The 115,343-nt window shown below is 36.7% G+C and carries 105 protein-coding genes, 1 rRNA gene and 1 other RNA gene (1 of these 107 running past the window's edge); 48 read left to right on the top strand and 59 right to left on the bottom strand.

The features are described from left to right. Together VZD24_RS07445 and VZD24_RS07440 are read left to right on the top strand one after the other, a co-directional pair. Positions 1 to 15, top strand: partial view of a hypothetical protein gene (locus VZD24_RS07445; protein WP_342688778.1) — the 3' portion only. 228 nt of this gene lie to the left of the window's left edge; 15 of the gene's 243 nt are visible here — the last part of the coding sequence; the start codon falls outside the window, past its left edge; its stop codon occupies positions 13 to 15. Between the two features lie 28 nt (positions 16 to 43). Beyond that, a complete protein-coding gene (locus tag VZD24_RS07440; RefSeq protein WP_342686383.1) occupies positions 44 to 1,087 on the top strand; it encodes a toll/interleukin-1 receptor domain-containing protein in 1,044 nt (347 codons plus the stop codon). Positions 1,088 to 1,292: 205 nt separating this feature from the next. Here the strand turns inward: VZD24_RS07440 and VZD24_RS07435 are convergent, their stop codons facing one another. The 5 genes from VZD24_RS07435 to VZD24_RS07415 all read right to left on the bottom strand — a co-directional run bounded on the left by VZD24_RS07435 (position 1,293) and on the right by VZD24_RS07415 (position 7,079). Beyond that, on the bottom strand, positions 1,293 to 1,592 hold the full coding sequence (locus VZD24_RS07435; RefSeq protein ID WP_342686381.1) for a type II toxin-antitoxin system RelE/ParE family toxin: 300 nt from the start codon (positions 1,590 to 1,592) through the stop codon (positions 1,293 to 1,295). Beyond that, positions 1,579 to 1,836 (bottom strand): type II toxin-antitoxin system ParD family antitoxin, encoded by a 258-nt coding sequence (locus VZD24_RS07430; RefSeq protein ID WP_279447975.1) that lies wholly within the window; start codon positions 1,834 to 1,836, stop codon positions 1,579 to 1,581. The genes VZD24_RS07435 and VZD24_RS07430 overlap by 14 nt, the downstream gene beginning before the upstream one ends. A 258-nt stretch (positions 1,837 to 2,094) precedes the next feature. Next, entirely contained in the window at positions 2,095 to 4,125 is a 2,031-nt protein-coding gene (locus VZD24_RS07425; RefSeq protein WP_342686379.1) for a DUF3857 domain-containing protein, read from the bottom strand. Beyond that, positions 4,091 to 5,920, bottom strand: a complete 1,830-nt coding sequence (locus VZD24_RS07420) for a transglutaminase domain-containing protein (RefSeq protein ID WP_342686378.1) — start codon at positions 5,918 to 5,920, stop codon at positions 4,091 to 4,093. Before VZD24_RS07420 ends, VZD24_RS07425 begins: the two co-directional genes overlap by 35 nt. Before the next feature lie 352 nt (positions 5,921 to 6,272). Then, positions 6,273 to 7,079, bottom strand: coding sequence for a hypothetical protein (locus tag VZD24_RS07415; protein ID WP_279447978.1), 807 nt, complete (start codon positions 7,077 to 7,079; stop codon positions 6,273 to 6,275). Between the two features lie 291 nt (positions 7,080 to 7,370). Between VZD24_RS07415 and VZD24_RS07410 the strand changes: the two genes are divergently transcribed. From VZD24_RS07410 to VZD24_RS07400, 3 genes are read left to right on the top strand one after another with little or no spacing between them, the layout of a single operon-like run. Next, positions 7,371 to 9,206, top strand: coding sequence for a peptidase MATCAP family protein (locus VZD24_RS07410; protein WP_342686377.1), 1,836 nt, complete (start codon positions 7,371 to 7,373; stop codon positions 9,204 to 9,206). A 2-nt stretch (positions 9,207 to 9,208) separates the two neighbouring features. Next, a complete protein-coding gene (locus VZD24_RS07405; RefSeq protein WP_279447980.1) occupies positions 9,209 to 10,261 on the top strand; it encodes an ATP-grasp domain-containing protein in 1,053 nt (350 codons plus the stop codon). Between the two features lie 45 nt (positions 10,262 to 10,306). After that, on the top strand, positions 10,307 to 11,215 hold the full coding sequence (locus tag VZD24_RS07400; protein WP_279447982.1) for a M14 family metallopeptidase: 909 nt from the start codon (positions 10,307 to 10,309) through the stop codon (positions 11,213 to 11,215). Positions 11,216 to 11,232: 17 nt separating this feature from the next. Here VZD24_RS07400 and VZD24_RS07395 read toward each other — a convergent pair whose 3' ends face one another. Further along, positions 11,233 to 12,081, bottom strand: a complete 849-nt coding sequence (locus tag VZD24_RS07395; RefSeq protein WP_342686376.1) for an SDR family oxidoreductase — start codon at positions 12,079 to 12,081, stop codon at positions 11,233 to 11,235. Between the two features lie 216 nt (positions 12,082 to 12,297). Here VZD24_RS07395 and VZD24_RS07390 point away from each other — a divergent pair, with 216 nt between their 5' ends. After that, the gene (locus VZD24_RS07390; RefSeq protein ID WP_279447984.1) at positions 12,298 to 12,435 is read left to right on the top strand and encodes a hypothetical protein; all 138 of its coding nucleotides are present in this window, start codon (positions 12,298 to 12,300) and stop codon (positions 12,433 to 12,435) included. Between the two features lie 31 nt (positions 12,436 to 12,466). Here the strand turns inward: VZD24_RS07390 and ligD are convergent, their stop codons facing one another. Further along, complete coding sequence (ligD, locus tag VZD24_RS07385) at positions 12,467 to 14,896, bottom strand: DNA ligase D (RefSeq protein ID WP_342686375.1); 2,430 nt, start codon at positions 14,894 to 14,896, stop codon at positions 12,467 to 12,469. A 2-nt stretch (positions 14,897 to 14,898) separates the two neighbouring features. Continuing rightward, entirely contained in the window at positions 14,899 to 15,678 is a 780-nt protein-coding gene (gene ku, locus VZD24_RS07380; protein ID WP_279447986.1) for a non-homologous end joining protein Ku, read from the bottom strand. Between the two features lie 309 nt (positions 15,679 to 15,987). Between ku and VZD24_RS07375 the strand changes: the two genes are divergently transcribed. The 11 genes from VZD24_RS07375 to VZD24_RS07325 all read left to right on the top strand — a co-directional run bounded on the left by VZD24_RS07375 (position 15,988) and on the right by VZD24_RS07325 (position 31,143). Further along, positions 15,988 to 16,389, top strand: coding sequence for a VOC family protein (locus tag VZD24_RS07375; protein ID WP_342686374.1), 402 nt, complete (start codon positions 15,988 to 15,990; stop codon positions 16,387 to 16,389). A gap of 234 nt (positions 16,390 to 16,623) precedes the next feature. Beyond that, the gene (locus tag VZD24_RS07370; RefSeq protein ID WP_342686373.1) at positions 16,624 to 17,238 is read left to right on the top strand and encodes a DEAD/DEAH box helicase; all 615 of its coding nucleotides are present in this window, start codon (positions 16,624 to 16,626) and stop codon (positions 17,236 to 17,238) included. A gap of 289 nt (positions 17,239 to 17,527) precedes the next feature. Beyond that, entirely contained in the window at positions 17,528 to 18,871 is a 1,344-nt protein-coding gene (locus VZD24_RS07365) for a microtubule-binding protein (RefSeq protein WP_279447990.1), read from the top strand. A gap of 222 nt (positions 18,872 to 19,093) precedes the next feature. Further along, entirely contained in the window at positions 19,094 to 20,149 is a 1,056-nt protein-coding gene (locus VZD24_RS07360) for a hypothetical protein (RefSeq protein ID WP_279447991.1), read from the top strand. Beyond that, complete coding sequence (locus VZD24_RS07355; RefSeq protein WP_342686372.1) at positions 20,149 to 22,104, top strand: AAA family ATPase; 1,956 nt, start codon at positions 20,149 to 20,151, stop codon at positions 22,102 to 22,104. The genes VZD24_RS07360 and VZD24_RS07355 overlap by 1 nt, the downstream gene beginning before the upstream one ends. 102 nt (positions 22,105 to 22,206) lie before the next feature. After that, the gene (locus tag VZD24_RS07350) at positions 22,207 to 23,457 is read left to right on the top strand and encodes a DUF6638 family protein (RefSeq protein WP_279447993.1); all 1,251 of its coding nucleotides are present in this window, start codon (positions 22,207 to 22,209) and stop codon (positions 23,455 to 23,457) included. Then, positions 23,454 to 23,978 (top strand): hypothetical protein, encoded by a 525-nt coding sequence (locus VZD24_RS07345; protein ID WP_342686371.1) that lies wholly within the window; start codon positions 23,454 to 23,456, stop codon positions 23,976 to 23,978. Before VZD24_RS07350 ends, VZD24_RS07345 begins: the two co-directional genes overlap by 4 nt. Before the next feature lie 98 nt (positions 23,979 to 24,076). Beyond that, complete coding sequence (locus VZD24_RS07340) at positions 24,077 to 25,714, top strand: hypothetical protein (protein WP_342686370.1); 1,638 nt, start codon at positions 24,077 to 24,079, stop codon at positions 25,712 to 25,714. An 11-nt stretch (positions 25,715 to 25,725) separates the two neighbouring features. After that, positions 25,726 to 29,112, top strand: a complete 3,387-nt coding sequence (locus VZD24_RS07335; RefSeq protein WP_279447996.1) for a PAS domain-containing sensor histidine kinase — start codon at positions 25,726 to 25,728, stop codon at positions 29,110 to 29,112. Continuing rightward, entirely contained in the window at positions 29,105 to 29,506 is a 402-nt protein-coding gene (locus tag VZD24_RS07330) for a response regulator (protein WP_279450266.1), read from the top strand. Before VZD24_RS07335 ends, VZD24_RS07330 begins: the two co-directional genes overlap by 8 nt. A gap of 323 nt (positions 29,507 to 29,829) precedes the next feature. After that, a complete protein-coding gene (locus VZD24_RS07325) occupies positions 29,830 to 31,143 on the top strand; it encodes a S28 family serine protease (protein WP_342686369.1) in 1,314 nt (437 codons plus the stop codon). Between the two features lie 71 nt (positions 31,144 to 31,214). Here VZD24_RS07325 and VZD24_RS07320 read toward each other — a convergent pair whose 3' ends face one another. Further along, complete coding sequence (locus VZD24_RS07320; RefSeq protein ID WP_342686368.1) at positions 31,215 to 32,999, bottom strand: aminopeptidase P family N-terminal domain-containing protein; 1,785 nt, start codon at positions 32,997 to 32,999, stop codon at positions 31,215 to 31,217. 234 nt (positions 33,000 to 33,233) lie between these two features. On the opposite strand from VZD24_RS07320, the gene VZD24_RS07315 reads away from it, so the two are divergent. Next, positions 33,234 to 33,944: a DUF4488 domain-containing protein gene (locus VZD24_RS07315; RefSeq protein WP_342686367.1), complete on the top strand. Its 711-nt coding sequence runs from the start codon at positions 33,234 to 33,236 to the stop codon at positions 33,942 to 33,944. Positions 33,945 to 34,051: 107 nt separating this feature from the next. Here the strand turns inward: VZD24_RS07315 and corA are convergent, their stop codons facing one another. The 10 genes from corA to hisG all read right to left on the bottom strand — a co-directional run bounded on the left by corA (position 34,052) and on the right by hisG (position 43,093). Continuing rightward, entirely contained in the window at positions 34,052 to 35,137 is a 1,086-nt protein-coding gene (corA, locus tag VZD24_RS07310; RefSeq protein ID WP_279448000.1) for a magnesium/cobalt transporter CorA, read from the bottom strand. Between the two features lie 44 nt (positions 35,138 to 35,181). Beyond that, positions 35,182 to 35,787, bottom strand: a complete 606-nt coding sequence (gene hisIE, locus VZD24_RS07305; protein WP_342686366.1) for a bifunctional phosphoribosyl-AMP cyclohydrolase/phosphoribosyl-ATP diphosphatase HisIE — start codon at positions 35,785 to 35,787, stop codon at positions 35,182 to 35,184. 4 nt (positions 35,788 to 35,791) lie between these two features. Next, on the bottom strand, positions 35,792 to 36,547 hold the full coding sequence (hisF, locus tag VZD24_RS07300) for an imidazole glycerol phosphate synthase subunit HisF (RefSeq protein WP_342686365.1): 756 nt from the start codon (positions 36,545 to 36,547) through the stop codon (positions 35,792 to 35,794). Positions 36,548 to 36,621: 74 nt separating this feature from the next. Next, positions 36,622 to 36,972: a four helix bundle protein gene (locus VZD24_RS07295; protein WP_342686707.1), complete on the bottom strand. Its 351-nt coding sequence runs from the start codon at positions 36,970 to 36,972 to the stop codon at positions 36,622 to 36,624. Between the two features lie 221 nt (positions 36,973 to 37,193). Further along, positions 37,194 to 37,946, bottom strand: a complete 753-nt coding sequence (hisA, locus tag VZD24_RS07290; protein WP_342686364.1) for a 1-(5-phosphoribosyl)-5-[(5-phosphoribosylamino)methylideneamino]imidazole-4-carboxamide isomerase — start codon at positions 37,944 to 37,946, stop codon at positions 37,194 to 37,196. A gap of 16 nt (positions 37,947 to 37,962) precedes the next feature. Next, positions 37,963 to 38,556 (bottom strand): imidazole glycerol phosphate synthase subunit HisH, encoded by a 594-nt coding sequence (gene hisH / locus VZD24_RS07285; RefSeq protein ID WP_342686363.1) that lies wholly within the window; start codon positions 38,554 to 38,556, stop codon positions 37,963 to 37,965. Between the two features lie 45 nt (positions 38,557 to 38,601). Next, positions 38,602 to 39,738, bottom strand: a complete 1,137-nt coding sequence (gene hisB, locus VZD24_RS07280; RefSeq protein WP_342686362.1) for a bifunctional histidinol-phosphatase/imidazoleglycerol-phosphate dehydratase HisB — start codon at positions 39,736 to 39,738, stop codon at positions 38,602 to 38,604. Continuing rightward, positions 39,735 to 40,787, bottom strand: coding sequence for a histidinol-phosphate transaminase (gene hisC / locus VZD24_RS07275; protein ID WP_342686361.1), 1,053 nt, complete (start codon positions 40,785 to 40,787; stop codon positions 39,735 to 39,737). Before hisC ends, hisB begins: the two co-directional genes overlap by 4 nt. Before the next feature lie 11 nt (positions 40,788 to 40,798). Then, the gene (hisD, locus tag VZD24_RS07270; protein WP_342686360.1) at positions 40,799 to 42,112 is read right to left on the bottom strand and encodes a histidinol dehydrogenase; all 1,314 of its coding nucleotides are present in this window, start codon (positions 42,110 to 42,112) and stop codon (positions 40,799 to 40,801) included. Between the two features lie 123 nt (positions 42,113 to 42,235). Then, positions 42,236 to 43,093: an ATP phosphoribosyltransferase gene (gene hisG, locus VZD24_RS07265; RefSeq protein ID WP_342686359.1), complete on the bottom strand. Its 858-nt coding sequence runs from the start codon at positions 43,091 to 43,093 to the stop codon at positions 42,236 to 42,238. A 280-nt stretch (positions 43,094 to 43,373) separates the two neighbouring features. Between hisG and VZD24_RS07260 the strand changes: the two genes are divergently transcribed. Then, positions 43,374 to 45,101 carry a sodium:solute symporter family protein gene (locus VZD24_RS07260; protein WP_279448010.1) on the top strand — a complete coding sequence of 576 codons (1,728 nt, stop codon included), beginning with the start codon at positions 43,374 to 43,376 and terminating at the stop codon, positions 45,099 to 45,101. A 17-nt stretch (positions 45,102 to 45,118) separates the two neighbouring features. On the opposite strand, the gene VZD24_RS07255 is transcribed toward VZD24_RS07260, so the two are convergent. The 13 genes from VZD24_RS07255 to VZD24_RS07195 form a co-directional block, all read right to left on the bottom strand. Continuing rightward, positions 45,119 to 45,880: a DUF6090 family protein gene (locus tag VZD24_RS07255; RefSeq protein ID WP_279448011.1), complete on the bottom strand. Its 762-nt coding sequence runs from the start codon at positions 45,878 to 45,880 to the stop codon at positions 45,119 to 45,121. Positions 45,881 to 45,883: 3 nt separating this feature from the next. Then, positions 45,884 to 46,507 (bottom strand): DUF4386 domain-containing protein, encoded by a 624-nt coding sequence (locus VZD24_RS07250; protein WP_342686358.1) that lies wholly within the window; start codon positions 46,505 to 46,507, stop codon positions 45,884 to 45,886. A gap of 300 nt (positions 46,508 to 46,807) precedes the next feature. Continuing rightward, entirely contained in the window at positions 46,808 to 47,623 is an 816-nt protein-coding gene (locus VZD24_RS07245; protein WP_279448013.1) for a prohibitin family protein, read from the bottom strand. 25 nt (positions 47,624 to 47,648) lie between these two features. After that, complete coding sequence (locus VZD24_RS07240; RefSeq protein WP_342686357.1) at positions 47,649 to 49,682, bottom strand: vWA domain-containing protein; 2,034 nt, start codon at positions 49,680 to 49,682, stop codon at positions 47,649 to 47,651. A gap of 109 nt (positions 49,683 to 49,791) precedes the next feature. Next, positions 49,792 to 50,538, bottom strand: coding sequence for a 3-oxoacyl-[acyl-carrier-protein] reductase (gene fabG, locus VZD24_RS07235; protein WP_342686356.1), 747 nt, complete (start codon positions 50,536 to 50,538; stop codon positions 49,792 to 49,794). Positions 50,539 to 50,769: 231 nt separating this feature from the next. Then, on the bottom strand, positions 50,770 to 51,642 hold the full coding sequence (gene sucD / locus VZD24_RS07230; RefSeq protein ID WP_279448016.1) for a succinate--CoA ligase subunit alpha: 873 nt from the start codon (positions 51,640 to 51,642) through the stop codon (positions 50,770 to 50,772). A gap of 111 nt (positions 51,643 to 51,753) precedes the next feature. After that, on the bottom strand, positions 51,754 to 52,167 hold the full coding sequence (locus VZD24_RS07225) for a nuclear transport factor 2 family protein (protein WP_279448017.1): 414 nt from the start codon (positions 52,165 to 52,167) through the stop codon (positions 51,754 to 51,756). Next, a complete protein-coding gene (locus VZD24_RS07220) occupies positions 52,164 to 53,102 on the bottom strand; it encodes a UDP-3-O-(3-hydroxymyristoyl)glucosamine N-acyltransferase (protein ID WP_279448018.1) in 939 nt (312 codons plus the stop codon). The genes VZD24_RS07225 and VZD24_RS07220 overlap by 4 nt, the downstream gene beginning before the upstream one ends. A gap of 67 nt (positions 53,103 to 53,169) precedes the next feature. After that, positions 53,170 to 53,736, bottom strand: a complete 567-nt coding sequence (efp, locus tag VZD24_RS07215; RefSeq protein ID WP_279448019.1) for an elongation factor P — start codon at positions 53,734 to 53,736, stop codon at positions 53,170 to 53,172. A gap of 33 nt (positions 53,737 to 53,769) precedes the next feature. Continuing rightward, a complete protein-coding gene (lpxA, locus tag VZD24_RS07210; protein ID WP_279448020.1) occupies positions 53,770 to 54,555 on the bottom strand; it encodes an acyl-ACP--UDP-N-acetylglucosamine O-acyltransferase in 786 nt (261 codons plus the stop codon). 84 nt (positions 54,556 to 54,639) lie between these two features. Beyond that, positions 54,640 to 56,046: a bifunctional UDP-3-O-[3-hydroxymyristoyl] N-acetylglucosamine deacetylase/3-hydroxyacyl-ACP dehydratase gene (locus VZD24_RS07205; protein WP_279448021.1), complete on the bottom strand. Its 1,407-nt coding sequence runs from the start codon at positions 56,044 to 56,046 to the stop codon at positions 54,640 to 54,642. Continuing rightward, positions 56,039 to 57,064: a UDP-3-O-(3-hydroxymyristoyl)glucosamine N-acyltransferase gene (gene lpxD, locus VZD24_RS07200; RefSeq protein ID WP_279448022.1), complete on the bottom strand. Its 1,026-nt coding sequence runs from the start codon at positions 57,062 to 57,064 to the stop codon at positions 56,039 to 56,041. Before lpxD ends, VZD24_RS07205 begins: the two co-directional genes overlap by 8 nt. A gap of 120 nt (positions 57,065 to 57,184) precedes the next feature. After that, the gene (locus VZD24_RS07195) at positions 57,185 to 58,429 is read right to left on the bottom strand and encodes an HD domain-containing protein (RefSeq protein ID WP_279448023.1); all 1,245 of its coding nucleotides are present in this window, start codon (positions 58,427 to 58,429) and stop codon (positions 57,185 to 57,187) included. A gap of 155 nt (positions 58,430 to 58,584) precedes the next feature. Here VZD24_RS07195 and porX point away from each other — a divergent pair, with 155 nt between their 5' ends. From porX to VZD24_RS07160, 7 genes are all read left to right on the top strand, one after another. Beyond that, positions 58,585 to 60,135: a T9SS response regulator signal transducer PorX gene (gene porX, locus VZD24_RS07190; RefSeq protein ID WP_342686355.1), complete on the top strand. Its 1,551-nt coding sequence runs from the start codon at positions 58,585 to 58,587 to the stop codon at positions 60,133 to 60,135. Between the two features lie 94 nt (positions 60,136 to 60,229). Then, positions 60,230 to 60,643, top strand: a complete 414-nt coding sequence (gene tsaE / locus VZD24_RS07185; RefSeq protein WP_342686354.1) for a tRNA (adenosine(37)-N6)-threonylcarbamoyltransferase complex ATPase subunit type 1 TsaE — start codon at positions 60,230 to 60,232, stop codon at positions 60,641 to 60,643. Between the two features lie 265 nt (positions 60,644 to 60,908). Beyond that, positions 60,909 to 61,421, top strand: coding sequence for a hypothetical protein (locus VZD24_RS07180; protein WP_279448026.1), 513 nt, complete (start codon positions 60,909 to 60,911; stop codon positions 61,419 to 61,421). 374 nt (positions 61,422 to 61,795) lie between these two features. After that, on the top strand, positions 61,796 to 61,936 hold the full coding sequence (locus VZD24_RS07175; protein WP_279448027.1) for a hypothetical protein: 141 nt from the start codon (positions 61,796 to 61,798) through the stop codon (positions 61,934 to 61,936). Continuing rightward, a complete protein-coding gene (locus VZD24_RS07170) occupies positions 61,899 to 62,411 on the top strand; it encodes a hypothetical protein (RefSeq protein WP_279448028.1) in 513 nt (170 codons plus the stop codon). The genes VZD24_RS07175 and VZD24_RS07170 overlap by 38 nt, the downstream gene beginning before the upstream one ends. A 57-nt stretch (positions 62,412 to 62,468) precedes the next feature. Next, the gene (locus VZD24_RS07165) at positions 62,469 to 63,668 is read left to right on the top strand and encodes an alanine dehydrogenase (RefSeq protein WP_279448029.1); all 1,200 of its coding nucleotides are present in this window, start codon (positions 62,469 to 62,471) and stop codon (positions 63,666 to 63,668) included. Positions 63,669 to 63,714: 46 nt separating this feature from the next. After that, positions 63,715 to 64,092 carry a hypothetical protein gene (locus tag VZD24_RS07160; protein ID WP_279448030.1) on the top strand — a complete coding sequence of 126 codons (378 nt, stop codon included), beginning with the start codon at positions 63,715 to 63,717 and terminating at the stop codon, positions 64,090 to 64,092. A 5-nt stretch (positions 64,093 to 64,097) separates the two neighbouring features. On the opposite strand, the gene VZD24_RS07155 is transcribed toward VZD24_RS07160, so the two are convergent. Further along, positions 64,098 to 65,276, bottom strand: coding sequence for a proline dehydrogenase family protein (locus VZD24_RS07155; RefSeq protein ID WP_279448031.1), 1,179 nt, complete (start codon positions 65,274 to 65,276; stop codon positions 64,098 to 64,100). Positions 65,277 to 65,345: 69 nt separating this feature from the next. On the opposite strand from VZD24_RS07155, the gene aroB reads away from it, so the two are divergent. Both aroB and VZD24_RS07145 read left to right on the top strand, forming a co-directional pair. Next, complete coding sequence (aroB, locus tag VZD24_RS07150) at positions 65,346 to 66,416, top strand: 3-dehydroquinate synthase (protein ID WP_342686353.1); 1,071 nt, start codon at positions 65,346 to 65,348, stop codon at positions 66,414 to 66,416. 77 nt (positions 66,417 to 66,493) lie between these two features. Then, entirely contained in the window at positions 66,494 to 66,787 is a 294-nt protein-coding gene (locus VZD24_RS07145) for a hypothetical protein (RefSeq protein ID WP_279448033.1), read from the top strand. A 61-nt stretch (positions 66,788 to 66,848) separates the two neighbouring features. Here the strand turns inward: VZD24_RS07145 and VZD24_RS07140 are convergent, their stop codons facing one another. The 5 genes from VZD24_RS07140 to VZD24_RS07120 all read right to left on the bottom strand — a co-directional run bounded on the left by VZD24_RS07140 (position 66,849) and on the right by VZD24_RS07120 (position 70,731). Continuing rightward, entirely contained in the window at positions 66,849 to 67,397 is a 549-nt protein-coding gene (locus tag VZD24_RS07140; protein WP_279448034.1) for a type 1 glutamine amidotransferase domain-containing protein, read from the bottom strand. Positions 67,398 to 67,505: 108 nt separating this feature from the next. Next, entirely contained in the window at positions 67,506 to 68,462 is a 957-nt protein-coding gene (locus VZD24_RS07135; protein WP_279448035.1) for a YihY/virulence factor BrkB family protein, read from the bottom strand. Further along, complete coding sequence (locus VZD24_RS07130; protein ID WP_279448036.1) at positions 68,463 to 68,978, bottom strand: DinB family protein; 516 nt, start codon at positions 68,976 to 68,978, stop codon at positions 68,463 to 68,465. 73 nt (positions 68,979 to 69,051) lie between these two features. Continuing rightward, positions 69,052 to 69,531 carry an Lrp/AsnC family transcriptional regulator gene (locus VZD24_RS07125; RefSeq protein WP_279448037.1) on the bottom strand — a complete coding sequence of 160 codons (480 nt, stop codon included), beginning with the start codon at positions 69,529 to 69,531 and terminating at the stop codon, positions 69,052 to 69,054. Between the two features lie 33 nt (positions 69,532 to 69,564). Further along, positions 69,565 to 70,731 (bottom strand): M14 family zinc carboxypeptidase, encoded by a 1,167-nt coding sequence (locus VZD24_RS07120; protein ID WP_342686352.1) that lies wholly within the window; start codon positions 70,729 to 70,731, stop codon positions 69,565 to 69,567. 292 nt (positions 70,732 to 71,023) lie between these two features. Here VZD24_RS07120 and VZD24_RS07115 point away from each other — a divergent pair, with 292 nt between their 5' ends. After that, positions 71,024 to 71,440: a helix-turn-helix transcriptional regulator gene (locus VZD24_RS07115; protein WP_342686351.1), complete on the top strand. Its 417-nt coding sequence runs from the start codon at positions 71,024 to 71,026 to the stop codon at positions 71,438 to 71,440. A 43-nt stretch (positions 71,441 to 71,483) separates the two neighbouring features. Continuing rightward, positions 71,484 to 71,855, top strand: a complete 372-nt coding sequence (locus tag VZD24_RS07110) for a PH domain-containing protein (RefSeq protein WP_279448040.1) — start codon at positions 71,484 to 71,486, stop codon at positions 71,853 to 71,855. 41 nt (positions 71,856 to 71,896) lie between these two features. Here the strand turns inward: VZD24_RS07110 and VZD24_RS07105 are convergent, their stop codons facing one another. The 8 genes from VZD24_RS07105 to VZD24_RS07070 all read right to left on the bottom strand — a co-directional run bounded on the left by VZD24_RS07105 (position 71,897) and on the right by VZD24_RS07070 (position 82,985). Next, entirely contained in the window at positions 71,897 to 73,954 is a 2,058-nt protein-coding gene (locus tag VZD24_RS07105; protein WP_342686350.1) for a response regulator, read from the bottom strand. A 47-nt stretch (positions 73,955 to 74,001) separates the two neighbouring features. Beyond that, positions 74,002 to 74,442 carry a large-conductance mechanosensitive channel protein MscL gene (gene mscL / locus VZD24_RS07100; protein ID WP_279448042.1) on the bottom strand — a complete coding sequence of 147 codons (441 nt, stop codon included), beginning with the start codon at positions 74,440 to 74,442 and terminating at the stop codon, positions 74,002 to 74,004. Positions 74,443 to 74,522: 80 nt separating this feature from the next. Then, a complete protein-coding gene (gene cmk / locus VZD24_RS07095; RefSeq protein ID WP_342686349.1) occupies positions 74,523 to 75,218 on the bottom strand; it encodes a (d)CMP kinase in 696 nt (231 codons plus the stop codon). Beyond that, complete coding sequence (gene porQ, locus VZD24_RS07090) at positions 75,218 to 76,237, bottom strand: type IX secretion system protein PorQ (protein ID WP_279448044.1); 1,020 nt, start codon at positions 76,235 to 76,237, stop codon at positions 75,218 to 75,220. Before porQ ends, cmk begins: the two co-directional genes overlap by 1 nt. Before the next feature lie 219 nt (positions 76,238 to 76,456). Further along, the gene (lon, locus tag VZD24_RS07085; RefSeq protein ID WP_342686348.1) at positions 76,457 to 78,907 is read right to left on the bottom strand and encodes an endopeptidase La; all 2,451 of its coding nucleotides are present in this window, start codon (positions 78,905 to 78,907) and stop codon (positions 76,457 to 76,459) included. Between the two features lie 311 nt (positions 78,908 to 79,218). Continuing rightward, complete coding sequence (locus VZD24_RS07080; RefSeq protein ID WP_342686347.1) at positions 79,219 to 80,616, bottom strand: DUF6252 domain-containing protein; 1,398 nt, start codon at positions 80,614 to 80,616, stop codon at positions 79,219 to 79,221. Positions 80,617 to 80,751: 135 nt separating this feature from the next. Further along, positions 80,752 to 82,071 carry an MFS transporter gene (locus tag VZD24_RS07075; protein ID WP_342686346.1) on the bottom strand — a complete coding sequence of 440 codons (1,320 nt, stop codon included), beginning with the start codon at positions 82,069 to 82,071 and terminating at the stop codon, positions 80,752 to 80,754. Positions 82,072 to 82,166: 95 nt separating this feature from the next. Beyond that, positions 82,167 to 82,985, bottom strand: a complete 819-nt coding sequence (locus VZD24_RS07070) for a M48 family metallopeptidase (RefSeq protein ID WP_279448048.1) — start codon at positions 82,983 to 82,985, stop codon at positions 82,167 to 82,169. 216 nt (positions 82,986 to 83,201) lie between these two features. Between VZD24_RS07070 and VZD24_RS07065 the strand changes: the two genes are divergently transcribed. The 4 genes from VZD24_RS07065 to lpdA all read left to right on the top strand — a co-directional run bounded on the left by VZD24_RS07065 (position 83,202) and on the right by lpdA (position 86,189). Beyond that, positions 83,202 to 83,735 (top strand): collagen-like protein, encoded by a 534-nt coding sequence (locus VZD24_RS07065; protein ID WP_342686345.1) that lies wholly within the window; start codon positions 83,202 to 83,204, stop codon positions 83,733 to 83,735. 1 nt (position 83,736) lies between these two features. Beyond that, a complete protein-coding gene (msrB, locus tag VZD24_RS07060; protein ID WP_279448050.1) occupies positions 83,737 to 84,234 on the top strand; it encodes a peptide-methionine (R)-S-oxide reductase MsrB in 498 nt (165 codons plus the stop codon). Continuing rightward, positions 84,218 to 84,622, top strand: a complete 405-nt coding sequence (msrB, locus tag VZD24_RS07055; RefSeq protein ID WP_342686344.1) for a peptide-methionine (R)-S-oxide reductase MsrB — start codon at positions 84,218 to 84,220, stop codon at positions 84,620 to 84,622. Before msrB (VZD24_RS07060) ends, msrB (VZD24_RS07055) begins: the two co-directional genes overlap by 17 nt. 190 nt (positions 84,623 to 84,812) lie before the next feature. Beyond that, positions 84,813 to 86,189, top strand: coding sequence for a dihydrolipoyl dehydrogenase (gene lpdA / locus VZD24_RS07050; protein ID WP_342686343.1), 1,377 nt, complete (start codon positions 84,813 to 84,815; stop codon positions 86,187 to 86,189). A 125-nt stretch (positions 86,190 to 86,314) separates the two neighbouring features. On the opposite strand, the gene aroQ is transcribed toward lpdA, so the two are convergent. From aroQ to VZD24_RS07035, 3 genes are all read right to left on the bottom strand, one after another. Beyond that, a complete protein-coding gene (gene aroQ / locus VZD24_RS07045; protein ID WP_342686342.1) occupies positions 86,315 to 86,731 on the bottom strand; it encodes a type II 3-dehydroquinate dehydratase in 417 nt (138 codons plus the stop codon). Between the two features lie 70 nt (positions 86,732 to 86,801). Beyond that, positions 86,802 to 87,293, bottom strand: coding sequence for a hypothetical protein (locus tag VZD24_RS07040; protein WP_342686341.1), 492 nt, complete (start codon positions 87,291 to 87,293; stop codon positions 86,802 to 86,804). Positions 87,294 to 87,488: 195 nt separating this feature from the next. Continuing rightward, positions 87,489 to 88,031 carry a porin family protein gene (locus VZD24_RS07035; protein ID WP_342686340.1) on the bottom strand — a complete coding sequence of 181 codons (543 nt, stop codon included), beginning with the start codon at positions 88,029 to 88,031 and terminating at the stop codon, positions 87,489 to 87,491. Positions 88,032 to 88,143: 112 nt separating this feature from the next. Between VZD24_RS07035 and xerD the strand changes: the two genes are divergently transcribed. Continuing rightward, positions 88,144 to 89,040, top strand: a complete 897-nt coding sequence (gene xerD / locus VZD24_RS07030) for a site-specific tyrosine recombinase XerD (protein ID WP_342686339.1) — start codon at positions 88,144 to 88,146, stop codon at positions 89,038 to 89,040. Between the two features lie 192 nt (positions 89,041 to 89,232). Continuing rightward, complete coding sequence (locus tag VZD24_RS07025) at positions 89,233 to 90,186, top strand: aldo/keto reductase (RefSeq protein ID WP_342686338.1); 954 nt, start codon at positions 89,233 to 89,235, stop codon at positions 90,184 to 90,186. A 127-nt stretch (positions 90,187 to 90,313) separates the two neighbouring features. On the opposite strand, the gene rny is transcribed toward VZD24_RS07025, so the two are convergent. The 4 genes from rny to VZD24_RS07005 form a co-directional block, all read right to left on the bottom strand. Next, positions 90,314 to 91,876 carry a ribonuclease Y gene (gene rny / locus VZD24_RS07020; RefSeq protein WP_342686337.1) on the bottom strand — a complete coding sequence of 521 codons (1,563 nt, stop codon included), beginning with the start codon at positions 91,874 to 91,876 and terminating at the stop codon, positions 90,314 to 90,316. 56 nt (positions 91,877 to 91,932) lie between these two features. Further along, positions 91,933 to 92,040: non-coding RNA, 6S RNA (ssrS, locus tag VZD24_RS07015), on the bottom strand. A 53-nt stretch (positions 92,041 to 92,093) separates the two neighbouring features. Further along, positions 92,094 to 92,384, bottom strand: a complete 291-nt coding sequence (locus VZD24_RS07010; protein ID WP_279448059.1) for a cell division protein ZapA — start codon at positions 92,382 to 92,384, stop codon at positions 92,094 to 92,096. A 9-nt stretch (positions 92,385 to 92,393) separates the two neighbouring features. Further along, complete coding sequence (locus VZD24_RS07005; protein ID WP_279448060.1) at positions 92,394 to 92,684, bottom strand: coiled-coil domain-containing protein; 291 nt, start codon at positions 92,682 to 92,684, stop codon at positions 92,394 to 92,396. Positions 92,685 to 92,834: 150 nt separating this feature from the next. Between VZD24_RS07005 and VZD24_RS07000 the strand changes: the two genes are divergently transcribed. Both VZD24_RS07000 and VZD24_RS06995 read left to right on the top strand, forming a co-directional pair. Beyond that, positions 92,835 to 94,526 carry a M23 family metallopeptidase gene (locus VZD24_RS07000; RefSeq protein ID WP_342686336.1) on the top strand — a complete coding sequence of 564 codons (1,692 nt, stop codon included), beginning with the start codon at positions 92,835 to 92,837 and terminating at the stop codon, positions 94,524 to 94,526. Positions 94,527 to 94,535: 9 nt separating this feature from the next. Beyond that, the gene (locus VZD24_RS06995) at positions 94,536 to 96,995 is read left to right on the top strand and encodes a TonB-dependent receptor (RefSeq protein ID WP_279448062.1); all 2,460 of its coding nucleotides are present in this window, start codon (positions 94,536 to 94,538) and stop codon (positions 96,993 to 96,995) included. A gap of 64 nt (positions 96,996 to 97,059) precedes the next feature. Here the strand turns inward: VZD24_RS06995 and VZD24_RS06990 are convergent, their stop codons facing one another. After that, on the bottom strand, positions 97,060 to 98,214 hold the full coding sequence (locus tag VZD24_RS06990) for a cysteine desulfurase family protein (protein ID WP_342686335.1): 1,155 nt from the start codon (positions 98,212 to 98,214) through the stop codon (positions 97,060 to 97,062). Between the two features lie 241 nt (positions 98,215 to 98,455). Between VZD24_RS06990 and VZD24_RS06985 the strand changes: the two genes are divergently transcribed. Both VZD24_RS06985 and VZD24_RS06980 read left to right on the top strand, forming a co-directional pair. Further along, positions 98,456 to 99,346, top strand: coding sequence for a hypothetical protein (locus tag VZD24_RS06985; protein ID WP_342686334.1), 891 nt, complete (start codon positions 98,456 to 98,458; stop codon positions 99,344 to 99,346). Positions 99,347 to 99,407: 61 nt separating this feature from the next. After that, complete coding sequence (locus VZD24_RS06980) at positions 99,408 to 99,938, top strand: DUF6933 domain-containing protein (RefSeq protein WP_342686332.1); 531 nt, start codon at positions 99,408 to 99,410, stop codon at positions 99,936 to 99,938. Between the two features lie 59 nt (positions 99,939 to 99,997). On the opposite strand, the gene VZD24_RS06975 is transcribed toward VZD24_RS06980, so the two are convergent. Beyond that, the gene (locus VZD24_RS06975) at positions 99,998 to 100,543 is read right to left on the bottom strand and encodes a DUF8465 domain-containing protein (protein ID WP_279448066.1); all 546 of its coding nucleotides are present in this window, start codon (positions 100,541 to 100,543) and stop codon (positions 99,998 to 100,000) included. Positions 100,544 to 100,724: 181 nt separating this feature from the next. Between VZD24_RS06975 and VZD24_RS06970 the strand changes: the two genes are divergently transcribed. Further along, positions 100,725 to 102,662 (top strand): DUF8693 domain-containing protein, encoded by a 1,938-nt coding sequence (locus VZD24_RS06970; protein WP_342686331.1) that lies wholly within the window; start codon positions 100,725 to 100,727, stop codon positions 102,660 to 102,662. A 118-nt stretch (positions 102,663 to 102,780) separates the two neighbouring features. Here the strand turns inward: VZD24_RS06970 and rocD are convergent, their stop codons facing one another. Then, a complete protein-coding gene (gene rocD, locus VZD24_RS06965; RefSeq protein ID WP_279448068.1) occupies positions 102,781 to 104,025 on the bottom strand; it encodes an ornithine--oxo-acid transaminase in 1,245 nt (414 codons plus the stop codon). 232 nt (positions 104,026 to 104,257) lie between these two features. Here rocD and VZD24_RS06960 point away from each other — a divergent pair, with 232 nt between their 5' ends. The 5 genes from VZD24_RS06960 (at position 104,258) to VZD24_RS06940 (ending at position 109,233) form a co-directional block, all read left to right on the top strand. Beyond that, positions 104,258 to 106,114 (top strand): PAS domain-containing sensor histidine kinase, encoded by a 1,857-nt coding sequence (locus VZD24_RS06960; RefSeq protein WP_342686330.1) that lies wholly within the window; start codon positions 104,258 to 104,260, stop codon positions 106,112 to 106,114. A gap of 11 nt (positions 106,115 to 106,125) precedes the next feature. Next, complete coding sequence (locus VZD24_RS06955) at positions 106,126 to 106,518, top strand: response regulator (protein WP_342686329.1); 393 nt, start codon at positions 106,126 to 106,128, stop codon at positions 106,516 to 106,518. Between the two features lie 77 nt (positions 106,519 to 106,595). Then, complete coding sequence (rlmD, locus tag VZD24_RS06950; protein ID WP_342686328.1) at positions 106,596 to 108,005, top strand: 23S rRNA (uracil(1939)-C(5))-methyltransferase RlmD; 1,410 nt, start codon at positions 106,596 to 106,598, stop codon at positions 108,003 to 108,005. A 27-nt stretch (positions 108,006 to 108,032) separates the two neighbouring features. Next, positions 108,033 to 108,530, top strand: a complete 498-nt coding sequence (locus VZD24_RS06945) for a DUF6452 family protein (RefSeq protein WP_342686327.1) — start codon at positions 108,033 to 108,035, stop codon at positions 108,528 to 108,530. Continuing rightward, positions 108,493 to 109,233: a DUF6048 family protein gene (locus tag VZD24_RS06940; protein ID WP_342686326.1), complete on the top strand. Its 741-nt coding sequence runs from the start codon at positions 108,493 to 108,495 to the stop codon at positions 109,231 to 109,233. Before VZD24_RS06945 ends, VZD24_RS06940 begins: the two co-directional genes overlap by 38 nt. A 19-nt stretch (positions 109,234 to 109,252) precedes the next feature. On the opposite strand, the gene VZD24_RS06935 is transcribed toward VZD24_RS06940, so the two are convergent. Continuing rightward, a complete protein-coding gene (locus VZD24_RS06935; protein WP_279448074.1) occupies positions 109,253 to 110,410 on the bottom strand; it encodes a THUMP domain-containing class I SAM-dependent RNA methyltransferase in 1,158 nt (385 codons plus the stop codon). Positions 110,411 to 110,529: 119 nt separating this feature from the next. Here VZD24_RS06935 and VZD24_RS06930 point away from each other — a divergent pair, with 119 nt between their 5' ends. Next, entirely contained in the window at positions 110,530 to 111,261 is a 732-nt protein-coding gene (locus VZD24_RS06930) for a class I SAM-dependent methyltransferase (protein ID WP_342686325.1), read from the top strand. Then, positions 111,261 to 111,929, top strand: coding sequence for a ZIP family metal transporter (locus tag VZD24_RS06925; protein WP_342686324.1), 669 nt, complete (start codon positions 111,261 to 111,263; stop codon positions 111,927 to 111,929). The genes VZD24_RS06930 and VZD24_RS06925 overlap by 1 nt, the downstream gene beginning before the upstream one ends. Here the strand turns inward: VZD24_RS06925 and VZD24_RS06920 are convergent. Both VZD24_RS06920 and rrf read right to left on the bottom strand, forming a co-directional pair. Then, positions 111,926 to 114,385: a helix-turn-helix domain-containing protein gene (locus VZD24_RS06920; protein ID WP_342686323.1), complete on the bottom strand. Its 2,460-nt coding sequence runs from the start codon at positions 114,383 to 114,385 to the stop codon at positions 111,926 to 111,928. The two genes, VZD24_RS06925 and VZD24_RS06920, sit on opposite strands and share 4 nt — an antisense overlap. Positions 114,386 to 115,228: 843 nt before the next feature. After that, a 5S ribosomal RNA gene (gene rrf / locus VZD24_RS06915) occupies positions 115,229 to 115,338 on the bottom strand. Positions 115,339 to 115,343: the final 5 nt, after the last annotated feature.

Raw genomic sequence — 115,343 nt, 5'->3', positions numbered from 1 at the left:
GAGCTAATGAAATAAAATCAGTTTAATGTAAATCCCGTAAGCCATGAGTGGAAAAAGAATTTTTATCAGTTATTCCAGGCGAGATATAGATTATGTAAAATCGTTAGTAGAAGCGTTGCGCTCGCAAGGCTTTGAAGTTTGGTTTGACAAAAATATTATGACGGGCAACGATTGGGACGATACCATAGAAGAAGAAATAAAAAAGGCAGATGCGCTGGTGCTAATTCTGTCTAAAACTTCGGTATCTTCAGATCCTGTAAAAGATGAAATGTCCTACGCATTAAGCTTAGGAAAGAGTTTAAACCCTATAAAAATAGAGGAGTGCGACGTTCCCATGCGCTTGGCACGAAAACAATTTATAGACTTTGAAGCACTTGGTCACGAATTGGGTTTTGAGAGATTGGTAAAAGATTTAACCCTTCAACTAACCGATAAGCCAAAAGAGAAAGTAACCGTACAAAAAGGTACATTTAAACCCCCGGTGAAACAGCAACAACGCCCCCAAAATTATACGGCAAGACGGCCAAAATCTAACAATAATTCATTGATTATTGGTGGGATAATAATTGGTGGAGGCGCAGTGGTTATTTTGATAGTTTTTCTTATAGTAGTTTCGTTACAGTCAGATTATTCAGAAGATTACGACACATACGACAACACAGACTCTTTTGTAGATTACAATGTTCCCCAACAAACGGGAACAATAGAAGATCAAGATTGGAATACTACTTTAAACAGCAATAATTTAGACGGGTATATAGCCTTTTTATATACCTATGGAAGGACTAGTAAATATTACGATCAAGCTTATGAAATAATTAACCAAATGTTGCCAAAATCGGCTACGGTCTGGTACGGCGTACAAGGAGGTAATTACAACTTTACGAAATATTTATTCTATGATGGCGACAATTCTACACCGCCACAATACGACGATATAATTACCCCAATCTATAAAAGCGAACTCTATGAGGGCGAAAACTTTGTACGCAATGGAAATTATGTGCAACCGGGCCAGCGATTATTGGTTTACGACACGTGGGTAGATGCCAATTACAATATTTGGGCAAGGATTCGGTATAATTAGTGATTTTGCTTCTTAAAATACTTTTTATAGTACAAAGGGAGGAGGCATAAAGTAATAGCATAATATAGGAGTATATTATGGCTTATCGGTTATTCTATTTTACATAATATAAATTATAGGACAAATTATGACTTTAATTTGCCTAATTAAAAACTACAACAAGTTATCGCTACATTCTCCCAAAATCCACATTTAATAGTCCGAGTTATTCTAATTGCAGATTTTGCTCATAATCCATTTGCTGACTCAATACCCTAATTATAAAAATTTCGTCTAACGACTTGAAATAAAAAATGGTATGTGATTTAAAACTGAATCTTTTTAAATTATCTATAAATTCAGAAGCATCTCGACCTAAATTTACATTTCGGCCTAGAAGTTTAAAAGTTTCTTGCATCTCGAAAAAATACTTCTGAGCTTGAATAAGTCCAAATTTACTTATCCCAAATTCATACATAACTTCTAAATCAAACTCAGCTTTTCTCGAAAGTCTATAAACGCCCATCCTTTTTCATACGAGTTTCAACATCCTTCATTATTTCTGGAAGCGTTTTGTTACCCACACCACTATCCAAACCTTCAATAAGTTTAGACTTTAACGCAAGGAAGTCAACACTTTTAGCTTGATCTTGCCTTACTAGATTGCGTATGTATTCGCTATCATTAGTAAATTCTCCCGCTTGGATTTGAGCTTTAATCCATTCATCCTGTTGTTGAGTAAGTGTAATTGTTTTCCGAATTGTTGCCATTGAATAGATTTTTAAAACGTCATACTATTGGTGTAATATAGTGAATAAAATTGAATTTTGAAATTATATTCCACCACACACAGTTTTCTACCAGGTCCCTGTCCTTGCAAAAAAGAGTGTTTACTTTAATAATTTAAATAGGTACTCGTGAATCTCTCCCGAAGCCTCGGGATCAATTTCATTACATCCTAAAAGAAATTTTGGAAATGACAACTTTTTGAAAAAGCAGTCTATTTTACTATTGCTATTTTATAACAATTAGTGAGTCCCATTTAATTTAATAATTAGGCGTTTACTCTTTGCATTAGTAACATTTTCATTTAAATGGTTTAATTCCGTTAGTTTTTCTTTTAGAATTAAATTTTTTAAAATAGTGTAATTAGACTGTATTTTAAGCTGGTTGTCTTTACTCTGCACTAACTCAAAAAAATATTCACCTAAATCATTTTTAAAATCTATTTTTCCATTTTCCAGTCCTAACACCTCAATTTTACAGGGAAAGTTTAGATAGAATGTAAAATAATCGGAGTAATTATAATCCAGATAGTAATTTAATTCAGAAGTACCCACCGTTTTCTCCAACTGAAAATGCTGAATAAGTTTATCAATAGAAACACTAACCAAACTATCATTAACAAAGGTAATAGCATTATTTAATGTGCCCTCCCCGCTCATAATATTAACAAATGGTTTATAGCCTTTTTGCAACCTATTAGTAACAGTATCTATCTGAATGGTGTTGTTTTCGCCTTCAAATTCAGATAGTGTACTATAGAAATTGCTTATCTCCTCATCCATACTCAACATACTGTAAAAACTCCGCATTTCGGTTGACATACCACCCGAAATCTCGAGCCTATACCTAAAGGTGGTTTTCTTTTTTTCAATATCTACATTGCCAGAAAATGACTGATTTATATAATTGTAATTTGAATCCATCCCAGGTAGATTAATTGTTGCAACAGACACGGAGTCAACCCTAGCCAATTGTAAATCACGATCAATAAATACAGCTTTTTTCTTTTTATTATCTGCCGCATTCGGTTTAACCAAAACTGCCTTCGTACTGTATAATGACGTAGGAATTTCATCAATTAAATACATGTATAACTCGTTATGTGGATAAAGTAATTGCATATCACCTTCGGCATTTTTAAAAGCAAAAAATATATGATCAAATTCTCCTTTCCTAATATAGTCAGTATCAATAGAGCCTAGGCGTTTGCTTCTCCCAAATACAGCCCAATAATCAATTTCCAAATCTTCTAATAATTGTCTATAAAACCTTCGGATACTTATAGGATCAAATCTTTCTTCCTTTAAAAAATAGCCGGTAGATTTTATAAACTCAGATTCATCAATTGGCAACATCTTGAAATTTGCTAATATTTCATTGTAAAGTAACTGGAATTGATAATATTTGGAACTGTCTTTGGCGCTTCCAATAACTCTACGCATCCATCTATTATAATAGGACGAATTTTCTTTGTCTAACGCCATTGGTTGGGTAAGAAAGTTAAATTCTTCATTATAAACATCGCGCCAAGATCTTAACTCACTGTCCTTTTTTTCTAAGGAATAGTACAAATACGGCTTTTCGCACGGTAAACAACTGTGCTCATTCTCTTCGAGAGCTATTACATTATCCATTGAAAATTGTAAGTACACAATCGTGTCATTGGCAATAACTGCGGGGGATGGAAAATCATTATAGGTTTTGTATCGCACCGTAAGTTGCGGTCCTGTTTTTATAGTATATTGTGAATTTACACTTGGCAAGTTGGCGTATAAATTTATATAGCTCTTCATATTAGCGGTTTCTATACGCTCCGAATACACATAATGGGTTTCAATGGTGTCTCCCGGTTCTACTGCAGGAATGGGATAATGTATGGCGCCAAATTTTTCACGAGGTGAATTTTTTCGAAATACTAAACTAGAATCCAATTCAACAATGGTACCGTTGGCTTTTAGTGTTCTAATTTTAATGCTTTCTATATTGTTGCTCTCAAATTCATTTAACGTTAAAAAGGCATACTTTTCAACTCCTAAAGGCGTATTAACCACCAATTTATTATCTATTGAAATATGCTTTTTATAACTGCTCCAAAATTTTTCGTAGGTAACATCTTTATAGGAATGGGTAAAATAGGCGTCAGAATTTTTACAGATTGTTAAAAATGGATCTACCGTTGTATTAGTAACAGTAGCGTTAAAACTATAGAAAAGTCCAGCGAGGATGCAAATGGCGAAGCTAGCTCTTTTGGGTTTCGAGAACAATGGGTGCATTGATAATATTTTTAAAAGATTCTAGAATTTCATTTGTGGTATTACTGTTTTCCCTATCAATAAAGAGATGGTCAATAATAAAATTGTAATGGCATTCTATTTCAGTGTTAGATATTGCCCTAACATTTAAATGTAACGATACCCCCTCGCCTATTTTGCTGTGCTCAATGGGATTAAAAGCTTCTATGGGCTCGTCTAATTTTATGCGTACCACTACCTTTTTTTGATATGGGTTGTTTAAATATGTGCCTTCTATTAATGCCTCCCTACTTTCAGTTTCAATAAGCCTCGGTAAAAAGTCAATAAATAAATACCTGTGAGAGGCATCATTAAAAGTTTTACCGTTGATTACAATATTTCCCGTTAGTTGAAATGTATCTGCAGTATTTATAAGTGATAAATCTGAAATGGTCTGGTTTCCAAAAATTTCCTTATAATAAGTCTCTGCATTCAAAGCAAATTTTTCTTCGCCATCATATTTTTGCATTCGGCGTAAATAATTACTTGAAAGCCCAGCATAATCAATCTCAAACGTTCCTTTTATAACATTTTCATTGGCATCTAAATTCAAATTTAAGTTGTAGGAAATTTCATTTTGTTGTGCACTAAATGCATTTATTTTATAAAATGAACCACCTGTCTTATTCACAATTAAAATAGTACGGTCCTGTAAACTTTGTACAGGAGTTCTCATTAAATGAACTGGATCCGTAGGGTCCAATAGTATTGTTTCGTTATTTATATAAGCAATACAAATAACATGATTGGCCGAGCTTAAAGAAGGAAAATCACAGTCGCTAATATGTTGAAATGTGGCGGCCAAAGCAATATCACTTTCAATACCCTTGTATTTTAAAGCTTCCGACAAAAAGTTTGAAAGATCCTTACAATCGCCTTCTTTATTTAAATAAACGTCGTTGGCGTGAGACGGAATAAACGCGCCCATCCCAATCTCAATAGCAACATATTTAAAGTTATTTTTAACGTAATTATATAGAATTTCTACAATTTCTGAAGGTTCGGTAACAGTAGCAGTCAAGGCATCAATCTTTTTTTTAACCGAAGAGTTTAATCCTTTTTTAGAAGAAATTTTATTTAAATACCAATCGTTCATATAATTGATGGGGCGGTCGGAATATGAACTGGGCATAACCAAGGTTCGCATAAAGGGTACATTCATGTTTTTATAAATACCAAACATCTGCAGCGGATCGGGCGCTACCTTTTTTGGAGCCACTTTTATTTTCCACTTAGAACCCGCATTAGTACTGATAGAATCCATAGCAAAAAATGATATGGAATCTTGATAGATGGTATTGTGAACAAATTTAAATTCATTCGGAACATCTATAATATAGTTTAGCGTGTCTATTTGGTTATATGAAAAGAAATCTAAATTTGAAAAATACATCAATTCCTCACAGATTACAGTGTAGGTTAACTGAACCTCTTTGTCTGCGGGAATTGTAACGATTTTTATTTTCTTACTATTTATATAATCCAATTTTACGGCTTCCTCCTCAATATTTTTTATGGGTAGGCTTTTTAGTCGCCTTCCTTTTTGTTCAAAAAGTTGAATGTTTGAAATCTGCTCCAACTCTGTATCGTAGATAATTGGATAAAAACGAGTCTGCTTATTTGATTTAAACTGAATTGAAATTTCATTTACAAAAGAAGAGTCAGCTTGAATTTGAATATTTTCCAATTTCGATTTTAATTGAAAATCTTGCGCAGCGCCCCATTGGCAGTAAAAAATAGAGACTAGTAAAATCGAGGCATTTATAAAACTCTTCATAAAAAGATTTGAGCAGTTGGGGCAGGATAAAACCTACTGCAATATAATCTTTCAATTATATTTTAAAAATTTATTTCAAAAAAATATATTATTAATATCTTTTTATTGATTAGTTCGCTAATGTATATCTATGTATAGTTCAGAGTACATTAATGTATGGTTCAATGAATATATATGTATTGTTTAGGGTGACTTAATGTATGGTTAGGCCACCCTTCGTGCTACCTTAAAGCTACCTTACTCCTACCTAACCCCTAGTATGGTGCTACTTTCTTAATTTTTAAACTACTTTTAAATGTAAATGAACTTATGTATTGTAGAGCACAATAATTATATACGTTCCGAACAAAAATTAATTACTAGGATTCTGCACATAACAATCCCGTGTTGTAAATGACCAGGTATTGCTATTAATGGCCTTTATGGTGTACGAATTAAATAATAAAATATGCTGTGCCCTTCCTGAATTATTTTCTATTTCAGAAATTTTATAATCATTATTATTATTATCAGGGAAAGATTTAATGAAAAATTTACGAGTTGAAGAAACTGTGCTCAGTTCATATACATATGATGGATCATCCGTTGTTTTAACCAGTATTTCAATAGATTTATTATTATTTAAAATATTATTAGTACTATTAGGGCCATCAAAGGCAATGGCAAACGGTTTGTTTAAGACATTAACAGCCTTCGGCAGTTCTATCGTCAATCGGGTAGTAGCGTCTGTATAGGTTGTAATATTATTAGTCCTTAACACCACAATACCTCCATCGGGTAAGCTGTTTAAAGCATTCGTCATTTGAGACGATGTCACGTTTACCTGATTCCCATTACTTCCACTTGGAAGATCAATATTTACATAAATCACTTTATTCGGAACCGCACAATCAGAGAAGTATCCATCAAATTTACCTATAGTTACCCATTCAGCTGTAGAGCCAGTACTCATTAATACCTGCCCAACTTTTCCTTTTGATCCCTGAACTGATTCTGTTCCTCCCAAACGTATTCCTCCATCAATTTGTATGCTACCACCATCGTTATCAGCGGTTTTCACAATATGCAAATCGCTTTTAGGATCAACGGTTCCTATACCAACCTGCGAATAGCCAATAACAACAATCAATAGCGCAATAATTGTTAAACATCTTTTCATAAATAACGGTTTTAGATTCTAATCAATTTTAAAAACAACAAATGTAAGTAATATATAATCCTACAATTATTGAAATATACTAAATATTGAACCAATTGAAAAAGTTTCAACACCAATTAAATAGTAAAAAAACCACCCTATTTTCACTTAACAGAACATTAAACACATCTTATAAATCCTTCCCAATTGCCTGTTAAATAAAATTTAAACCAATCTACACCCCCACCCCTTTTTTATATATTCCCAAAACCATACATGTAAATAATACAAAACCTAAAAAACAAGTAGCTCATGAAGGCTGAGGCCGATACGGAAAAAGATGAATTAATTGGTGAACTCGCAGACGGAAAACGCACTGTAAAAAGTTTGCCTCATGGCGGTTTTCTGTTTTTGGAGCACGATGTACCTTTTCTCCTAATTTATCGGAAACGCCCTGATGATAAAGCTACATTGCGACTTGCCCGAACGGGCGCAAGTTACTTGATTATCGGGGAGGATAATTTTGACTATTTCAGTGAATTTATCCGGCAACTTACCGCAAAAATGAGTGCTAGATTCGGTAGCTTTTTTTTAATGGAAATCTATAGTGGCCCTACAAACAGTACTGAATTTGTAATTCGCGGCCCTTCCCATAAATTACCGGTGTCGTTAGAAGTACTGCGTAAGGCCTTAGAAAATATTGAAGGTACAACCTACGGTGTAAAACTTAACGCCACCATAGAACAAACCAAACAACGGCAACAAAAATCCGAAGATGCTTTAATGAGCATTTCCGAAATAAAAGATTGTGGCGGTACGCTAATTGGTTTAGAAATCCCACCGGTGTATCGCGCTGAAAATGGAGAGGTTTTTCCGTTGTACTTTAGGCAATTTCAAGAAAGTGTAGCTGTAGCGATCCATCAATCGGTTTTTGAGTTTTTGCGGGTGCAAACTTCCAGCAATCTGGCCAGCTATTACGCCCTGGGAAAAAGAGAAATTCACAAGGAGGTCTTTAAAATGGACCGGGAACTTACTGCCATAGAAAACAGTTATCAGTTTCTGTTGTTGGTAGCTCCCGTTAATATACAAAGCATCCGATCTAAATTTTTTGAAAGCAATTTTAAAGATGTGGAAGAATATCATTATCGACTTCTGCCAATTGATCCGGATATTCTAAAAAGACGACTGTATAACTTAGCGATAGACCAAATTGACGACCCCGCCTTGTCCTACCTTTTTCAGGAAAAAAGAGAGGAACTGGACCAACAGCTAACTATGCTGAAGGAACGCGGCTCTAAAAACTTTTTTTACAGTAGCGTACGTCTTTACAAAGGATTGGAAAAAACGCTTTCTGCTGAAGCCGAACTAATTCTTCAACATATTCCTGAAGATATTTCAGAAGAAAATAAAGAGATTTTAGATGCAACCGCCTTCGCTAAAATGGCTAAAACAGAATTCGAATTCTTTAAACAACAAGACCCCAATTACCAATGTAAAGTGCATATTCGAAAAGATGTAAACGTAATGATGGTGAGCAACGGCGAGCTTTACTTACCGGCAGATTACACTTTAACAAAAAAAGAGGCACAGGCATTAATTCAGCACGAAATAGGTACGCACGCCCTAACCCATTACAACGGATTGCAACAATCACTGAGCCAGTTAAGTGTAGGTTTTGCAGATTACGATCCTTTACAGGAAGGAATTGCGGTGCTTTCAGAATATTTAATTGGCGGCCTTTCTGCCAACCGTCTGCGCATGTTGGCTGGCCGGGTGGTAGCCGGTGCAGCGTTAATGGATAATGCCGAATTTAAAGAAGTATTTCATCTGCTTTATACCACCCATAATTTTTCAAAAGAACGGGCTTTCAATATTACGTCCAGAATGTTTCAAGGTGGGGGTTTCTTAAAAGATATTATTTACTTAAAAGGCTTGGTTCAACTGCGCGAATATCTTATAAATGGTGGGGATTTGGAATTTCTGCTAGCGGGAAAATTTGCACTAAAACACGTGCCAATGATTACAGATCTAACAGCCCGTGGCCTTTTAAAACCACCCAAATTAAAACCGAGATACCTACAGAAAAAAGATTTTATAGAACGAATAAACAAACTTAAACAAGGGGTTTCCCTTTCTAAATTACTCTAAAAATGAAAATATGTTTTGTTATAAGCGACATTAAAACCGAAGCCTGCGGGACGACGGTAGTTATATTGAAAAAAGCGCACGAGCGTGGGCATAAAGTGTATGTAATGAGTGTGGGCGATTTTATCTTTCATCGCGATGAAAATATAAGTCTGCGTTGTAAAAAAATACCCGCATCTGTAAAAGGCGAAAGCGTTGAAGAATTTTGGGAACAGGTGCAAGACGATAAATTAAAAGCAAAAGCGGTGCCCAGCACAGATATGGATGTAGTGTTTTTGCGCAATAATCCTACCGAAGAAACATCAGACAGGCATTGGGCAGAACACAGCGGCATTGCCTTTGCGCGAATGATTCAGCAAAGTGGGGTTTTGGTGTTAAACGACGCATTTGCCATGAGCCACGCATTTATTGATAAATTATATTTTGAAGAATTACCTGCCGAAATTAAACCCGACAGTTTAATTACTCGTAATAAAGAAGACTTGCTGGAATTCTGGGAACGAATGGGTAAAAAAATGGTGCTAAAACCTTTGGAAGGCTCAGGCGGTCAAGATGTGTATTTAATTGATAAGGCCAAAAAAAATCTCAATCAAATAGTAGATACTATTAGTGCTAAAGGCTATATAATTGCTCAAGAATTTTTACCAGAAGTAAGCAAAGGCGATGTACGGGTAATTTTAATGAATGGGAAAATTCTCGAAGAAAACGGCGAAAAAGCAATTATTAGAAGGGTAAATAGCGACAATTCCGAATTTAGAAGCAATCTCTCCTTGGGTGCAAAAGCTAAAAAAGCAAAGCTCACTCCCGAAATAGAAAAAATTGTTTCATTAACGGCTCCAAAATTAATTAGAGACGGACTCTTCTTCGTGGGATTAGATATTGTAAACGATAAATTAATAGAAATTAATGTTTTAAGTCCAGGTGGATTGGATTATTGCGAAAACATAAAACTGCCCGCATTTACAGACACCGTAGTTGAAGCTATTGAACGAAAAATTGAATATAAAAAATATTATAAAAATAGCCTGACCAACAAAGAATTAGCCACCATGGATTAATTTGAATTTATACTGTAAGCTGTGTGAAGAAAAATTAAAAATGAAATGAAAAAGTTAGAAAATAAAATACCTAGAATTATAGGAACCTATACTTCTAAAATTGAAGGTCCGTTGCTGTTTATATCTGCTGGAATCCACGGCAATGAGCCCAGTGGTGTTTTGGCCCTTCAAAATGTATTTAAAATATTAGAAGCCGAAAAACCTGAAATAAAGGGTAAAATTGTCGGTGTATCGGGAAATAGAGCGGCGCTCGAAAGAGACGTTCGTTTTATAGATGAAGATTTAAACCGAACGTGGACGGTAGAAAATATTCAAAATAAAATAACAGACAGCCAGGAAAAGAAAGAAATGTTTGAAATTATTGACGTTTTAAATCAATTTTCTAAAGAAGAATTTACCGAACGATATTTTTTAGACTGTCATACCACTTCTGCAGCTAGCCTACCCTATATTTCAGTTCAGGAAGTGAATGACAATGACGCATGGGCACATAAATTTCCCACCCATATTATCCGCGGATTTTCCGATATAGTGCTTGGGTGTATAGACCATTACGAAAGTAGAATTGGAATAACCGGTTTTGTTTTTGAAGGTGGACAACACGAAAGCAAAGTGGCAAAAATGAATCACGAAGGTATTATCTGGCTAGCAATTCAAAATGCCAACGATTTAGATTTAAACAAACTAAACCAATACCCCGAAGCCGCTAAAATGCTTCAAAAAAATAAAGAAGAACAAAAAACTTTTGAAATCTGTTATCGTCACGGTTTAAATAACAACGATACATTTAAAATGCAACCCGGTTATAAAAATTTCCAACCGATTAAAAAAGGTGAGCTATTGGCACAGCAAAACGGAAAACCCATTTATAGCGAATGGGATGCCTATATTTTTATGCCATTGTACCAAAAGCAAGGAAATGACGGCTTTTTTGTAGTAACGGAAGCACAGTAAACAAACCGCACTTTTCGCTACCCTCCTATTATTTCTCCACCGTTTACGTGTATAAACTGTCCAGTTACATAACTGCTATCCTCACAAGCCAAATAAACATAAGCGGGCGCCACCTCGCTGGGTTGGCCCGGCCTACCCAAAGGTGTATCTCTACCAAAGTCCGAAACATTGTCTAGGGTTGCAGGAATTAAAGGTGTCCAAATTGGTCCGGGCGCCACGCCATTAACGCGGATTTTCTTTGCTGCAAGATTTTTAGACAAGGAACGTGTAAAACTTACATTTGCTCCTTTGGTACTTGCGTAATCTATTAAATGATCACTCCCCCGATATGCCGTAACCGAACTCGTATTTATTATACAATCGCCTTCGTTTAAATATTTCAAGGCAGCTCGCGTTATGCGGAAATACGAATAAATATTGGTTTCAAAAGTTTGGTGCAATTGTGGATCGTTAATCTGCAATAGACTGTCTTGGGCAAATTGCATTGCGGCATTATTTACTACGACATTCAGCTTTCCGAATTTGGATATACATTGCTCCACCACCTTTTCACAAAAAACAGCATCTCTAAGATCTCCTGCAATAATAATACAGTCGCTCCCTTCTGCTTTAACCATTTCGCTGGTTTTTTTGGCATCTTTGTCTTCTTCCAAATACACAATAGCAATATTGGCGCCTTCTCTTGCAAAATGCACAGCTACGCTCCTACCAATTCCGCTGTCGCCACCGGTTATTAGAGCCACTTTATTTTTTAATTTTTCACTTCCTTTATACCCCTTACGAATAATTTCGGGCTGCGGTTTCATCTTTGTTTCCTTACCGGGTTGCCTTTGTGTTTGATCGGGGATTTTTTTCTCCTTTTTCATAGAAACTTCATTTAAACCATTAAAATAATAAAAAAGAAAAATGAGTATATTATTTTTAATAGGAAATTAACAGCGCTAGTATTTGCTAATCTGCATAGGTGTTAAATTCCACTTAAAGGGGATTTAAAGTTTTATAAATGTGAAGGTTGTGCTTTAAAGTATTATTTAATTTTAAAGTACAAAACACTAAAAATTAATCATCAAATAAATTATATTATGGGAGATACAACGAATGGTTTTGGTAAAAAACGAGATTACAACCAATATGGCGAAGTGGAAAAAGATCCGGAGGACACAAAGAAAGAACGCGATTTACCCAAACCTGCCAATAAGGGTGTTAAAAAGAAAAAATAGGTCTAGACTTTTATTAGAGTGGGTTATAAACTTACTTTTCTGAATTCAAATTATCAATTGCGGCCTCCATTGAAATACCTGTTTGTAATACAGGGGAAAAAATATCGCCCATTTTTTTAATTCGTTCGGGCATGGTCTTTATTGTAAAGTCCAAAATAGATAATCCAGAAGTTAGTTCGCTCCAAAGCAGCGGTGCAGAAACCGGAGCTCCTTCTTTCGGCCGTACACAATAGGGCGCTGCCAAGGTTTGTCCGCGTCGGTTTTGCAAATAATCCAAGTATATTTTCCCTTTGCGTTTTGTTAATGCGCGTTCCATAGTTGTAAACTTTGGGAGTTTTTCTTGAACAAAATAACACAGCAGTTTTGTAAAATCCCGCGCTTCTTCAAAGCTGTATTTGTTATCTAAGGGGATATAGATATGCAACCCCGAGGAACCCGAAGTTTTTGGATAGCCTTCTAAATTTGCAATATCCAAAACTTCTTTTACGGCAAGAGCTACTTCAATTACATCTTTAAAAGTGTTTTTAGCCGAAGGATCTATGTCTATAACCGTGTATGTGGGGCGCTCCAAATTTTGAATGGTTGCGTTCCATGGATTTATTTCAATACACCCTAAATTCGCCATATAAAGCAACGTTGCCACATTTTGGCACAACAAATACGCAATGTTTTTCTTTGACGATTTAGAATATATTTCTTCCGTTTTTACCCATTCCGGCAAAGTTTCATTGTCCTTTTGATAAAAAGAGGCATTGCGAATACCATTGGGATGCCTGTGTAAATTTTGAGGTCTATCTATAAGGTAGGGCAATATGATGTCTGAAATATTTAAATAGTAATCTATTAAATCGTATTTGGTATATCCGGCATCGGGCCAATACACCTTCTCCAAATTAGTAAGAGGCACCTGAAAACCATCTACTTCTAAGGTTGAAGAATTTTTTTTCGAATTAGAAACTGATCCTTCTTTTACAGTTTGTGGAGTTATTTCTGCGGGTTCCTTATCATTTCGCAGGCCTTTATAAACGGGATGCCGCATTAGACCGTTTTTGGTCCACTCAGAAAATTTTACTTCGCAGATTAATTTTGGAGCTACAAAATGTGGAATTCTTCCTTTTAACGGCAATTTTTTGGCAAATGGGTTTATATCGGTTTCTATAGCTTTCAACTTTTTTAATAATTCCCTTTGCTCTTTATTTGAAAAACCTGAACCACAATTACCAACATACACCAACTTTTCGCCTTTATACATCCCTAAAATCAAGGAGCCGAAAATACTTCCTCCGCTCTCAGACTCGGTATAACCACAAATTATGGCTTCTTCAGTAGTACTATCTTTTATTTTTAACCACTTTTCACTTCTATAACCAGGTGTATAAGTAGAATCGGCCTTTTTGGCAATTACCCCTTCCATACCTGCAGCAATAGCCCGGTTGTAAAGCGTTGGCCCCATACCTTCAATATGGTCACAATAATAAACGTGCTTTAAACCTTCTAAAATATCGGGAAGCAGACTTTTTCTTTCAAGTAACGATAAGGCAATAGTATCGTGACCGTTTAAGTGAAGCAAATCAAAAACGTAATAGCGCAATTCCCCAACGGTTTTATTAGGATCGTACTTTTGAAGTTTCTGAAAATTGGGCTTTCCTTGTTTATTTACAATAACTACTTCGCCATCGAGAATACAATTATGTGGAATGTTTTGCAATTCGTTTTGCAAGAGTGCAAACTTAGTATTGTACATTACCCCATTCCGCGAATAAAGCGACACTTCGCCATTTTTTATATGAGATAACATTCTGTATCCATCCCATTTTAACTCGAAAACCCATTGTGGATCCTTAAAAATGTTTTTTGCCGGACTGGCAAGCATGGGCTTTACAAATTGGTCTATGTTTAATGAAATTTCACTTGCAACGGCTTTAGATTGTGGTGTGGCTTCAAAAATTTCGGCGTCGTAATGCAGTTGGGTTGCGTATTTATCTGTTTTTTTAATCAGTAGCCATTGGTTTTTCTCTTCGCCTCGCGCAGTGCGTACAAGTGCAAAACTCCCTTTAATTTTTTCCCCAAAGAATTCAATTTTTAAATCGCCGTTTTTTAATTGTTTTACGGGGTCGCTTCCCACTTCACTTTTTAATACGCTATATGTTCCCTGGTCCCAAATGCTCATAACCCCGGCGCCATAGTTGCCTTTTGGGATAGTGCCCTGAAAGCTTAAATATTTTACCGGATGATCCTCGGTCATAATCGCCAAACGTTTGTCCGTAGGATTTAAGGATGGCCCTTTAGGTACTGCCCAACTTTTAAGAACGCCTTCCATTTCCAAACGCAGGTCATAATGCAAGTGGCGCGCTTGGTGCCTTTGTATTACAAAACGCAACCCGTTAGATTTATCTAAATCGCCCGGCGGCTCAGGGGTTTTGTTGAATTCGCGTTTCTTTATGTATTCGTTCAATCCCACAATTATGAGGCTTTGGCTTTTTTCTTTTTCTTCTCTAAACTGGCTTTTAACTTAGCCATTAAATCTTTGGCGGGGGTTGGAGTATTGTCAATTTTTGTGGTTTTGGTCTTTTTTCCTGAGCTTTTATTGTCAATTATTTTCATCAACTGTTTGTTGTAAACATCTTTGTATTTATCCAGTTTAAAAGTTTCGGTATAATTTTCAATTAGTGATAGGGCCATTTCAACTTCCTTTTTTGAAACTTTTGTGTCTGATAATTTTAAATCTGCAGGATCGCGAATTTCCTCCGCAAAACGGATAACGTGTAGCACCAGCACATTTTTGTAAACCCCGATTAAACTCAGGTTTTCCTTTTGCCGCATTACAAATGTTGCAACTCCCAATTTCCCGGTTTTTTTTAGTGCGTCTCGCAAAAGGTTGTAACTTTTGCCTCCTTCCTTTTGGGGTTCCAAAAAATAAGGGCTCTTAAAAAGTAGGTCGCTTACCTCCTCCTCGTCCACAAATTCTTCAATGTCTATGGTTTTGCTTTTTTTCATATTGGCTTTTTCAAAATCATCTTTCTCCAAAACCACATAGGCATCGTCTTTTTTAAATCCCTTTACTATATCCTTCCAAGCTACTTCCTTCCCAGTTTCCTCATTAACACGTTTATACCGGATACGCGCATTATCGTGTTTATCCAACATATCCAAGTCCAGCCTTCTATCTTCCGTTGCGCTGTACATTTTTATGGGAATAGACACAAGGCCAAAACTGATGGAGCCGTTCCAAATTGATCTCATAATTATATTTTTATTTAAAATTAAAACTATTGTGGGTAATTGCTGTTTCCTTTCACGATTCTTTAGCTTTTTATCCTTTAAGTTGAAGTAGATAGGTTGTGGTTTAAAAGGAATAATAATATGGAAACAATACCACCCTGAGTTGCAAATACAATCTGGTATAAAAGTAAAACGCTTTTTTTTTGAAGAACAGCCATAGTTCCTTTAATACCCCCTTAACAACCGATGTTAAACAACATATAAATTATTTTATTTTCTAAAGACGATGCGTAGCTTTAGCTTAATTAAAAACCAAAAAAAACTAAAACTATGAGAATTGAAGCCTATTTAGCCTTTAGCGGAAACTGTCGGGAAGCGTTTAATTTCTACCAAGAAATCTTCGGAGGCGAAATTAAAAATACTGAAACCTATGAAAACAAGGAAATTGATATTCCAGACAATTATAGAAACAAATGGCAGCACGCCGAACTAAAGGGAAAAAATTTCACATTACTCGGTTATGATGCCTCTCCGGATACTCCGTTAACCGACGGCACAAATATACATCTAGGTGTAGATATGGATACCGAAAACGAAGCCAAAGAAGCCTTCGAAAAGCTTGCCAGCTCGGGTAAAATACACACCTCTTTTCAAAAAACTTCTTGGGGCGCTCAATATGGCAGATGTACCGATAAATTCGGTATTGGGTGGATGATTAATTATAAAAAATAAATGCTGCTCTATAAAATATAGTCTATTGGCGTTAGTAACCTATACGCCACTAGAAACTGCTATTTATTGTTTCCAGCAAATTAAAACAAATTACAGGCTACGCTTGTAATTTGTTTTTTTATATCTGTATTCCTAATAACCTTTAGCGAACTTTATAATTAAAGGCCCGCTGCGCTTTATCTTAATTGTATCTTTGCCTAATTCACTTTCTTGTTATAACCCTTTATAAATAATATGCCTTTTAAAAAACTACACGCCGATATCAAGGAAAAGTTGGAACAACTTGAAATTACAACACCTACCCCCTTTCAGAGTGCGAGTATTCCCGTTATTAAAAGCGGTGCCAATGTATATTGCATGGCGCCAGAAAGTAGTGGCAAAACCACTACACTCATTATTACTACACTTCAAAAATTAAAATGTAGGGCTATAGGAAATGCACCGCGGGCCGTAATTTTAGTTGAAAATAAAGATTTGGCTATGCAGCTTTACGATCAATTTTTAATGTACACAAAACACAGTTCGCTGCGCGTATATGTTGGTTATGAAGAGTTGCACGTAGATGTTCAAAAATCGGAGATTGCCATGGGGATAGATATTCTTATTTCGACCCCAAAATCTATGAACAAGTTATTTTTAATGAATGGCGTAAGTATAGCCGACCTAAAACTTTTTAGCATAGACGACGCCGAATTTTTAACACAAAAATCGGCGTATGCTGCAATTATGTCTATTACCCAAAGTATTCAAAAATGCCAATATGTGCTTTATGCCGAAAAAATGCACCCCATGCTTAAACGGTTCGAAAATTATTTTATGGAGTATTCAAAAAAGGTTTCAATATCTTAAAGTTTTTTTCGAAATCTAAAGTTTCAAATTAAAAATAAAGTCCTAAAATAATAGCCCATCCATCGTTTGCCTTTTTACTTGTAAACCAATGTAAGTTGCAAATTCTGTGCGATTTAAAAATTATCATTCTTTCCCAAACCATTAATAAATGGAGTTTTAATTGTGCATATTGGTCTAAATTGAAATATATATTTCGGCCTCATCAGAAATTTTAATTTAAAAAATCATTTTTTTTTCCGACATTGACCATTCAAATTTTAAAATTTTACAAACTTTAAAAATAGCTACAATGGCAGACGATTTCGATTTATTAGAAACAGATAAAAACACCACGCAGGGAAAGGTTGATGTAAACTGGGGCAAGGCCGTAGACCAAATGAAAAGCAAGTTGGCCCAGGAAGATGATCCCGAAGTTAGACAGCGCATTTTAAACGCAACCTTAGACGACGTTGTTGAAATGGCTGAAAAAGACCGAGGTAACTTGTTAGATGCCATTAAAGACCTCACCGACTATCAAGATGAGGTAGGAATCGTTTTTGAAAAATTCAGCACCTTAAATCCTGCCGAACAAAAAGTAATAGACCAAGCTGTAAAAGCATTGGAACGTGCCAAAATGGAACTGGAAGATGCCGAAAAAGTTACCGATAACTGGTGGAACAATCTCTGGGGCCGAAAGGCGAGAATTAGAAAAAAAGAACAAGAACTTGTCGCCGCACAAAAAACACGCGACGGTGCAGATTTAAAGGCGAAACAAATGTTTCAGGAACGAATTGAAAGCGCCGATGTACAAACCTTACTGAGCGAACTTTCTTTTAAAAGTCAAGCTGCCGTAGATCGTCTTAAAAATAGAGAAGTTGAAATTAAGGAAGTTGAGGAAAAACTGCAAGTAGCAATCGTTGAAGCCAGTAAAAACCACACAAAAGCATTAGAGAAAAAAGAAGAAACCGAAGCTAAATTAGAAGAGCAATACGCACTTTTAAAACAGTCTCGCCAAGCCTTGGAAGAAATTAGCGATAAACAATCGCCAGAATACAGCGAAGCCATAGGAAAAGTTACAACTATTGAACAAAAAGTTGAAGAATTGGAAGGGCTCAAAAACGCCTACACTACCTTGGCTGCAAGTAAAGATAGTTTTGTGCAAAAACACAATTTAACCATAAAAGTATTAACCTCTTTACGTAGCAACTTGCAAACCCATCGCGCCAAATTAAAGAGCGATACAGACGAGCGACTTAAATATTACGACGGTTATGTGGTTGCGTTAAAAGCCAGGACAGATCAAGAGTTTGCCGCCATTTTAGAACATTTGGGTGTAAAAACAGACGAACACATTGGTGCAACCTTAGCTTCAATGCACAGCGCAAGCGCCAAGGCCAGACAGGAAATGATGGACAACATTCCGGTTCACGAAAAAGTAATGCAAGGTGTGTATTCCAGCTATGCCGAATCGTTACAGGAAATTAGAAAGAAAGACGGTGAAATCCAGAAAAATTTCGCAGACCGCTATGGCATTGATATGAAAGAAATCTTCGAAGAATATTACGCAAAAGATGCCAATGCCCCATCCGAAAAAGACGACAATCCTGCGCCAAAAAAGCCAAAAACAGATGTCCCGGACGATTTGCTTAGTTAATTGATAGTCTTTTGGTAATGGGAAGATGACGTTTAATATATGAACCTAGGACTGAATGACGTCGCACATACAACTAAAAATGTACAAGATTGAATTAGTTTAGTCTTAAATCTTTCAACCAAGCAGTCTTAAGTCCTATAGCGTCCACGTGTTCCAAAGCTTTAGCGAAGACACAAATGGTCTTACGTCTCAAATCCAAAATCTGAAATCTGAACAAAAAAAATGTCACTAAACTCCATAGTTACTCCTTTAGACAGTGCTATTCTTGAAACCAAGGATCAATACAAAGTGTATTTTAAAATTGTAAATCACGCTTTTAAGAACCTTCAGGATGCTTTGGCAAAAAACGACATTTGTAATCCAATTGAGGTAACCTTTATAAAGCAATACTGCGAACTACTCACCTACTCGCTGGAAGCTTTCAGAATAAAATACCTTTTTGACGATGAGGAAAAAATGCGGGTAGATCTCACCGAATCTGGCTTTCCCAATTATTTAGAATTTAGATATCTTATCAACGACCTTAGTTTACGGTACGAACATCTAAATAAGCTTCCACAAGTAGAAACTTTAAAAAAGGAGTTTTTGGAAACCCTTTTAAAGGATCGCGAACATATTTCAGAAAGAAAGTTACGGCAAGCTGCTTCAATAATTTATTACACTTCGGTAGATAAAAACTATATTTTCAGACGATTTATTCAAGGTAAGATTATTACGAATATTAATAAATCTGATGGTGAATTTATGGTGAGTTGGAGCTTTTACGATATTACACTAAACCGTGCGTTTATCTGCTTTTTAAATTTCGATTTGTACAAAGAATCGGTTAGTGAATATACACCTAAAATATACGAAGTACTTGAGGACGTAGCAAACAGAAGCATGAGTTTAGATATGATGGCCTATGCCATAGATAAAAAATTGCCAAAACTACTGCCCAAAAAATTAAAAGTTATGGATTTTGGCCCCCTTCACAACATTTTTGCAAAAGACGAACTAGATATAACCCACGTTTTATTGCAAGGAATTGTAGATAAAACAGTAGCTATTTCGGCTTATGCTATTTCAATTTCAATAGACGAAATATACAGTTCGGGCAATTTTAGTGAGGGCAATATTTTTAACAGACAGGAATTACAACTTTGGGAGCATAAAAAGCGACAGAAATATTTGTTTACTTCGCATCGGGTCATGCAACTACTGTACGATAAAATTCCCGAAACACTCCATTCACTAACTATAGACCCAATTGAAATCCCCGAATTAAAATTAAATTGATGGAACATAACAGTACATTTCCTATAAAACTTTCAGAATTAGAGGCGCTTCGCGATGAGGCTACTTCCTATTTAAAAGGAATTCAGTGGGAACAAGGCAGCAAAGCAAAACGTCGCGACAAAAACGTGGCCGATACTTCAATTATGATGTATTTGGCCAAGGCAAATGGCACGGCAAACAATGAGGTTATTTCAATTTCAAAGACCATTTTGGCGCTAAAAAAAAGACTATTGCCAGATTCAATAGCCATTCCCTTGCGTTTAAACCAAGGACTTTTAGCCTTACAAGAGGGATTGACAATGGCCATATGGCTTCGCGATAATTACTCCGATGCCTCGGGCTTATCGGCCTTAAGTGAAAAACTCACTACGTTAGACGCTGCCCAAAGACACGAATTTGACAGTAAACAACAAACCGCTACGGCATTTATGCTTTACGGTTGCGCCTACAGAATTTTACACGAGTTAAAACCAAGCGTTTCGGACGATCTGGCGGTAATGAAAAACAAATTTGCCGGTATCCCCGAATTATCCCTTATGTCGCCACTCAAGGGTATTTCGTGTATGTTGTTTTACTTTGACAAATACTTAAATCACCCTGAAATTATTACGAGCGACGAAGATGTTGCAATTTTTAGTGTTGTATTTTTTGAAGCGATTATCGTTGAAATTCAAATGCGAATTGCTTCCTTAGATTTTACCGAAACCATTGAAGACCGCACCTATAAACTTGAAAAAAGCGACTTTGCCATTTCAGGATGGGAAAACACCTTGGAAGGTACCGCCAAAAGTGTTGAATTCAATAAAATACAATTCGAGGAAATCGTAGGAAATCGCGATGCAAAACACTTCGCTCGCCGTTTAACCGAACGTATGCTGAGCTATGATTTTGAAGCGAAAAAAAATCCTTTTCAAGAATTAGGTGGGTTTATGCCCGTATTTATGGGATATGGAATTCCCGGTACTGGAAAAAGTATGCTAATAGCAGCAATCGCAACAAGATTAAAAATGCATTGCGATAATCTGGATATTCCTTTTCTTTTCCATCCCATGCCAGATACCTTAATTTCTACTTTTCAGGGCGGTAGCGCCGAAAAAATGGTACAGTGGATGAAGCCGTTGAGCGATCCCACAAAACTAATTTTTGCACCAATTGATGATGCAGAAAACAATTTACAGGAACGAACCGCACAAGGCGTTTCGGCAGGTGTAAAAGAAGTTATAGGCGTATTTCTGAGATATACAGAGGGCGCCTACGCCATAAATTACGGCAATAGCAGCATTGGTTTATTTACCAATCTTCCAGAAATGTTAGATAAGGCAGTTATTAGCCGTGTACAAGGTAGGTTTAAGATAGACGGAGCACGAACTATTCCAGATTTTATTGACCAAGATTACCTTTGGTGGCGCAAGTTTGAAAAAACCATGCCCGATTTCGTAAATATGTCAAATCCTGAAAAATATACATTTTTAAGCGAGCAAGGTCTGGTTCAAAATTTAGGCGAAATATTAAACCAAAACGAAAAGCCAACAGAAGCAAAGGTTTTGGAAATATACGAGCGTACGGAAAATAAATACAACCCCAATCAGCATTTGTTTTTCGCAGAATTATATAAAAATATACAAAAGGAATTTGCTTTTTTCTCTTCACGCGATATCCGGAATATTCAGAGTGCTATTTCGCTTAGATTATCAGATTTCGATTTACCTAAGGAATGGTTTGAAGACCCGACGCTTTACTTCAAAAAAGATTACAACACAAAGTTTAAAATGTTGCAAGACTTGATGAAGCAAAATATGAAAGGCCTCAATTTTAGCGATATTAGAAGGCAGGAAACCGTACGATACCTGGATAATGTTGCAACCATAGCCGACACTGATTTTAAACGACAGGTAGAAGGGCGCATTGCCGATATGAAAGTTCAATTGGCCGCTCGCAGTTTTTTTGACAATTAACCCAAAGATTTCCTGCCGTGGAAAATTACCCACTATAAGCCAAAAAAACTACCGGGAAATAGCCATTGGCATTGAATAAAAACATTTGAATAAACAACTATTTTGGATAAATTAAAACAAGCGGGATTATTTGGCAACGGCCTTGTAAAGGTTACCGGCAGTTTGGTAAAACGCTACAACGGATGTTTGGCATTGCTCGGCGTTTCGGCTAGCAAATTAACCACATTTTCGGTCGATGCCGCTGGATGGAGCCCAGAAATTGCCGATGAAAAAAACAATAATTTTTATCTTAACATTGGAGAAGCAAACGCCAATGCTATCATTGTTTCGCCACAACAAGAAGGTAAGCCCGTCTTTATGCCCTACCACAGTTTTGACCGAAATTTAATGGAGGCGGTCTTTGCGGCCTATCGCAATCAGATTAAGGATATTACCAAAGATTCCGCGCTGGTTGTACAGCTAGATCAGAATATTGATGCCTATTACGAACCTTTCGATTTGTTGAATTACAACAAAATTGCCATTAGTTTTCTTGTACTCGATGACCTTCAAACAAAGCAAAAGGAACAAAATGAACTTATAAAATTATTCGAAACAGGAAATAACTTTATCAATCGTGAAATTCATCAAAAACTAATTGATTCTGCTACAAAATATGGCGATTTGCGCAATCGGAAACTTCAATTAGCAGACCTGAGTTTAGATATTACTTCGTTTTACACCAAAGCTTTTGGCGGTGTATTTGTATTACAGGATTTTATTAAGCCAATTCTCGTTTTTGAATCTAAGGAAACCTTCAATCAAGCCATTAAAAATACAACCTACGACGTTTTATTATTTCACATTCAACACGACGAATTGTTGTCCACGCTTAAACGCGATATAATAACGGAGATTAATTTTGTGAAAGCTGTTAAAAAAGAGCGCTACGAACGTGTAAAAAAACATCTTTTTTCAACTTATTTAAGTAATACAGATCACCCAATTTCCGAGATATTAAATAGTAAATTGTTATTTAAAAAATACTTAAATGAATTGCCCATCGCAGCACAAAAACAAATTATGTGTGTAGAGATCTTTAATCAGAAAAAAAGCATCGAACCCAATTTGGTGGCCGAAAATTCGATAGAACCTTACTTTATAAAAGCCTTACAAGAACCGCACTCGTCATTGCAACCTGAAAATCAGGAGCTAATCTGGCAGCTTTTAACTAAGGTTATGCCTGTAGATCCTGTATATTTATATTGGTATGATAAAGAAAATTTTTACAGGCAATTTGCTTTGTGGACCGATAGTTACAAAGATTGGGCAATAGATTGTATCTTAGAAGCACTTAAAAACGAAACACCATGACCTTTGAAATCATAGTTTTTATCGCCGCTGTTTTATTTGGAATTCTCTTGTATTGGACCGAATCTAAAAGCAACCGACTTTACCGATTTTTCAACAAACTTACGCATAGCAAAGAGTTGCAGATGAAACCGGCAAGCCGAAAGGGATTCGTGCATCAACAAAATTTCCTGATGCGCTTTGTTTGGATTACCCTGATGTATTTATTGGCAGCCATTGTAATTGCAGTGGTTCTGCCTTTTGTGGTTAACTATATTCAATACTTTATTTCGGCAATCGTAGCTACAATTCTCGGAACTTATATTGCTTCGCTTTTTCTTTTTGCACGAGATAAAACGAAAAAAGAAAATCTTGAAAAGGCATTTGCCAAAGGAAAAGAAACCATTGGAGAGTTTACACAGGACATTCGTGATAATTTTGACTCTGAGGAAGAAATTGACCCAGAGCCGAAGACTAGTACAAAACCTGATGAGCCCAAATTAAGTGCGCGCGAAAGATTAAAAAACAAAGGCATGATTAAATAATTACGGCTAGACCATTGACGGAAAAGATATTCTGAGAGCGTACTTTAACTTAAAACTGACGATTTATTTGAAAACAATGTACATTTAATTTTGAATTGATGGGGATAAGAAATTATTGGCAAAAAGGACCAAAGCAAAAAAGAATACTTGTAATCAGCGGGATAATTCTGCTGTTATTGCTATTCTTTCTACGCGACGATTATCAACCTGTGCTACTTTTTCTGCGCAAATTTATTTTTTTAATACTCATTAGCTTGCTGTTTTTATGGTTTACGCTTTCAAAATTTAGAAGTGCAACCAGCGGCGGAAAACGGGTGCTTATATTGTTGGGAATTGCGGCATTTTTTGTAACCAGTTGGTTTTTTGGTTGGCAAATTGGCCTTTATAAATACATGCAATCTTACAATGTGTTTAACAATCTGAAATTAATTGAACTACACGAACTCCCCTTAACCCAAAACGAACGAATTCAGCCATTTAACAATATTGTTACCATGGCTTATGAAAGCATTGGCGAAACTCAAGAGGTATCGCATCCACATTTGGTTCGGGTAGATAGCTCCAACAGATGGACTATGGCCGTACAGCCAGCTAAAGAATATACTTGGCAACGAATTAACGACAATACCAAAGAACTCTTTTCCGTGGAAAGCACCTCCCCTTTTCCGCGATTTTCAGATACCAACAGAATACCAGTAACCTTTTCTATCGGCGAATCGCTCGCTTTTAGCCGAAACACCTACAATGCAGTGGTGCAGCGCTTTAATATTCTTCAGCTATTTAATCTTGAACCTGAACAGGTTTATTATATGAAAAACGACAGCGGCAATTGGGTGCAAGTAGTAAGTTTAATTAGATGGAAAGGTTTCTTTTTTCCTTATCCAGCCTACGGTGGCGTAATGGTTATCGACGCCGGAGCGCATGGTTTTTCAGATTATTTAGAGCGAATTACAATTGGGAAAGGTACGTATATTCCACCCGACGAAATAAAGAACCATCCGTATTTAACCCGTCAAAATACATTGTCGGAAAGGGTATCGAGACTCGAAGCACAGTCCTTGCAATTTTTAGCCGGTTTTACAGATCCTTTACCGTGGAATATGGAAACTGCTGTAAAAATTCCCGATTTGGCAGACGATGAAAATCAGCAACCTTTTGTAACCGATTTCAATTTTAACGGGATGGATGTAGATGCCTTTAGTGGGTTATATCATTGGTTTGGCCTAGAGCCAATTGGCGAGGAGCGTACCAGCTTATCATTTAGCGTCCTCGTACCGGCAGACGGTACAGATAAATTATACTATTATAATCACGCAGCAAAAAAAGAAGGCTTGGCAGGTGTAAGTGCCATGCCCCTAAAGGTGATTGAATCGAGAAAGGAATACGATTGGTCTGTAAATAAACCTGTAGAGTTTAGGCCATTTATAAAAGAAATTGCCGGAAGAAAACGATTGTTCGTTCTTTCAACGGTAACTTCAAAACGCGACAACAGCAAAAAATTTGACGGAGCTGCTACCCCAGATTTAGCTTTAATTGACGTAGAATATCGCGATGTTGTCTGGGTAGATGCGAAACACCCGAGCGAGTGGAATTCAAAAATACTTGAGCAATTGGGCGAAACTTGGAAGGCTTCGGAAGGACTCACGGATAAAGATTTATATCCAGAAAAAGTTGAAATTGATGTACAACCCGTTATTGAGAGAGATTCAGTTTTAATTCAAGTGAATGGAATGTAAAAAAATTTGCCTTGCTACAAAACAAAATCACAAAATCTATTAAAAATAGATACCTACTCTTTCTATTTACTATAATTCTTATTATAGTAACAGTTTTATTTATTGTATATCGCAGCATCACAATTCAAACTTCCAATCTTCAACTTGTAAAAATTACATATAACCAAAGTTTTCTTGTGCAGAAAATCTTTGCGGCCACCCACCTTTTTGATACGCACGAATCTTATAAAATCGATCCGTTGCATGTAAAGGAATTCAGTGAACTAACTGCTAAATTTGAAATTTTTCAAAAAAAATTAATAAATCAATCCACTACCCCTAATGTAAATGCAAAGGGCGATTCGTTAATTAAAGCTAGCTTACCCATTGCAAATATGCTACTTACTTCCGCAAAAACCTTTACTGCGGCCAATGATCCAATTACGACAAAAAATGCGTTGACAGCGATTCAAAATGCGGCAACGGAGTACAATATTATTATCAATAAAATTTCTGACATACACGTAGAACTTGAAGAGGATCGTCTGTTAAATTTAAGACGTTCAATGTACTTTTTTGGCACTATTTCAATTTTACTATTATTGGGAGAATATATTTTTATCATTGTTCCTACATTGAATCAATTATTTCGAAAAAACGAACAACTTACCCAATCTAATAAAGAATTAGCAAGTTCAGAAAGCACCATATTGGCTTACGTGAAAGAACTCGAAAAACTAAAACTAGATTTAGAAAGACAGGAAGAATACAACAAAATATTTATAGAACAAGCGCCTACTGCCATTGCAATGCTAGATAAGGATATGAAGTATATAGCGGTATCGCAACGTTGGATAGAAGATTATAAGATGCAAGACCAAGAAATTATTGGCCGGTCTCACTACGATCTCTTTCCAGAAATTGGTGATGAATGGAAGAAAAACCATCAAAAATGTTTGCAAGGAGCCATAGACACTTGCGATGAAGCAATATTTAAACGTGCTGATGGTAGCGTACAATGGATTTATTGGGATGTACGCCCTTGGTATATCTCTGAAGGTGAAATTGGCGGGTTATTGATGCATACTGGTGATATTACTTCCATTAAAGAAAGAGAATTTGAAAAAACCCGTATTCAAGAAATTTTAGATAAAACCAATGAAGTTGCAAGAATAGGAACTTGGGAAGCAAACCTACAAACCCAGAAAGTACTCTGGAGCAAAGTGGTTTACGATTTACATAAAGTGCCCTACGACACAGAAATAGATATTGAATCTGCAATTAATTATTATAAAGCAGGTAAAAATAGAGACCTTATAAAACAAGTTGTTCACGAAGTTATTACTCAAGGAAAGCCCTACGATGTTGAAGTTAAGGTAGTAACAGCCGATGGATCTGAAATTTGGGCCCGTGTAATAGGACAACCGGAATATAGCAATAATGAGTGCGTTGGAATTTTAGGTGTGTTTCAAGATATTACTAATTTTAAAAAGGCCCAATTAGCTTTAGATAAAGCACATAATGAATTAATGGCAATTCTAAATTCGGGTCCCATATCAATTATTTCTTCAGATACAAATGGAGTAATAACCCATTTTAATCACGGTGCAGAAAAAATGTTAGGTTATTCTGCCGATGAAGTTATAGGAAAGCTGAGCCCCGAGATATTTCATCTTGAGGAAGAAATGGAGCAATTTAGATTAGATATGGCAAATAAAATGCACGTTAATCCAACCAAATTTGATCCCTATGAGGCCCTATTTAAGTTAAATTATGACGACACGCGCGAATGGACATATAAAAGAAAGGATGGCTCATCTTTTCCAGTACTATTAACAGTTACAGCCATTAAAAACCAGCGCGGTAAAAGCTTAGGACTGCTAGGAATGGCCCTTGACATTACTGCCCGTAAAAAAACTGAAAACGAATTAGTAAAGACCAACTACTTACTTAATACAGTGGTTGAGATAACAAAAATAGGCCATTGGCAATGGAATCTTGCAGCCGATAAGGTTGAATGGTCTAGCCATTTACACAAAATATTCGATCTTGAGGAAGTGGAAACCAATTTAAAGTATGATAGTTATTTTAATTTCGTTCATCCGGACGATAAAGATCTAGTAACTACCTCCGTAGAAAATGCCATAGCTACTAAAGTATTTGAAAAATACACACATCGTATAATAACAGCAAAAGGCAAATTAAAAACACTGCAACTCTTAGGAGAGGTATTTACAAATGACAGCGGAGAAGTAGTTGAAATGATTGGTACAGTACAAGACATTACCGAGCAAAAACTGGTAGAAAACAAATTTAGAGGGCTTTTGGAATCTGCACCCGATGCCATGGTAATTGTAAATGAACGTGGAGAAATTCAACTTATTAATAAACAAGCAGAAAAACTTTTTGGATATCACATTGACGAATTGTTAAACCAACCCGTAGAAGTCCTAATTCCAAAAAAATTTAAAGGTCAAAACAATCACAAAAACCAACGAGACAAATTCTTTACAAACCCAAAAGTTAGGTCCATGGGAGCGGGTAAATCTGAAGTTTTATACGGTATAAATAAAAAAGGAAAGGAAATTCCAGTTCAGATAAGTCTGAGCCCTTTGCAAACAGAAGAAGGTCTTTTGGTATCTGCCGCGATTCGGGATATTACTACACAGTTAAAAACAGAACGTAAAATTATTCAAGCCAAAGACAATTTAGAAGTATTAACACAGCATTTATCTGCACAAAACAAACAATTAGCAGAATTCGCTCAAATAACATCGCACAATTTACGAGCTCCCGTAAGTAATTTAAATGCCTTGTTACACCTCTACGATATTTCAGAAAGCCAGGAAGAAAAGGAAGTATTGTTTACCAAATTTGAAACTGTAATTGAACATTTAACTTCAACCTTAAACACGTTAATAGAAGCTCTTAAAATGAGAACTCGCGAAAAAGCCGAGTTAAAAATTGTTTCCTTTCAAGATACATTCAACAAAACAAAAGAAATACTTTCAGGACAAATTATTAATACCAGTGCAAAAATCACAACAGATTTCACAAAAGTTTCTAAAATTAAATACCATCAAACGTATTTAGAAAGTATTTTTCTTAACTTAGTTTCAAATGCTATAAAATATCGATCTCCTGAAAGAATTCCTGAAATTTTAATCAAAGCGGAAATTGTAGATGGAAAAATTAACTTAACAGTTCAAGACAATGGTCTTGGAATAGATTTAGAAAAACACGGTCATAAATTGTTTGGCTTAAACAAAACCTTCCACAGACATCCAGATGCCAAAGGAGTGGGACTTTATTTAACCAAAATTCAAGTAGAAACTTTAAGAGGTTCTATATTTGCCACAAGTGAAGTGGGTAAAGGCTCAGTTTTTACAATCGTATTTAATAATAAACCGTATGAATAATCTTCAAAACATCTGCATAATTGATGATGATAGCATTTACCAATATGCCATTACTGCTACTATCAAAGCTTATAAGTTAGCAGAAAACGTTTTGGTGTTTTCAGATGGCGAAGAAGCGTTAGACTTTATAAGGGAAAATGCTGAGAACAATGATAATCTACCTGATATAATTTTATTAGATATTAATATGCCGGTGATGGATGGTTTTCAATTTATAGATGAATATAAATTGATAAAACCAAGAATGGAGAAAAAAATAGTAGTATATATGGTTTCTTCCTCCGTAGATCCGCAAGATATTGAAAAAGCAAAAGCGATAAGTGAAATTGCAGACTATATTATTAAACCAATCAGACCGAAAGAATTGGCTTCTATTGTAAGTTCATTTTTTTAATTCTGAATATTTTTTAAAGCAATATAGTTGCAAAAATTAGTTACTTCGTTATACTTTAAAAATCATAAAATTATTTTGAAATTTCTAAACTAGTTAAGCACGGTTTACAGACTTATACTATTTGTGAATTTAAATTTTGCTAGTTTTAGGTACCAGCATGCTGTTTGCTGGAAAAGGACCAAAATCTAAAATGTTGAAGTTGATGATAAAAATTCTGGTTCTGCATTAAGAGCTTTGCGGAAACTTTCTATTGACTACGAAATTGTTGAATGAACGGCACCCATTAATTAATTCTAAATAAGCATTCAAAAATTGGATATATTATGAAATCAATTCGCTTCTATTACTTTTTCCTTTTTACCCTATTATTTATAGGTTGTAAAACAGCATCAATAGCTGTAATACCTACAACAGAAGTTTCAACCTTTGAGAAATTAGCTTCGATTAAAAATATAGTAAGTATTGAAAAAAGAGCCGTTACGAGTCATTTTGACGAAAACTATGAGCTGTGGTTTGAACAGCCTATCGATTATAACGACGTATCAAAAGGTACCTTTAAGCAACGCGTTTTTTTAGGGTTTGAAAATCCTTCGCAACCTGTTATCGTTGAGCTTAGTGGCTATGGAATAGGTTCAGAAAACGCGGGCGAATTAGCCGGTCATTACAACGCCAATCAACTTTCAATTGAGCATCGTTATTTTAATAATTCCCGACCGGAAGAAATTGATTGGAATACATTAACGGTAGAAAATGCCGCTAAAGATCAGGCTACTATAATTAATGCAATTAGAAATGCCTTATATCCAAATGCAAAATTTATTTCTACAGGAATATCGAAAGGTTGCCAAACAGTTATGGCACATCGCCTCTATTTTCCAGAAAATGTAGATGCCTGTGTTTGCTACGTTGGTCCATTAAATTTTAAAAGGGAAGACGACCGGATTTTTAAGTTTTTAAAAAACGTAGGGACGGCTGAGGAAAGGCTAAAAATTAAAAATTTTCAAGAATTATGTTTCAAAAATAGAGAAGCATTATTAGAAATACTAAAAACAAAGGCCGCAGAAAATGATATGTCTTGGGAATTCGGTATAGAAAAAGCTCTCGATTATTCAATATTGGAATATGCCTTTGCGTATTGGCAATGGGGTGTAGATGGAAATACAATTCCGTTGTCAACAGCTTCCGCAGAAGCTATTTACAAACATTTATTTGATGTTGTAGGTTATGGTTTTTTTGAAGAAAAATCTGTAGAAAAATTACAGCCGTATTTTTGGGCAGCCCTAACGGAACAAGGCATTTATGGCTATGAAACAATGCCGTTTGAAAAATATCTACATACAGATAAAATGTACACTTTTGATTGGGCTTTTCCTGAAGGAATTACAAAAGCTTTTGATTTAAAACCTATGCAACGTATAAAATCATTTTTAGATACTAAGGCAGAAAAAATGCTCTTTATTTATGGCGAATACGACGCTTGGAGTGCTACAGCTGTTGCCTTAACCGAAAACGCAGACAAACGCGAACTATATAAATTCATAAAGCCTGAAGGTGACCATAGAACACGAATTAAAAGCTTTAGCGCGGAAGAGCAGAACCAAATTTATGGTATTATAGACCGCTGGCTGGAGGACTAGATATAAGACCGCTGCGCTCTAAAACGAGTGATGTTAACTATTCTTCGGTTTTAATAATCACGAATAAGTTGTTATAATTTTTCACACATAGCCTTTAACCATTCCACTTCATCATTATTTAATAATGGCGATAATTCCTGCAAAACCATTTGATGATAAGAATTAAACCATGCTATTTCGGAATCTGTGAGTAGCGATTTGTCAATGAGTTGTCTATCAATCGGGAATAATGTGAGGGGTGTAAAGCCTAAAAACTCACCAAATTCAGTAGTTTCTTTGGCAATTGAGAGCACTATATTTTCAATCCGAATACCATAAACATCCTTTTTGTAACACCCCGGTTCTATAGTGGTTAATTGATTTGGCAAATGTGCTGTGCTCCCACTACTCGTTGCTGGATTGGTTGTAAAACCTTGTGCGGGTTCGTGTACCATTCCAAAACTACCGATACCGTGACCCGTACCGTGAGGATAGTTTAAACCTTGATTCCACAGGTGAAATCGAGCAAATGCATCCATTTGCATGCCAACGGTACCTTTAGGGAATTGCAATTGTTCAAGTGCTATATATCCTTTTAAAACCGAAGTATAGGCTATTTTTAATTCAGAGGTTGGCGTTCCCCCCAACCAAACAGTGCGCGTAATATCTGTAGTGCCATCTTTGTATTGCGCGCCGCTATCAACCAGCAAAATGTCTTCATTTTTAACCATTACAGCGCCATTTTCTGTAGCGGTATAATGAATTATTGCGCCATTGCCTTTGTAGCCCACAATTGCCGCAAAGGATTCGCCCACGTACAAATCCTGTTGTTTCCGAAAGCCTTCCAATTTTTTACCAATTTCATATTCTGAAATTGATCGTGCCGTAAGCTCCTTTTCCAACCACATAAAAAACTTAGTTAGCGCCACCCCGTCTTTTAACATGCAATTTTTTGAGCCGGCTATTTCAGTTTCATTTTTAATAGCTTTCAATTCTTTTGCCAGTGAATTTTGAAATAAAAATTTACTCTGCACTGCACTGTAAACCGCATAATTTAAAGAAGAAACATCTGTAATAATCTTCTTATTGGCGTCTAATTTTTCAAACGCATCAATTGCTAAATGATAATCTATAATTTCAATATTCAAATTTGAAAACGAAGCAATTGCAGAGGCAGAAAATCTATTTCTATCACAAAATAAGTGGGTGTTTTCAAGTCCTACTAAAGCATAAGCGGTGACTAGTGGAGTGAAATCCACATCTTGCGAACGAATATTAAAAAGCCAAGCAATTTCATCTAAACTCGAAAACAGGTAGTAGTCGGCTTTCGCATTTGTAATTTTATTTTGAATCTTTTTTATTTTTGAAGCTGTTGATTCGCCGCTGTATTCTAACGGATGAATATTGACTGGAAAATTGGGTAAAGCAGGTCTGTTTTTCCAGATTTCATCAATTAAATTCGGTGTGTTTTTAAGCGCAATATTTTTCGATTTCGAAATTTCCTTTATATAGTCTATTTGGGCTTTGGAAAACTGTAAAAAATCTAGGCCAATATCAGCGTTTTCCTCCAAACTATCAACAAGCCATTGCACGTGTTCGGGCGCGTGTGGAATAGATTGTTTGTGCAAGTTTATGTTATAGGTTTGGCATTCGTCTTCAAACTGTAAAAAATAACGCGAATCTGTCCAAAGGGCAGCTTCATTCTTCAATACTACCAACACACCCGCCGAGCCAGAAAACCCTGAAAAGTGTTCCCGTATTTTCCAGTGCTCCGCAACGTATTCGGATTGGTGGGGATCGGTAGAAGGAATAATCACTGCGTCTAAATTATATTTAGTTAGCTGTTGCTGCAGATTTTCTAGTCTGTTATTGATCATCTTATTATTGAAGTTTTATCGCCGCGAATTCAGAAATGATGGGTTTGGGCATTGTATTTTTTAGTATCAAATTTTAAAAAATAAAAATAACAATAACTATTCAATTAACTGGGAAGTTTGGGGAAGAAACCAAACGGCATGGATTTGGCTGTCAACCTTTTTTGAAAGCATAGCAATTAGGAAAATTAACTGTATTTTAGTGGAAGAAAATCTATTGAAACTAAAAAAACGGTTATGAAAAAAATTGTCTTTTGCTTACTCTGTAGCTTTATATCTATTGGAACAAATGCGCAAAGTTTAATAGGTGCATGGGAGCGTGTTTATACGTCGGAAGATGGTGAGAATTTGAGAAATGTGCTGGTTTTTTCAGAAAAACATCAGGTATTCACCACCTACAATGCAGACTCAGGTGAATTTATTTCTACCGTTGGGGGAAGTTGGAAACTGGATGGCAATACAATTACGGAAGAAGTTGAATTCAACTCAGCGAATCCCGAAAAAGTAGGTTCTAAATCAAGTTTTCAGGTGGTTATAAACGATTCAATTATTGAATTTGAAGGTAGCAATGTAAAAATGAAAAGGATAGATAACGGTACTCCCGGCCAATTACAGGGTGCTTGGTTGATGTCTGGCAGAATTAAAGACAGAAAAAAGGAAATGCGAGATACCGAAACCCCAAGAAAAACAATGAAAATTTTATCTGGCACCCGTTTTCAGTGGATAGCATATAATACTGAAACGAAAAAATTTATGGCGACGGGGGGCGGAACTTACACAACTAAAGATGGAGTTTACACTGAAAATATAGAATTTTTTTCTAGAGATAATTCCAAGGTTGGACTACAACTTAAATTTGATTACAATTTAAAGGATGGCAATTGGTACCATTTGGGTTTTTCAACCAAAGGAGACCCTATTAACGAAGTATGGAGCAAAAGAAAATAATATTTCTAATTGTTTTAAAAGTTGAAATAACAGTTTCCGAATTTTGAGAATAGCCATAATTACCGATAACTTTAAAGCGCTTAACGAATTAAAAATGCGCAAAAATTTTACAACCACTTTTTGCGTTTAAAATACCACAATAATCCAAAAAACACCAAAATCATAGCGCCCCAAAGGTAGTAGTAGCCATACCTAAAATGAAGTTCGGGCATGTGGTCAAAATTCATCCCGTAAATACCCGCCATAAACGTTAGCGGAATAAATATGGAAGCCATAATGGTAAGTACTTTCATCACCTCGTTCATCTTATTGCTGATGGTGGTCATGTACATATCCATCAAGCCCCAAATCATATCGCGGTAAATTTCAACACTTTCATTCACTTGGATTATATGATCGTATAGATCGCGAATGTATTTATTGGTGCGTTCCTCGATTAACGAAGTTTCAATTTTTTCCAATCTATTTATAACTTCCCGAAGGGGTAGTACAGCGCGACGAATTTTTAAAATTTCCTTTTTAAGTTCTTGAATTTCCTCAGTAATGTTTGGATCTTCCTTATCGTCAAAAAGTTTATCTTCCAGCAATTCAACCTTATTGCTTAAAAATTCAATTACCGAAAAATAATTATCAACCACCGCATCCAAAATTGCAAACATTAAATAATCTGCTCCGGCATTTCTAATTCTACCTTTACCATTCTCCAGACGATCGCGTAAATCATTAAAAACATCACCTTCGGCTTCTTGAAGGGTCACCACATAATCTTTCCCCACCACCATACTAATATGCTCAATAGTAAGTTGCTCATTATCGTAATGCAGCATTTTAAAAACTATAAATAGGTATTCTTCGTATTCGTCAATTTTTGGCCGTTGATATGTACTTACAATATCTTCTTGGATTAATGGGTGCAGTTCAAAATGATTACCAAGTGCGATAATATCCTGCGTGTTGCTCAGACCGTTAACGTTTATCCACGTAATATTTGTTGAATCCTCATAATTAAATGCTTCCTCAATATTATTTGTTTCAAAACGATGGAAATGTTCCTTGGAATAATCTATAATATCCAGTTCAGTAACCGTAGTGGTTTTTTTACCCGTATAGGCAACCGTTCCTGGTGAAAGATTCTTTGCTCTTTTGGGTTGAATTTTAGTGGGTTGCGTTTTTCTTCTTCTTTTGGCCGCCATATAGAAGTAAATTGTTTTTCTAAAGGTAGGAAAAAAGTATAAATCTATTTTGAAATATGCCGCTTCCGAAGTATTCTTTCAACATCGTTTAACGTAAAACCCTTTGCGCGAAGCAAAATTAAATAATGAAATAGTAGGTCGGCGCTTTCGTTTAAAAATAAGTCGTCATTGCAATCTTTTGCTTCAATAACCACTTCTATTGCCTCCTCGCCTACTTTTTGGGCAATTTTATTGATGCCCTTTCTGAAAAGGGATGCGATGTAAGAATCTTCATTTTCCGAATTGTCTTTTCTATTTTGAATTATGCTTTCCAATTCTGAAAAAAAACCAAAACTTGAAACATTCTCTGCTTTCCAGCAAGTGTCGGTGCCTTTGTGGCAAACGGGTCCCGTGGGATTTACCTTTATTAACAACGCATCGTTATCGCAATCTACCGCGATGGAAACCAGATTTAAAAAATTGCCGCTTTCCTCCCCTTTTGTCCAAAGCCTTTGCTTGCTTCGGCTAAAGAAAGTTACCTGTTTTGATTGATTGGTTTTTAAAAATGCTTCCTCATTCATATAGCCAAGCATCAACACTTTGCTTGTTAAAGTATCCTGAATTATAGCTGGTACAAGGCCATCGTTGTATTTTTTAAAATCTATTTCCATATTGTTAGAGTCTAACAGGGAGGCCCTGGATTTGTAATTCTTTTTTTAAATTAATCACCGCTATTTCCTTAAAGTGAAATACACTGGCAGCCAAGGCTGCATCGGCTTTTCCATAGATAAAAGTATCTGTAAAATGCTGAATCCTTCCCGCTCCACCCGAAGCAATAATTGGAATATTCAGCTCTGTGGAAAGTTTTGCCAAAGCATCGTTCGCAAAACCGTTTTTTGTTCCGTCGTGATCCATGGATGTAAAAAGTATTTCGCCTGCCCCGCGTTGTTCCACTTCCTTTGCCCATGCAAACAAATCGAGTTCGGTAGGCACCTTTCCTCCTACCAAATACACTTTCCAATGGCCGTCAATCTGTTTGGCATCAATTGCCACAACAATACACTGCGAGCCAAACTTTGAAGCCAAATCATTTATCAATTGCGAATTTTTTACTGCGGAAGAATTTATTGAAACCTTATCGGCGCCATTGTTTAAAAGAATTTCCATATCTTCCACGGAAGAAATTCCACCGCCCACAGTAAAAGGAATATTGATGGTTTCTGCGACTCTTAAAACTAAGTCGGCCAATGTTTTTCTGCGTTCTTCAGTTGCTGAAATATCCAGAAAAACCAATTCATCGGCTCCGTTTTCTGAATAGAATTTTGCCAATTCCACAGGGTCCCCAGCATCGCGCAAATCAAGGAAGTTGACTCCCTTTACGGTCCGTCCGTTTTTAATATCGAGACACGGTATTATTCGTTTTGTTAACATAAGAAGTACGAGTTACGACCGACGAGCGACGAACGGAAAGATGAGCCGGGAGTTACGAAGTTTTGAACTATTTTTCATAGTCTTTTTCTTGCAGTTTTTATGGAAGCTACTGTTATTGCCACTAACTCATCACTTTCATTGATTAATGTTTTGATATTTTCGATATTATTCAAATTAATTTCTAATAATATCTCCAACCAAAACATACTTTCATCTGCTTCCTCCTCTACAATTTTTAACTTGTTTATAAAATCACGATCAGATTTTGCTCTGTTGGCGGCCCGATAATTTGCACCAACAGAGCTTGATGATCTAATAAGTTGACGTACAATCGAGTCGAATTCTCTTGACTTTGGAATTTTAGTACACAATGCCAAACAATCCAAAGTAAAATTTTTAGTTCTAGCCTTTAAATCCTGCGTAATGCTATGTTTTAATGTTAGACAAATTCAATTTAAAATTAATTTTAATTATTTATAACCTTTTATTTTATTCATAACAAATAACTCAACCCTCGTTGCCCAGCATTCATCGCTCGTAATTCGCCGCTCGTAATTCGTCGTTCGTCGCTCGTAATTCGTCCCTCGTCGTTCGTCCCTCGTCGTTCGTCCCTCGTCGTTCGTCGTTCGTCATTCGTCGCTCAAACCTAGTTGTCCAAAATATAATTTTCCAATTGTTTTAAATTAATTCTGTTTTCATAAATGGCTTTTCCAATAATAACTCCTTCACAGCCAATTTCGGCGAGTTTTGGAAGTTCTTCAAATGTTGAGATTCCACCAGAGGCAAATAGCTTCAAGGTAGGTCTCGACTGCGCTCGATCGGACACTGTAATTTCTTTTAAAATTTTACGATACAAATCAAACGAAGGACCTTCCAACATCCCATCTTTACTGATGTCTGTGCAGATAACATATTCAATTCCATGTTCAACATAATTTTGAATAAATGGTATCAATTCCAAAGCTGAATCTTCCATCCATCCACTGATTGCCACTTTTTCATCTTTGGCATCGGCGCCTAAAATAATTTTATCACTTCCGAATTTTTGCAGCCAATTTTTAAAAATGTCAGGTTTTTTTACGGCAATACTCCCGCCTGTTATTTGTTTCGCACCACATTCAAAGGCAATCCGCAAATCTTCATCGGTTTTTAGTCCGCCGCCAAAATCAATTTTTAAATTTGTTTTCGAAGCGATTTCTTCCAAAATATTGTGGTTTACAATGTGCTTGCTCTTTGCACCGTCTAAATCCACCAAATGCAAATATTTTATTCCGTGAGCCTCAAATTGTTTTGCAACCTCCAAAGGGTTTTGGTTGTAGACCTTTTTTGTACTGTAGTCTCCTTTTGAAAGACGGACACATTTGCCGTCTATTATGTCTATTGCTGGTATTATTCGCATTTTTAGAATTGAGATATTAGTATTGAGATTTGAGATTTAAAAAGTTTTTTAAAATTTGTTCCCCAGCGGTGCTACTTTTTTCGGGGTGAAATTGAACGCCGTAAAAATTATCCTTCCGCAAAGCTGATGAATACTGAATTCCGTATTCGCTTGTTGCAATTGCTTCTTTACAAAGCGGCGCGTAAAAACTGTGCACCAAATACATAAACTCATTTTCTGAAATATTTTTAAACAGTCCTGATTTCAGGTTTTGAATTTGGTTCCACCCTATTTGTGGCACTTTCACACTGTTTGGAAACTTTATTACCTCTACATCAAATATTCCCAAACCCTTCGTATTTCCTTCTTCCGAAGAATTGCACAGCAACTGCATTCCCAAACATATCCCTAAAACCGGTTGTTTCAAGGTAGGTATAACTTCGTCCAAACCCGCCTCCTTCAATTTAAGCATCGCGCTACTAGCCTCACCCACACCGGGAAAAATCATCTTGTCTGCTTGGCGGATTTCAGTTTCATCATTACTTAAAATTGCCTCAATCCCTAATCTTTTCAAGGCAAATTTGATACTTTGAATGTTGCCTGCTCCGTAATTAATTATTACGATTTTCATAATTCCTGTTTTAATTTCTCGTCGCTCGTAATTCGTCGCTCGAACCTATAATTTTCCTTTTGTTGATGGCAAAATCATTTTCTCGGCGTCGCGTTTTACCGCCATTTTAATAGCCTTTGCAAATGCTTTAAATATTGCTTCAATCTTGTGGTGCTCGTTGGTTCCTTCGGCTTTAATATTCAGATTCGCCTTGGCGCCATCAGTAAAACTTTTAAAAAAATGGTAAAACATTTCCGTGGGCATTTTGCCAATCATTTCTCGTTTGAAGTCTGCGTCCCAAACCAGCCAATTTCTTCCCCCGAAATCTATCGCAACCTGCGCTAAACAATCGTCCATCGGCAAGCAGAAACCGTAGCGCTCCATTCCTAATTTTTCGCCTAATGCTTTGTTGAAAACTTCGCCCAATGCAATTGCGGTATCTTCAATGGTGTGGTGCTCATCCACTTCCAAATCACCATTTACAGTAATTTCTAAGTCCAATTGGCCGTGTCTCGCCAATTGGTCAAGCATATGGTCAAAGAAAGCAATTCCAGTGTTAATATTACTTTTTCCACTGCCGTCCAAATTCAATTTTATTGAAATATCAGTTTCGTTCGTTTTTCTCTGTAATTCTGAAACACGTTGCTCAAGTTTTAAAAATTCATAAATTTCTTTCCAATCGTTAGTTTCCTTAGTGATGTATTCTTGAATTTCTTCAGCTTTTATTGATATTTCCGTAGCGCCCAAATTTGTATTATCATTAATAAAAATTCCTTTCGTGCCTAAGTTTTTGGCAAGCTCGATATCCGTTAATCTGTCGCCAATTACAAATGAATTTTGAAGATCGTATTCTTCTGAAAAATACTTTTTAAGCAGTCCTATCCCCGGTTTGCGCGTGTCAGCATTTTCGTGCGGAAACGTACGATCAATTAAAACATCACTAAAATTAACGCCTTCATTTTCAAAAGCTTTCAGTATAAAATTATGCACGGGCCAAAAGGTTTCTTCGGGAAAAGAGTCAGTTCCCAAACCATCTTGATTGGTAATCATTACCAATTCAAAATCGAGCTCCTTTGCAATTTTTCCCAAGTAAGTAAACACTTTTGGGTAAAAATTCATTTTTTCAAACCCGTCAATTTGCTCATCTACGGTTTCTTTTATGATGGTGCCGTCACGGTCTATAAACAATACGCGTTTTTTCATTTATTTAATGTTTTTAATATATTGATTAGTTCTGTGTTTTCGGTTTTTGTACCAATGGTTATACGCAGTGTGTTTTCACAACGTGGCTGTGAACTTCTTTCGCGCACTACAATGCCGTTTTTTAACAATTGTGCGTAGCGTTTTTCGGCATCATCTACTTTTATTAAGATGAAATTTGCTTCGGTTGAAAAGATTTTTTCAATGAAATTAACTTGAACTATAGCTTTAAGTAGCCTTTTCTTTTCTGCTATTATTGAGCGTATATTCTTTTTTATTCTTTCTGTATGTTGAAATTGCCCAATAGCGCTTTGCTGCGTAAGTATATTAATATTGTACGGAGGTTTTATTTTGTTTAAAACCGAAATTATTTCCGCGGAAGCATAACAGATTCCCAAACGGATTCCCGCCAATCCGTATGCTTTTGAAAGGGTTTGAGTGACAATTAAATTAGGGAATTCGTCCAATCTCGAAATCCAACTTTCCGCATTTGCAAAATCTATATAAGCCTCATCGATAACCACCAATCCATTGAAGGTTTTTAAAAGTTTCAAAATACAATCGGAAGCAATTAAATTACCCGTGGGATTGTTGGGTGAACAGATAAATAGAATTTTGGTACGTGCATCTGCTGTTCTTGAAATTTCATCCAAAACAGGCTGAAAATCTGCATCGAGCAGTACTTCCCTATTTTCAACATCGTTCAAATTTGCCAAAACGCCGTACATTCCGTAGGTTGGCGGTAACGTTATTACGTTATCTTTAGTGGGCTCGCAGAATGCCCTAAAAATTAGGTCGAGCACTTCATCGCTTCCATTTCCCAATAAAATTTGGTTGACAGGAATGTTTTTTTGTTTTGAAAGAATTTCCTTTAGCTTTCGCTGCTGCGGATCGGGATACCGGTTTACGTTAGTTTCAAACGGATTTTCATTGGCGTCGAGGAAAATCATTTCACTGTCAAAATCCTTAAACTCATCGCGGGCGGAGCTGTATGGTATCATTTTGGCTACGTTTGGGCGGATGAGGGATTGAATATCAATTTTGTTCTTCATATTTTTTCAATTTAAGGTCTCGACTGCGCTCGATCGGAAAATTTTTTTAAACTTTTTAACCTAAGCGTAACAGCATTTTTGTGCGCCTGCAATCCTTCGGCTTCTGCCATTAATTCTATTGTTTTACCAATATTCTGAATTCCCTTTTCTGAAATTTTCTGAAACGTCATACTTTTCATAAAACTGTCTAGATTTACACCGCTGTACTGTTTTGCGTAGCCGTTGGTTGGTAAAGTGTGATTGGTTCCCGAAGCGTAATCGCCAGCGCTCTCTGGCGTGTAGTTTCCAATAAAAACTGAGCCGGCATTTTGTATGTTTTCAATAAAAAAATCTTCTTCTTTTGAAATAACAATAAAGTGTTCGGGCGCGTAGGCGTTGATAAGCTTCATTGCTTCCGTGTTATTTTTAACCAAAATCAATTTTGAATTTACGATAGCTTTTTCAGCAATAGCTTTACGTGGCAGTTTTTTCAGTTGTTTCTCAACCTCCTTTTCCACTGAATTCAAAAGCTTTTTCGAAGTGGTAACTAAAACAACTTGACTATCCGCGCCGTGTTCGGCCTGCGACAACAAATCGGAAGCAACGAAAGAAATGTTGGCCGTATAGTCAGCAAATACTAGCAATTCCGAAGGCCCGGCGGGCATATCGATCGCTACGCCGTGTTTGGTGGCAATTTGTTTGGCAACGGTTACAAATTGGTTTCCGGGACCGAAAATTTTGTAAACCGGAGGAACGCTTTCTGTCCCAAAAGTCATTGCACCAATGGCTTGAATACCGCCAATTTTAAAAATTTTGGTTACTCCGCACAGATTTGCGGTATATAAAATTGCCGGATTAATTTTGCTTTTTTTATCGGGCGGCGTGCATAAAACAATCTCTTTGCAACCCGCAATATTTGCAGGAATAGCCAACATTAACACCGTGGAAAACAAAGGGGCTGAACCTCCGGGAATATACAGTCCAACTTTTTGGATGGGTCTCTTTTCTTGCCAACAATTAACTCCCTCCGTAGTTTCAACCATAACACGTTCCGTTTTTTGGGCACTGTGGAATTTTTCGATGTTTGCTTTAGCAAGATTAATGGCAGTTTTTAATTCTTCGGAAACGGCCTTTTCCGAAGCCGCGATTTCTTCCTTTGAAACCAATATTTCCACTAAGGAAATTCCGTCAAAAAGTTGGGTGTATTTTTTCACCGCTGCATCCCCTTTCGATTTTACTTCAGAAAAAATATCGTTTACCGTTGCTTCTACATCGGCGATGGTTTGGGTGGGGCGTTTTAAAAGTTCGCTCCAGGTTTCAGGTGTGGGATTATATGTTTTTTTCATCTTTTTAAATTCCAGATTCAAGGTTCAATTTTTTGTAAGTTTCAATTTATTGCTTACCTCCCGCAATTCGTCGCTCGTCGATCGTCATTCGTCGCTCGTCGCTCGTCGCTCGTCGCTCGTATTTTAAAGTATCATTTTTTCAATCGGGCAGACTAAAATTCCTTCGGCGCCGGCTTGTTTCAATTCTTCAATTACTTCCCAAAAAGTATCTCGGTTTACTACGGAATGAATGCTGCTCCAGCCCTCCTCTGCCAGTGGCAGCAAAGTGGGACTTTTCATTCCGGGTAAAATTTTAATAATTTCATCAATCTTATCATTGGGCACATTCAACAGCACATAACGTGAATCCCGGCCCTGCAAAACAGATTGAATCCTGAAGCGAATTTTGTCGAGAGTTTTGTTGGCATCTTCGGAAATAGTAGGAGACACGGCGAGAACGGCTTCACTTTTTAAAATTACTTCCACCTCCTTTAAATTATTTTTGAAAAGGGTGCTACCGCTGCTCACAATGTCGCAAATTGCATCAGCTAAGCCAATATTGGGCGCAATTTCTACACTGCCGTTGATAATATGAAGTTCGGCTTCAATTCCCTTTTCTTCTAAATATTTTCGGGTGGTTTCGGGGTAACTAGTGGCAATTCGTTTTCCGTGGAAATCTTCAATGGAATTATATTTAAAAGTCTTCGGAACCGCGAGGGAAACCCTGCATTTTGAAAACCCCAATCTATCGATAATTCCAATTTCCTCTCCTTTTTCAATTAAAAGATTCTCGCCTATAATGGCACAATCTACCACCCCATCCTTTAAATACTGCGGAATATCGCCGTTGCGCAGGTAATAGATTTCCAAAGGAAAATTAGTGGCCGAAGCCTTTAACTGGTCGCGACCATTGTCTATGTAAATGCCGCAATCCTTGAGCAGTGCAAGGGATTCATCGTGAAGTCGCCCTGATTTTTGAACTGCAATTTTAAGTTTTCTCATATAATTCTGTTCAGTTTAAGGAATAAAAAAACCCGTTTGATTGCTCAAACGGGTTTTGAATATTGTTGGGTTTACACAATAGCCATATCACCTCGCGAGCGCGTGGAGAGAAATATGGTGATGATGTAAAAATGAATTGTTCATAATTGTGATGGCAAATCTAAACAAAAAGATTGTTTATTAAACTGTGAATATAAAATTTTAACGCTTTATTTTATTCGGTACAATTTATTTACTTTCACCCAAGCATTTATAAACAGCTGAAAAATCACTTCTTTTTATGCATTTAGAAACACTTGACTGGATAATTATAGTTTCATTTTTTATTGTTTTTATCGCAATAGGGCTACTCGTGGCCAAAAAATCTGGAAAGGACTCGAAGTCTTTTTTCCTTTCCGATAGAAATATGCCCTGGTGGCTGCTCGGCGTAAGTATGGTTGCAACTACGTTTGCAGCAGATACGCCCAATTTTGTTGCGGGTGTTATTCGGGAAGACGGGGTTTTTGGAAATTGGATCTGGTGGAGTTTTCTGTTAACGGGAATGTTGACTGTTTTTTTCTACGCAAAACTGTGGCGACGTAGCGGTATTACAACCGATCTGGAATTTTATGAATTGCGCTACAGCGGAAAAAGCGCCGCATTTTTAAGAGGTTTTAGAGCAATTTATCTGGGGGTATTCTTTAACATTGTTATTATGGCGAATGTGTGTCTGGCCGCAATTAAAATTGGACACGTAATGTTCGGGCTTTCTTCGTACGAAGTTTTGCTGATCGCCTCGCCAGTAGTAGTAATTTACTCGGCTTTTGGAGGATTGAAAGGTGTTTTACTAACAGATTTTGTGCAATTTATAATTGCCATGGTGGGCAGTATTTGGGCAACTATTTTTATAGTGAATATGCCAGAAATTGGTGGAATTGAAAACCTGCTCTCCACTCCTACCGTTGCTGCAAAAACTGCAATGCTGCCCGATTTTTCAAAACCTGAATTGTTAATTCCATTGCTTATCGTTCCCCTCGCTGTGCAATGGTGGAGCGTTTGGTATCCTGGAGCAGAACCCGGCGGTGGCGGTTATATTGCACAGCGAATGCTTGCAGCCAAAAACGAAAAACACGCTACTTGGGCTACTTTGTTTTTCAACTTTGCGCATTATGCGCTTCGTCCGTGGCCGTGGATTATTATCGGGCTGGCGTCAATTATAATTTATCCAAATCTTGAAAGTTTACAGGCTGCTTTTCCTAATTTAAATCCTTCATTTGTGAAAAATGATCTTTCCTATCCAGCTATGCTTACATTTTTGCCTGCTGGGCTTTTGGGAATTGTAATTACATCGCTTATCGCAGCTTTTATGAGTACTATTTCAACGCACTTAAACTGGGGAAGCTCTTACGTGGTAAACGACTTTTATGTGCGTTTTCTTCGAAAAAACGCTACCGGCAAGGAACAAGTTGCCGTAGGTAGAACTTCAACAGTTGTAATGATGATTTTAGCCGGCTTACTGGCACTTGTTTTAGAAGAAGCCCGGGATGGTTTTAACCTATTGCTATCAATTGGTGCAGGAACTGGATTGCTCTTTATTCTGCGGTGGTTCTGGAGCAGAATTAATCCGTACAGTGAAATTGCAGCAATGCTAATTTCGTTTATAATCGCAGCTTTTTTCTTTGTAAACGGAAAAATGGACACCCCAATTATAGAAATGGCAGGACATTGGCAATTGGTATTTAGCGTTGCAATAACTACAATTGGATGGGTGCTTGTAACTTTAATGACGCAACCTTCAAATGCCGAGACTTTAAACAGCTTTAACAAACTTATTTTTGGAAATGAATCTAAGTTTAAAGGTTTTGGAATGAAAATCCTTGGGTTCTTTGCAGGTGTGGTTGGGGTTTATTGCTCCCTGTTTGCAATTGGGAATTTTATTTATAGCAATACCGTTTTGGCCCTTGGTTTAACCGCTGTAGCTGTGATTTGTGGGTTGGTGATTATTAGATCGTTTCAAAAGACAGATTAAAAGTTTTTAGGAACATTTTATTTTGTACCGTCAATCAGTTTCAGGATTTTATCCAAATCTTGCATTAAGGGACGATAATGAACCTCTTCAGTTGCGTAACTGGTGATGATAAACATGAGCACGTTATTTTCAAATTCCTTTGAATCCAATAAACTTAGGTTACTTTCTGTGACGTCGGTGCTGGGCAAGCCAATGGATTCAGACACTCCGGCCTTTTCAAAGATGGTGCGAAGGCTGTAATCATTTGTGCGGAACATATCCAGGACTTTTATGCGCTGAATGCCAAGTTCTTCCTCCTGTCTTCGAATATCTTCAATAGTTGAGATCCAATTGGTCAACTGTATTCTCAATTCAGTGTCGGAAAGATTTTTTAAATTTCCGGAATTGATAATTTCCTGCAAAAGTGAGTTGTTGGGGTTAAAAGCTATATCGGTTGAAAAAGTGGAATACAAAACTTTTGAAAATTCTTCTTCCGAAGGTGTTGCAGAAGGATCGCCGGTATATTCCAGTATTTGCTTGGCACCGCTGTAATTGTCTTGGTTAACCGCAATCAATTCCTTTAATTTCAATTTACTGGTCTGAAATTCTTCCTTTAAGCCCATTAAATAAGTTACTTCGTTTTTTTCAGTCAATCGTTTTTGGTTTGCGTTGTTGATGGCAAGGGCAATCAAGATGCCGATTACTACCAAGATAATTTCTCCCAAGGCGTAAAAAAGATATTTTGTAAATTTCTTTTCAGCGAGTAAATTCTGTCTTATTCTTCTAAAAAATCTAAGCATTTTTCATTCTTTTAGCGCACTTTTACCTCCTTTTACCAAAAGCCACACTGCCAGCGACATCTCGCCTATTACACTTGGAATAGCCACGAGGGCCAAAAAGATGGAATTGTATTCATCATAATTGACCAATAAAAAATGTGCTGCAGTGTCGAGCAGGTACATCGTTCCTGCAAGAATGAGGAAAAACACGATGAAGGATGGTTTTTGAAGAATTTTCCCAAGCAGGATTAAATGAATCCCGAAGAAAAATAATCCAATTAACCACATAATATTGAAGATTTCCACTTGTTTAAGAATTTCCGCAGCAGTGGTCAGCGACACTGTTAACATCAAAGCAAAAACCGCAATCCCCATAATGGCCGCGTGCATAATCCTGAAATAGGTACTTAGATTTGTCAAGGGATGTTTTTTGAACAAAAGATAGAGTGCCCAAGCTACGACAACATCAAAAACCGCCGCCACGAGAAAGGCCATCGCCCCAAAGCGCACCATTAAATTGTTTTGCTGAACTGTTTCGAGGGGCGCGGCAAGCAAGGATTCCAAAACAAAAAAGTTGGCGAATATTGCGGCAAAGAAAATTACCAAATAACTAAGTCCGGCGATAATGGATAGTTGTCTCGGGTTCATATTAAAATTTCAGTTTAAATAAAATGCATAGGAAGGTCGTTTGCCCTCTTTCAGATTCTTTTTTATACGTTTCAAATTTAATAAAAGTAAATAATATGTTCACAATCAATGGCCTATCAAAAGTTTCTCAGAAACACTGAAAGGTTATTTATACTATAATCTTGGATTTATGGGAATAATATTTGTTCTATAAAAGGAATTATAGACTCATAAAAAAACCTTCCGCGCGGGAAGGTTTTTTAAATAAATTGTAGTTCTTACTATAAGTAGATTAAAAGAGGTCTCGACCTATCAGCAGATTTAGTTATTCCCCAAAATCAAAGGCAGTCCACTATCGCCCGAACCAACCACCACTACTTTGGCATTTGGCGATTTTGCAAGTTCTAAAGTAGCGTCAATTCCTTTGTCCTGAAGGATTTTATCTGTTAATGAAGCACTTAAAATAGCATTCGCATCTGCTTTTCCTTGGGCTTCAATTCTAACTTTTTGAGCTTCTTTATCTGCTGTTACGAGTCTAAATTCATATTCCAAAGATTCTTGTTCCTGCTTCAGTTTTCTTTCGATCGCATCTTTAATTGTTGGCGGTAGGGTTACATCGCGCACCAAAATTTCATTTAATTGTACGTATTGTTTGTCAAGAATTTTTTTGGTTTCCTCAAAAATTTCTTCTTGAATTGCATCTCGCTTGGTAGAGTACAATTGTTCGGGCGTATAACGACCTACAACACTTCTTGCCGCACTTCTGATGGCTGGCTGAATAACACGTTGCAAATAATCTTCTCCTTTTTCTTGGTGTAACTTGGCAACATCACTGTAAATGGGTTGATACCAAGCAGAGGCATCCAATTTAATTTCAAGTCCGTTGCTGGATAGTACCTGCATTTTTTCACTAAGTTCTTGTTGGCGTACTTCATAAACGAAAACCCTATTCCAAGGCGCAATAATATGAAAACCTTCGCCAAGCGGCGGTTCATCGGTAACCACACCGTTTCCAAAAGTTTGATATAGCACACCTGCGTGACCGGAGTCAATAGTAACCGAAGATTTTGATACTAAAATTATCAGCAAAATAATTCCTACGATGACGGGTATTGTGAGTTTGGGTAATTTTTCCATTGTATATTTTTATATGGGTTAATATTTAGATGAGTCCGTTATATTTTCTTATAAACCATTCTGCTGCGAGTGCAAGAACGATAAGGGCGAGAAGATACTTCCAATCCACCAAAGGTACTACTTTTTGCTCGCTTTTCTCGATGTTTTGGAAGTTAGTATTTTCAATTAAAGCATTGATAAGCAAATCGCCCTCTGAGGCAAAGAAGGCTTTTCCGTTTGTATTTTGGACCATGCGCCGAAGTTTTGAAACGTCGGCATTGAGGAATTGCTGCTCCACATTAAAATCCAAAATAGTGAAACTGCCACTGCTTGAAACCGCTTCGTTTGCCACCGAAACCGTGTAATTGTACTCTCCAGCCGAAAGACTGTTTAAATCTACTTCGTAATAATTGTTACGCAGCAGCATCGGGAAAACGGTCTGTTTTTCCGTCTCCGTATTTTTTACTGAAATATTCAACGAGGCACGATTGTCAAAAACATAATTTTTATCAAAATACTGGGCAGAAATTTTTATTGGATTATTGTTATAGTAAAATGTTTCCGAAGAGACTTCCAACCTGTTTCGGCGTTTGTTTGATGCTAAATATTGAACGAGATTTCCGATAAAATCATCAAAACTTTGAAAGCTTTCAGTTTGTAAAAAGCTACGCGCACGCCAACGCCAAAATCCTTCCCCATCCCAGATGGCATCGCGTTTGCCGTTTATTTCCATTGTGGCGAGCAATGGATTTCCGTTAGTAATTCCGTTAACGGTTTGTTCCAGCATTACTTCATTGGGCACGCTGATGGTTAATGCGCCAAATTCTGTATGCAAAGGCGGAAAATCGTTAAAGCCAATATCCTCAACCGCGAAAGTGCCATAGTTGCTGTTCAATTTGGCTTGAATGTCTTCATTGGCGTTGGAAGCCTCTTTGTTATAATGGTCCTGCGCGCCGTTTAAAAAATACCAATCTGTGGATAATCCAGAAATAATTAGCGTGTTTTTACCCGTTTTTTCGATTTCATTAAAAATTGAAGCAAACCCCCTGTCCGGTTGATAGAGAATAACTAATTGATAATCGTTCAAAGAGTTTACGGCTTCCGCAGGTTTTTTAAACGCCACAGTGCGACGCTCATTAGATGTAACAGCCTTTTTTAACGCACCTAAATCTGGATGCGTAATTTTACTCACCACCAAAACGTTGGTAGCTTGGTCTATCACCTCTACCGCAAACTGCTTTTTATTGTTGGTTTTGTTCTTTTCTTCGGCTAGCGGAAGCAGCTGCGCCGTATATTTTTGAAGGCCCACAGCATTGGCCGCCAGTGTAAAATTTAATGTTTTTGAAGATTCATTTTCAGAAAAAGAAACATTTGCTCTATAAACCGTTGCCGCGCCTTGTGTAACAATAAACTCAGAATTTACAGGTTTAAGGCCACTGTAATTTAAAATCACCTCTACCGGAAATTGATTTTTAAGAAATGCATACCGATTGGTATTTAGTTGTTCAATTTTTAAGTCGGTGTGTTTTACAGAATCCCCCAAAATTACTGGGTACATAGCATTTTTATATGATGCTGACGAAAATTCATAATCGTTTCCAAGGGTCTGATTGCCATCGGTTACAATAATGGTTGGTGCTGTTTTATTTTTAAACAGCCTGTTTGTTAAGGAAAGTGCTTTGGCAATGTTGGTGTTTTTTTCATCAAAAGATAGGGAATCGCTTTCGCGGAAATCATTTCCAAAGGAATAATACGAAACATCAAACTTGTTATTTAAATCTACGTTTTCCTTAAATTTTTGAAGTAATTCCGAAACATTCTCAGTTTGACCCAACTCACGTACCGACGCCGAATTATCAATAAGCACAGGGAGTTTTGGCTTTTCAATGGTATAGGTTTCACTTTTAAATTTTGGATTTATGATTAAAAGCAAGATAGAAAATAAGGTTATAAAACGAAGTATGCCAAAAATCCATCGTAGCGATCCAGTTTGTTTAGACTTATAACCATACATAAAAACCGCCAGAGCAATAGATACTACTCCGGCGAGAATTATATAAAGTATGGTTTCTGTGGTCACTGAAAAAGTTTAAATATTTAGGAGTTTAAAAGTTGAAAAGCCAATAGTATGAGAAATTTATTATTTTCTGAATAAGTTCCGCAATCTACAACCAACCACCTAATATAACTTAGGTTAGCATTCCGCCATCAACGTTCAACACTTGGCCTGTAACGTATGCCGAAAGATCGCTAGCAAGGAAAACACACGCATTGGCAATATCTTCGGGAGAACCGCCGCGTTTTAATGGAATGGCATCCCGCCAACCTTGCACGGTGGCTTCGTCTAGTTTTCCGGTCATTTCAGTTTCAATAAAACCTGGAGCGATGGCGTTACAGCGAATATCGCGAGAACCTAATTCTAAAGCCACAGATTTAGAAAAACCAATGATGCCGGCCTTGGAAGCTGCATAATTTGTCTGTCCTGCATTTCCCTTCACTCCTACCACGGAGCTCATATTTATAATAGAGCCTTTTCGCTGCTTTAACATGGTTCGTTGCACAGCTTTGGTCATATTGAAAACCGATTTTAGGTTCACTTCAATCACTTTGTCGAAATCTTCTTCAGAAATACGCATTAACAGGTTATCTTTTGTAATTCCGGCATTGTTTACGAGTATATCAATGCTCCCAAAATCTTTTATAACCTCCTCGGCTAATTTTTGAGCTTCGTTAAAAGAAGCTGCATCACTTTTATAGGCTTTTGCCTGAACACCTGTTTTTGAAATCTCGTCTGCCAGGGCATTTGCGGCTTCGGCAGATGAACTATATGTAAAAGCTACATTGGCACCGTGTTGGGCAAATGTTTCAACTATACCTTTTCCTATTCCTCGGCTACCACCGGTGATTATTGCTGTTTTTCCTTCTAATAATTTCATATAATGAACATTTTTGATTTTAAACTAAATAGGTCTCGGCTGCGCTTTAGCTTCGCTCTGTGTTACCCGCTCGACCCAACATGTGTAAATTAAAAAACCGCAAAAGGCGGGGTTTCAAATATAACAAAAGGTTGCGGGTTCTCCATAAAAAAAGCCCTGCGAATTTCACAGAGCTAATTAAAGATTGAGACCTACAAGGTTCTTAAAACCTCGCAGGTTTAAAATTGCTAGTTATCCTAAAACTTCTTTTACTTTTTTACCAATTTCTGCTGGAGAATCTACAACGTGAATCCCACATTCGCGCATTACTTTTTTCTTAGCTTGCGCTGTATCGTCACTACCCCCTACAATTGCTCCGGCGTGGCCCATGGTACGCCCAGCAGGTGCCGTTTCACCAGCAATAAAACCAATTACAGGTTTTTTAATACCGCTATTTTTGTACCAATTTGCTGCATCTATTTCTAATTGCCCGCCTATTTCGCCAATCATTACTACGGCTTCGCTTTCAGAATCGTTTATTAGCATTTCCAGCGCTTCTTTAGTTGAAGTACCAATTATAGGGTCTCCTCCAATACCAATTGCAGTTGTAATGCCCAATCCTTGTTTTACTACTTGATCAGCCGCTTCATAAGTAAGTGTTCCCGATTTTGAAACAATTCCTACTGTTCCTTTTTTAAATACAAAACCTGGCATAATACCTACTTTTGCTTCGCCTGGGGTAATAACGCCCGGACAGTTAGGACCAATCAGGCGGCAGTCTCTATCTTTTAAATAGTCTGAAGCTGTAATCATATCTTTTACAGGAATTCCTTCGGTAATAGTAATAATTACTTTAATACCCGCATCGGCGGCCTCCATAATGGCGTCTGCAGCAAATGCAGGTGGTACGAAAATAATAGAAGTATCGGCGCCCGTTTTTTCAACTGCTTCTGAAACTGTGTTGAAAACAGGCCTATCTAAATGCATTTGCCCACCTTTTCCTGGAGTAACCCCTCCTACCACGTTGGTTCCGTACTCCAGCATTTGTTCGGCGTGAAATGTACCCTCACTACCCGTGAAGCCTTGAACAATTATTTTTGAATTTTTATTTACTAAAACGCTCATTTTTAACTATTTTCTATTGGTTATTTTTATTAATGATTGAAGTAGAACCAAAAGCAGATTCTCTTATAATCGCCGCAAAGATACAGTTTTTGGCAAGGCTTTTAAAAGATATTACACCTTAACTCTATGATAACTTTCGTTTGTATCATCCTTATCGGTTACAGGCTGGCTGACTTGATATCCCCGGTATATTAAATCGTCCTTTATTTCCCAAATGGCAATAAAATGGGCAATACCTAGTTCTTCATCAGAATTTTCCATCGTACGGATATAGTATTTATACCGAATGGTTACATGATTGCCATCAGCGAGCAAATGGCTTATTTCTACCCGTAAGTCGTTATAAGATCGCCGCACTTCGCCAAAGAAATTTACAATATCGTCATAATTCATGATCGTAAGTCCGTTGGCACTGTTCCAGATTAGGGTTAATTCTGGATGAAAAAATCGCTCCATCACAGTTTCATCCCTCAATATATCTGACCTGTAGAAGTTTCTGACTATTTCTTTTGCTTTATTCTTCATGATAATTTATTCAATTTTTCTATAATTTCTGGAATAAGCCTAATTGAAGCCAATTCCTTATACTTTTTTCTGAATTCATCTGCCGGTGTTCCAAAATAAGACTGGTTGCCTGGCAAGGATTTACTTACGCCACTTTTGGCCGAAATAACTGCTTTTTCGCCAATTGTAATACCACTGGTTATACCCACCTGCCCCCAAATTGTTACAAAATCTTCAATCACCACACAACCGGCAATACCTACTTGTGAAGCAATTAAACAACGTTTACCAATAACCGTATCGTGCCCAACCTGAACTTGATTGTCCAGCTTGGAACCTTCACCAATTGTGGTTGCGGCAGTAACTCCTTTATCTATGGTGCAAAGCGCGCCAAGATCTACATTGTCCTGAATTACAACATTGCCACCGCTTAAAAGTTTATCAAATTTTTCAGGCCGATTTTTATAATAAAATGCATCGCTACCCAATATTGTTCCGGCGTGTATGGTTACATTATTGCCAATTACGGTATTGTCGTAAATACAAACATTGGAATGAATTAAGCAATTATTTCCAATTTTTACATTATTCCCGATAAAAACATTGGGCTGAATAATGGTATCTACACCTATTTTGGCAGATTCTGAAATTGCACTCTTTGCACTTTCAAATGGTTTAAAATGTTGGGTTAATTTATTGAAATCACGAAAAGGATCATCAGAAATAAGCAAAGCCTTGCCAGCGGGACAATCAACTTTTTTATTGATTAGGATAACCGTTGCCTGCGATTGTAGGGCTTTATCATAATACTTCGGATGGTCCACAAATACTATATCTCCCGGTTGCACTACATGAATTTCATTCATCCCCAAAACAGGAAATGCAGGTTCCCCTACATAATCGGAACCGATTATAACAGCTATATTTTCAAGGGTTTGGGGAGCAGGAAATTTCAAAATAAATAGTAAATATTAAGTGATTTTTTAAGACTTATAAACCCGAATTGGCAGGGCTACGCTTTTGTTATTCTTTAATTCTTTCTTGATACTGACCTTTATCGGTATCTATTCTAATTTTATCGCCTTCGTTTATAAACAGCGGGACGTTAATTTCGGCTCCTGTTTCTACAATGGCGGGTTTTGTGGCATTTGTAGCAGTATTGCCCTTTACACCTGGTTCGGTTGAAGTTACCTCCAAGATTACGTGAGCTGGCATTTCAACAGAAAGAGGGGCATTGTCTTCGGTATTTATAAGTACGGTAACTATTTCGCCTTCTTTCATTAACTCTGGTGTGTCAAGAATATCCTTCATTAACTGAATCTGTGAATAATCCTCGGTATTCATAAAATGATACATTTGGCCCTCGCTGTACAAATATTGGAATTTATGGGTTTCAACACGTACATCGTCTATTTTATGACCTGCCGAAAAGGTATTATCAATGGTTTTCCCAGTAGTAACACTTTTCATTTTTGTACGGACAAATGCCGGCCCCTTACCTGGTTTTACGTGAAGGAATTCAATAATTTTATAAATATCGTTGTTATAGCGGATACAAAGTCCTTTTCTAATATCTGATGAAGTGGCCATTATTTATGTTTACGTTGAATTAATAATTAGTTTTTAATTTGAATTGAAATAGCCTTTCATAATTCCTCTTTTGGAATTTTTGATAAACTGAAGTATTTCATCGCGCTCAGGAGTGGCTTCCATTTCGGCCTCGATAATTTCAGTGGCTTGTGTAGTATTGTAATTTTTTTGATAGAGGAGTCTGTAAATATTCTGTATTTCGGTAATTTTTTGCGAACTGAAACCTCTTCTTCTTAACCCAATAGAATTTATCCCTACATAACTTAGGGGCTCGCGAGCGGCTTTTACAAATGGAGGAACATCTTTCCGCACTAAGGAGCCACCAGTAACGAAGGCGTGGTTACCAATCATACAAAACTGGTGAACCGCCGTCATACCGGCCAAGATAACAAAATCTCCAACAGTTACATGGCCTGCCAAGGTACTGTTATTGCTAAAAATACAGTTATCACCAACGATGCAATCGTGGGCTATATGACAATAAGCCATAATCCAACAGTTTTTACCAATAACCGTTTTGCCTCTATCTACCGTACCGCGGTTTATGGTTACATATTCTCGAATAGTTGTTCCATCACCTATTTCTGCTGTAGTTTCTTCATCCTTAAATTTTAAATCTTGTGGAATGGCCGAAATAACAGCACCGGGAAAAATGTTACAATTTTTACCAATGCGAGCTCCTTCCATAATTGTAACATTGCTCCCGATCCAAGTTCCTTCCCCAATAACAACATTATTGTGAATGGTTGTAAAAGGTTCAATAACAACGTTTTTGGCTATTTTTGCGCCCGGATGGACGTATGCAAGTGGTTGATTCATTTCTCTCGTTTAATGTTTTTTACAGTTAAAAAATTGCGGTATCGGTTTTTGAATTAAAAACGAATATTTCACGCTAACTTTTAACTATAAATTTTTTGTTTTTACCATTTGGGCCATTAATTCGGCCTCAGTCACCAATTTGCCATTCGCGTATGCATTTCCGTGCATGTGAACAATTCCACGACGAATAGGTGACATTAATTCAAGTTTAAAAATAAGGGTATCGCCCGGATTTACTTGTTGTTTAAATTTAACGTTGTTTATTTTCATAAAGTACGTTAAATAATTTTCGGGATCGGGAACGGTACTCAATGCGAGGATTCCTCCCGTTTGCGCCATTGCTTCAACAATTAAAACCCCAGGCATTACCGGTGCTCCTGGAAAGTGACCAACAAAAAATGGTTCGTTCATGGTAACGTTTTTAAGTCCCACGACACTTGTATCGGTCATTTCCATAATTTTATCTACCAGTAAGAAAGGCGGTCTATGCGGTAGCATTGCCATAATTTCGTTTACATCCTTTACTGGTGGAAGGTTAATATCGAATTTTGGAATATTGTTACGTGCCTCCATCTTAATAATACGCGAAAGTTTTTTCGCGAATTGCGTATTTACGTGATGGCCGGGTTTATTGGCAATTACTCTACCGCGAATCCGTGTTCCAACCAAAGCCAAATCGCCAATTACATCCAGTAACTTGTGTCTTGCCGCTTCGTTTGGATAATGAAGGGTTAAATTGTCTAGAATCCCATTGGGTTTTACCGAAATAGAATCTTTTCCGAAAGCAGTACGAAGTTTATCCATTGTGCTTTGCGAAAGTTCTTTATCTACATAAACTATTGCGTTGTTTAAATCGCCTCCCTTTATAAGGCCGTGCTCCAACAGCATTTCAATTTCGTGCAAAAAGCTAAAGGTACGCGCATTGGCTATTTCATCTTTAAAATTTGAAATACGATTTAAAGAGGCATTTTGCGTTCCTAAAACCTTGGTGCCAAAATCTACCATGGTAGTTACTTGGTATTCGTCAGCAGGCATAACAATAATTTCACTTCCAGAATCTTCATCTGTGTATGAAATAACTTCCTTTACTATGTATTCTGTTCTTTCAGCATCTTGTTCTACAATACCAGCTTTTTCGAGCGCTTCAACAAAAAATTTTGAGGAACCATCCATAATTGGAGGTTCTGAAGCATTTAATTCCATTAAGCAGTTGTCTATCTCTAGACCCACCAATGCGGCCAGCACGTGTTCGGAAGTTTGAATTTTAACTCCGTTTTTCTCCAGGTTAGTACCACGTTGGGTGTTTACCACATAGATTGCGTCTGCCTCTACTTCGGGACTCCCCTCCAAATCTATTCTCACGAATTTATATCCGTGATTTTCCGGTGCTGGTTTAAAGGTAATTGTAACTTCTTTGCCCGTGTGCAAACCTACTCCTGTAAGCGATATATCCTTACCAATAGTGCGCTGTTTTACCAAACTTTCATTCATTATCAAGCTTTTTTTCAACTACATTAAACCTCTCCATAATTTTGGGAAGGTTTTTAAAATAAACATAACTTTTATTAAAATCACTATAACTTAAAGCTGGAGACCCTTGTAGGGTTTCATTGTCTTTTACGTTTCTGCCAATACCACTTTGGGCCTGAATTTTTACGTTATCGCCAATTATAATATGTCCGGCAATGCCCACTTGCCCGCCGATCATACAATTTTTACCTATTTTGGTTGAACCCGCAACTCCTGTTTGAGCGGCAATAACGGTGTTTTCGCCAATTGTAACATTATGTGCAATCTGAATTTGATTGTCTAATTTCACTCCCTTTTTAATTAAGGTTGATCCCAAGGTTGCTCGATCTATAGTTGTGCCTGGCCCTACATCAACATTGTCTTCCAAAATTACATTTCCAGTTTGGGGCACTTTAATATACTCGCCATCTTTATTGGGAGTAAAACCAAAACCATCGGCGCCAATAACAGCCCCACTATTTATAACACAAGATTTCCCTATTACAGTTTCGGAATAAATTTTTGCTCCGGTGAATAAAATGGAATTATCATCAATCGTTACATTATCACCAATGTAAACATTGGGATAAATTTTTACATTATCGCCAATTTTTACGTTTTCACCTATATATGAAAAAGCGCCTAAATACATATTTTCACCGTATTGGGCACTTTTTGAAATAAAGACCGGCTCTTCAATTCCGGTCTTGTTCATTTTTACCTGATTGTAATATTCCAGCAATTGTGAAAATGCATTGTAAGCATTATCTACCCGAATCAACGTGGTATTAAAAGTATGTTCCGGAACAAAATCATTATTTACAATTGTAATAGACGCCTTTGTGGTATATATGTGCGGCGTATATTTTGGATTGGACAAAAAAGTAAGTGTACCACCATCTGCCTCTTCAATTTTTGCCAGTTGCGAAACCTCTGCGCCCTCATCACCCTCTACGGTGCCATTGAGTAATCCTGCTATTTGGGCTGCTGTAAATTTCATTATAGGTTTCGAATTTTAATAACTAACGACCATATTTGTACCGCCTGCAAAGTAGCACATTTTAATTGAATGGATTTTTGGACGTTCAATTTCATTCTTGCAAAAATAGAAAAAAAGGACTTAGTTGCTATAGCTATCTTTATTGTTTTTTGGATAGCACATATAGTATTTTACTACAGATTTGGAAAGCGCTTCTAAATTTAACTGGTCGCTCGCTTTTGCAACTTCTATTGTCCTACCGTTTTTCTTCAATAAATTAATGGTATCTTTTTCCATGCTGTACGCTTGATTTTCTAGCTTTCCTGTGAAAACAAAATACGCCGCTTCTTCTTCCGAAATACGGAAAGCATCCATTAAAAACTTTTGCTTTTGCTTTAATTTTTGAAGTGGAAAAACCTGCGATTTTACTTTAATTTTCAGTAAATCCCGATTTAAAAGCATTTTTGAAAGGTTCTTCAAAACAAAATCCTCGTTATTTACCCACATTTTCATAGCCGAAATAATATCGTAATCGTCCAATTTTGAAAACGTATTGAGCACTTCATCCGAAAAGTCGTTAGAATTTATAGTATGCGTTAAAAAAAACTTTAGCCCATCGCTCGCCGGAAGATCTTTACCGCTGGCCGCAAGCTGTTTGGCGCGTTTTAGAACACGAACCAGTAACTGCTCTGCAACGATTCCAGTTTTATGAAGATATACCTGCCAATACATTAACCGGCGGGCAACGAGAAAGTTTTCTACCGAATAAATACCTTTTTCTTCCACCACCAAGGAATCGTTTTTTACATTCAGCATTGCTATTAAACGTTGGGCGTTTACGGTTCCCTCTGGCACGCCGGTGTAAAAGCTGTCGCGTTTTAGGTAGTCCAACCTATCCATATCTAGCTGCCCCGAAACTAACTGGTGAAGGAACTTTCGCGGGTACTGGTCTTTAAAAATTTCAATGGCAAGCGTTAATTGCTTGTTAAACTTCCTATTTAAAGCTTCCATAAAAAATAGTGAAATTTGCTCATGGCTAACGTTTTCAACAATGCTATTTTCCATAGCATGCGAAAAAGGACCGTGGCCAATATCGTGCAAAAGTATGGCCATATAAAGGGCTTCTTCCTCCTTTGCAGAAATTTTAACTCCCTTATATTTAAGCACCTGCACAGCTTTTTGCATTAAAAACATAGCGCCTAAGGCATGGTGAAAACGGGTGTGGTGCGCACCAGGATAAACAATGTACGAAAAGCCCATTTGCGAAATTCTCCGAAGTCTTTGGAAATATTTATGCTCCATTAAATCGAAAACCAGCTGGCTGGGTATGGTAATAAAACCATAGATAGGATCGTTTATAGTTTTGTGCTTGGGAAGGGTTTTCAAACTTTAACTTTAAATTAGTAGCTTCAATAATTGTTTGCGAAAATTCAGCTTTATTTTTGAAGAAGATTCTTCTAAGCGATTAGAATTATTCACAAATTTAAAAATAACCAAACTCCAATACCAAAGGTAGGGAGTAGAAAGACAAATATACATATATGAGCAACATAAAAGTACTTTGGGTAGATGACGAAATAGATTTGCTTAAACCACACATCCTTTTTCTTGAAAATAAAAATTATAGTGTTACTACAGCACAAAGTGGATCGGAGGCTTTAGACGAAATAAAAAAAGAAAATTTCGATATTGTTTTTTTGGATGAGAACATGCCAGGCCTCACAGGGCTCGAAACGCTTGCCGAGATTAAGGAATTTCAAGCCTCTATTCCAGTAGTAATGATAACTAAGAGTGAAGAGGAATATATAATGGAAGAAGCCATAGGCTCTAAAATTGCCGATTATCTTATTAAACCGGTGAATCCAAATCAAATTCTATTGAGTTTAAAAAAGAATTTGGACCACAGCAGATTGATTTCGGAAAAAACAACGTCAAATTACCAGCAGGAATTCCGAAAAATAGCAATGGATCTATCTATGGTAAATAGCTTTGAGGAATGGAAAGATCTGTACACAAAATTGGTTTATTGGGAGCTGGAGTTGGAAGACATTGAAGATTCAGGAATGTTCGAGATTTTGGAATCTCAAAAAACCGAGGCAAATAGCCAGTTTTGTAAATTTATAGATAAAAATTATCCACACTGGTTTGAGGATGTTACCGAAGCGCCAATCATGTCGCACACCCTGTTTAAAGAAAAAATCCAGCCGCAGCTACAACAAGGCACTCCAACCCTATTGGTGGTAATAGATAATTTACGTTTTGATCAATGGAAGGCATTTGAGCCCACGGTGGCCAATATTTATAAAAAAACCAACGAAGAGCTTTTCTGCAGTATCCTACCTACGGCAACGCAATACGCTCGAAATGCAATTTTTTCGGGCCTAATGCCAAGCGATATGGAAAAATTACACCCCGATCTTTGGTTGAACGATACCGAAGAGGGCGGAAAAAACATGAAGGAACAAGAATTTATGGAAGCACAACTCAAGCGCCTGGGATTAAGGCTAAACTGGAGTTACCATAAAATTTCAAGCTTAAAACAAGGAAAAAAACTTGTTGAAAATTTTAAAAGCCACAAGGACGAAGATTTAACGGTGGTGGTTTACAATTTTGTAGATATGTTATCGCATTCAAAAACCGAAATGGAAGTTATAAAAGAATTAGCCTCTAACGATAAATCGTACCGATCGCTTACACAAAGTTGGTTTAAAAATTCGCCTTTGTTAGAGATTATTCAGCAGGCTGCTCGATTAGGATTTAAATTAATTATAACAACGGACCACGGAACAATTAATGTAAAAAATCCTTCAAAAGTAATTGGCGATAAAAACACAAGTTTAAACCTTCGTTATAAAACTGGAAAGAGTTTAACCTATGAAGATAAAGAGGTTTTAGCCGCAAAAGACCCAAAGTCTATCCACCTGCCAACCATTAATATGAGCAGCTCCTTTATTTTTGCAAAAGGCGATTACTTTTTTGCCTACCCAAACAATTACAATCACTACGTTAGTTATTACCGAAATACGTACCAGCACGGGGGCGTTTCGTTAGAAGAAATGATAATCCCTTTTTCAGTTTTTACACCCAAGTAAAATATTTTTTAACAAAGGTGTTATAATACTTTCTAGATTTTAGGGATAGTTTCTATAATTGGCTATAATTGGCTATATTCGCATTTCTTATTATATGGAATTGACATATACCGAAAATGAAATTAGTGAAGTTGCTACCAAGGTTTTAAAACATTCAGCATCAAAAATATTTCTTTTTTATGGTGAAATGGGAGTTGGTAAAACAACTTTAATTAATGAAATTGTAAAGCAACTTGGAGTTTTACAACCTGCAAGCAGCCCTTCCTTTGCTATCGTAAATGAATACGATCTGCGAGAAGGCACAGCATATCATTTTGATTTTTACAGAATAAACAACTTAACCGAAGCTTTCGATATTGGTTTTGAAGACTATTTATACAGCGACAATTATGTTTTTATAGAATGGCCAGATAAGATAGACCCGCTCTTGCCAAAAGACGCCACAAAAATTTATATTAAAACAAACCCTAACAGAAGTAGAAACATAAAAATTATGCCTATGAGATAAAATTGTAACGAGATATTAAATATTTTAAATTACTTTTTAGTTGTTTGCCCCAAATCGCAAAAATTATAGAGCCGGGATATTAATGAAGAAAAAATTTATAAATATAGGGGAAAAATAGTTGGATTTTTTAGCTTTTTTCGTGGTAGGTTTGAAGTATTAATAACCTCACAAAAACTATATATTATGAAAACTCTAAAGTATTTATTTATCGCAACAATTTTCTCTCTTGGAACCTTAGCTTCTTGTACCCCAGAAAGCATTCAAGATGAACAAACACCACAACAAATCAAAAAAAGCGACATCATCATACCTAGTAACGGGTAGTATAATTGCCCTAATCATAGCGGCAAGTCCTTATATCTTTTATTCATACACAAGTTTCCCACAAGTTAAAACGTGGGAAACTTTTTTGTTTACTTACGAGGCCAATTGGTATCAAAAAGTTCAAGTATCGGCATGGACAATGATGGGAAAATTTGTTCCACTTTTTTTGTTAGCGATTTGGTTTATAACTTGTAAACATTGGTGGTATCACGTAATTTTAATACCCATTGGCATGTTTGCTTTTCAATTATTTAGCGTTATAAATGATGATGTAGGTATAACCGATGAGGTAGAAATATGGTGGCTCTTTCCTATTATGCTCATAATAATTCCCTTTGTATATTTAATTAGAGCTCAGTTGGCTAACAACCTAGTTCATAAAGACCTGAAAACATTTGAAGAGGAACTAAGTCAAAAGAAATCTTTTTGGGATCAGATCAAAGATCTCTTTTAATAGGGAGGTTAATTATACCATCAAATTTTATATCTTAGCGTTCGTATTTACTATTCTATTTGGAGTATCTCTCACTAAATACTGATAAGTGATAGTTTTAAAACACAAGTTTAGGACAATTTTTCAATATTATTAAACCAAAATTTAGTTTTTCATTTTCAATAAATATCTATAAAAGCTACTGTTAGCCACAGAAATATTAAATTTATAGATTTTAACATTTATCGCTAAATATACCTTATTATGCACCTTTAAACGTATTTTGTTGAATTTAAGCGTGATAAAACTTGTAAATATACAATTAACATAGTTATTAAAAATAAGTTTTTTGGGTGTAGGTTTGTTACATATTAACCTCACAAAAACTTATTATTATGAAAAACTTAAAACTTATTTTTGTAGCCGCAATTTTTGCCGCAGGATTATTTGCCTCATGTACCCCAGAAGGAATTCAAGATGAACAAACCACACAACAAATTGACGCGAGAACGGTTAAGGTTCCGCCAGCCGGATAAAAAAAGCTTAATACAAGGCGGCATTATTGTATTTATAATAGGGTGTACTCCCTTACTATATTATGCCTATGAAAGTTTTCCAAGCGATACTCAAGTTTGGAAAACTTTCTTATTTACATTCACAACCGAATTTCCTTCAATATATCAATACGCTTGGTTTTTAACTGGAAAAATAATACCAGTTATTCTCTTACTCATTTGGTTCTTTACCTGCAAACATTGGTGGCACTGGATTATACTAGTACCGCTTTCTATGTATGTTTTTCAATTGTTCAATCTTATAAAACAAAATTTTGGAGTAGATGAAGTTGAAATTATCTATGTCATTCCCATTATGATGGTTGTAATCCCCTTTGTCTATTTAATAAGAGCCAAACTCTTTAGCCAAATGCGACAAGACGACCTAAAATCTTTTGAAAAGGAATTGCTGGAAAAACAATCCATCTGGCAGCAGATTAAAGAACTCTTTCGTTAAATCATTCATTAGGATTCTAAAAATTATTCCGTAAATTGAGACTGCCAAATTAGTGCCATGTCAAAACCAAAATCACCCTTCACCAGGGCTCAATTACTTCCGCAGGAGGAAACGCTCGAAATATCCAAACAAAAAGGAGAACTATTTATCGGTATTCCTAAAGAAGCGTATTTTCAAGAAAAACGAATTTGCTTAACCCCAGATGCTGTTAATGCCATAGTGAATAATGGCCATCGGGTGCTTATTGAAAATGGTGCAGGTATTGAAGCCGGTTTTGCCGATACCGAATATTCGGAAGCCGGCGCCGAAATGACCACCGATAAAAAGAAGGTATTTGGATGCCCTATGGTTTTAAAAGTAGAGCCCCCCACTCTCGACGAATTAGAATTAATTAATCCCAAAACGGTTCTTATTTCTGCCCTTCAATTAAAAACAAGGCAGAAATCATATTTTGAGGCACTGGCTAAAAAGAAAATTACGGCCTTAGCTTTTGAGTTTATTAAAGATGAAGACCACAGCTACCCCGCCGTAAAGGCATTAAGTGAAATTGCAGGAACGGCCTCTGTGCTTATCGCTGCCGAATTAATGGTAAACGCAAAAAAAGGAAACGGCTTGCTTTTTGGCAATATTAGTGGAGTTCCACCGGTAGAGGTAGTTGTAATTGGTGCTGGTACCGTGGGTGAGTTTGCCACACGATCTGCATTGGGCCTGGGAGCAAATGTAAAAGTTTTTGATAGTTCAATAACCAAACTAAGAACAATTCAGACGCACGTGGGTAGGATTTTATACACTTCTACAATCCAGCCTAAAAATCTTATGAAAGCATTACGACGCTGTGATGTTGCAATTGGTGCTGTTCGCGGTCATAACCGCGCTCCCATTATTGTAACTGAAGAAATGGTGCGCAATATGAAAAAAGGCGCTGTGGTTATTGATGTTTGTGTAGACATGGGCGGCTGTTTTGAAACCACCGAAATGACCAGTCATGACCAACCAACTTTTAAAAAACACGACGTTATCCATTACGGGGTACCAAATATTCCAGCGCGATATCCTAAAACGGCATCTATTTCTATCAGTAATATCTTCACTCCCTATATTTTAGAAATTGCCGAAGGTGGCGGACTCGAAAACGCCATTCGCTTTGACAATGGTTTAAAAAATGGTTTGTACTTTTACCGCGGAATTTTAACAAGCAAAGCAGTTGCAGATTGGTTCGATATGCCATATAGCGATATTAACTTGTTAATTTTTTAAAAATTAGTTCGAATTTGTTTCGAATTAATAACCAAATTTCCTAAAAATGAGATTAGCTTATAGATTGGTTTATTTTTCCGGTGGTTTTTTAATAGGAATAGCTCTGCTGTTTTTTATTCTCAGCGGAAAAAAAACATCCTGCGCTTACGGCCCCGAATCAAGAACCCTAAAAAATATTCGTTTAAAGGAACGCGCCTTTTCCGAAGAAACCCTCCGAGCATTACAGGAAAATAGTTTGGATACTTCGGCGATTTCAACACTTTTGGTAGAAGGCGATGTGCTTTTTTCAGAAAGTAACACCCAATTAGATTCTTGTAGAATTTATGTTATTGAAGGTGAAATTTCAGAAAAAAACCTAAAGTTAACTATTGAAAACTGTGAGGAACTGGCAACTGTATTAAAGGCAAATATTAGTACTCAATAATCTTTTTAATTACTCAACTTTCTTCGCTCCCGCTCTTTTTTCAGAAGTGTGAGCTCGCGGCTTGTTTGTCCCGCCACAGACGTGTTTTCCTCTGCCCGACGAATTAAATAGGGCATTACATCTTTAACCGGACCAAAAGGAATGTATTTAGACACATTATATCCTTCCGCACCAAGATTAAAGGTTATATGGTCGCTCATCCCGAAAAGTTGTCCGAACCAAATACGTTCATCACTTCGCGAAATTCCCTTCGCTTCCATCATATCCATAGCCAAATATGTGCTCAGTTCGTTATGGGTACCAATGTACAACTCAATATCGTCTAAGTTGTCCATTATGTATTTCATGATTTCGTTAAAATTATCGTCAGTGGCTTTTTTGCTTTCGCAGATTGGAGATTTATAATTACCGGCTACAGCGCGCTCATTTTCCTTTTCCAAATAGGCACCACGAACAATTTTAAACCCTAATTTATATCCTTTATCAAGCGCCTTTTTGTGTTGCTGTTTTAAATAATCTAAACGGTCCCATCTATAACATTGCAAGGTATTAAATATTATGGGGCGTTCTTTGTTATACTTTTCCATCATCCGTTCGCATAATTCGTCGGCGGCACCTTGCATCCAATATTCTTCGGCATCTATCAATAAACTAATGCCACAATCATAAGCCGTTTTTGAAACGCTCTCGTAACGGGCTTCAATATTGCGCCATTGCTGCATTTCAACATCGGTTAAAGTTTGTTTGTTTGTTACCTTTTTAAAAACAGAATATCTGCCAAACCCAGTTGGTTTAAATACTGAAAATGGCATCGCTTTTTTATTCTTTGCAAATTCCGTTAGCTCGTTTACTTTGGCTGCAGTGGCATCAAATTGTGCGTCTTCTTCCTTTCCTTCAACCGAAAAATCTAAAATGGAGCATACCCCAACATCAGACAGCCTATCAACCGTAGTCATACAGTCAGTTTCGCTTACACCTCCACAAAAATGGTCAAACACTGTTGATCGTATTAGTCCCTCCACCGGCAGATTTACGTTTAACGCAAATTTTGTTACAGCAGTTCCTATTTTCACCAATGGCTCCTTTGAAATCATTTTAAAAAGGAAATAAGCTCTTTCCAGTTCAGAATCGCTCTTTAGCCGAAAAGCTGTTTCAGTATTATCAAAAAGAGAATTTGAATTCATAAAGTTTAATATAAAGTGCACAAATATAGTTAGATTTGACTTCTGATTATATGATAAAATCAATATTTAATGGAAATTAATTTACCTGAAAAAGGACAAGTTTACCACGACCATCAATCGTGGAACGCTGCAACAAAATACATTGACAATCAAGTAGATGCAAAAATATTTGTATTAGTAGATAAAAATACAGCTACCCATTGCCTACCCTATTTTTTAAAAAAATACGAAGGCGAAAAAAAAATTCACACAATAACCATGGCGGTAGGCGAAATACATAAAAATATTACTACTTGTTTAAATGTTTGGAACACACTTTCCAATAGCGGTGCAGACCGTAATAGTATAATTATTAACCTTGGCGGTGGTGTAGTTACCGATCTGGGAGGCTTTGTGGCTTCTACCTTTAAACGGGGATTACGATTTATAAATATCCCAACAACTTTATTAGCAATGGTTGATGCCTCGGTTGGCGGAAAAAATGGAGTAGATTTAGGACATCTAAAAAATCAAATAGGCGTAATAACCCAGCCCGAAATGGTTATTCTAGACACTAACTTTTTACAAACCTTGCCCAAAGCGCATATAACATCCGGACTTGCCGAAATGTTAAAACACGGTTTAATTTATAGTGAAGATTATTGGGAAAGATTAAAGAAAATTACCATTGACAAAAAGCGCGAGTTTGATGAATTGCTTATAGAATCTGTTGAAATAAAAAATAACATAGTAACTGAAGATCCATTTGAAAAAAATCTTCGGAAAACATTAAATTACGGGCATACCCTCGGCCATGCAATTGAATCGTATTTCTTAAAAAACAATAACAAACAACCTCTACTTCACGGCGAAGCTGTAGCAATTGGTCTAATTTTGGCAACGTATATTTCTGCTGAAAGTATAGGATTCCCCAAAGAAAAGTTGGAAGATGTTGCCACTACTATTTTGGCATATTTTCCAAAAGTAGATTTTACCACAAACGATATTGATGAAGTTATAAAACTACTTGTCTTCGATAAAAAAAACAGCAATGGAGAGGTTCGCTTTGTACTTTTAGAGAATATTGGCCACCCACGAACAAATTGCACCGTAAGCAACAAATTGATTTTCAACGCATTTAACTATTATAAAAATTTCTAAAAATTATCTCGAAAAGATTTTTATCTCTTCTATTTTTGAATAGTTTTATAACCTCAAATTAAAGATTGAAAATTAAAATGAAGCGAATTATTGTAGATTATCGAAAGCTAACCCCAGAAATACTTTCACTATTGGTTGATAAATATCCTGACGGATACGATGACGATCATGTTATAACATTCAAAAACGCTAAAAATGAGACAGTTGAAGCTGTTGAGGTTAGAACAGAAGACACCATTTATTTGGTTAAAGTGAGTTCTCGTCTGGAAATTTCAATGGCTAATTTTGACGAAGATGACTATGAAGATGCAGATTTCAATGAGCCAATAAGCGAAATGCCAGAGCGAAAAAAAATGGACGAAGAGGAATAAACTTCCACACAATAAAAAAAGAGGCTTTTCAGCCTCTTTTTTTTTACATTCATTTTAGGCATTACGCATGTTGTAATTCGTGCTTACCTTCTTTTACCTCTTCAATTAGTTTGGAATTAAAAGCTGGCAGGTCGTCCGGATTTCTACTGGTTACAAACCCTTCATCTACTACTACTTCTTCATCTACCCAATTGGCGCCGGCATTAATTAAATCGTCTTTAATTGAACTAAACGAAGTCATTTTTCTACCTTTTACCACATTGGCCGAAATTAAAATTTGCGGTCCGTGGCATATAGCAGCCACAGGTTTTTTTTGTTCAAAAAAATGTTGAACAAATTTAAGCGCTTTATCATTTCGCCTTAATTTATCGGGATTTATAACGCCACCTGGTAAAACCAAAGCATTAAAATCTGTCGCAGATGCAGAATCCAACGTTTGATCAACATTGTACTCATTGCTCCAGTTACCATCTGCCCAGCCTTTTATTGTTCCTTCTTTTTCACTAATAATCTCCACGTTAAAACCTTCCTTTTCCATCGCCTCTTTCGGTGATTTCAATTCAGATTCTTCAAATCCGTCAGTTGCTAATATTGCAATTCTCTTTTTCATATTCTTCTCTTTTTTAAGTTAAACAATTAATTAAGACCAATATACTATGGAGTTGGCGGTATATCAATTTTACGATAATAATGTTTTATTAATCTTTGTTAAGAAATACTAAGGTTTGGTGTTACTCTTTAAGATTTCGGCTTTTTTTTTATCTTCTTCTACCTTCCTTTTATACGCGCGCAGCTCCTCCATTTCGCGTTCATATGAAAGTGTAGCATTACTGGAAGGTTCTATTTTAATATTTCTAAAAAGGGCCCAATTAACCGTAAGTTCAGCTCCAAAAAACAGAATAAGACAGGTGTAATAAACCCAAAGAAGGATAAGCACCAAACTACCCGCTGCACCATAGACCGAAGCCGGATCTGATGCCGAAAAATAAAAACCAATTAAATATTTACCCACCAAAAATAGAAGTGCTGTAATGGAAGCCCCAATAAGGTTAGTTTTCCATTTTATTTTTACATCGGGGAGCAAAGTGAAAATTGTGGCAAATAAGGCGGTTATTATTATTTGCGAAAAAACAAAATTTAAAATCTGGACTACTTGCGACGAAAGATCGGTATAGTAATTTCCAATTAAGTCGCTTAAAGCATTTATTGCACTGGTAATAACCAATGAAATTAACAACAATAACCCAATTGCCAGTACCATGCCAAAAGAGATTGCTCTACGCTTAAGCGTATCTATAAACGTGTTTTTTTTGGCACGGACGCTCCAAATATCATTAAGCGCCTTTTGCAACTGAAAAAACACTCCCGTAGCTCCAAATATTAGTACACCAATCCCAAAAATTATAAATAACAGCGAGCTTTCTGACAAAGTAGAATTAATTATCATGGTCTGTACCAGCTCTGCGCTTCCCTTACCTATAAGCCCACTAATTTCACCGGTAATTCTTCCTTCAACTGCTTCCCTACCAAAAAATACTCCTGCAAAATGTACTGATATTATTAATAATGAAGGCAATGAAAATAGAGCATAATAGGCAATAACCGCACTTTTGGCCCACGGATCATTTTTGTCCCAACTTAAGTAAGTGTTTTTTAAAAGTTTTAAAAATTTCATTTATAAATAGCGTTCATTAATAATATTTCTATGATGAATTTCATGACCGCAGATTATAAATCCGGCAGCAGCCACAGATAATACGCTGTTATTGGCTTTACCGCAACGCCTTAGTTGCATCGTGCTAAAACCGCTATATAAACTAATTGTAGCGTTACGAACAGCGCTATACTCCTTTAGGAGAGCATCGGCAGTTTTAAGATTTGCCAAAGCATTTTCAGCAAAAAGATTTTCATCAAAACCATCTAAATTTGCTTCATCCACGCGTGAAAAGTATAAAGCTCTATATACAAATACACGTTCTGTATCTATTATGTGCTGTAAGATATCTTTTGGTGTCCATTTATTTTCTTTGTATCGATACTCCCATAAGGAAGTTTCTAGATTTTCAAAATAGTTTTCCGTTTCTACCTGTCCCCTTTGCAGAGCTTCGAGTAGCGGTTTATCACCAACTAAGTTTAAGTATTTTTGATAATATGAATTATAAGTTGATTTATCAAGATCCGTTAGGGTCATAGTTTTATTTTAAAGATAAAAAAAACCTTTGCTGTTTGGCAAAGGTTTAATGAATATTAATTTTTGAAAAAAATTATATTTCTTTAAAAATTGAATGCAACAAACGTTTTTTGTCGTTTATACTTTCTTCCATAGAAATCATAGTTTCAGTACGGCTAACGCCTTCAATATCGTCAATTTGGTAAATCACATCTTTGGCGTGCGCTGTATCGCGTGCTCTAATCTTACAGAAAATATTAAATTTTCCAGTAGTTACGTGAGCTACGGTTACAAACGGAATTTCACTAATGCGTTCCAGAACAAATTGGGTTTGCGAAGTTTTAAAAATAAATACACCTACATATGCTATAAAGGCATATCCAAGTTTTTTATAATCAACTTGAAGTGAGGATCCGGTGATAATACCCGCCTCTTCCATTTTTTTTACTCTAACGTGAATTGTTCCTGCGGAAATCTCTAATTTTTTAGCAATATCGGTAAAGGGGATTCGCGTATTGTCAATTAATAGATCTAGAATTTTGTGGTCTGTTTCGTCTAATTTAAATTTTGGCATGTTTTCTAAATTTTTTTGCAAAACTATGAAGTTTTACTCTAAAATAGAATTGTTTTTATGAAAAAATGTTACCGATTTATTCGATTTATCAATAATTTTTGAAATATTCGTTCCAACTGTTAAATTTTCTTGCGAATCTGTTAAAATTTCCGCGCCGTTTGCATTTTTTTCAATATATCCGAAACATTTTTTTAGACTTCCTATCTCGTCAATAAAAGGTTCAAAGTTTACGATACCGTTCTGCAATATTTCTCGATATTGAATGGCAACGGATACCGTTTTGGAGTCGCCCTCCAATTTCACATTTCTCAAAATAAAATCTTTATGGTTTTTTAGATTTTCGGGAATATCAAAATATTCTTTATAATCTACCTTCTCTCCACTTTTACCAATTATCCCAAAAACCGTTAAAAGCGAATAAAATATATACTCTCTCGTTTTTTCCCTGGAGTAATCCTGTGCAATGTGGCCTGCTTCAAAGAGCAGTGTTGGCACGCCGTTTTTTTGAAAAGTATCGCCCACGCAAGCCTCGTTAAAACTATCATCATACCTGCCAACTTGCCCGGGAATATGGGCCATAAGCGTTTTATTTATTCTAACAATATGTTCCATAGCAACTATTCTGGCTTGGGTAATAGTTCTTTTTTTATCGGCTGCCGGCGACAGAAAAGAAACAACGGCAGGATTTCCATTCTTAAAACCATAAATTGAACGCTGGTCGTGCAGATTTAAGCACAGATTTGGCTTAATTGTATCAAAAATACCGCGTAGTACTTGACTCTCCCTTTGCGACAACGCTTGGGCATCGCGATTTAAATCAATACCATTTGCATTTTCGCGGGTGTAATTGCAAGCCCCGTCTGGATTGAGCATTGGGAAAACATAAAAGGTAAAATGCTCCAAAAATGTTTTAATCTCAGTCTGAAAATATTGTTTCTGATTTATAAATTTTAAAAAGTCGAAAATTGCCTTCGTGGTCGTAGATTCGTTACCGTGCATTTGAGACCATCCCAATACAATGTTTCTGCCATGACCAATTTTTATCAAAGGAATATCTTGGCCCATTTCTGATTTGCCTGGGACCGTAATTTCAAAATTCTTTTTATAGCTGTTTACAATTGGGTACACAGTGGTTAAACTAATGTACCTTCCTTGTAACGACGATTCAAAATGATCCTTATACCATTGCTCTATTTTCATACGTAAAATTATAGTTTACAAAGTTAAACAATGGCTTGTTTACAATTGTAACACTAAAAAACATTGGTTTTAGATTACATCAGTAAACAAAATTAACTTGATTTTACTATTGAATTGGATAAATATAATTACTTCCATAAAAATAGGGTTGAATAAACTTAATATCAATTAGTTAAACTATATTAAATAAAGTGTATATTTAACAATATCAAGTTCAAATAATAAATATTTTTGTAGTTGATTAAATATAATTTACATTTGTAACCGCTTAATCTCCGAAAAATATGTTACAATGGTAAACGGTTCTGATTTTACAAAACGACTTGAAAAAATACTGGAATATTACAGTTTAACGGCTGCAGCATTTGCGGAAGAAATAGATTTTAACCGCTCTACTATTTCACATTTATTGTCGGGAAGAAATAAACCAAGTTTGGAATTTGTAATGAAACTTTATAAAAAATTTCCAGAGGTTGATATGGATTGGTTACTTTTTGGGAAAGGCACTTTTCCCACTTCCGTACAAAAAGAACTGAAGGAAAAAATAGAAACCCAAACTCCTACTTCAGATAAAAAGGTAATGGATCTTTTTTCAGATGAAAATAGTATGAAGCAAACATTGAGAAGACCAACAACAAATTCTGAAAAACAGATTGAAAAAATAGTGATCTTTTATTCTGACGGAACTTTTAATCTCTATGAAAATTGAGCCTTTTACAGTTATTTTTCGGAAATTCGCATAAAAATTAAATATGCGTTTTCTTTTAGTTTTATTGGGTAGTTTTCTTTTCACGGGCTGTTACGAGGCAGAGCGAAATTGTGCCAATTTCAGAACAGGCACTTTCGAATTTGAAGCATTATCAGGCACCGAAGTATTTAAAACCACCATTACACGCAACGATTCTATCGAAGTAGATTACTATCAGGGTAAAACTGACTCATCCTCTATTAGATGGATCAATGATTGCGAATATGTGCTTAAAAAAATAAACCCTAAAAATCAGGCCGAAAAAAAAGCCATTCTTATAAAAATACTAACTACCAATAAAGACGAGTACACCTTTGAATTTAGTGAAGTGGGTAAAACAAAGAAAAGTAAAGCTACCGCAAAGAAGGTTAAGTAATACTGTGCGCTTATAAATCTTCGCAATTTACAAGACGCCGATTATAAGAAATATCTACCCAAAATTGTAAATAGCGTTTCCTGCTCAATAGGTTTGGTAAGGTAATCGTTCATACCCGATTTAATGCCGCGTTCTACCGCCTCTCTGGTGGCATCTGCAGAAAATCCTAAAATAATAGCCTTATTACCTATTTTTCTTAAGTACTGAACAATTTCAAAGCCATCGCGCCCCGGCATATGAACATCCATAAAGATAAGATCGTATTGCCGTGAAAGACATTCAAGCAATGCTGCGTCGCCATCCTTTGCAATATCTGGCTTTATATTCTTTTTAGATAGAATTTTTTCTAAAATCCTACAATTCAACATATTGTCATCTACGATTAAAACGTTTAAGTGACTCAGACTTCGATATTTTCTGTTATTTTCAATTCTATCTTCTTTCGCAACTATGGGAAATTGCAGAGAAACCTTAAAGGTTGTTCCTTTACCCAATTTACTTTCTACCTTAATATTCCCCTGCATAAAATCTATGAGCATTTTGGTTATTGCAAGCCCTAAACCACTTCCTTGGTGTTTTTTAGTGATTCCAAAATCTAACTGTTTGAATCTTTCAAAAATGGCTTCTTTTTGTGAAGGATCAATTCCGATGCCCGTATCGGTCACGTCAAAATTAATATATAGTTGGCCAGCTACTTCTTTTTCTTCATAAAAAACTTTAATAAACCCTGCGTTTGTAAATTTCACGGCATTGCTTATAAGGTTTGTAAAAATTTGCTCCGTTCGCGAAACATCGCCAGTAACCACTTTTGATTTTTTGATTTCATTAAAATTTGAATGCACTTCGAGCCCCTTCATTTTAGCAGCTTGAGAGTATATTTCTAAAATTTGCTTTAGGGTAATAAACGGGTTAAAAACTTCTTCGGAAAGTTCCATTTTTCCCGATTCAATTTTATCTATATGAAGAATATTATTTACCAAGTTTAACAAGGTTCGAGAGGAATTTTGCATTAATTTTAAAAATTCCTTTTCGCTCGCCAACAGCTTTTTGCCTTCTAAAATTTCTGAAATACTTAAAATAGCACTTAACGGAGTTCTAATTTCATGGCTCATATGCGAAAGAAACTGTGTTTTGGCCATGGATGCATCTTCTGCTCGCTGTCTTTCTAATTTGAGCTCCTCGTTGAGTGCATTAAGTTTATGGTTTATGAGTTTATCCTTTTTAATCTGACTTTTGCCCAATAAAAAGAAATACCCCAACAACCCTATTAATAAAGAGCCAAAAATACTCAGTGCAAGAATAATATTTTGTAGCGGTGTAGCATATAATTCACTTTTAGAATTATACATAAATTCAAACTTCCAGGCGCCATTCACTCTGTCTGCAAAGGGCTTTAATTTTCTTTCGAATATCTGTTTTTCGTTAAAGTCCGCTCTATTAGGTGTATTATAACTATAAAATGTCTTGCCTGTTTCGTCTTTAATCAAAACACTAAAAATGTTTTGTTTGGAGCTGATATTGTCAAATTGACTTTTAAAATCCATTCCTGCTGAAACAGTTCCCTGAAAAGTATTGTTGTAATACACAGGAACATCAACCAAAAAAGCTTTTCCGCTTTGGGTAAGATCTAGCCACGGTGTTATATTTGTTAAAGTATCTTTAGAATTTGCCAACCATCCCGGGTAGCGATAAATTAACTTAGAGATATCTAGATTGAGTGCTTTTCTGTTAGCCTCAAGAGGGGTTACAAAATTTATTATACCCGTACTATCAACGAAAAATACAAATTTAATAGACTGATTTTGTTTAATAATACGTTCCGAATCAGATTTAATATAATCTTGAAACCTGCCATCACTCTCCACGATCCGGTCTCTTAAACCTTCCAAAGAGTGAATATTGTGATAAATTATTTTTCGAAAATCTTGATAAGTTAAACTACCTACAATGTCTAATTGTTTCAGTTTGAAGTCTCTCTGTTCATTAATTATCGTATAATAACCAATTAAACTTATAGTGGTAAAAAATAAAAAGATGAGCAGTGAATATGTGACAATTTTGTAATTCCGAATGAATGAAAAAGGTTTGGTTGTCAGCATTTTTAAAGTTACTAAAAAAATATTTTTATATAATAACTTTCTGAGTTCTATTTTTTAGCTGGACTTTTATCTTTTAGCAACGTATTTTGCTCTTCCATAAGTTTTTCAATATTGGCTAAAAGCTGAATATTCTTAGGCGTTTCGACGGTTTTATTATGAGGATCTTCAGATTTTTTCTTGAAACGGTTAATGAATTTTATAACCATAAAAATGGTAAATGCTATAATAAAAAAGTCGATTAATACTTCCAGCAATTCGCCATATCCCACCGCCACCTCCTCGGCGGTGTCTGTTGCTTTGCGAAGTATATACTTTTTATTGGAAAGATTTACTCCATCTGTAAGCATAGAAAGCGGAGGCATGACCACCTTTTTTACAATAGTGCTAATAACATTATTGAAGGCCGTACCGATTACGATACCCACCGCCATATCTATCATATTGCCTTTAATGGCAAAGTTTTTAAATTCTTGAAAAAAAGTAGCCATCGTATTAATTCGGGTTTTTATGAATATACAAGTTTAGCAAACATTATATAATTAGAAAAGTAAAAATAATATGCAGTAGCTTAGATACGGCCTGCAATACGATCTTTCGCCAATTGAAGAACCGTATGAAATTGATCTTTTAGATTCATTTCAGAATTATCAATTTCTATGGCGTCTGCGGCTTTTCGAAGGGGGGAATCGGTACGGGTAGTATCTATATGGTCGCGTTCCTGAATATTGCTTAAAACCGCCTGAAAGTCAATATTATCACCACGAGCCACAAGTTCCTTATACCTGCGTTGTGCACGTTCATTGGCCGAGGCATTCATAAATATTTTAAGTTCAGCTTTTGGAAAAACAACTGTACCAATATCTCGTCCGTCCATTACTACACCTTTATCCAAGCCCATTTTTTGTTGCTGAGCAACTAATTTAGCCCGTACTTCGTGTACTGTTGCAATTGGACTTACGAACGCCGAAACTTCCAAATTACGGATTAGTTCTTCAACATCCTTTCCATTTAAAAAAATATGAGCTTTGGCCCAACTTGCGTCTTTTTCAAATTTTAAGTCGATTGAATTGAGGGATTCTTTAAGTTTTTCAACATTAAAATTATCTTTTGAAATTATACCTTCTTGCATGGCATACAACGTTACCGCACGGTACATGGCTCCGCTATCTACATATACATATCCCAAATAATCGGCCAGTTGTTTAGCCACCGTACTTTTTCCTGTGGAAGAATAACCGTCAATTGCAATGGTAATTTTTTTCATTATTGAAAATCGATATTTAATCCAAAAAAACTGGAGGTTGCCGCCGTGCTATATTTTGAATAGGAATAGCTCAATCTCATTTTATTGAGCTTAATGGCAAAACCGGCACTAAGACCGGCAAATGCACGTTTTTCTGCAATACGGAGTTCTTCTCCCCTTCTAAAATTATAACCTAACCTTATATTAAACCCGCTTTCGGGAAAAAGTTCAATGCCCACAATGGCGTGCCTAAAGGTATTGTCTATAAAATTAATATTTTCCTTTTTTACGTTGCCCTCCAAATCGGTTTCTTCTCTTGAGGGATTGGAAAAAGCAACATTCCAAATTTGCATATTTTCCATTGTAAAATGCCACCGAATTGGAACGTTTTGCAACGTCTGCGAAATTCCGAAAATAAGTTCAAACGGCAAGGGTTCATATGTTTCGTGATACGGAGTAAACTGGGTTCCCAAATTTCTTGCAACCCCTGTTATGTGTAAATCCCAATCTTCATAAACGTACATAATCCCTATATCTAAGGCGCCTCCAAGGGAAGAGTAATTTTCTAAAGTTGAAGAAATAAGTTTTAGGTTTACCCCGATGTGAAAGTTGGTAAACGCAATATTTCTGGCGTGCCCCATGGAAAGTGCTACTTCACCTCCACTAAAGCTGCTCGTGGGGTTTCCTGTTTCGTCATAACCATCAAATTTACCATAATTAACATACGTTACTCCAGCGTGTAAAACCTGGGTTCTTCTGTCCCACAAATAGGCATAGGCCGCGGTGCCGTAGTTTACGTCGCCTATATAATTTGTGTAGTTTAATGATAGTTGATTATCCATCGCCCAATTAATACTAGCCGGATTAAACAAGGCTTGAGTGGGGTCATAATCGTAGTTTGTTACCACTTTTCCTCCCAAGGCGGCCATTCGAGGGCTATTAACCAAGTTTAAAAATTGGTACGTTGCCCTGCCTCCTACCTGTGCCATTAATAGCTGAGAGGTAATGAGCGAAAAAATTAAGAAAATCCTTTGGGACATAAACGCGTGTTGACGTAACTAAAAGCTAAACGAATGTAAGTATAATTTATTTTCACAAAGGAAAGAAACATCCGTGAATAATCTTTAAAATTAAAAGGAAATCACAACGATTTTTAATATGAAAACTAAAGAAACAGCCTATATTCTACTAAAATGATTAAGGGCCGTGGCGTAGTTGCAGCGCAACTATACCTCAACCCTTAATTTTATATAATATATCTAAAGTTCTTTCGCGTCTTTAACCTTTTCTTTTGTGAGCGCTAAATTAATTACATCGCTCATCTCCTTAACATAATGGAAGGTTAAACCTTTTAAATACTCTGGTTTTATTTCGTCAATATCTCTTTTATTGTCTTCACAAAGTAAGATTTCTTTGATACGGGCGCGTTTAGCTGCTAGAATTTTTTCTTTTATTCCACCCACGGGCAGCACCTTTCCACGAAGTGTTATTTCACCTGTCATTGCGATAGATTTTTTTACTTTCCTTTGAGTGAAAAGCGACACTAGCGAAGTTAGCATAGTAATCCCTGCACTCGGACCATCTTTTGGGGTTGCTCCTTCCGGCACGTGAATATGTACATTGTATTTATCGAAAATATCGGGATTAATCCCAAGTTTTTCAGCATTAGATTTAATATATTCTAAAGCAATGGTGGCAGATTCCTTCATTACCTTACCAAGATTACCCGTCATATTTAAGGTGCCTTTTCCCTTAGATAATGTAGATTCTATAAAGAGTATATCGCCACCCACTTTTGTCCAGGCCAAACCGGTAACCACACCGGCAACATCGTTGTTTTCGTATTTATCGCGCTCCATTTTTGGCGCTCCAAGAACTTCGACAATTACATCGTTGGATATTTTTACCTCGTACTCCTCCTCCATCGCAATTTTCATTGCGGCGTAGCGAACCATTTTTGCAATTTGTTTTTCCAAACCACGTACACCACTTTCGCGGGTATAACCTTCCACGATTTTTTCGAGTTGTGGTTTGGCTATCTTTAACGAGTCGCTATTTAATCCGTGTTCTTTTAATTGTTTAGGGAGCAAATGGCGTTTTGCTATTTCTACCTTTTCTTCAATTGTATAACCGGTAACGTTTATAATTTCCATTCTATCGCGCAAAGCGGGTTGAATGGTACTTAAACTGTTTGAAGTAGCAATAAACATAACTTTAGAAAGATCGTAACCCAATTCTAAAAAGTTATCGTAAAAAGCGTGATTTTGCTCCGGATCCAACACCTCTAGCATAGCCGAGGAAGGATCGCCCTGATTGCTCACCGAAATTTTATCTATTTCGTCTAAAACAAAAACCGGATTACTGGTTTCAGCTTTTTTAATACTTTGTACAATACGTCCGGGCATTGCGCCAATGTAAGTTTTTCTGTGCCCGCGAATTTCCGCCTCGTCACGTAATCCACCCAAACTCATTCTAACGTATTTTCTACCTAAGGCCTCTGCAATAGATTTTCCCAAAGAGGTTTTCCCTACTCCTGGAGGTCCGTAAAGACAGAGAATTGGCGATTTCATATCGTTCCGAAGTTTTAAAACAGCCAAGTATTCAATAATTCGCTGCTTAACATCGTCTAGCCCATAATGGTCGCGGTCTAAAATTTTTCGTGCGCGTTTTAAATCAAATTTATCCTTACTGTATTTGTTCCACGGAAGATCTAAAAGAAGATCTAAATAGTTCCGTTGAATACTAAATTCGGCAACCTGCGGATTCATGCGTTGCATTTTTGCCAATTCTTTCTGGAAATGCTTTTCAACTTCCTTGCTCCACTTTTTAGTTTTGGAACGTTCGCGCATTTCTTCTATTTCTTCTTCCATAGACGAACCTCCCAATTCTTGTTGGATGGTTTTCATTTGCTGTTGAAGAAAATACTCACGTTGTTGCTGGTTAATGTCGCTTTGTACCTTAGATTGAATGTCATTGCGAAGCGATAATTTCTGAATTTCCATATTCATATACCGAAGCGTTTCCAGCGCGCGATCTTTCAGGTTGTTTATTTCTAAAAGAGCCTGTTTTTGTTCTACTTCAATATTTAAATTTGAAGAAACAAAATTTATCAGAAAACTAGAGCTTTCAATATTTTTAATAGCAAAAGCAGCTTCCGAAGGAATATTCGGGCTCTCTTTTATAATTTTAAGCGCCATTTCCTTAATAGATTCAATAATGGCTAAAAACTCTTCGCTCTCCTTTTCCGGACGTGCCTCTGCAACTTCTTTAATGGTTGCGGTCATGTACGGTTCGGTAGTAATTACCTCCGAAACCTCAAAACGTTTTTTACCTTGAATAATTACGGTTGTATTGCCGTCAGGCATTTTTAGTACACGAAGAATTTGTGCCACCGTGCCAACGGTATTAATATCGCCAATACCCGGTTCTTCCTCATCTTCGTCTTTTTGCGAAACAACACCAATAACTTTATTTCCTTTATTGGTTTCATTAATTAACTTAATAGATTTGTCGCGCCCAGCGGTAATAGGAATAACCACTCCCGGAAACAATACAGTGTTCCGTAAGGGTAAAATTGGTAGAATTTCGGGAAGATCTTCTTTGCTCATCGCGTCCTCATCCTCTGCGGACATAAGCGGAATAAATTCAGCATCTTCTTTTAAATCTTGAAATGACAACTTGTCTAATGTTGTAAGTTTTGAATTGCCCATAAATATGATTAAGACATTGTGTCACAAATGTAGTATTCACAATGTACTGATTTTTAAATTTTAAGTTTTTATTAATAAAAAAACACTGGCTTTCAAGTGGTTTCTAGTGTCTTCTCTAATATAATTCAAGAGTTATGCCAGTTATACCTAACAATGCAACAAGTAGCGATTAACGGATAAATTGGGGTAAGAAAACAATATTAAACCGAAGCTAAATTTTGAATATTTGTAAGATTTAATTTGAAGTATAAAAAATAAAAAGCCATTTCTAGATTTTCTAAAAATGGCTTTTAAAATAATTAAGTTTCTGGTTATGGTAACACAGCTAAAAATTCACCAGCTGTAATTTGATATACCGTTGGGTCTTGACCCGTAGCATCTACAGCACTAAAGTTAAAGGTTCCTTCAATTATACCATTGTCTATATCGTAATTGGTAATATTAATAGTTCCAGGATTTGAAACATATGTAATTGATGTACCAACTATTGGTGTGTAATATCCAACAATTTCATCGCCTTCAATTACTTCGGTACTCATTTCAAAACTGCCTTCGGTAATAGTGGCTGGAAATGTAAGTTTCATACTTTGCCCATCTACAGTTGCCGTTAAGGTAATTGTAGGATATTGGTTGAAAACATCGGTAGTAATAGTAAATTCATCTGGATTAAATGCCGTGCCATCTACATTGGCTTTAAAGATATTATTGGCACCTGGAACACCTTCAAAAAACACTGTAAAATTACCTTCGGTCACTTCAACTACTTCTGGATCTTGGTTTAAGGGATCTGTGCCGGTAAAGGCAAAAGTTGCTTTTAAAACTCCAGCTTCTAGATCAAATTCTGAAATAGTAATTGTTCCAGGATTCGAAGTTAAATTTTCACCCCCAATTCCATCGTTATAAAGCGCAATTAGGTCTGTACCGTCTGATATACTTACCATATTAAAAGTACCCACTCCTAAGGAGCGTGGAATGTCTAATCGCAATAATTCACCCGTAGCGCTTTGCGCTTCGATTTTAATCATATGAACATCGCCAATAACTGGCTCAGAAACGGTGAGCGTTTCCGCTTCAAAATCTATATCGTTTACCTTGGCAAAAAATTCGTTATCTGGATCACCGCCACCTGTGCCCCCGCCTCCAGTGTCGTCTAACAGGTAAGGTATTTCGTTAAATGCACCTTCAGTGATTGATATCTGTTCCAAAACGGGTTCACCATTGCCATCGAGAATCGGGTTTCCGTCCCCATCTACTTTTGCACGCGTTCCCACGAAGCTAAAAGTTCCGGTAACCGTTTGCGCGGTAACATCTAGCGCCGTAATATTCATTAGACCATAGCCTCCAAGAGCTTCTGCCGAAATATACGGAAGAAGGTTTATAGAGCCATCAAAATACGATCCTGAATTTTGATTGGCGCCGCCATACGTTAAATTAAACGAACCCACGGCAGCATCTACAATGGCTAGGGTAATATTTTCTCCCCCTGTTTTAGAACCTGTAATAACTAGTTGGTTTTCTGTATTCAGCGTTGCAGTAACCGAGCTCGCAATATATTCTTCACCTTCAATTTTGGCAATAAATTGTCCTTCTTCAGCTTCGTTTTGTTCTTCTTGAACAAATTCACCAGTGAGGGGCTCGTTTTCACAGGAATAAAATTGAAAGGCCAGAAATGCCAGAAGCATTCCCTTTAAAAAATACATTTTTTTCATCTGTATAAAATATTTGATAAAGTGGAAGATGGAACGCCCAAAGTATTCATCTTCGCTTGGTTGTTAATTAGTAAAGGGCATTTCATATATAAGTAAGTTGGGTAGGTAATAAACGCAAACTTAAATAAAAATTGTTTAATGCTTTCTATTTCTTGGCACTCTTAGCAATAAAAATACACCAGTTATAAAAAAGATTACTAGAAACAATATTGAATTGCGCATACTTCCTGTTATTTGGTCAATAAATCCGTAAATAAGCATTCCGATAACAATGCCTATTTTTTCGGCCACATCATAAAAGCTGAAATATGAAGTAGTATCTTTAGTATCGGGTAAAAATTTTGAATACGTAGAACGCGAAAGCGATTGAATTCCGCCCATAACCAATCCAACTACTCCGGCAGTTAAATAAAACTGAATGGGTGCTTCAATAAAAAATGCAACAATACATATACCCACCCAAACAATATTTATTACTATAAGTACGGGAATATTGCCGAATTTCTCCGAAGAACGCGATGTAATGATAGCTCCTGCCACAGCTACCAATTGTATTATAAGTATGCTAACAATTAACCCGATTAATTTAGCGTCATCGCTTCCCCATCCAATTTCCTGCTCACCAAAATAAGTAGCTACGAGCATAACTGTTTGTACCGCCATACTATAAACAAAAAACGCAGCCAAGTATCGTTTTAATTGTATATTTTCTGAAAGTGAATTATAAACACCTTTTAATTCCCTAAAACCGTTTAACAATATTTTTGTACTAACTTTTTTTCCACTTTTGTTTCCTTTCGGAAGAAAATAGAATGAATATTGGCTAAAAACAATCCACCAAATTCCGACGGTCACAAAAGACCAGCGCATTGCCTTTACGCCCGCTTCTCCTCCTTGACCAAACCCAAAAGATTCTGGAAACATTACCATTGCCAAATTAAAAAGCAACAATACAACACTACCTATATATCCTAATGAATATCCCCGCGCACTAACTCTATCTTGCTGTTCGGGAAAAGCCACATCGGGCAAATACGAATTGTAAAAAACAAGACTTCCCCAAAATCCTATTAAACCGAAGAAATAAAAGAGAAGGCTACTATGAATATTTTCAATGCTGAAAAAATAAAGACCCATACACGAAATGGCCCCCAAGTAGCAGAAAAATTTCATGAAATATTTTTTATTCCCAACGTAATCTGCAATACCTGAAAGTAATGGCGAAATAAATGCAACAAGCAAGAATGCTGCTGCCGTAGTGTAACTTATAAGTGGAGTACTTCTAATTGTACCGCCAAATACCACGACGGTAGTAACACCAGCCGATTTAAATAGTGCTTGATAAAAAATAGGAAATATTGCCGAAGCAATTACAAGGCTGTAAACTGAATTTGCCCAATCATAAAAAGCCCAAGCATTTAGCAATTTTTTACTTCCTTTGGCAAGATTGGGCATGGTGCGTTTTGTATTTTTCGGATACTAAACTAATAAAAAATCCTGCATAAAGCAGGATTTTAAAAATTTTCATTTCGAAAAAATTGTAAGCTATTTTATCGTCTAAAATTGGTTACTCCAAATTTTCTAGCTTCCGCCTTTGCTTCGGTTACCCAAGACTGAATATTCTGGATTCTTGTGCTGCTCGCTGGGTGAGTACTTAAAAATTCTGGTGGTGCTCCACTTTCTTGAGCTTGCATACGTTGCCAAAGTTCTGCAGCTACAGCTGGTTCATAGCCTGCAATGGCCATTAGTGTTAACCCTATACGGTCTGCTTCCGTTTCGTGGCTTCTGCTAAATGGTAGCATTACTCCCAAATTTGAGCCCAAACCGTAAGCTGTATTAAAAATTTGCTGATTTTCCGCATCTCCCGCTAGAGCAATATTTCCAGCAACTGCTCCCAATTGTTGTAATTGTGCGGCGCTCATACGTTGTTGTCCGTGATTGGCCAATGCGTGGGCTACCTCGTGCCCCATAACTGCCGCCAAACCTGCTTCATTTTTTGTAATTGGCAAAATACCTGTATATACCACTATTTTTCCTCCAGGCATACACCAAGCATTTATATCAGGACTTTGTACCAAATTGTATTCCCATCGATAATCTTTAAGATATCCTGCATATCCGTTAGCATTTAAATAGCGTTCTGCCGCCGTGGCTATTCTTTGGCCAACACTTTTTACCATTTTGGCATCAGAGGTATTATTAACAACCTTGTGCTCAGATAAAAATTCATTGTATTGTTGAAAAGCCATAGGAAGAATTTGCGAATTTGGCACCAAAGCCAAAGTCTGTTTTCCCGTAAATGGATTGGTGCTACACGCAACCACAACCATTCCTATAATTAATATTGCAATAGATTTTTTAAATTTCATAATGATGGTTTCGTTTGAAAGTTAAAATTAGAGATATAAAAATTGTATTCTCCCAAAATTATTCTAAAATTTATTTTTCAATTATTATACCAGAGATACTAAATTTAATGTTTCTTTAATACTGAAATGCAAACCCACCCTTTAAATTTACATGTATTTAAAAGTTGGAACGACTTTTGAATTAATTAAACCGTAATCTTAAAAATACCTATATATATGAAAAATATACTCCTTTTTTTAGCCCTTGCATCAACCGTAATATTTACTTCTTGTGAAGGCGACCCAGGGCCTCCCGGACAAGATGGCGGTTTGGTTTATGCCCAAGTTTTTGAAGTTAATGTAAATAGCTATCAGTACGATGCAGCCAACAACACTTTATTTTCTTCATTTTACGGTTATCCATTTACCGTTTATGAAAGCGATGTAGTTTTGGCTTACCGTTATGAAGGTCAAGACGATATTGGCAACGGCGAAACGGCAGATATCTGGACGCAATTGCCGCAAAATATTTTTTACAATGACGGTACTGGCGATTTTTTTCAATACAATTTCAATAACACTTTCGTAGATGTTCAATTTACCATTGAAGGAAATTTCGATTTAACAAATATAGATCCCATTCACGATACAAATCAAATATTCAGAATCGCAGTAGTTCCTGCTGAATTTGCCAAGACCAACCCTTCTATGGAAGACGTTTTGGAGGTAATGCGAACAAATGATAATCTAATTGAAAAGATAGAAAAATAATATGAAGATATTTAGCGCATTAATTATAGTAAGTGCATTGTTTTTTAGCTGTAATTCACCTGCACAAAAAGGTATTAAAGCTGTACAACAACAATATCCAGTTCTTAAAACCGATGCCGAATGGAAAGCTCAACTTTCGTCAGAAGCCTATCAGGTATTGCGGCACGAAGGTACGGAACCTGCATTTTCTAGTCCTTTAAACAACAATCACAAAGAAGGAACCTACGTATGTGCAGGTTGTGGAAACCCAGTTTTTAAAAGTGAACACAAGTTTGATAGTGGCACCGGATGGCCTAGCTTTGATAGAGAAATTGACGGCAATGTAGCGTTTTCAACAGACAATAAACTTGGTTATACGCGCACAGAAGAACATTGCGCCAAATGTGGCGGACACTTAGGCCATGTTTTTAACGACGGTCCTAAAGAAACTACAGGAAAGCGTCATTGTGTAAACGGTGTTGCACTTAAATTTATTCCCGACAATGGAAAAACCAAATAAATATCCCATTACAAAATCTGAAGCCGAATGGCGCGAAGAATTGGGCGAAAAACGCTATCATATTTTGCGTGAAAAAGGAACTGAGTTCCCCAGAACCGGCGAATACAATCTTACCTTCGAGAAAGGTACATACGTTTGCGGGGCTTGCCACACACCTTTGTTTGAAAGCAACAATAAGTTTGAAAGCAATTGCGGCTGGCCCTCGTTTGACGATTCTATTGAAGGCGCCGTAGAATACGTGAAAGATACTACCCACGGCATGATTCGTACAGAAATACTTTGCTCCAATTGCGGTAGTCATTTGGGTCATATTTTTAATGACGGCCCTACTACAACTGGCCAGCGATATTGCGTAAATTCACTTTCATTAAATTTTCAAAAACAATAAAGCGCAGCCTTAAAATAAATTAATGATAAAGATCAAATTTTGAAGGACTACTTCTTCGAAATTTGGTCTTTTCATTTTTAAAAAATCTATTTTTTGGGGTTTATTTGTTATTTGGGATTTGTTATTTGAGTTTTTTCCTTTAGTATTCGTAAATTCGTGGCTTCAAAAGATATATACATAAAATTAAGAAATGAGCAAATACGACGTAATAGTTTTAGGAAGTGGTCCGGGCGGATATGTTGCTGCCATAAGGGCTTCACAATTAGGATTAAAGACTGCAATTATTGAAAAAGAAAGCCTCGGTGGGGTGTGTTTAAATTGGGGATGTATCCCAACAAAAGCTCTTTTAAAGAGCGCACAGGTGTTTGATTATCTTAAACACGCAGACAGTTATGGCCTTACTGTAAAGGAATTTGATAAAGACTTCGGAAAAGTTGTGGACAGAAGTCGCAATGTTGCCGAAGGCATGAGCAAAGGCGTTCAGTTTTTAATGAAAAAGAATAAAATTGAAGTGATAAACGGCTTCGGAAAACTAAAAGCTGGAAAAAAAGTAGATGTTGACGGGAAAGAATATACTGCAGATCATATAATTATTGCTACTGGCGCCCGTTCTCGCGAATTGCCAAACCTAAAACAGGACGGTAAAAAAGTAATTGGCTACCGCGAAGCAATGTCACTTAAAAAACAGCCGAAAAGTATGATTGTGGTTGGTAGTGGTGCTATAGGTGTTGAGTTTGCACATTTCTACAATTCTATGGGAACGGATGTAACAATTGTTGAATTTTTACCAAATCTTGTTCCTCTGGAAGACGAAGATGTTTCAAAACAATTTGAGCGTTCTTTCAAAAAAGCAGGGATTAAAGTAATGACTAATTCTTCAGTTGAAAAATTAGATACTTCCGGAAAACTGGTTAAAGCTACGGTAAAGACTAAAAAAGGCGAAGAAACACTCGAAGCCGAGGTTGTGCTTTCTGCCGTTGGAATTGCTTCAAATTTAGAAGGAATTGGTCTTGAAGATGTTGGCATTGTTACCGATAAAGGTAAAATTATGGTAAACGATTTTTACCAAACCAACATTCCTGGTTACTACGCCATTGGCGATGTTGTTCCTGGCCCTGCCCTAGCGCACGTTGCTTCTGCCGAAGGAATAACTTGTGTTGAAAAAATTGCTGGTATGAATGTGGAACCTATAGACTACGGGAACATTCCGGGTTGTACGTACGCTTCACCAGAAATTGCAAGTGTTGGAATGACGGAAAAACAAGCCAAGGAAGCCGGATATGAATTAAAAGTTGGAAAATTCCCTTTCTCAGCAAGTGGAAAGGCAAGTGCCTCCGGCGAAAAGGATGGTTTTGTAAAAGTAATTTTTGATGCTAAATACGGCGAATGGTTAGGTTGCCATATGATTGGCGCTGGGGTGACCGATATGATAGCTGAAGCTGTTTTAGGAAGAAAACTGGAAACCACCGGCCACGAAGTATTAAAAGCGATCCATCCGCATCCAACAATGAGCGAAGCCGTTATGGAAGCCGTTGCCGATGCATACGGAGAAGTGATTCACTTATAGATGTTAGATATTCGAAACTAAAAAAACCGCACATATGTTGCGGTTTTTTAGTTTTATTTAATCACGGGTTTTTCCTTCAAACTTATTTCACTTAGTCTAGTTTCTTTTTAATCGTGGATCGGGGTTCATTTTAAAAAACTCTGTAGCGCCAATTCGTAACTTTGCAGCCCAAATCCTACAATAACTCCCTTTGCGTTGGGCGCAATGTAGCTTTTATGCCTAAAGTCTTCCCTCGAAAATGTATTGGAAATATGTACCTCTACCACAGGAGCAGGGATAGCTTTTGCAGCATCTGCAATGCCAACGGAAGTATGTGTATATGCAGCAGCATTCAAAATAATTCCGTCGTAACTATAACCGATTTCCTGAATTTTATCTATTAATTCACCTTCAATATTAGATTGAAACTGTGATAATTTCACGTTGGGAAACTTCAGTTGTAATTTTTCAAAAAAATCGTTAAACGTTTCATCGCCATAAATATCGTTTTCACGCTTACCGAGAAGGTTTAGGTTTGGCCCATTTATGATAATTATTTTCATAGCGTAAATATATAAAATTAAAAAAGCAGGAACATCGTCCCTGCTTTTATAAATTCTATTTTTAAAATTATTAGAGTCCAAATTCAACGCCCACATTCACAGAGCTAAATGTTCCGCCATCTACGGAAACTCCGGAATATGAAAGAATAGCCGCTACCGTTCCAAAACTGTAGCCCACTTTTGGTCTATAGAAGAAGCCACCGTCATTGCCGTCTGGGCTAATGCCAATGCCGTATCCTAAATCTGCTCCAAAAAAGAATTCTTCAAGCATAAATCTTGCGGAACCTCCAATTGGCAGAAACACTGCAGAGTCAACTTCAAAAGTACCTATTGGTGTATCTATTTCGTCACCGTTGTAATAGAACAAACTGGCCATGGGACCCACGTAAAATGAATCGTTAATGTCAAATAGATACGAAAAATCTAATTGGGCACCAAATGTGTATCCATCAGCACTGTCCCCAACGGGCAATGATCCGCTTACGCCAATATTAAAATTTTGTGATTGTGCGGTTGTAAACGATAAAACAACTAGCGCGGTTAATAATAATAGTTTTTTCATAATTAAAAGGTTTTAAGATTAGTGCATTAAAAATAGGCAAAAGTTTTAAATAGAGCAAATTAGTCTTAAATAGAAAATGCTTAAAAAAGAAACTTGTTAATATCTTATTCTTTTACCTACTGTTATAAACAATTACGGAATTAAAATAAGGAAGCTTTATTTCTTAAAACCCAGTCTTTAATTGAAAATGGTTCTTTATAGGAAGGAGTATCCCAAAGCCACAGAAAATACGTTATTCTTGTTTTTTCCATCTAAATCTTTTGACACGTCCGATAGCCCAAAATTATAGCGTGCATCTACGCGTATGCCAAAGGGAAAGTCATATCCGGCACCAACAATTCCAGAAACGTCTGATTTTTCTGCATCGTATATATTTCCCAAAACATCCTTAATCTGGTCGTCAACAATAAATCCGAATTGTGGCCCAGCCTGAATATTCAAGCCTTTTACCAGATAATATTTTAAAACAACGGGTACGTTTACATAGGTTAAATCGAATTCTCCAGCATCAAACTCAGCTCCTTGCTGAGAATATAGCAAGTCTGCCTGAATTCCTACGTTTTCAGTAAATTTTATTCCTGCAAAAATACCGGCCTGAAAACCCGTTTTATTGGAAAGCGAGGAAGCGTCCGAAATATTAGCAAAGTTAGCACCTGCCTTTATACCGAGATCAAGTTCTTGCGAAAATGCTGTTGTGCCTATAAAAAGCGTCAATGCTACTACAATTAATTTTTTCATAATGATGTTTTTTTTAAGTTTCAAAATTAAAACGCAAATATATCCCTAATCTTATGCCTTAAAATACATTTAGTTTTTTGTTAACTATTGTTTTTAGTGGTAATATAGCAGTATGAAGTGGCATCAAGGATTAAAAGATTACCAAAATTATTTACGATTGGAGCGCGGACTTTCTCATAATTCCATCGTTAATTATTCATTAGATATAAAAAAGTTGATGCGATGGCTGGAAACCAATAAAATAGAGGCCTCTCCTATTTCAATTTCTGAAGAAACGCTGCAACAATTTATATACGAAGTGGCAAAAAAGATAAATCCACGTACCCAGAACCGCTTAATTTCTGGATTAAAAGGTTTTTTTAATTATTTAATATTTGAAGATTACAGGCAGACCAATCCGTTAGAATTAATTGAAGCTCCCAAACTTGGAAGAAAACTTCCCGATACGCTCGCCATTGAAGAAATTGACGCACTTATAAGCGCTATTGATTTAAGTAAAAAACAAGGCGAACGCAACCGTGCTATACTTGAAACTCTTTACGGTTGCGGTCTTCGGGTTTCTGAACTTACCAACTTAAAAATTTCAGATTTATATTTTGAAGAAGGATTTATTAAAGTAACCGGAAAAGGCGATAAGCAGCGCTTGGTACCAATTAGTCCTATTGCCGAAAAATACATCACCATTTACAGAAAGGAAATTCGGGTACATAAAAAAATTGATCCAAGCGCCAAGGACACGCTTTTTTTAAACCAACACGGACGTCAATTAACGCGAGCTATGATTTTTACGATTGTAAAACAACTTGCCGAAAAAGCCGGAATTCGCAAAACCATAAGTCCGCATACATTTCGCCATTCATTCGCCACCCATCTTTTGGAAAATGGCGCCGATCTACGAGCCATTCAGCAAATGCTCGGACACGAAAGCATTACCACCACCGAAATCTACACCCATATTGATCGCAAGCACTTAACTGAGGTGATCAATCAATTTCACCCAAGAAAGTGAGAAAACTTTCTTTAGTTGCAAAAGCATAAAAGGTTTTTAATTCCTGAAAATTTTATCTGTTTAATTTAAGTTTCATAGCTACTATTCGGTTAAAAAAAACCCAAACTTCCCTAAATTCTTGAGTCTGGCCGTACAGTTTTGTATTTTCAGAATCAGAATAAATTTTAAAATTGAAAATTAAAACTCGAAATAATGAAAACACTTAAATTTCAAAATGGCGATACGATGCACGCCATTGGATTAGGAACGTGGAAAGCATCAGGAAACGAATTAAAAAAGGCGATTAAGGATGCAGTTTATGCCGGTTATAGGCATATTGATACCGCAAAAAATTATGATAATGAAGAAATTATAGGCGAGGCTTTAGCCGAAATATTTGCAGAAGGAGAAATTTTTCGTGAAGATTTATTTATCACCTCAAAACTTTGGAACGACTCGCATGCCAAAGGCCAAGTAATACCAGCGTTACAGCGATCATTAAAAAAATTAAAGCTCAATTACCTCGACTTATATTTAATTCATTGGCCTGTTGCATTTAGACACGGAATTGATTTTCCCAAAAAACCAGAAGATTATCTAACTCCAACGGAAGCACCCATTATTGATACTTGGATACAGATGGAAAAAGCAAAAAATGACGGTTTGGCCAAACACATTGGCGTATCAAATTTTAGTGAAAAAAAGCTAAAAGATTTAATTTCAAAGGCATCAATAAAACCTGAAATGAATCAAGTAGAGCTACACCCATTGTTACAGCAAAACGATTTGATTGCATATTGCAAAAGCGAGGATATTTTAATTACCGCTTATTCGCCTTTAGGCTCCGGAGATCGGAATAAAGCAATGAAGGCGAGCGATGAACCCAATATGATGGATATTGATATATTAAAGGAAATAGCCAGAGACCGCAGTGCTACGGTGGCACAAGTATTAATTGCGTGGCACAATCATCGCGACTGCGCGGCAATACCGAAATCTACAACCAAAGAACATATAATTTCTAATTTTAAAGCAGCTGATGTTCCCCTAACCGATGCCGATATGAAAAAAATTGCAGCGTTAGACCGCCATTACAGATATATAAATGGTAAATTTTTTGAAGAGCCATCAAAAGGGTACAACAATCTTTATGACGAAGACCGCTAGCCGCAGATGTTAGCATACAGCCATTATTCCCAAAAAAAGGAACTTACACTTAAACTCACTAAAAAAAGCTCCAAAAGGAGCTTTTTTTATTTATAACAAATGAATTTTATCTTTAGGCTCGGGACGCTTACTTCGCAATATTTACGGCGCGTGTTTCACGAATAACCGTAACTTTTACTTGGCCGGGATAGGTCATATCCGTTTGTATTTTCTGTGATATTTCAAACGAAAGTTGTGCGGCTTTTTCATCGCTTACCTTTTCACTTTCAACCATTACACGCAATTCCCGCCCCGCTTGAATGGCATAAGCTTTATTAACGCCGCCAAAGCCAAATGCAATATCTTCCAAATCTTTCAAACGCTGTATATACGAGTCTAAAACCTGTCGTCGTGCTCCCGGTCTTGCCCCGCTAATAGCATCGCACACTTGAACAATTGGCGATAACAATCCGGTCATTTCAATTTCGTCGTGGTGGGCACCAATAGCGTTGCATACTTCTGGTTTTTCACCGTATTTTTCGGCCCACTGCATCCCTAAAAGAGCGTGAGGCATCTCGGTTTCCATTTCAGGAACTTTTCCAATATCGTGCAGCAAACCGGCTCTTTTAGCTAGTTTGGCGTTTAAGCCAAGTTCGGCAGCCATTACGCCGCAAAGTCTGGCTACTTCACGGGAGTGATGCAACAAATTCTGTCCGTACGAAGAGCGGTATTTCATACGTCCCACAGCTTTAATAAGCTCTGGATGCAGGCCGTGGATTCCCAAATCTATTACGGTACGTTTTCCTACTTCAATAATTTCTTCTTCAATTTGTTTGGTAGTTTTTTTAACTACTTCTTCAATACGTGCGGGATGAATACGGCCATCGGTGACCAATTTGTGAAGTGACAATCTGGCTATTTCACGACGTACGGAATCAAAACACGAAAGTATAATTGCTTCCGGCGTATCGTCCACAATAATCTCAACCCCGGTGGCAGCTTCAATAGCGCGAATATTTCTACCTTCGCGACCAATAATTCTACCTTTAACGTCGTCGCTTTCAAGATTAAAAACAGAAACGCAATTTTCTACGGCCTCTTCGGTACCGATACGTTGTATTGTGTTAATAATTATCTTTTTAGCCTCCTGTTGGGCAGTCATTTTGGCCTCTTCCATAGAAGTTTGCACAAATGCCATAGACTGTGTTTTTGCTTCGTCCTTAAGGCTTTCAATTAACTGCCGTTTGGCTTCTTCAGCAGAAAGGCTGCTAATTACCTCCAATTGCTCAATTTGGCTTTTATGCGCCTTATCTACATCGTTTTGTTTTTTCTCAAGAACTGCGATTCGTTCAACGTAATCGGCTTTTTTATTTTCCAGTTCGGCGTTTAACTTTTTATTCTTAGCGAGTTCGCTAGAAACTACCGATTCCTTGTCGCGCGTTCTTTTTTCTGCTTCTGAGATCTTTTTATCTCGGCTCAATATAACCTTTTCATGTTCCGATTTAAGCTCCAAAAATTTCTCTTTCGCTTGTAATATTTTATCTTTTTTTATTGCTTCAGCTTCAGATTTTGCTTCCTTTAGTATTGCTGATGCACTTTTTTTTGCTCGTAGAATAAGTTGAGATGCGTTGTTGCGCTCAAGTATTTTTGCAATTAAAAAGCCAAGTGCAATACCAACGATGGCACTGATTACTATAGTTATGATGTCCATTATTTCGTTGAATTATAAATATAAAAAAAGCCTACATCAATATATTTATTTTGAATAAACTCCTTTAAAACATGTTTAGGGCTAACAAGCTGGTCAAGTATCCGCTCGAAGACGGCTCGCTTTTACAACTTCAACTCACCCTTTTTAAAGAAATCGTGTTGAGTTTACCAAAAAATTGTATTAATGTAGGCAGTTACCTTATTTAATTTAAAGAACGTTATGATAATTGCTCCTGCAATAAACGGTTTAAAGCGCTGAGCTTTTCTTCCATTTCTTGCGTATCGCTAGAATTATCAATTTGTTTTTGCTCCACCTGAGCTGCAAACTGGAGGGCACACATGGCCAAAACATCCTGTTTGTCGCGAACGGCGTAACTTTGCTCGAACTGTTTAATCATTTTTTCTATCTTCTTAGCTGCCAATCGCAATCCTTCTTCCTGCGAAGGGTTGATCGTTAAAGGGTAAACCCTGTCTGCTATTGATAGTTTTATTTTTAATGGTTCGGCCATTGTTATATTTTATTCAGAAAGCTGACTTATACAATGGTCAATTTCCCGAATTAGAGCGTTTATCTTGAGTTTAGTTTCTCGTTTATGCTGGTCGCTGCCGAGCATTGAATTTGCCAATTTTAACGAGTTACATTTTTCGGTCCAAACTTCAATTTCTTCTTGAAATTGTTGCTGTTTCGATTGTAAATCTTTTACCTCTTCCTCTAATGCTACCTTGGCTTTTAATAAATTTTCGTGCCTTTTTAGCAACTCGCCAATTCTATTTTCAAGAGAATCAACTATTTCAGAAAGATTACTCATTAAAATCTGTGTTCAATACTTCTATCACAAAGTTAGCATACCATCGCTAATACGCAAACAGTTTTTCATTATTTTTTGTAATATTGAAAAATAGTTATAAAATCCTGCCTTGCTTCATCTTTAATCAACGCGTATTCTTACTTTTGTACAATGAAGAAATTTTTATCTATGCTCCTGCTTTTTGGCGGGCTGGCTTACGGACAGAACGACATTCCTACAGACTATTTTTCAAATCCCTTAGATATTAAATTGGTGTTATCGGGCAATTTTGGCGAAATGCGCTCCAATCATTTTCACAGTGGTTTGGATATTAAAACCGAACAGCGCGAAGGCTTGCCCGTGTACGCACCCGCTGATGGATATGTAAGTCGAATAAATGTGCAGCATTACGGATACGGTAAAGCACTTTACATACTTCATCCAAATGGTTACACCACTGTTTATGGGCATTTAAGAAGCTTTGCGGGCGATATTGAAAAGCATGTAAAAGATTTACAATACACCAAAGAAACTTTTGAATTGGAACTTTTTCCAGAAAAAACCTTGCTACCTGTAAAAAAGGGCGATTTAATAGCATACACAGGTAATACGGGTGGTAGCGGCGGTCCGCATTTACATTTTGAAATACGCGATTCGTCGCAGCGACCAATGAACCCGCTACTTTTTGGAATAGAAATTCCCGATACTAAAAACCCAATTGTAAGTGCTGTATTTGCATACCCGGTGGGCGAAGATGCGCACGTAAATCAGGGGCAAAACCGAACAAAACTTCGTTTAATAAAACAAAAAGACGGTAATTATAAAGCGGAAAACGTGACGGCCTTCGGTAAAATTGGCTTTGGAATAACTACGTACGATCAGCAAAATGGAGCTTCCAATAAAAACGGAGCTTACCGAATTGAAACTCGGTTTAACGGAACTGAAAAATTTGAAGTGCTCTTTAATAAATTTGCATTTGCCGAAACACGCTATTTAAATAGATACACCGACTATAACTATTACAAAACCAATAGAAGTATGGTCCAAAAGCTTTTCCGCGAAACTAACAATCCGCTGAGCATAATTACTAAAGAGGACGAAAACGGATTTATAACCGTAAAAGATAGCCTACAACATATCTATGCAATAGAGGTTAACGATTTTAAAGGCAATAGAATGTATATCTCCATCCCTATAGAAGGTGCAAAACTTGAAATACTGGACCCCAAAAACATCGAGAAAACAGAGGATTATATTTACGCAGATCACGCAACATCAATCACCAAGGGTAAGTTTAGCATATATATTCCTGCAAATAGTCTGTATGAAGATACATACTTAGACATTAAAGATGAAGGCGATGTTTTAAAGTTTCACGACGATGTTGTACCCATACATAGTAACATTTCCATAACGGCCGATATTTCTTCGTATAAAGAAGAAGACAAAGACAAATTGTATATAGGCAGACTAAATTACAAAGGGTTGCCTTATTATACATCTACTACAAGAAGCGGCGATAAACTCACTGCCAAAACCCGTACTTTTGGCAGTTATACCGTAGCTTCAGACACCACCCCGCCAAAGATAAAGCCTGTAAATTTTTCTGAAGGAAAATGGATCAGCGATCAAAATTTTCTAAAATTAAAAATTACGGACGATTTAAGTGGTATAAGTTCCTACCGCGCCACCATCAATAATAAATTTATTTTGATGGAATATGATTATAAAAAAGACGTTATAACTTATAATTTCAATGATAATGTAAATCTGGAAACAGAAAATAATTTGAAAGTTATTGTAATAGATAATGTTGGAAATAGTGCTACATTTGAAGCTCAATTTTTCAGAAAACAACCTTAAGTCTTGCTTTTGAAAACAATAAAACTACCGCTCACACTGCTTTTCGTTTGCTTCGCAACCGTAATTTTTGCTCAAAAAGCAGTTATTAAAGGAATTATTATTGATGAAAACAACGTGCCCGTTTCCGGCGCCAATGTTACCTATAAAGACACTGGAACAATTTCAGACTTTAATGGGTTTTACTTATTGGAGATTCCTTCGGAGGAAGATGTTGTTATTACCTTTTCGCACCTTACCCACGAAAAAATACAGATTACCGTAAATCTTTCGCCTGCCGAAGATTATCAGTTAAATCCTGTAATGAGCACAAGTGTTGAACAAATAAGTGAAGTGGTAATTACAGGTCGTGAAAATCGGCGCATAGAAGGGGTATTAACAATTTCTCCCAGACTCGCCCAAAAAATGGTGGGTGCAAATGCCGGAGTAGAAAATTTATTGGCTACCCTGCCGGGTGTTAATAAAACCGACGAGTTAAGCACCCAATATGCCGTGCGTGGCGGAAACTACGACGAAAATTTAGTCTATGTAAACGAAATTGAAGTTTACAGGCCTTTTTTAATTAGAAGCGGGCAACAAGAAGGTTTAAGCTTTGTTAATAGCGATTTAACCAGCAACGTTGATTTTTCTGCCGGTGGGTTTCAGGCAAAATATGGCGACAAACTTTCGTCCGTTTTAGATATTACCTATCGCCGTCCGGTAGATTTCGGCGCTTCGGTAGATCTTAGTCTTTTGGGTGCAAGCGGCTCTGTGGAAGGCATTTCAAAAAATGGTCGTCTTTCGGGAATATTAGGGATTCGTTATCGCGATAACAGTCTGCTTGTAGATGCAAAACAAACCGAAACCAATTACCGGCCAAAATTTGCCGATGCCCAAACGTATTTTACTTATAAATTCACCAATAAATTTGAGTTGAGTTTCTTGGGGAATGTTTCCATAAACGAATATAATTACAGACCGCTTACGCGACAAACCAATTTTGGTACTATTACAGATCCCATTGCTTTACTCGTGTTTTATGAAGGTCGTGAAGAAGATAGATATAACACCTATTTTGGAGCGTTAAAATCTACTTGGGTAGTTTCAGATAATTATACGGCAAAATTTATCGGGTCGCTATACCAAACCACCGAACAGGAATATTTTGATATACTTGCCGAATATCGTTTAGGTGAAGTAAACACAGAAATTGGTGGGGAAAATTTAGGTGAAGTAACCTTTACACGAGGAATTGGCGGCCAACTTACCCACGCCCGAAACGATTTAGATGCCTTAATCCTCAATGTAGAACACAAAGGAAATCTCGCTATCGAAGATAACACGATTGAATACGGTATTAAATACACACGTGAAGATATTCGAGACCGTGTTCAGGAATATGAAATTATAGACTCGGCTGGTTTTTCCATCCGTCCACCTATATTTCCACCGAGCGACCAACCGTACCAACCGTACACCTCTCCTATTGAGCCATACACAGATGTAAGAGCTCTTAACGACACCCAAATAGACCGGATTTCGGGCTATGCACAGTGGAGTAGAAAAACAAGCGTTGGCAATAGCGATCTTTGGATGAATGCTGGCGTTCGCGCCCATAATTGGACCGTGAGCGGGAAGAATATTACCAGCACAACACAAACAGTTTTCAGTCCCCGTGCACAGGTTTCCCTAAAACCAGATTGGGAGATGGATATGCTTTTTAGAGTGTCGGGAGGAGTTTATCATCAACCTCCTTTCTATAGAGAATTGCGCGACTCGTCGGGAACAGTTCGTCCGGGAGTTAAGGCACAGCGCTCCATTCACCTTGTTTTAGGTAACGATTATAGTTTTAAAATGTGGGACCGTGCTTTTAGATTAAATTCTGAATTGTATTATAAACATCTAACCGATGTAAATCCTTATACTTTGGAAAATGTGCGCATCCGTTACCGCGCTAACAATAATGCTATTGCTTACGCATACGGACTCGATTTGCGTTTGGCAGGCGAATTTGTTCCTGGAACGGAAAGCTGGTTAAGCCTTGGATATCTAAAAACAGAAGAAAATATTGACGATCGCGGTTATATTTTCCGGCCAACAGATCAACGTTTAAAAATAGGAATGCTTTTTCAGGATTATGTAAAAGTAATTCCTTCGCTTAAAATGTACCTTAATTTAACGTATAATACCGGGTTACCGGGAGGCTCACCAAGCTACGCCGACCCATACAAATACCAAATTAGGCTGCCCGATTACAAGCGTGCCGATCTCGGAGTAAGTTATGTGATAGTAGACGACACGAAATTAAGAGATAGCGGTTGGTTAAAGCCATTTAAGGAATTCGCGATAGGTGCCGAAATTTTCAACATTTTTGATGTTCAAAACTCTATTACCAATACATTTGTTCGTGATGTTTATACCAAGGTTCAATATTCAATCCCCAATTATTTAACCCCTCGTGTATTCAATGTTAAAATGACAGCGAAGTTTTAATTTGAAGTAGGCTTTTAAGCTAAGCGGTAGTCACTCAAGCGAGCATTGAAAATAATTGAAAGCTTTACATCGCGCCTTCAACAAATTCTTTTAGTACATTAATTACATAATCTACTTCTTCCTTTTTATTAAAACTGGAAAATGAAAAGCGAATGGAAGGTTTGCCTAAATCTTCGTCGGAAAGAATTTCGTTTAAAACGTGCGAACCGCCTTCGCTCCCGCTTTGGCAGGCGCTACCTTTGCTGCAGGCAATTCCTTTTAAATCTAATTGAAATAAAAGCAACATTGCCTTTTCTTCAGAAATTGGCAAACAAACATTGAGCAACGTATAGGTACTTCGTTCGTTATCACCACAGTTTCCATTAAATTTAACCCCCGGGAATGCGGTAATCAATTCGTTTTTAAAATAATTTTTTATACCGGCAATATAGTTACGTTCCTTTTCAAGTTTACGATACGATAATTTTAGTGCTTCGGCCATACCCGCAATTGCGTAAACGGCTTCGGTACCGGCACGCATTCCGCGTTCTTGTTCGCCACCGTGAATTAGAGGTTTTAAGCCCGAGTTTTTTCGTATAAACGCAAAGCCTGCACCTTTTGGTCCGTGAAATTTATGTGCGGCAGCCGCAGCGAAATCAATTGGGATTTCCTTAAAATCTAGCTCAAAATGCCCAACGGACTGTACCGTATCGCTATGAAACAGCGTTTTATATTTTTTACAGAGATCTGCAACTTTTTTTAAATTGAGAATATTTCCTATTTCGTTGTTAACGTGCATTAAGCTAACCAATGTTTTTTGGGAAGAATCTGCCAACAAACTTTCTAAGTTTTCAAAATCTATTTGTCCACATTCATCTAAATTCACAAATTCTACCTGAATATTGTATTCTTTTTTAAGCCAATCCACCGTATGTAAAACAGCGTGATGCTCTATTCTACTGGTAATAATTCGTTTTACACCCAAGTCGCGAATGGCGCTATTCAAAATTAAATTATCGGCTTCAGTACCTCCCGAAGTAAAAATTATTTCACTTGCAGATACATTTAAAAGCTTAGCGATTTCTTTACGAGCATTTTCGAGTAATGATTTAGAAGAACGGCCGTAAGAATGTGTAGATGAAGGGTTTCCGAATTCAGTTTGTAACACTTCAGAAATACAGGTTATTACATCGTCGCGCAGTTGGGTAGTTGCTGCGCTATCAAAATATACTTTTTTCATTGCGATTATTTTTTTCCGTAAAAACAGTTTTTACACTATTTTTATTAAATCTCGGAAGCGAAATATGTCCTTTAATTCAGTTTGCAAAAATACATATTAAAACAGTTTTGCCGGCATTTCAGTTAAAAAGAAATGCGTTACTTTGTGGTGCGTATTTTTTATCGAAATACTGAGTATTTAAATTTAAGCGCACTGAATATTTAACCTTAACTATGCAAAAGACGGCTTCAATATTATAAATATGAATAAACTTTTCGCTTTTCTTTTTTTCGTTTCATTATTACTACAAAGCTGTGATGACGGTGATATTATTATTACTTCCTTTAATTTTGACGATGCCGAACTTAAAACCTGCGGCACTGCCGGCAATCATGTTTTTTATAAAGTAAACGAGCAAGCTTTGGAAAGTCTTTCGCTACGTTTGGGCGTTACAGACAGTCTTTATAAAACCGAAGGCACAAAAATATACATCCTAAACGGCACGAGCAATTTTGTAAACTATCGCACTTACGATGGAGCTTTGGGAGCCAATTACTTTTGCAGTAGCATCCCGCCCACTTCGCCAGGAGTAACAGTAAATTATTTTGCAGCTTCGGGCACAGCTGAATTTACAACTACATTTTATTATGACGATAACGATGGTGTGCCCGTAGATAAAGAATTTGAAGGCGACACCGATGGCGATGGTATTCCAGATATTTACGACGAGGACGACGATGGCGACAATGTGCCAACGGCTCGGGAACTGGACGTACAAAATGAAGATGGCGATAACAACCCACTAACAAACCCACTAGACACCGATGGCGACGGAATACCAGATTATTTAGATAATGACGATGACAATGATGGCGTACTTAGCCGTCACGAAGATAAAAATATGGATTTAAACCCCAGAAATGACGTTACCGATCCAAACGTTGGTGCAGATTACTTAAACCCTGCAGTGGCCAACATTTATGAAGTAAACGAATATTATGAGCACAAATACACAATTACCAAAAGTGTAAAAGTAGTGTTGAAGAATTTGGTTTTAATAAGCGGAGAAGAAGAAATAACAATAGAAACGCTAACTATGGGGGTTTTGGAAAATGTTGAAACACTTCAAAAAACCAAAAAACCGACATTTTAAAGTGTTTATTAAGTTGGGATTGGGAATTTACTTATGCTAAAAATTCTTACATAAAAATATCGTGCAAACTCATATTTATACTTCGAAAAAGCTTGAAAAATTAATTAAAAAGTTAATACAAACCAATGAAGGCGATACTTCGGGCATACTCGGAAAATGGAATGCAACGGTATTTTATGTAAATAGAAAAAAATGTTGGCTCGTATCCAATGCAAAAACCCAATATTCAGTTATTTTAACAGACATTAAAGCAGCCGATCTAAGAAATATTGAACAACTATTTAAAAATGCTTTTTTCGCGCAATTAATATACGACGGAATTCTAGTAGATTATGGTGTGTTAAGTGCCCAAATAGGCACACTTTCTTTTCATCCAACAGACAACGATAAAAGAACAACTGGATTTCAAAATCAGCGGCTTCAAACTTTTCAATATTGGATTGAGCAATTTGGAAGTATCGAAAATATGCCCATTAAGAAATTGGCAAACAGGCTTAATTCAGACCTTATTCACATGTCAAAAAACAGAAGAAATTCAGATTACACTACTTCAATCAAAGAGATAAAAAAAGTACTGGCTACTTTAGCATAGAACTGGCAGGAACTTTAAGCAGCGCCGAACTGTTATAAAATTTTCAAATTATAAAATCGCTATTTCAAGTTTTGAAAAATATAAACCTCGGTAGCTCCGCGCCCGTATTTTTGGTAATCGGCATCGTAAAACTTTAGGTTTTCGTAGCGATTTAACAAATATTCCAGTTCGGTTCGGAGTACGCCCTCCCCCACGCCGTGAATAAAAACCACTTTTTGAATGCGTTTTGAAATAGCAAAGTCCAATTGTCTTTTTGCAGTATCTAGTTGAATGGTTAACATTTCATAATTGTCCATGCCGCGGGTTTTTGGCACTAATTGATTAATGTGAAGATCTACAACCATTGGCGGTAAGCTGCGTTCCTTGGGTTTTATGCGTTTGGTTTTTCCAGGTTTTTTGCTTTCTTTTTCTGAAAGCACTTCCGAAACATCCATCTGCGCTAATTTTCTTTTTGAAAGCGAGCCATCCATAACAATAAGTTCGTGTTTAAAAAAATCTAATTCGAAGCCATCTGTGGTTATAATTGTTACTTCGTTGCCTTTAACGGCAGTAACCACGCCCGAAATGGCATCGTCTAATACTGAAACTTTATCGTGTACTTTCATATAATTTTAAACAACTTCCTACTTCAAAATAACAGATTTTAAAAAAGCCTAAACCCCTCTTATCGAAAATATTACGTATTTTGCAGCGTTTTACGGATTATGTTGTATATTATTTTTAAATTTAACCCGTAAAAAGAAGTTATTGGTTCCCCCCCACCAAGACTTTTAAAAATGCAAAAATATGAAAAACCTACTACTCTTTTCTATATTCCTACTAACCACTGCAAACATATTTGCCCAATTACGCGTTAGGAAAAATAGCGGTAATGACACTTACATTTATGTAGACAATACCGTATTATTCGTGGAGCAAGAAATATCTTTAGGGCGAAACACGCCAGGTGGAAATACCGAAGCAAGCATTTATTTACGCAACAACGGGCAACTTATTCAAGGTAGCAGTAATAGTAATAACAGTGGCCGCGGGCAAATTTCGGTTCAACAAAACACACCAGTTACCAATGCTTATGCATACTATTATTGGTGTTCGCCTGTAGGAGATTCCGGATATTTAACTACCGGTCAAGGTGGTGGAAATAAAAATTTTGGTGTTGGACTTTTGTACGAACCCCAACCCGGGACTAGTGAAACAGCAGCACAACAAGTAGCAACAACCAGCGGTTTAAACGGGCTTACAACCAGCCCTATTACAGTTTCCACGCGTTGGCTTTACACTTTTGAATCGCCGGGTACTGAAAGAGAAGGAAACTATACAGCTATGGGGGGCGGGCTTAATGCTCCTCCCGGATTCGGTTTTACTATGAAAGGAGTTGGGCCAATTACAGACCCACAACTCGATCAAACTTACGAATTTAGAGGAAGACCCAATAATGGAACTTTTACGATTCCCGTAGCAGCTCCAGGTGGTACCGAAGGAATGATGACACTTACCGGTAATCCTTATCCCTCGGCTTTAGATTTAAACAAACTCTATTACGACCCCGAAAATACCGCCTTAGGAACATTTTGGTATTATGATGAAGATAGAACAGTTGCTTCGCACTATTACGCAACTAAACCCTTTGGCTATGGCGTATATACCATTGGCCCTGAAGATACTGATGGAGACCCATATAATGGTGATAATTTAGGTACTTATGCTGCGGCACCATTTAGTTATTATACCTCTGGCGGTGGAACTACTGGTTCCGGTGGAACAAGTTCTAATAGTGATGACAACAAACGTTTTGCTCCTATCGCTCAAGGTATTATGTTCGTTGGCGATGCTGACGGAACTGTGCAAATTAAAAACGCTCATAGAGTTTTTTATAAAGAAGGAGAACCGGGCTCCGTTTTTCAGAGACCAGATGGCAGCAACACAGAAGTTGAAAACGATTCAGCAAATGGCGAACGAGAATATGCAACAATTTCAGATCACGCTAATTTAAGCAATCGCACGCCAATGATGCGGCTATGGGCAATTTTTGATAAAAATGTAACACGAGATATGGTAATTGCATTTTACGATAATGCAACCGACGGTTACGATCGCGGTTTGGACGGACTTAGCGCTCAGGATTTACATACCGATGCCTATTTTCCCATCGGCCCAGATAACGCTCGCCTTCCCTACGTAATTAACGGCACAAACTATGTGCCCGAAAAATATATACCAATTGCTTTTAAAATTAGAAATACCAGCTTAATAGAGTTAAGGTTAGTTGAAGAAATAAATCAGCCGTACGAGCGTGCGTATCTTTACGATAGTCAAGAAAACACCTATAAGCAACTCAATGGGGCTACGCTCGCAAGAGTTACGCTAACCTTGCCTCCGGGAACCTATGACAACAGATTTTTTATATTCTTCCGTGGTACTAATAGACCTGGCGGGAAAACTGAAACAGAACTAGACATTAAAAGTTCAATCGCCGAAAATGTGAGCTTTTTTCAAAACAATAAAAGTCGCCAATTAGAAGTACGGAACCCAGAAGGATACGTTATAAAATCTGCTTCGGTCTTTGATATGAGCGGAAAGCTAATAATAAACGAGAAAAATTTAGGCAGCAAATCGCAGTACAGTTTTTACACCGGTAACTTAAGCAGTGGTGTGTATTTGGTTAAGTTAGTTACAGACGGTGATGTAGCTATAGACTATAAAGCAGTAGTCCACAACGATTAACCACCAAATAGAAATTGCAAAATAAAAACGGCTTCGAAAATTTTCGAAGCCGTTTTGTTTTTCTGTCTCTGATTATCTTTTCAAAAGTATAGTTGCCTTTTGAAAAATTTAATTGAAATTACTTTTCAAAGGTTTTGAGTGTTTCGGTAATAATAGAAACGCACTGCATTAATTGTTCCTCATTCATTACCAAAGGCGGCGCAAAACGAATAATATTACCGTGTGTAGGTTTTGCCAACAATCCGTTATCGCGAAGTTTTAAACAGATATTCCAAGCGGTATCGCTATCTTCAGAATCGTTAATTACTATTGCATTTAGCAAACCTTTTCCGCGAACCAATTTGGTAATCGTGCTAGTTTCAATGTATTTATTCAATTCACTTCGGAATAGTTTTCCAAGATTTTCAGCATTTTCGGCTAAGTTCTCGTCTTTAACTACACTTAACGCAGCCATCGCTACTGCAGCGGCAACTGGATTTCCACCAAAGGTAGAACCGTGGTTTCCGGGCCGAATAACATCCATAATTTCATCATTTGCCAAAACCGCAGACACTGGATAGGCGCCACCGCTTAATGCCTTGCCCAAAACTAAAAGATCTGGTTTTACATTTTCATGGTCAACGGCAAGAAGTTTTCCAGTACGAGCAATACCCGTTTGCACTTCATCGGCGATAAAAAGTACGTTGTGTTTTTCGCACAAAGCTTTTGCTTTACTCAAATAACCCTCAGAAGGCACATAAACGCCAGCTTCACCTTGAATAGGTTCTACCAAGAATCCAGCAATATTTTTATTGGATTCCAAATGTTTTTCGAGCTGTTCATGATTGTTGTATTCAATTTTTATAAAGCCTTTGGTGTAGGGGCCAAAATTCTTTCTGGCAACAGGGTCGTTGCTAAAAGAAATTATAGTGGTGGTTCTACCGTGAAAATTATTTTCGCAAACAATAATTTCGGCTTCATTTTCGTCTATTCCCTTTTTTTCGTAGGCCCACTTTCTACAGATTTTTAAAGCGGTTTCTACAGCTTCGGCACCTGTATTCATTGGCAATAACTTATCGAAGTTAAAAAACTCGCAAGCAAATTTTTCGTATTTCCCAAGCATATCGTTGTGAAAGGCACGCGATGTAAGTGCAAGTGTTTTTGCTTGTTGGGTCATTGCATCCACAATTTTTGGATGGCAATGTCCTTGATTTACCGCAGAATAGGCCGAAAGGAAATCGAAATATTTCTTGCCTTCCACATCCCAAACATACACACCTTCTCCCCTGCTTAAAACTACAGGTAAGGGATGGTAATTGTGGGCTCCGTATTTATTTTCTAAATCGATGGCTTTCTGTGAAGCTGTTTGCTCTAAAACTGACATAAAATTGTAATATTTTGAAGTAAAAAAGTTGCGATTCCTACTTTATGGAGAGAAATCATCCTTGAATTTGCAAAATTAACGATTATTATCTTTAATCGAAGGATAGGCCGTGTTTTTTGCAAAATTTGAATAAAGAAAGATTGCTTAGTTCGCCAAATATTGAATATTTTAGCCAAAATCATTGTTTAAAATTGCTTCTATTTATACATAGTAGCCCTTACCTTCAACTATTATGAAGCATTATCCTCATATTTTAGAAGATCTAGAAATTAGTATTTGGGAATACAATATTCAAACTAAGGAAATAGCTTGCAACGAAAACTGGGCTTCGCTCTTAGGCTACACCCGCAAGGAGTTAGAGCCCATTACCGAAGAAACCTGGACCAATTTATTTCATCCAAAATATTCGGGAAAATCTGGAAAATTATTTAAAGCACATCTTAAAGGAGAAACCAAACAATACAAATGCAAAATTAGATTAAAACATAAGGACGGGCATTCGGTTTGGATTTTAACCCAAGGAAAAGTAGTTGAATGGGATGCAAATGGAGCGCCGCTTTTAATGGTAGGTTTTAACAAGGATATAAGCAAAGAAATACACGACCAATTAAGCTTAAAAAAATATAAGGATATATCGGAAATTGCCAGTAATGTGGCACAAACAGGGTATTGGGAATTGGATTATATTACAAATTCGTTTTACTGGAGCCCCATGACCAAGGAAATTTATGGCGAAGCATCAGATTTTACTCCCAAAGCCGATGATGTTTTAAAGTATTTTTCCGAAGGCGAACACAGAGAAACCATTGCACAATCAATAAAAGATGCTGTTTTAAGCAGAAAGAATTTTGACCAAGAGGTACAAATTTATACCAAAAACAATTCCTTAAAGTGGATACGGATAATTGGAATTGCCGAATTTAAAAATGCGAAATGTATTCGTTTGTACGGCATTGTTCAAGATATTGATACGTTAAAAAAAATTCAGTTAAAGACTGCAATTCAGGAGGAACAGTTTAGACAGACCTTCGAGCACGCCACCATTGGAATGGCCTTAGTTGGCTTAGACGGCACTTGGTTAAAGGTAAATGAAGGAATATGCGAGTTTTTGGGATATACAAAAAAAGAACTCTATAAACTAACATTTAAAGATATTACCCATCCGGCAGATCTTGATAAGGATATGAAATACCTTGTGGAGTTGCTAAATAATAAGCGCAAAAACTATGAAATGGAAAAACGCTATATCTGTAAAAATGGCGAAATAGTTTGGGCGCATTTATCGGTTTCTTTGGTTAGGGACGACCGTGGTAAGGCCTTGCATTTTGTATCGCAAATATTAGATATAAATGAAAATAAATTGTTGAACGATGCCATGCAAGAACAAAATAACAGGCTTATTAACTTTGCATATATCGTGTCTCATAATTTAAGATCGCACACGGGCAATATTGCAATGCTGTTGGAACTATTGGCTTCAGAAGACCCAAAATTAGCAGAAAACGAATTTCTTGTTCACCTTAAATCTGCTTCCGATAATCTTAATGAAACTGTAAAGCATCTTAACGAAGTTGTTGTAATTAATACCAAAATTTACGATAATTTAGAACCCTTAAACCTGCACCAATTTATTGAAAAAGCTTTGCTGAATATTCAAGGGTTAATAGCATCTACCGATAGTGTTATAGTTAATAATTGCAGTCCAGATATTTATATTGCAGGAATTCCGGCTTATTTAGATAGTATTCTGCTCAATTTTTTAACCAATGCCATTAAATACCGTTCCCCAGATCGCATCCCCAACATTGAAATTTCAACAGAAAACACAATACGTTTTGTTGTATTAAAAATAAAAGACAACGGCTCCGGTATAAATTTAAAACGAGATGGCGCCAAGTTATTTGGAATGTATAAAACCTTTCACGATAACGAAGATTCTCGCGGTATCGGACTATTTATAACCAAAAACCAAGTAGAAGTCCTAGGCGGAAAAATTGAAGTAACGAGTGAAGTAGGCAAAGGCACTGAGTTTAGCATTTATTTCTTAAAATCAAAAAAAAAAAGCAAATCCTTAACCCCAATTAAATAAAAGAAACTAGTATGAAAATGATAAATTTAGCATGTATTATAGACGACGACCCCATTTTTGTGTTTGGAGCAAAAAAAGTAATGCAATTGGCCAACTTTTGCCAAAGTTTTATGGTGTTTCCAAATGGAAAGGAGGCATTGGTCAAATTAAAAGCAATTATAGAGAGTGGTGAAAATTTACCCGAAATTATGTTGCTCGATTTAAATATGCCCGTTATGGACGGGTGGCAGTTTTTAGAAGAATTTACGTCTATCCCAACACCTAAAAAAATTCAGATTTATATTGTGAGTTCTTCTTTGGATCCTGAAGATATAGAACGTGCCAAAGACTTTAAGAGCGTAAACGATTATATTATAAAACCTATTGCAATAGAGAACATTATCGATATAACCAAAGATATTTAAAGACTCATTTCTTAAAATAAATTAATGATATTCTCAAAGTTTCGGTTTAATGCTAAAAACATTCTATTTTTGCGCCTATGGCAAGAAAAAATAAGAGGGTGATTTTAGAAAATCTAGAAGTTATAGATGCTGGCGCAAAAGGAAAAGCTGTTGCTAAAGCACCAGATGGCAGGGTTGTTTTTATAGATAATGCCGTGCCAGGCGATGTGGTTGCTGTACAAACCCATAAAAAGCGCAAGGCTTACTACGAAGGCTCTGCTATTTCCATTTCAAAATATTCCGAAAAAAGAACCGAACCTGTTTGTCCGCACTTCGGTACCTGTGGCGGATGTAAATGGCAAAACATGGCGTACGAGCATCAGTTGTTTTACAAGCAAAAGGAAGTTACCCAAAATTTAACACGGATCGCGAAAGTGGCTTTACCGCCCATTGACCCAATTCTTGGCTCAGAAAAACAATATTTTTATCGGAACAAAATGGAATTTTCTTTTAGCGATAGCAAATGGCTAACGCTCGAGGAAATTAAAAGCGATAAAATTATTGATAACCGAAATGCTTTGGGCTTCCATATTCCGGGGATGTGGGATAAAATTTTGGATCTTGATATTTGCTATCTGCAGGCCGACCCAAGCAATGCCATTCGCGATTTTGTAAAGGCGAAAGCTGAAGTATTAAAACTATCGTTCTTCAACACCAGAAATCAGGAAGGATTTTTACGCACTTTAATGATTCGTACGTCTTCAACTGGAGAAACTATGATCTTGTTGCAATTTTTTCACGAAGATGAAGAGAATAGAAAACTTCTTTTAAACGCTATTGCTGAAGAATTTCCACAGACAACTTCACTTTTATACGTAATTAATTCCAAAGGAAACGATACGCTCTACGATCAAAAAATTGAGCTTTTCTATGGAAGGGATCATATTTTTGAAGAAATGGAAGGTTTAAAGTTTAAGATAAATGCCAAATCTTTTTACCAAACCAATAGCGAACAAGCATATCAATTATATAAAATAACGCGCAACTTTGCAGACCTGAGTGGCACTGAATTGGTGTACGATCTTTACACCGGAACTGGAACCATTGCCCAGTTTGTGGCCAAAAAAGCAAAACGAGTAATTGGTGTAGAATCTGTACCGGACGCCATTGAAGCCGCAAAGGCAAATGCAAAGTTAAACAATATTGAAAACGTAGAATTTTACGTCGGTGATATGAAAAAGGTCTTTAATGAAGAGTTCACCAACAAACACGGAAAACCTGATGTGGTAATTACAGATCCACCGCGAGACGGTATGCACGCAGACGTTGTTGCGCAACTTCTTAATTTAGGTTCAGAAAAAATTGTATATGTAAGTTGCAATAGCGCAACCCAAGCGCGCGATTTGGCGTTACTGGATTTAAAATATAAAGTTACCAAAGTGCAGCCAGTAGATATGTTTCCGCAAACCCATCACGTTGAAAATGTTGTACTTTTGGAAAAGCGTTGATTTTTTTCTAAAAAACACGAATCATAAATGATTAAAAAAATATTTCTATTCGCACTTATTGTTTTTGCCTTTAAAGGCTGTACAAAGGACGACATCTGCCCCGAAGGAACTGCAACCACGGCTAAATTGGTAATTACTTTTAACGATATTGCAAATCCGGTAAATGAAAAAAAGGTGAATGTTTTAAGTGTAAAAACAGATTATGAAGACAGTGTTGAAGTAATATCGCTAACCGAAACCGGGGAAATTGCAATACCGCTCAGTACAACCTCAGATACAACAAAGTACCAATTTATTAAAACCACTTATACATCAACCGACACTATTACCAATACAGACAGGGTTATGTTTGTTTACCAAAGACGTATTGGTTACGTAAACCGTGCCTGCGGATTTAATACTGAATATTTTAATCTAGAGCCAGCTTTAGAACCTGAAGGAAACGATAACTGGATACAGGAAATAATTGTAAAACGAGATACTGTTAATGACGAAAATAGCGCCCACATTACTATGCTGCATTAGTCTTTTTTGCAGCACCCAATTTCTGGTGGCGCAAAAAAAGAGTGAAGTTGCTGCCGACACAGTGCCAAAAATTGAAAAATTTGGGCTACGTGTGGGAGTTGATTTGGCAAAACCCTTGCGAACACTAATTGAAGACGGTTATTCCGGATTTGAAATTGTTGGTGATTTTCGGGTAACCAAAAAGTTTTATGCAGCTGTTGAACTCGGCAACGAAAATAAAGATTGGAACGAACCTTATATTTCTGCAAATACAAGCGGAAGTTATGCTAAAATTGGTTTTGATTACAATGCGTACGAAAACTGGCTGGGGATGGAAAATGCCATTACTCTTGGTATGCGGTATGGAGTTTCGACTTTTACTCAAGAGCTAATCAGTTATCGCATCTACACAGACAACCCTGCATTTCCAACCGAAACTATTTACGATCCTCAAGAATTTAGCGGGCTTTCGGCTCATTGGGCAGAAGTAATTATAAGTGTTAAAACCGAAATCCTAAACAATCTATACTTGTCTCTAAACGTTCAATTGAAACGGAAAATTTCAGAAACAGAACCGGATAATTTTGCGAATTTATACATTCCCGGCTTCAATAGAACCTACGATTATAGCCAATTTGGTGTTGGTTATGGATATTCACTTTCGTATTTGATTCCAATTTTTAAGAAAACTGAACTTTCGCAAAAGGAAAGTCCGGCGCCATAACCTATTCTGATATAAATAATTATTTTTTACTAGCTTTCCTACTACCCTCATACATTTCATAACGCACAAGTTTAGCCTCCAGCTTTCCGTTAAAAAGTTTTATTTTTCTTGAAGGTCGAAGCCCCACATATTTTAACGCTTCCAAGTTTGAAGTAATCATCCAAGCCTGTGTGCCGGGGTAGTTGCGCTTTAACGTATTGCCAATAGCACTGTAAAACTCCTCCACATCCTTCACTGAAATTCGTTCATCGTAGGGTGGATTAAAAACCATATAAAGTGCTTTGTCTCCCTCCTTTTCACTTTCAAAAAAATCTTGCTTTTTTACCTCGATAAAATCTTGAAGATTGGCGCTTTTAACATTTTCCTTTGATTTGTGCACCGCCACTGGGTCGGAATCGTAGCCGTAAATTTTATGGGGGAAATCTCGCACCTTTTTTAGGGCAGCTTCTTCTATTTTTTCATATAAATCTACATCAAAATCCGGCCAAGTTTCAAAACCAAATTCATCGCGATTTAAGTTCGGTGGAATGTTACAAGCAATCATTGCCGCTTCAGTAAGCATGGTACCTCCTCCGCACATTGGATCTAAGAAATTGCACTGGCCTTGCCAACCCGCCAGCATTAAAACACCAGCTGCAAGCACCTCGTTAATGGGCGCAAGCGTGCTCTCTACTTTATACCCGCGTTTGTGAAGCGATTCGCCCGAACTGTCTAACGAAACTGTACAAATATTTCTGTCAATATGAATGTTTATCCGCAAAGTAGGGTGATCTAAATCTACATCCGGCCGTATGCCTTCCCTATCGCGAAAACGATCTACAATGGCATCTTTGGTTTTAAGTGAAATATATTGCGAATGCGTAAAAACTTCAGAAAACACTGTAGCATTTACGGCCAGTGAGCCTTTTACATCCATATAGTTTTCCCACGGCATTTCGTATATTTTTTTGTACAAATCTTCATCGGTAAAAATATTGAAAGCCGAAATAGGTTTTAAAATTTTAATCGCCGTGCGGCAGCAAAGATTGGCTTTATACATAAACCCGGTATCGCCTTCAAACGAAACATTTCGCACGCCAATTTCTACAGATGAAGCTCCCAATTGGCGGAGTTCCTGTGCGAGTAATTCCTCCATTCCGAAGAGGGTTTTAGCAACCATTTTAAAATTTTGTACCATACTTTATCCCTCCAAAGGCAGGGAACTTTTTAATTAATTGTATATTTTAATGAAATTAAAAAACTTCCATTTAATAAGGCCACAAAAATACAGTATTTTTGCAGGGCGAAACGAAAACTATGCAAAAAGAAAAAGATAATTGGTACGCTTCGTGGTTTAACACCCCTTATTACCACATACTCTACAAGGACAGAAACCATAGGGAAGCGGCTCTATTTATGAACAAGCTTACCACATTTTTAAATTTAAAGCCAAATGATACAATCTTAGATTTAGCTTGTGGAAAAGGAAGACATTCCAAATATCTCTACAAACAGGGGTTTCATGTTACCGGAGTAGATCTTTCGGAGGAAAGCATACGCTATGCAAAACAGTACGAAAAACCAAATCTTCATTTTAAGGTGCACGATATGTGTTTGCCCTACACACAACAGTTTGATGCGGTTTTTAATTTGTTTACAAGCTTTGGATATTTTGAAAACGAAGTGGATAATTTAAGAACCATAAAAGCCATTAAGGCTGAACTAAAGCCAGCCGGTTTTGGTGTAATCGATTTTTTAAATGCCGAATTGGCAATAAAAAATTTAATGCCTTCGGAACAAAAGAAGCTGGGCGGCATTGTTTTCCATATTGAAAAATACGTGGAAGATGGATATATTATTAAAAACATTCGCTTTACTGACCAAGGAGAAGAATATTTTTATACCGAGCGTGTAAGAGCTTTAACTTTGGAGGATTTTCAGGCGTATTTTGATGAGGCTTCTGTAGAATTAAAGCACGTATTTGGCGATTATCAACTCAATAAATTCAATAAAAATACCTCCGAACGATTAATACTAATTTTTAATTAATGAATTATTTATTGCTTTTTTTATCCGTAGCCATCGGATATTTTGTCGCACTTTTTTTAAAGAAAAGAGAATTGCGAAATATGGAGGTTTTTCTGGCATTTAGCGGTGCATTTTTATTATCTATAACAGTCTTTGAGCTTTTGCCCCACGTATTTGAAAACCATTCAAAAAGTATTGGAGTTTATATAATGCTCGGTATTTTATTACAAATATTCTTAGAATTCTTTTCAAAGGGAGCCGAACACGGCCACGTACATTTACATTCTGAAGCCAAACATTTTCCTTGGATTTTATTTATAAGTTTAAGCATTCACGCTTTTATGGAGGGCTTTCCAATTTCGGAACACAATAATTTATTAATTGCCATAATTATCCATAAAATTCCTGTAGCTATAATTTTATCCTTTTTCTTTATTACCGCCGGATACAAAAAATCTACAACCCTACTCTTTCTTTTCTTTTTTGCATTAATGACACCCTTGGGAAGTTTTATTTCTACCAATTACAACCTAATTCATCAATATGAAACCCCCATCACAGCAGTGGTAATTGGGATATTTCTTCATGTATCAACTACAATTCTATTTGAAAGCTCAAAAAATCACAAGTTCAATCTTTCGAAGATGACGGCAGTAATTTTAGCGGTTATAATTGCGTATTTTATTTAATTTACTTTTAAGGTATTTGAGTGGGATTTGATGCTTTTCTCGTATTGAAGTGCATTGGTAACCATTCGTAAATCGCCAAAAGAATATTTATCGTCTATTTTATTCTTTAAATCGCTAAGCCCTTTGTAAGTTGTGGTTTCCATTATTTTTTTGAGTTCCAGATATTTTTCAGCTGGTTTTAATTCGGTTATTTTTATTTCTCCCGAAGCCAAAAAAACACCGAGATGCCGTACAATAGTGCCAATGGTGAAACCGCGTTCCTCGGCAATTTCGGGAATGCTCATTCCCGATTTAAACAAATTGTACGATATATTTTGGGTGCTTCCTTTTTTAGGAGCTACCTTAAAATCTGTGGATGGTGTAATTGAATTGTCCTTACAATAAACTCGTATTACTTCAAGAATGGCTGTACCGTATTTTTCTAGCCTAACTTTTCCAATATCGGATATGTTTCGAAGTTGTTTTACGGTAGTAGGTAAAACATCGCACATTTCAAAAAGTGCTTTTTGGGTAAAGACTTGAAAAGGCGCAACGGTTTCTTGTTCAGACAGCTGCAGTCGAAGTTTCCGTAGCATTTCAAACAATTTATTATGTTCAATAGAAGCTACATAGCTTTCTTTTGACCTACTGGCTTTTTCACCTGTCTGCAGGGTAGCCTTTGCACGCAAATTGAGGTAAGTTATTGTTTTAAAACCATCTTTTAACCCAGTAAAGCAGTATTGTTTTACTGTTACTAATTGTTCCAAGATACGCAGCTGTTTTGTAATATCTTCTTCTACTGCTGTGTTATCGGTAGTAAAATTTAGTTTATTTAAAGGGGTTCTAATAAAATCCTGTAAATGTTTTTCAAAATAAATAATAGCCTTTTTAAAGCGCTCCTGTAACAAATTATTATTTTCTGGCACTTTGTGTTCGCTAAGATTTTTAAGTTGAAATTGAAAGCTCGTATTAATTTTTAAAAGTTCGGTTATTCCTTTTTTCTTTAAATTGGCTAATTGTTCGTATAAATTTCCATTGATACTTCCTTTGTTTTTTAAAAAGGTATCAATCATTTTATTCGTTGGGCCCAATAAGGAATAGAAATTAAATATTTCATTGATCAAATTAAGTTGATATGAAATTTGTGAAGAAACAAAGACAGCGGTATCGGGTTGGTGTTCTTCGGCATTTTTATTAAAGGAAGCAACGTCGCGATTGTTTATAATACTTTTTTGGGAGAGTGGCCCTGTTAAAACAATTCCTTCCAACGTTTTGCAGCGGCTTAGAGCCACATAGGTTTGCCCGTGGGCAAAAGCTTCTTGCGCATCAATAATTACATTTTCAAAAGTGAGTCCTTGGCTTTTATGGATTGTAATTGCCCAGGCCAACCGGAGAGGTATTTGCGAAAAGGTACCGATTTCACTCTCTATTATTTCTTTTGTTTCTGGGTTGATGGAATATTGAATGTTTCGCCATATTTCTGAACTTGTAACAATATCCGTACTATCGCCAGGGCAACGTACGTGTACTTCATCTTTATCCAGGTAGCAAATAGTTCCAATCTTACCATTAAAATAGCGCTTTTCAGGATCGCTATCATTCTTTACAAACATTACTTGCGAGCCCACTTTTAGTTCTAATTCTGAATGTGTGGGATAGGTATATTCGGGAAACTTTCCTTCAATTTCTGCTTTGTAGGTAAAACTTTTCTTTTTAATTCTGTTTAGCGCAGCAGTATTTATTCGGTCGGCTCGGTTGTTATGCGTTGTTAGTGTAATATAGCCTTTGTTTTTTTCTGCTGAAAAATCAGGAATATATCGTTTATTAAGAGTTTCAGCAGATTTAGAGGTTAAACAATTGTTTCTAATTTCGTTTAAAATTTTTATAAAATCTTCACTTTCTTGCCTATAGATGTGTTTTAGTTCTATAGTAAGCGCATTTGAGTTTTGAAAAACGCGACTTCCGAAGAAAAAACCAGTTGTATAATACTGTTTTAAAAGCTGCCACTCATCATTCTTTATTACTGGTGAAAGCTGTTGCAGGTCGCCAATCATCAATAGTTGGACGCCACCAAAAGGTTTGCTTCTATCTTTAAACCTGCGCAAAACCTGGTCTATCCCGTCGAGCAAATCGGCACGCACCATACTTACTTCATCTATAACCAACAGATCTAAAGACTTAATAATATTGATTTTCTTTTTACTGAATTTTTTAGAAAACGAATTGCTTTGCGCATTTGCAGTTTCGGGTAAGATGGGGCCAAATGGCAACTGAAAAAAGGAATGGATAGTCACTCCTCCCGCGTTAATAGCCGCCACTCCGGTGGGTGCTACTACGGCCATTCTCTTTAAGGAATCTTTTTTTAATCTATGTAGAAATGTAGTTTTTCCCGTCCCCGCTTTCCCGGTAAGGAAAATATTCCTATCGGTATAATTGACGAAGTTCCAAGCCAGATCGATTTCAGGATTTTGAATCATTATAAAAAATTGTGGCGGGGAGGCTTTCGTTTTTCGATGAATAAATATACTAAATATAGCAGAAAAATAAAATCTGAATTGTAAAATTGGATGGTAATAGATAATCCAGGCCTTTAGTCAGTTTATATTCGGTACTGACGGAAGTAAATGCAATAATAGTATTGTACAGCTTTCCCGCCTAACACCCCTACCATCACAATGCGATAGAATGTAAACAAAGCTCCCACATTTCAAATACAGACTGAAAGTTTGTGGTTATTCCTGTAATTACTATGAATTGAGTTACAGCCAAGTTTTTAGAATATGAGCGCATTTGTGAAAATCGGTGAAATTGATGATAAAGTTTATAGTTGAATAAATATAAAAACCAAAAAATGAGCCATGTACTTGACTTTCGAGGTCCGTTTGTTGTATCTTGTGTCAATATTGTTCTTCCATACTCATATTTCTATTCCCAAATGGCGACTCAAAGCCGACTTATTGCCGATAAAATGCCAACGTATTGCCGACTCCTAGCCGACTCAATGCCGACTCTACTCCATAGATACTCCGTATATACTCCCTAATTTCCACTTGAATTCATACTAAATGATTGGGGCTTACACGCTGAAACTCTGTTGCATTCGTGGAATTACAAGAGAATTATTTACGTCTATATTTTTTAAGAGATAATTATATCCGTAAAATTCGCAGTAAACTTTACTTTAACTGCGACAAACCGCAGATAAGCAATTCTAGTTTCAGATTCCGCCGCCCTACCAACACCCTGTGGAAGTCTAAGTCTGTGTTTTTAAGTTTATGGCAAAAAAAAACCTCCATCAAGTAAATGATGAAGGTTTTAAAGGAAGGCGGCGACCTACTCTCCCACTGGATAGCAGTACCATCGGCGCAAACGGGCTTAACTACTCTGTTCGGAATGGTAAGAGGTGAGCCCCGTCGCTATAACCACCTTAAATCA

It is taken from the genome of Aequorivita flava (assembly GCF_038742595.1).
GTDB lineage: Bacteria > Bacteroidota > Bacteroidia > Flavobacteriales > Flavobacteriaceae > Aequorivita > Aequorivita marisscotiae.
Note: the sequence above shows the minus strand (reverse complement) of the source record. Positions and strands in the feature narration are given on the sequence as shown.

Excerpts from the sequence above, each read along its gene's own strand:
- VZD24_RS07440 (WP_342686383.1), top strand. The coding sequence starts at position 44 with ATGAGTGGAAAAAGAATTTTTATCAGTTATTCCAGGCGAGATATAGAT.
- VZD24_RS07435 (WP_342686381.1), bottom strand. The coding sequence starts at position 1,592 with ATGGGCGTTTATAGACTTTCGAGAAAAGCTGAGTTTGATTTAGAAGTT.
- VZD24_RS07430 (WP_279447975.1), bottom strand. The coding sequence starts at position 1,836 with ATGGCAACAATTCGGAAAACAATTACACTTACTCAACAACAGGATGAA.
- VZD24_RS07425 (WP_342686379.1), bottom strand. The coding sequence starts at position 4,125 with ATGCACCCATTGTTCTCGAAACCCAAAAGAGCTAGCTTCGCCATTTGC.
- VZD24_RS07420 (WP_342686378.1), bottom strand. The coding sequence starts at position 5,920 with ATGAAGAGTTTTATAAATGCCTCGATTTTACTAGTCTCTATTTTTTAC.
- VZD24_RS07415 (WP_279447978.1), bottom strand. The coding sequence starts at position 7,079 with ATGAAAAGATGTTTAACAATTATTGCGCTATTGATTGTTGTTATTGGC.
- VZD24_RS07410 (WP_342686377.1), top strand. The coding sequence starts at position 7,371 with ATGAAGGCTGAGGCCGATACGGAAAAAGATGAATTAATTGGTGAACTC.
- VZD24_RS07405 (WP_279447980.1), top strand. The coding sequence starts at position 9,209 with ATGAAAATATGTTTTGTTATAAGCGACATTAAAACCGAAGCCTGCGGG.
- VZD24_RS07400 (WP_279447982.1), top strand. The coding sequence starts at position 10,307 with ATGAAAAAGTTAGAAAATAAAATACCTAGAATTATAGGAACCTATACT.
- VZD24_RS07395 (WP_342686376.1), bottom strand. The coding sequence starts at position 12,081 with ATGAAAAAGGAGAAAAAAATCCCCGATCAAACACAAAGGCAACCCGGT.
- VZD24_RS07390 (WP_279447984.1), top strand. The coding sequence starts at position 12,298 with ATGGGAGATACAACGAATGGTTTTGGTAAAAAACGAGATTACAACCAA.
- ku (WP_279447986.1), bottom strand. The coding sequence starts at position 15,678 with ATGAGATCAATTTGGAACGGCTCCATCAGTTTTGGCCTTGTGTCTATT.
- VZD24_RS07375 (WP_342686374.1), top strand. The coding sequence starts at position 15,988 with ATGAGAATTGAAGCCTATTTAGCCTTTAGCGGAAACTGTCGGGAAGCG.
- VZD24_RS07370 (WP_342686373.1), top strand. The coding sequence starts at position 16,624 with ATGCCTTTTAAAAAACTACACGCCGATATCAAGGAAAAGTTGGAACAA.
- VZD24_RS07365 (WP_279447990.1), top strand. The coding sequence starts at position 17,528 with ATGGCAGACGATTTCGATTTATTAGAAACAGATAAAAACACCACGCAG.
- VZD24_RS07360 (WP_279447991.1), top strand. The coding sequence starts at position 19,094 with ATGTCACTAAACTCCATAGTTACTCCTTTAGACAGTGCTATTCTTGAA.
- VZD24_RS07355 (WP_342686372.1), top strand. The coding sequence starts at position 20,149 with ATGGAACATAACAGTACATTTCCTATAAAACTTTCAGAATTAGAGGCG.
- VZD24_RS07345 (WP_342686371.1), top strand. The coding sequence starts at position 23,454 with ATGACCTTTGAAATCATAGTTTTTATCGCCGCTGTTTTATTTGGAATT.
- VZD24_RS07340 (WP_342686370.1), top strand. The coding sequence starts at position 24,077 with ATGGGGATAAGAAATTATTGGCAAAAAGGACCAAAGCAAAAAAGAATA.
- VZD24_RS07330 (WP_279450266.1), top strand. The coding sequence starts at position 29,105 with ATGAATAATCTTCAAAACATCTGCATAATTGATGATGATAGCATTTAC.
- VZD24_RS07325 (WP_342686369.1), top strand. The coding sequence starts at position 29,830 with ATGAAATCAATTCGCTTCTATTACTTTTTCCTTTTTACCCTATTATTT.
- VZD24_RS07320 (WP_342686368.1), bottom strand. The coding sequence starts at position 32,999 with ATGATCAATAACAGACTAGAAAATCTGCAGCAACAGCTAACTAAATAT.
- VZD24_RS07315 (WP_342686367.1), top strand. The coding sequence starts at position 33,234 with ATGAAAAAAATTGTCTTTTGCTTACTCTGTAGCTTTATATCTATTGGA.
- corA (WP_279448000.1), bottom strand. The coding sequence starts at position 35,137 with ATGGCGGCCAAAAGAAGAAGAAAAACGCAACCCACTAAAATTCAACCC.
- hisIE (WP_342686366.1), bottom strand. The coding sequence starts at position 35,787 with ATGGAAATAGATTTTAAAAAATACAACGATGGCCTTGTACCAGCTATA.
- hisF (WP_342686365.1), bottom strand. The coding sequence starts at position 36,547 with ATGTTAACAAAACGAATAATACCGTGTCTCGATATTAAAAACGGACGG.
- hisA (WP_342686364.1), bottom strand. The coding sequence starts at position 37,946 with ATGCGAATAATACCAGCAATAGACATAATAGACGGCAAATGTGTCCGT.
- hisH (WP_342686363.1), bottom strand. The coding sequence starts at position 38,556 with ATGAAAATCGTAATAATTAATTACGGAGCAGGCAACATTCAAAGTATC.
- hisB (WP_342686362.1), bottom strand. The coding sequence starts at position 39,738 with ATGAAAAAACGCGTATTGTTTATAGACCGTGACGGCACCATCATAAAA.
- hisC (WP_342686361.1), bottom strand. The coding sequence starts at position 40,787 with ATGAAGAACAAAATTGATATTCAATCCCTCATCCGCCCAAACGTAGCC.
- hisD (WP_342686360.1), bottom strand. The coding sequence starts at position 42,112 with ATGAAAAAAACATATAATCCCACACCTGAAACCTGGAGCGAACTTTTA.
- hisG (WP_342686359.1), bottom strand. The coding sequence starts at position 43,093 with ATGAGAAAACTTAAAATTGCAGTTCAAAAATCAGGGCGACTTCACGAT.
- VZD24_RS07260 (WP_279448010.1), top strand. The coding sequence starts at position 43,374 with ATGCATTTAGAAACACTTGACTGGATAATTATAGTTTCATTTTTTATT.
- VZD24_RS07255 (WP_279448011.1), bottom strand. The coding sequence starts at position 45,880 with ATGCTTAGATTTTTTAGAAGAATAAGACAGAATTTACTCGCTGAAAAG.
- VZD24_RS07250 (WP_342686358.1), bottom strand. The coding sequence starts at position 46,507 with ATGAACCCGAGACAACTATCCATTATCGCCGGACTTAGTTATTTGGTA.
- VZD24_RS07245 (WP_279448013.1), bottom strand. The coding sequence starts at position 47,623 with ATGGAAAAATTACCCAAACTCACAATACCCGTCATCGTAGGAATTATT.
- fabG (WP_342686356.1), bottom strand. The coding sequence starts at position 50,538 with ATGAAATTATTAGAAGGAAAAACAGCAATAATCACCGGTGGTAGCCGA.
- sucD (WP_279448016.1), bottom strand. The coding sequence starts at position 51,642 with ATGAGCGTTTTAGTAAATAAAAATTCAAAAATAATTGTTCAAGGCTTC.
- VZD24_RS07225 (WP_279448017.1), bottom strand. The coding sequence starts at position 52,167 with ATGAAGAATAAAGCAAAAGAAATAGTCAGAAACTTCTACAGGTCAGAT.
- efp (WP_279448019.1), bottom strand. The coding sequence starts at position 53,736 with ATGGCCACTTCATCAGATATTAGAAAAGGACTTTGTATCCGCTATAAC.
- lpxA (WP_279448020.1), bottom strand. The coding sequence starts at position 54,555 with ATGAATCAACCACTTGCATACGTCCATCCGGGCGCAAAAATAGCCAAA.
- VZD24_RS07205 (WP_279448021.1), bottom strand. The coding sequence starts at position 56,046 with ATGAATGAAAGTTTGGTAAAACAGCGCACTATTGGTAAGGATATATCG.
- lpxD (WP_279448022.1), bottom strand. The coding sequence starts at position 57,064 with ATGAAATTTACAGCAGCCCAAATAGCAGGATTACTCAATGGCACCGTA.
- porX (WP_342686355.1), top strand. The coding sequence starts at position 58,585 with ATGAGCAACATAAAAGTACTTTGGGTAGATGACGAAATAGATTTGCTT.
- tsaE (WP_342686354.1), top strand. The coding sequence starts at position 60,230 with ATGGAATTGACATATACCGAAAATGAAATTAGTGAAGTTGCTACCAAG.
- VZD24_RS07180 (WP_279448026.1), top strand. The coding sequence starts at position 60,909 with ATGAACAAACACCACAACAAATCAAAAAAAGCGACATCATCATACCTA.
- VZD24_RS07175 (WP_279448027.1), top strand. The coding sequence starts at position 61,796 with ATGAAAAACTTAAAACTTATTTTTGTAGCCGCAATTTTTGCCGCAGGA.
- VZD24_RS07165 (WP_279448029.1), top strand. The coding sequence starts at position 62,469 with ATGTCAAAACCAAAATCACCCTTCACCAGGGCTCAATTACTTCCGCAG.
- VZD24_RS07160 (WP_279448030.1), top strand. The coding sequence starts at position 63,715 with ATGAGATTAGCTTATAGATTGGTTTATTTTTCCGGTGGTTTTTTAATA.
- VZD24_RS07155 (WP_279448031.1), bottom strand. The coding sequence starts at position 65,276 with ATGAATTCAAATTCTCTTTTTGATAATACTGAAACAGCTTTTCGGCTA.
- aroB (WP_342686353.1), top strand. The coding sequence starts at position 65,346 with ATGGAAATTAATTTACCTGAAAAAGGACAAGTTTACCACGACCATCAA.
- VZD24_RS07145 (WP_279448033.1), top strand. The coding sequence starts at position 66,494 with ATGAAGCGAATTATTGTAGATTATCGAAAGCTAACCCCAGAAATACTT.
- VZD24_RS07140 (WP_279448034.1), bottom strand. The coding sequence starts at position 67,397 with ATGAAAAAGAGAATTGCAATATTAGCAACTGACGGATTTGAAGAATCT.
- VZD24_RS07135 (WP_279448035.1), bottom strand. The coding sequence starts at position 68,462 with ATGAAATTTTTAAAACTTTTAAAAAACACTTACTTAAGTTGGGACAAA.
- VZD24_RS07130 (WP_279448036.1), bottom strand. The coding sequence starts at position 68,978 with ATGACCCTAACGGATCTTGATAAATCAACTTATAATTCATATTATCAA.
- VZD24_RS07125 (WP_279448037.1), bottom strand. The coding sequence starts at position 69,531 with ATGCCAAAATTTAAATTAGACGAAACAGACCACAAAATTCTAGATCTA.
- VZD24_RS07120 (WP_342686352.1), bottom strand. The coding sequence starts at position 70,731 with ATGAAAATAGAGCAATGGTATAAGGATCATTTTGAATCGTCGTTACAA.
- VZD24_RS07115 (WP_342686351.1), top strand. The coding sequence starts at position 71,024 with ATGGTAAACGGTTCTGATTTTACAAAACGACTTGAAAAAATACTGGAA.
- VZD24_RS07110 (WP_279448040.1), top strand. The coding sequence starts at position 71,484 with ATGCGTTTTCTTTTAGTTTTATTGGGTAGTTTTCTTTTCACGGGCTGT.
- VZD24_RS07105 (WP_342686350.1), bottom strand. The coding sequence starts at position 73,954 with ATGCTGACAACCAAACCTTTTTCATTCATTCGGAATTACAAAATTGTC.
- mscL (WP_279448042.1), bottom strand. The coding sequence starts at position 74,442 with ATGGCTACTTTTTTTCAAGAATTTAAAAACTTTGCCATTAAAGGCAAT.
- cmk (WP_342686349.1), bottom strand. The coding sequence starts at position 75,218 with ATGAAAAAAATTACCATTGCAATTGACGGTTATTCTTCCACAGGAAAA.
- porQ (WP_279448044.1), bottom strand. The coding sequence starts at position 76,237 with ATGTCCCAAAGGATTTTCTTAATTTTTTCGCTCATTACCTCTCAGCTA.
- lon (WP_342686348.1), bottom strand. The coding sequence starts at position 78,907 with ATGGGCAATTCAAAACTTACAACATTAGACAAGTTGTCATTTCAAGAT.
- VZD24_RS07080 (WP_342686347.1), bottom strand. The coding sequence starts at position 80,616 with ATGAAAAAAATGTATTTTTTAAAGGGAATGCTTCTGGCATTTCTGGCC.
- VZD24_RS07075 (WP_342686346.1), bottom strand. The coding sequence starts at position 82,071 with ATGCCCAATCTTGCCAAAGGAAGTAAAAAATTGCTAAATGCTTGGGCT.
- VZD24_RS07070 (WP_279448048.1), bottom strand. The coding sequence starts at position 82,985 with ATGAAATTTAAAAAATCTATTGCAATATTAATTATAGGAATGGTTGTG.
- VZD24_RS07065 (WP_342686345.1), top strand. The coding sequence starts at position 83,202 with ATGAAAAATATACTCCTTTTTTTAGCCCTTGCATCAACCGTAATATTT.
- msrB (WP_279448050.1), top strand. The coding sequence starts at position 83,737 with ATGAAGATATTTAGCGCATTAATTATAGTAAGTGCATTGTTTTTTAGC.
- msrB (WP_342686344.1), top strand. The coding sequence starts at position 84,218 with ATGGAAAAACCAAATAAATATCCCATTACAAAATCTGAAGCCGAATGG.
- lpdA (WP_342686343.1), top strand. The coding sequence starts at position 84,813 with ATGAGCAAATACGACGTAATAGTTTTAGGAAGTGGTCCGGGCGGATAT.
- aroQ (WP_342686342.1), bottom strand. The coding sequence starts at position 86,731 with ATGAAAATAATTATCATAAATGGGCCAAACCTAAACCTTCTCGGTAAG.
- VZD24_RS07040 (WP_342686341.1), bottom strand. The coding sequence starts at position 87,293 with ATGAAAAAACTATTATTATTAACCGCGCTAGTTGTTTTATCGTTTACA.
- VZD24_RS07035 (WP_342686340.1), bottom strand. The coding sequence starts at position 88,031 with ATGAAAAAATTAATTGTAGTAGCATTGACGCTTTTTATAGGCACAACA.
- xerD (WP_342686339.1), top strand. The coding sequence starts at position 88,144 with ATGAAGTGGCATCAAGGATTAAAAGATTACCAAAATTATTTACGATTG.
- VZD24_RS07025 (WP_342686338.1), top strand. The coding sequence starts at position 89,233 with ATGAAAACACTTAAATTTCAAAATGGCGATACGATGCACGCCATTGGA.
- rny (WP_342686337.1), bottom strand. The coding sequence starts at position 91,876 with ATGGACATCATAACTATAGTAATCAGTGCCATCGTTGGTATTGCACTT.
- VZD24_RS07010 (WP_279448059.1), bottom strand. The coding sequence starts at position 92,384 with ATGGCCGAACCATTAAAAATAAAACTATCAATAGCAGACAGGGTTTAC.
- VZD24_RS07005 (WP_279448060.1), bottom strand. The coding sequence starts at position 92,684 with ATGAGTAATCTTTCTGAAATAGTTGATTCTCTTGAAAATAGAATTGGC.
- VZD24_RS07000 (WP_342686336.1), top strand. The coding sequence starts at position 92,835 with ATGAAGAAATTTTTATCTATGCTCCTGCTTTTTGGCGGGCTGGCTTAC.
- VZD24_RS06990 (WP_342686335.1), bottom strand. The coding sequence starts at position 98,214 with ATGAAAAAAGTATATTTTGATAGCGCAGCAACTACCCAACTGCGCGAC.
- VZD24_RS06985 (WP_342686334.1), top strand. The coding sequence starts at position 98,456 with ATGAATAAACTTTTCGCTTTTCTTTTTTTCGTTTCATTATTACTACAA.
- VZD24_RS06975 (WP_279448066.1), bottom strand. The coding sequence starts at position 100,543 with ATGAAAGTACACGATAAAGTTTCAGTATTAGACGATGCCATTTCGGGC.
- VZD24_RS06970 (WP_342686331.1), top strand. The coding sequence starts at position 100,725 with ATGAAAAACCTACTACTCTTTTCTATATTCCTACTAACCACTGCAAAC.
- rocD (WP_279448068.1), bottom strand. The coding sequence starts at position 104,025 with ATGTCAGTTTTAGAGCAAACAGCTTCACAGAAAGCCATCGATTTAGAA.
- VZD24_RS06960 (WP_342686330.1), top strand. The coding sequence starts at position 104,258 with ATGAAGCATTATCCTCATATTTTAGAAGATCTAGAAATTAGTATTTGG.
- VZD24_RS06955 (WP_342686329.1), top strand. The coding sequence starts at position 106,126 with ATGAAAATGATAAATTTAGCATGTATTATAGACGACGACCCCATTTTT.
- rlmD (WP_342686328.1), top strand. The coding sequence starts at position 106,596 with ATGGCAAGAAAAAATAAGAGGGTGATTTTAGAAAATCTAGAAGTTATA.
- VZD24_RS06945 (WP_342686327.1), top strand. The coding sequence starts at position 108,033 with ATGATTAAAAAAATATTTCTATTCGCACTTATTGTTTTTGCCTTTAAA.
- VZD24_RS06940 (WP_342686326.1), top strand. The coding sequence starts at position 108,493 with ATGACGAAAATAGCGCCCACATTACTATGCTGCATTAGTCTTTTTTGC.
- VZD24_RS06935 (WP_279448074.1), bottom strand. The coding sequence starts at position 110,410 with ATGGTACAAAATTTTAAAATGGTTGCTAAAACCCTCTTCGGAATGGAG.
- VZD24_RS06930 (WP_342686325.1), top strand. The coding sequence starts at position 110,530 with ATGCAAAAAGAAAAAGATAATTGGTACGCTTCGTGGTTTAACACCCCT.
- VZD24_RS06925 (WP_342686324.1), top strand. The coding sequence starts at position 111,261 with ATGAATTATTTATTGCTTTTTTTATCCGTAGCCATCGGATATTTTGTC.
- VZD24_RS06920 (WP_342686323.1), bottom strand. The coding sequence starts at position 114,385 with ATGATTCAAAATCCTGAAATCGATCTGGCTTGGAACTTCGTCAATTAT.